Origin of the sequence: Mycobacterium sp. MAC_080597_8934 (genome assembly GCF_000523975.1) — a bacterium.
In the GTDB taxonomy this organism is placed as follows: Bacteria; Actinomycetota; Actinomycetes; order Mycobacteriales; family Mycobacteriaceae; genus Mycobacterium; species Mycobacterium avium.
The window spans coordinates 228,815-340,679 of record NZ_JAOS01000052.1; the positions used below are offsets into that span (position 1 = coordinate 228,815).

Genomic DNA, 111,865 nt, shown 5'->3' on the forward strand with positions numbered 1-111,865 from the left:
CGTCACCGACCCCGACGTGCTGGCGGCGCGCAGCGTCGACCACACCGGCCGCTATCGCGGGCGGGCCAGCGCGCTGGTGCGGCCGGGCTCGGCCGAGCAACTCGCCGAGGTGCTGCGGGTGTGCCGGGACGCCGGCGCCCACGTGACGGTGCAGGGTGGGCGGACGTCGCTGGTGGCCGGGACGGTGCCCGAGCACGACGACGTGTTGCTGTCCACCGAACGGCTGCACCGCATCGCCGACGTCGACACCGTCGAGCGTCGCATCGAGGTCGGCGCCGGGGCCACGCTGGCCGCGGTGCAGCAGGCCGCGTCGGCCGCCAACCTGGTGTTCGGCGTGGACCTCGCGGCCCGCGACAGCGCGACCGTCGGCGGCATGGCCTCCACGAATGCCGGTGGGCTGCACACTGTTCGGTACGGCAACATGGGCGAGCAGGTGCTCGGCATCCAGGTCGCGCTGCCCGACGGCGCGCTGCTGCGCCGGCGCAGCCGGGTGCGCCGGGACAACACCGGCTACGACCTGCCCGCGCTGTTCGTCGGCGCCGAGGGCACGCTGGGCGTGATCACCGAGCTGGACCTGCGACTGCACCCCACCCCGACGCACACGGTGACGGCGATCTGCGGGTTCGCCGAACTCGATGCCGTGGTGGCCGCCGGGCGCACGTTCCGCGACGTGGACGGCATCGCTGCGCTGGAATTGATCGACGGCCGCGCGGCTGCGCTGACCCGCGAGCATCGCGGCGTGCCCGCCCCGGTCGACGCCGACTGGCTGCTGCTGGTGGAGTTGGCCGCCGACCACGACCAGACCGAGCGGCTCGCCGGCCTGCTGGACGACGCGCCGCTCAGCGGCGAACCGGCCGTCGGCGTGGATGCCGTTGCGCGGCAACGGTTGTGGCAGGTCAGGGAGGCGCTGGCCGAGGTGCTCGGCGTGTACGGGCCGCCGCTGAAGTTCGACGTCTCGCTGCCGCTGTCGTCGATCAGCGAATTCGAAAGAGCCGCAATCGATTTGGTGCACACCCACGCGCCCGACGCGCTGCCGGTGCTGTTCGGCCACATCGGCGAGGGCAACCTGCACCTGAACGTGTTGCGCTGTGCGGCCGACCGGGAGCACGCGCTGTATGAGCCGATGATGGATCTCATCGCGGCAAGCGGCGGCAACGTCAGCTCCGAACACGGCGTCGGCAGCCGCAAGCGGCCCTACCTCGGCATGTCCCGGGAGCCCGCCGACATCGCCGCGATGCGCACCGTCAAGGCCGCGCTCGACCCGACGGGCTACCTCAACGCCGCGGTCCTGTTCGACTGATCCCGGCCGGCGGTCAGTCGGTCGGCGCCTTGATGCCGACGGCGTGGCGCAGCTGGGCCAGGAACTGATCGGCGTCGTCGCTGCGCACGATGTAGTGCGAGATCGCGATCCGGATCACCGTGGCCGCCTTCACCGCGGCGTTGGGTCCGGGCAGGTGGCGCTGCAGGCCCTCGCGCATCTGCGGGATCACCCCGGAGAACTGGGCGATGGTGTGCTCGGGCTCGACGTCGACCATGCGGACGCCGGAGTAGGAATGCTGATAGTCGACGATGAACCGCAGCACCGCGTCCAGCTTGTCCACACCCTTGAGACCCGCGGTGGCCTTGACCAGGCCGCTTTCGAAGATCTGGCGCTCGTAGGCCGAAAACGCCGACAGCAGCTCCTCTTTCGAGGCGAACCAGCGGTACAGCGTCGGGCGGGACACCCCGGCCTGGGTGGCGACGTCGGACAGGCTGAGCTTGGTCTTGCCGTTGCGACCGAGCACCTCGGCGGTGGCCGCCAGAATGCGCTGGCGGGTCGAGGTGTCGGTGTCGGCGATCGCCGTCGCCCGGACCGGATGGCTCATGATTCAAACTTTACGAAGTGTCGCCGCGGTGTCATGGTCATTCGCTCCCACGTTAGGCCCGACCGGGACGCCGGCGCACCAGAACCGACTGCTGGATGGCGCCCACGGCGCCCTGCTCGTCGAACAACGTGCCGATCGTGGTGCCGATCCCGTCCGGCCCGTAGCTGGTCTCGGCCCGGATGCCGATCCAGTCGCCGTCGGGGACCCGGAACACGTGCACGGCCAGATCGGTGTTGAGGAACGTCCACTTGGTGATGTCCAGCTTGCTGCCGATGCCGTTGTCGCAGTCGGCCACCGCGAACAGCCGCTGTAGCCGGGTCATCGATTCGCCCTTCACCAGGTCGACGGTCGGGCTGATCCAGGATTCCCCGGGGCCCTCGCTCAGCGGCTCGGTCAACCACAGCCACTGCAGGCTGTGCACGTAGTTGCGGTCCCAGTCGCGCGCCTTGAGGTTGCGGTCGTAGGCCTCGGCCCGCGGACGCGGCAGCGGCGCCGCCGCGTGCGCCAGGGATCCGGTGTCCTGGTGCTGCAACCGCCAGCCGCTGGCGCGCGCCACCGGCCGCGGGGCGCCGTCGGGCCCCGGCGCCAGCATCTGGGCGCCGAGCAGTTCGATCTGCTTGCCGGGGCGCTGCACCTCCGCGCGCACCCACAGGTCGCCCTCGACCGGCACCCCACCCAGCAGGTCGATCACCACCCGGGACAGCCGGGTGTCGTCGCGCTGCTCGCAGCGCTCCAGGGCCCGCGTCAGCAGCGCCGACACCGGACCGCCGTGCTGGATCGTCGCCGACCAGGTGCCGCGCGCCAGATCGGTGGCCCGGAACCTCTCGCCCGACGCGTCGGAGTCGATCAGCTCGTAGTAGGCGTCGGTCATCGTCAACCTCTCCGGAAAGTCAGGGCAGGCCGGCGCCGGGCGTGGTCACCGTGACGGCATCCAACCGGGACAGGCGGGTGCCGACCAGACGCTGAGGATAGGCGTCCGTGCTCGACAACAAAAACAGCGTGCGGCGCTGCGGACCGCCCAGTGCGCAGGCGATGGCCACGCGGTCGCCGATGTCGATGCGGTCGGTGACGGCGCCGCCGGCCACGATCCGCTCGAACTGGTGCGCCAGCGTCATCGCCGCCCACACCCCGCCGTCGGCGTCCAGCGCGATGCCGTCGGGCGGCCCGTCCAGGCCGTCGGCGAAGACCCGCCGGCCCGACAGTGCGCCGTCGTCGTCGATGGCGAACGCGCTCAGCCGCCGCCCGGTGGACTCGGCGACGATCAGCGTCGCCCCGTCCGGGGTGATCGCCATGCCGTTGGGGAAGTCCAGGTCGTCGGCCACCACGGTCGCACGGTCGTCGGGGTCCAGCCGGATGATCGCGCCGCCGGTGAAGGCCTGGCAGCCGATGTAGGCGCGGCCCGCGCGGTCGACCACCATGTCGCCCAGGTCGGCCGGCGCGATGTCGGCGAGTTCGGCGACGGTGACCACCGTTTCGCCGTCGTAGCGCAACACCCGCCGGTCCCGCGTGGAGGCGATCAGCAACGAGCCGTCGGGGCGGAATCCCAGCCCGGACGGACAGTGCCCGGGCAGCGGCAGGGTGGTCAGCGCGCCACCCATGGTGGTGGTGTGCACCGCTTCGCCGAGCATGTCGGAGAACCACAGCAGACCCTCGAACCAGCGCGGGCCCTCGCCGAAGCAGAACCCGTTGACCAGTGGCTCGGGGATCATCCGCTCATGCCTTCGGCAAACCTTCCGCTTTACAAAACATCGACAAAGTGTCATGCACCGCGGGTGCCGGTGTCAATCGAGCGCGGCGAGCTCCCGCGCGACGGCCTCGTGGTAGGCGTCGATCCTGGCCGGGTTGGCCTGCACGAACAGCTGATCGGGCAGCGGGGCGTCCTTGTCCGCCTCGATCGTCATGGTGCGGGAGAACAGCGTGATGTCGTGGCCGGGGCGGGTGAACCGGTAGCAGACCGTGATGCGGCCCGGCAGGCCGCCGTTGCCGTCGCGGTCGTGGCCCAGCCGGCCGATCGAGGTGAACACGAACAGCGACGGGCGCACCGCGGCGGCCAGCTGCCAGCTGAAGATCCGGTCGCCGTCGGGGCCGGTCTCCTCCCAGGTGTCGCCCACCCGCAGCGGAAGCTCGGGCAGCTTGCCGATGTGGGCGCTGCCGGGATAGGTCTTGGTCCAGTTCTGCGGATTGGTGACGAAGTCGTACACCGTTTCGGCGGACTGGGTGAACGCGGTCTCCGAGCTGGTGGTGACGATGCCCAATTGTATTGCCTCCCTGTGCGTTCCGTCGCCCGGCCGCTATGCCGCCCCGCCGTGTTGTTAGCCAAGCTTTACAAATCTTACGCAAAGTGTCACGCTGAGCGCGAAGCTGGGCGACACGAGAGGTGGAATCCGAGTTGAGCAAGGTTTCCCAGGAATCGACCGAGTGGACGGTGCAGGGCCTGCTGGATCTGTTCGAGGTGCGGCCCGACGGGCAGGACCGGTTCACCGCCGACACCGCCGGTGATATCGGGGGCGGGGGCGACGAACGCCAGGTGGTCGAGGGCACCCAGGTGCTCGCGCAGGCGATCGTCGCGGTGGCCAAGCGGTTCGGTGACAAGTCGGTGCGCTCGGCGCACGCCGTGTTCTCCCGCGCAGTCGCGGTCGGACCGCCCATCGAGCTGGTCCTCGATGTGGTGGCCGAAGGCCGGTCCACCGCCACCGCCGTCGTCGCCGTGCACCAGAACGGCCGGCGCTGCCTGAGCATCACCGTGCTGGCCGACGTGCCCACCGGCGACGTCATCCGCCACCAGCTGCCCCGGCCCGACGTCGCCGGGCCCGCCGACGCCAACCCCTCCCCGATGCCGATGGTCGGCCGGGAGCTGCGCCTGGTGGACGTCGTCGACGTCAACAGCCCCGACGAGGTCGGCCCGCCGGAGCTGTACGCCTGGCTGCACTACGACCCCATCCCCACCCGTGACGACCTGGCCAAGGCGCTGCTGGCCTACTTCACCGGGCACCTGGGCATCTCCACCACCATGCGCGCGCATCCGGGCATCGGCACCGCCCAGGCGCACCTGACCGTGTCCACCGCGCCGATGAGCATCTCGGTCGCCTTCCACGAGCCGGTGCGCTGGGACGGCTGGCTGCTCTACAGCCACGAGAGCACCCAGGTGGGCGCCGGAATGTCGTATGTGCGCGGCACCGTGCACACCGAACAGGGCGAGCTGTTGGCCTCCTTCGCGCAGGAGGCGCTGATCCGCCCGCTGCGCACCAGCGACACCGCGATCGATTCCCGGGCCCGCTTCTAACGGCCATGCGTTTCACCATCACCCACCCGATGCACAGCCATCCCTACAACCGGGAGCTGGTCAGCGGGGACGGCATCGCCAAGGTGGCCGCGGCGGCCGAGGCGGCCGGGATCCACGGCTTCGGCTTCACCGACCACCCCGCGCCGTCGCAGCGCTGGCTCGAGGCCGGTGGGCATGACGCGTTGGATCCTTTCGTGGCACTGGGTTTCGCCGCCGCCACCACGTCCACGCTGCGGTTGATCCCCAACATCGTGGTGCTGCCGTATCGAAACCCGTTCGTGGTGGCCAAATCCGGCGCCACCCTCGACCTGCTCTCCGGCGGCCGCTTCACCCTCGCCGTCGGCGTGGGCTACCTCAAGCGCGAGTTCGCGGCGCTGGGCGTCAGTTACGACGAGCGCGCCGAGCTGTTCGAGGAGGCCCTGCAGGTGATCCGCGCGGTGTGGACCGGCGACGACATCTCGTTCGAGGGAAGGCATTTCAGCGCCCGCGGCATCACCGCGCATCCCCGGCCGGTCAGCAGCCCGCATCCGCCGATCTGGATCGGCGGCAACACCACCGCCGCGCGCCAGCGGGTGGCCGACTACGGCGACGGCTGGTGCCCGTTTCCCGCCCCGCCGCAGCTGGCCCAAACGGCCGGCACCGCCGTCATCGACTCGGTGGCCAAACTCGCCGACGGCATCGCCGACCTGCGTCGCAGATGCGATGCGGCGCAACGTGATTGGTCGACGATCGACATCACCTTCACCAACTTCGAGGGTGGTAGCCCCGTCGACGACGAATTCAACGCCGACGCCTATCTCGACGGCCTGGACAAGCTGGCCAAGCTGGGGGTGACCTGGGTGAGCGTGCACCTGCCCGGCGACAGCATGGCCCACGCGCTGGAGACCCTGGACCGGTTCCGCACCCTGGTCGTCGACGCCGCCTAGCCGCAACCATGGACTTCTCCCGGGTAGAACTTTCGGCGCAGGACGCGGCATTCCAGCAGAGCACGCGCGCGTTCCTGGCCGAGCACGTCACCGACGAGGTGCGCCGGCGTGATCGCGAAACCGGCGAAAACTTCAGTGAGCCGGTGCATGTGGCGCTGGGTGAAGCGGGTTACCTGGAATCGGATTGGAAGCTGGAGTCCGAGGGCGGATTCGATCCGGTGCGCCGGCGGATTTTTCAGCTCGAGGTCGGCCGCGCGCACACGCCGTGGTTCCACTGGGGCACCACGGCGGTGGTCGCGCGGTTGGTCAAGCAATTCGGGGCGCCCGAACTCGCCGACTCGATCCTGCCCGGCGTGCTGTCCGGGAAGATCCGGCTCTGCCTGGGCTACACCGAACCCGAGGGCGGCTCCGACGTCGCCACCTGCAAAACCCGGGCCGTGCCGGACGGGTCGGGCTGGATCATCAACGGCTCCAAGATGTTCACCTCGAACGCGCAGAACGCCGAGTACGTCTTCTTGCTCACCAACACCGATCCGCGGCGGCCAAAACACAAGAACCTGACCATGTTCCTGGTGCCGCTCGACTCACCGGGCATCGAGATCCAGGGCATCCGCACCGTCGACGGCGACCGCACCAACATCGTCTACTACAGCGACGTGCGCGTCGACGACCTCTACCGCATCGGCGAGGTCAACGGCGGCTGGACGGTGATGCGGTTCGCCCTCGACGCCGAGCACGGCATCACCGACCCCCAAGACCATGGCCTGCAGAACATTTCGATGCTCTCCGAGCACGGCCACCTGATGGCCGAGGCGGCCGACGGTGTCGCGGCCATCCTGGCCAGACCCGATGCGGCCGGCGGCCGGCCGATCGACGACGAGTCGGTCAAATACCGGCTCGGGCGCGGCATGGCCCGCATCGAGGCGGCCATGTCGACCCCCGGCATGTACGGACGCGTGGCGCTCATTCAAACCATGCGTGAGGTATCCCAGGAACTGATGGACCTGCTGGGGACCGCATCGGCCTTGCCCACCGGCACGCCGGGTTCACCCGACGACGGCGCCATCGAGTTCATCTTCCGGCACGCCGTGCCCGCCGGCATCTACGGCGGCACCATGGAGGTGTTCCGCAACATGATCGCCCAGCACGAGCTGGGGCTCGGACGGCCTAGCTACGGGCGCTGACCGGCAGGTCGGCCAGCAGCTCGACGCGGGTCTCGTCGAAACTCAGAAAACCCTTGATGGGCAGGCTTTCCGGCGGCGGATCCGGATAGCACCAGCCGACGTCGTCGACCACCCGGTCGCCGTCGACCAGCGACCAGTACGTCGCGAAACCCTTGTAGTTGCAGTAACTCGTCGTCTCCGAGCGGCGCAGCAGATCGGTGCGCACGTGCGCGGGATCGACGTACAGCCTGGGCGGCAGGGCGGTCTCGAAAACGATCGTCGTGTGGTCGGTGTCCACCAGCGTGGTGCCGCCGACGCGCACCCGCAGCCGCCGGCGGGTGCCCCGGCAGTCCACGCGGTGATACGGATTGGGCGGGTAGTGCACGAGCTTGCGTCCCTCCTCCCACCAGGTGTCCACGGCGTCCCAGGGGACGTGGACGAAACCGGGCGCCTCCGGCTCCGGCTCCCCGGGCAGGCCGGCGACCTCGTCGGCCGGGAAGACGTAGCTCAGCGGCCGCCCCCGCCGGTGCACCATCAGCGCCCGTTCGGTGTCGATCACCGAACGCCCGTCCTTGACCGCCTGCACCCGCCGGGGATGCGGTTCGACGTAGACGACCTCGGCGGGGATCGGCGGCGAGAACCGCCCCGCCGGATCGCTGCTGAGCGGACCCCGCCGGCCACCAAAGACATGGGTCGTCCTCCCATCGCACGCAAACCCCACCCGAGGCCCACGCTAGCGTGACACTCGACACGCGGCGCCACGATGGCGTGACGCCCGAACGGCAGAAGGCGGGAACTCACCCATGGCGGGACCGGTGGAAGGCGTCACAGTCGTCGAACTCGGGGTCTGGGTGGCCGGGCCGGCCGCCGGCGGCATCCTGGCCGACTGGGGCGCTGACGTGATCAAGATCGAGCCGCCGACCGGCGACCCGGCCCGCATGTTCGGCCGCATGCTGGGCTGCGACCTGGGGCTGAACCCGCCGTTCGAGATGGACAACCGGTCCAAGCGCAGCGTCGTGCTGGACCTGAGCAGCGAACCGGACCGCCGGGCGGCGTTCGAATTGCTTTCCGGCGCAGACGTTTTCCTGACCAACGTGCGGCCAGGGGCGCTGCAGCGGCTGGGGCTGGACTTCGCGTCGGTGTCGGCGGCCAACCCCCGGCTGGTGTACGGGCTGATCACCGGGTACGGGGAGAGCGGGCCGGACGCCGACCGCGCCGCCTTCGACGTGGCCGCGTTCTGGTCCCGCGCCGGGGTGGCCCATCTGCTCACCCGGCCCGGCGACACGCCCCCGTTCCAGCGTGGCGGCATGGGCGACCATTCGGCCGGGATGACGATGGCCGCGGCGGTGTGCGCGGCGCTGCTGGCGCGCGAGCGCACCGGGGCCGGCCAACTGGTGACCACCTCGCTGTACCGGCAGGGCGCCTACACCGTCAGCTTCGACCTGAACACCTACCTGATGAGCGGCCAGCCCATCGCGATCGGGCAACGGGAGTCGATGGGCAACCCGTGCATGAACAACTACGCCGCCTCCGACGGACGGCGGTTCTGGATCGTCGGGCTCGAGCCGGAGCGGCACTGGCCGGCGTTGTGCCGCGCGGTGGGCCGCCCCGAGTGGCGCGACGATCCCCGCTTCGCCGACGCCCGCGCCCGCGCCGCCAACTCGGTGGGGCTGATCGCGGCGCTGGACGAGATCTTCGCGACCCGCCCGCTCGACGAGTGGGCGCAGATCTTCGCCGGCGAACCGGATTTCTTCTGGTCGCCGGTCAACTCGCTGGAAGACGTGGTGGCCGACGAGCAGTTCCACGCCGCGGGCGGGATCGTTTACGTGCCCGACGGCGCCGACGACCAAGCCGCGGTGCCGATGGTGGCCACCCCGGCGGATTTCCACGGCACGCCCTGGGCACCGCGTTCTGCGGCACCGGAACTCGGGCAGCACACCGCGGAGGTCCTCGCCGAGCTCAAGGCGCGCCGCGGCTCCTGACCGGCCGCCGGGAGCTTTACAAATTTGCGCGGAAGTGTCACGCTGTGCGGTGAGTCGCATCGCCCGGACCGGCAAGCGGCTCCAGCCCGTGCAAAGCCCATGACAAGCGCTCGAGGCCCGGCAACGGATTCGTTGCGGGCGGTGGTGAGGAATGGATCGATGGTCGCTCCGACGTTCGACATCAGCAACAGCAGCGCCGCCCGGGTCACCCGCGCGAACGACGAGGGCCTGCGGTATCGGCTCGACGTCGTCGCCGCCAGCGCCGTCGACGTCGTGCAGTCGGCCGGCGGCTGGCTCTACGACCGGGCGATGGCCGGCTGGGAGGTGACCGTGCTGCTCCCGCACGGCTGCAACACCCGCTCGCTGCGGATCCTGGGGGTGCGCGCCGCCGACCTCGACTCCGGGCTCGCCGGGCTGGGCCAGGGCACCGCCGGCCTGGCCGTCAGCGCCGACGCGTTCACCGCCGACGCCCGGGTGCGCGACACGGTGCTCGAATCGCTGCACAACCGGCTCACCGCGGTCGCGCTGTGGGGCGACGGCTGGCCGCTGGGCGTGAGCCGCGCGACCACCAGGGCCCAGCACCTGCTCAGCGCGGCCGCGCGCAGGTTCAAGGGCTATGCGCTTGCGGCAGAAGGGATTTCGGACGCCGGCATCGCCCCCGCCGAATCGCTGCTGTGCGACGTGTGCTCGGCCGCCGACTCAGAGCTGGTCCGGCTCGACTAGCCCATGAAGAAGTACTACCGACACACGCTGCTCTACCTGCACGAGACGATCTCGCTGGGATCCGGGCGAAGCGACCGCTTCACCGAGGTGTTCACCGACACCTATCGGCCGATGATGGACCAGCTCGGCGCCCGGCTGTTCGCGATCTGGGAATCCACCCCGTACAACGGTCACTGGCCGCAGGTGACGATCATCTGGGAGGTCGACGGATTCGCCGACTACGCCAGGATCGGCGCCGCCCAGGCGCGCGGCGGCAGCCACGAGGCCGCGGCCGGAAAATGGTCGGCGTTTCTGGCCGACATCGGCGCCTCGGGGGAGGGGCGCATCATGTACCCGGGCCCCAGCAACAAGACGCTCGCCCAGCTGCGCGAGACCAATTTCACTGCGCCCCTGGTGATTCAGGAGATCATGCAGACCAAGCCGGGCCGCCAGGACGACTACATCCGGGAGCTGGAGCGACTCTACGTGCCGTGGTCGGAGCGCACCGGAAAGCGCTGGCTGGGTTCGTTCACCACCACCTTCCGCTACAACGAGGTCATCCACTACTGGGCGCTGGACGGCGGCTGGGACTGCTTCGCCAACCACTACCCGTCGTGGAAGGAGAGCCCGCCCGCCGAGATCGTCACCTGGATGAGCGTGGCCCCGGCCCTGCGCGATGGCTGGGAGGATTCCATCCTGCAGGCCCTACCCCCCTCGCCGCTGCAGTGATGGCCCAAGGAGCGCCGGTGGACTTCGCCTACGATCCCTTCGACGCCGAGGTGATGGCAAACCCGTTGCCGTACTACCGGATTCTGCGCGACCACCACCCGGTGTACTACATGCCGCAGTGGGACACCTTCGCGCTGTCCCGGTTCGACGACATCTGGAGGGTGCTCGAGGTCAACAACGGCACCTTCGTCGCCTCGGAGGGCACGCTGCCGCCGGCATCGGTGCTGGCCCAGCACAACGACGGCCCGGTCGACGACCCGCCGCTGCACCCGCTGCCGTTTCACGCCATGTTCGACTCCGACCTCTACGGCGAGATCCGGCGCACCCATTCGCGCCCGTTCCGGCCGCGGGCGGTCACCGACCTCGAGGGCCGGATCCGGACCCTGGCCAACGAACGCCTGGACGAGCTGCTGGCGCGCGGCTCCTTCGACCTGACCCAGGAGTACGGCGGGGTGGTGGTGGCCACCATCGTCTGCGAATTGCTGGGAATCCCAACCGATCTCGCGCCGCAGGTGCTCGCCGCGGTCAACGCCGGCAGCCTGGCCGAGCCGGGCGTCGGTGTGGACACCGGGCAGGCGCGCCCCAACTACTTCGAGTTCCTGCTGCCCGCGGTGCAGCGCCGCCGCGCCGACCCGTCCGGGCCGCCGCTCGAGGTGGTGGACGGCCTGCTCGGCTACCAGCTGCCCGACGGCAGCGCGCTCGACGACCTCGAGGTGGCGACCCAGATGCTGTGCATCTTCATCGGCGGCACCGAGACCGTGCCCAAGATCGTCGCCCACGGGCTCTGGGAGCTCAGCCGGCATCCCGACCAGCTGGCCGCCGTGCGCGCCGACCCGCAGCACAACATTCCGGTGGCCCGCGAGGAGATGATCCGCTACTGCGCGCCCGCACAGTGGTTCGCGCGAACGGTGCGCAAGCCCTTCGACATTCACGGGCAGACCCTCAACCCGGGCCAGCGGGTGATCACCCTGCTCGCCTCGGCCAACCGCGACGAACGCGAATACCCCGACCCCGACGACTTCGTCTGGGACCGGCCCATCCGCCGCTCCCTGGCCTTCGGCCGCGGCCAGCACTTCTGCATCGGCTACCACCTGGCCAGACTGGAACTGGCTGTGCTGCTGCAAGAATGGCTGCGCCGGGTGCCCGACTACGCGATCCGGGCCGACGCCGCCACCCGGTTGCCGTCCAGCTTCCAATGGGGCTGGAACAAGATCCCGGTGGAGGTCTGAGGTGTGGTGCTACCGGATCGTCGCGCCGTATCGGTTCGAACCGACCGCGATTGACGACAAGACCCCCGAGTGCCTCGCCGACGGTCAAGTGCTGCTGCGGTTTTCGGCCGCCGGCGTGTGCGGCAGCGACCTGCCCGCCTTCCGCGGCGCCCGGGGCCGGCTGCCCGGTGACGACGGCCGCAGCGGCCCCGAGAAGGACGGCTTTCCCATCCACGAGGTCGCCGGCGAGGTGATCGCCAGCCGGCATCCGGCGCACCGTCCCGGAGACCGCGTCGTCGGCTGGGCATCCGGATTCGACGGCCTGATGGAACGCGTCGTCAGCGACGGCGACGGGCTGGCGCCCTATGACCCGGCGCTGAGCCCGGCGCAGGCGGTCGGGCTGCAGCCGCTGGCCTGCGTGCTCTACGCCTGCGAGCAGCTCGAGCTGGCCGGCAAGCACGTCGCGATCATCGGCCAGGGATCGATCGGCCTGCTGTTCTCCTACGTCGCCAAGGCGGCCGGCGCGCGGCGGGTCACCGGAGTGGACCCGATCGACCGCCGCGACGTGGCAAGGGCGTTCGGCGTCGACGACCCGGTGCGCGCCACCAGCGACCGCTGGGTCAGCCAGCTCGACCCCGCCGACCGCGCCGACGTCGTCATCGAGGCCGTCGGCCACCAGGTCGCCACCCTGGCGCACGCCATCGACGCCGCCGCGCCCGGCGGCACCGTGTTCTACTTCGGTGTGGCTGACGACGACACCTACCCGATCAGCATGCGGACCATGCTGCGCAACAACCTCACCCTGAAATCCGGTGTGACACTGGACCGGCGGCGAATGCTGGAGCTGGCCGGCAAGTTCGCCGCCGAGCATCCCTGGCTGCTGGGCGCCTACCTGACCCACACGTTCGGCGTCGACGAGGTGCAGGACGCCTTCGAGCTGGCCTGCCGGCCGGTCGCCGACCGGATCAAGATCGCGATCGCCGGGTGAGTGGCCGACCGTGACCGCGCCGAGCAACCTGCGGCTGGCCCTGAACCGGCGGTCCCCGATATTCGGCGGCTGGGTCACCGGCCCGACACTGCTGGGGCCGGAGGAATTCACCCGCGCCGGTTACGATTACGTCGGCTTCGACGCCCAGCACGGCTATCTGGACGACGCCGACATCGCCGGCGTGCTGCGCCGCATCGAACACCTGCGGATCGGCACCGTGGTGCGCCTGCCCAACGCCGACGCCGCACCGATCGGGCGGGTGGTCGACGCCGGGGCCGACGCCGTCATCATCGCGATGATCGAGTCACCCGACCAGGCCGCGGCCGCGGTGGCCGCCACCCGCTACCCGCCGGCGGGCGTGCGCAGCTTCGGCCCGCTGCGCGCCAGCCTGGGCCATGATCCGGCGGCCCACGAGTCGCGGGTCAGCGTGTTCGCGATGATCGAGACCGCGGCGGCGCTGTCCGGCATCACCCAGATCTGCGCCGTCGACGGGCTGACCGGAATCTACGTCGGCCCCGCCGATCTGGCCATCTCGCTGGGCGCCGGCGTGATCGGCGCGACCCGGCAGCCGGAAGTGCTCGACGCGATCGTGCACATCCACAAGGCGGCCACCAAGGCCGGCCTGGTCACCGGCATCCACGCCGGGGACGGCAGCACGGGACATGCCATGGCGCAGTTGGGATTCGACATGATCACGCTGGCCGCCGAGGCACAGGCACTGCGCCGCGGCGCAGCCGAACACCTGCGTGAGGCGACGCAATGACCGGCGGATCGGCCCAGCCGCCGCGGGTGGCGCTGGTGACCGGCGCGGCCGGCGGTCAGGGCCGGGCCATCGCCGAACGGCTGCGCGGCAACGGGTTTGCGGTGGCCGCGTGTGATCGGCGCATCGACGAACTGGCCGCCACGGTGGCCGCATCGGGCGACGACCGGCTGATCGCGGTCGAGCTCGACGTCACCTCCGAGCAACAATGGCGCTCGGCCGTCGAACGCGTGGTGGACCGCTTCGGTGCGCTGAGCGCGCTGGTGAACTGCGCCGGCGTGCTGCACCGCACCCCGCTGCCGCAGGAGACCGCCGACGCCTTCGAAAACGCCTGGCGGGTCAACTGTTTCGGTGCCTTCCTGGGCATGCGCGCGGCGCTGGAACGGCTCCGCGGGACACCCGGCGCGTCGATCGTCAACATCTGCAGCACCGGCGCGATCCGCCCGTTCCCGCAGCACTGCGCCTACGGCTCGTCGAAATGGGCGCTGCGCGGCCTGACCCAAACCGCCGCCGCCGAACTCGCCCCGGCCGGTATCCGGGTCAACGCGGTGTTCCCCGGCCCGATCGCCACGCCGATGCTCGACGAGGCCACCCAGACCCGGCTGGCCGCGGTCGCGTCCTTCGGGCGGATCGGGCAGCCCGGTGAGGTCGCCGACGCGGTGGCGTTCCTGGTGTCCGCCGAGGCGTCGTTCATCACCGGCGCCGAACTCGTCGTCGATGGCGGGCAATGCCTGCAGATCCGATGAGCGAGCTGTCGATCGGCATCATCGGCGCCGGCCCGGGCGGCCTGGCGCTGGGAATCCTGCTGTCGCAGGCCGGGTTTGGTGACTTCACCATCTTCGACCGGGAAGACGGCGTGGGCGGCACCTGGCGGATCAACACCTACCCGGGCCTGGCCTGCGACGTCAAATCCCACCTGTACTCGTACTCGTTCGACCTGAACGCGCACTGGTCGCGGCTGTGGTCGGGACAGCCCGAGATCCTGGACTACTTCCAGCGCTGCGCGGACAAATACGGGCTGGGGCCACATCTGCGGCTGGGCACCGAAATCCGCTCCGCCCACTGGGAGGCCGACACGCAGCGGTGGCGGCTGACCACCGCGTCCGGCCACCGGCACCACTTCGACGTGGTGGTCTCGGCCGTCGGCCTGTTCACCCGCCCGCTGCTTCCCGAGCTGGTCGAGGAGGAGCCGTTCACCGGGACGGTGATGCACTCGGCGCGCTGGGACCACTCGATTCCGTTGCACGGCAAACGGATCGCCGTACTGGGCACCGGGTCCACCGCCTCCCAGCTGATTCCGGAATTGGCCAAGGTGGCCGAGCGGGTGTATTCGGTGCAGCGGTCGCCGACCTGGATCCTGCCCAAGCCCGACCGGCCCTACACGCGGTGGGAGCGTTGGGCGTTCGCGCACCTGCCGTTGGCGAAGAAGCTCTACCGGACCAGGTTGTGGCTGCGCAGCGAATCCAACATCTCGGTGATCGAGCACGGCAGCGAGAAGACCGGGCAATTCACCAACATCGCGCTGGGACTGCTGGAGGCGAGCGTCCCCGACGAGGAACTGCGCCGCAAGCTCACGCCCGATCATCCGATGGGCTGCAAACGGCTGGTGTTCTCCTCGGACTACCTGCCCGCGCTGACCCGGCCCAACGTCGAGGTGCTGACCAGCCCCGCGCGCTCCCTGCGCCGGCGGTCGCTGGTCACCGAGGACGGCACCGAGCGCGAGGTCGACCTGGTGGTCTGCGCCACCGGCTACGCCGCCGCCGACTATCTCGGCGAACTCGACGTGACCGGCGAGCACGGGGTCACGCTGCGCGAGGTGTGGCGCGACGGCGCCTACGCCTACCTCGGCATGGCCGTACCGGGATTCCCGAACTTCGTCATGCTGTACGGACCCAACACCAACGTCGGCTCCAACAGCGTCATCTTCGTCCTGGAGGCCCAGGCCCGCTACATCGTGCGGGCCCTGAAGTATCTGCGCCGCCACCGCCGCCGCTACATCGCGGTGCGGCCCGCCGCGCTGGCCGACTTCGTCGCCAAGATCGACCGATGGATGGTCGGCACCGTCTGGACCACCCAGTGCAGCAACTACTTTCGCGCCCCCAACGGCCGCGTCGTCACCCAGTGGCCGCGCAGCGCACGCGCCTTCTGGTCGATGACGCGCCGGTTCAGGCCGGCCGACTACCGGTTCCAGGCGCCGGCGGTCTGCGTCCCGGCCCCGGCCTCCGAGGCGGACGCGCGGTGACGGCGCTGGACGGCGCCGAGCGCCTCGACCCGGCGCTGCGCGCGGTCGCCACCACCCGGACCGACTTCTCGCCCGCCGCAATCGAACTCACCCGGGCGCCGTTCAACGAGCGCCGCCGGCTGGCCGCCGCGCAGACCGACACCGCCGGCGTGCGGATCGTCGACGACGACGCGAACGGCGTCGGCGTGCGCATCTATCGCGGCGGGCCCGAACCGGCGCCCGCCGTGATCTACTGCCACGCCGGCGGATTCGCGCTGGGCAACCTGGACACCGACCACCGCCAGTGCGTGGAGCTGGCCCGGCGCGGCCGCTGCACGGTGGTGTCGGTCGACTACCGGCTGGCCCCCGAACACCCCTACCCGGCCGCGCTGCAGGACGCGGGCACCGTGTTGCGGTGGGTGCACGCCGAAGCCGCCGCCCTCGGCGTGGACCCGGCCCGGCTCGCCGTCGCGGGCAGCAGTGCCGGCGCCGCCCTGGCCGCCTGCCTGGCGCACCCCGACGGGTCGTTGCCGGCCGTGGTGTTCCAGCTGCTGCACCAGCCGGTGCTCGACGACCGGGCCACCGGGTCGAAGGCACGGTTCCGGACCAGCCCGGCCTTCGACGGCGAGGCCGCCGAGCTGATGTGGCGCTACTACCTGGGCCCGACCGTCGGGTCCGCGGCCGCCGTACCCGCGCGGCGGCCCGAATTAGCCGGGCTGCCACCGGCTTTGATCACCTGCGCCGAGATCGACCCGTTCCGCGACGAGGCCATCGACTACGCCCGCCGGCTACTGGACGCCGGAGTCTGCACCGAGCTGCACGTGTTCGCCCGCGCCTGCCACGGCTTCGACTCGCTGCTGCCGGACTGGCCGGGCTCGCAGCGATTGTTCGCGCTGCAGGGCGAGGTGCTGTCGGCGGCGTTGCACCGCGATTAGCCGTCGAACCGGATCAGCTGGCGCACCGCGGTGCCGTCGGCCAGATGATCCATCGCCTCGTTGATGTCTTCCAGCCGGATCGTGGACGACACCAGCGATTCCACCGGCAGCCGGCCCGCGCGCCACAGCTCGACGAACCGGGGGATGTCCCGGCTCGGCACCGCCGAACCGAGGTAGCTGCCGATCAGCGACCGGCCCTCGGCCACAAAACCCAACGGCGACAACGTGATCCGCGCGTCCGGCGGCGGCAGGCCGACGGTGATGGTGCGCCCGCCGGGGGCCGTCAGGTCGATCGCGGTCTGCAGGGCGGCGGGATGGCCGACGGCTTCGATCACCACCGCCGCCTTCACCCGCGCCTCGATGGCCTGCTGCGGCGTGTACGCCTGGTGCGCGCCCAACCGCCGGGCCGCGGCCAGCTTCTCCGGCAGCTGGTCGACGGCGACCACCGGCACGCCGTCGTAGGTGAGCGCGGTCAGCAGCGCCGCCATCCCGACGCCGCCCAGCCCGACGACGGCGACCGTCTGGCCCGGCGCGGGGCGGCCCACGTTGAGCACCGCGCCGCCGCCGGTCAGCACCGCGCAGCCGAGCAGCGCGGCGACGTCGGCCGGCACGTCGGGCGGCACCTCGACCGCGCTGGCCCGATTGACCACCGCGTGCGTGGCGAACCCCGAGACCCCGAGGTGGTGATAGACCGGCCGGCCGGCCCGGCTGAGCCGAATATCGCCGCCCAGCAGCGTGCCGGCCCCGTTGGCCGCGCTGCCCGGTTCACACGGCGTCAGGCCCTCGGTCGCGCACGCCGCGCACCGGCCGCAGCGCGGCAGGAACACCAGCACCACCCGGGCGCCCACGGCCAGGTCGGTGACCCCGGGACCGACCCGCTCGACGATCCCGGCCGCCTCGTGACCGAGCAGCATCGGCACCGGGCGCACCCGGTTGCCGTCGACCACCGACAGGTCGGAATGGCAGATGCCGGCCGCCTCGATGCGGACCAGGACCTCGTCGCGCCCCGGGGGCGCCAACTCCACGTCGGTGATGTTGATCGGTCGCGAGCGCGCATACGGCCGGGGCGCCCCGATGCGCTGCAGCACCGCCCCCCGAATTCCGGACATGCTGGAATACAACCATGGCGTCGGCTCCCGTAGTTCCCCCCGCCCCGGAGGGGTTGACCAGCAACGACTTCCCGGTGCTGTGGCCGGTGGCCACCCGGTGGGCCGACAACGACATGTTCGGCCACCTCAACAACGCGGTCTACTACCAACTGTTCGACACCGCCATCAACGGCTGGATCAACACCAGCACCGGCCTGGACCCGCTCACCACGCCCGCGCTGGGCATCGTCGCCGAGTCGGGCTGCCGATACCTCTCCGAACTGCACTTCCCCGAGGGCCTGCAGGTGGGGCTGGCCGTCACCCGGCTGGGCCGCAGCAGCGTCACCTACCGGCTGGGCATGTTCCGGTCCGCGGCGCCGGGCAGCGCCGAGCCCATCACCGCGCTGGGGCATTGGGTGCACGTCTACGTCGACCGGGACACCCGCAAGCCGGTGCCCATCCCCGACCCGATCCGGACCCTGCTGGCGGGCGCCGCCGTCGGGGACGCCGCACCGAAATAGCGCCCGGCGCTGGGACTTTCGCGTGCCCCGTTATGCTTCGCGCATGCCCGTTTTGAGCAAGACCGTCGAGGTCAACACCGACGCCGCCGCGATCATGGCCATCGTCGCCGATTTCGAGCGGTACCCGGAGTGGAGTGACGGGGTCACGGGCTGCTGGGTGCTGGCCCGCTACGACGACGGCCGCCCCAGCCAGTTGCGGCTGGACGCCGCCTACCAGGGCTTCGAGGGCGTCTACATCCAGGCCGTCTACTACCCGGGGCCGAACCAGATCCAGACCGTGATGCAGCAGGGGGAGCTGTTCAAGAAGCAGGAGCAGCTGTTCAGCGTGGTGGAGATGGGCGCCTCGAGCCTGCTGACGGTGGACATCGACGTCGAGCCGTCGATGCCGGTTCCCGCGCCGATGGTGAAGTCGATGCTGAACAACGTGCTCGACCACCTGGCCGACAATCTCAAGCAGCGCGCCGAGCAGCTGGCCGCGAACTAACCCCGGTTGCTCGGCGTGCCGGTGCGGTCGCGCATCTCGGTCAGCCGCGCCGCCGCGTCGGTGAACTGCCAGACCGTGTGCTCGATCACCGCGGCGGTGTCGCGGCGGCGCAGCGCGGCGATCAGTTGCCGGTGGTTGTCGACGGCGGCCCGCCCCCACTGCGGGTCGGCGGCGTACACCAGCACCGGCATGTAGCGGGCGGCGTTGAGCAGGAACCAGGCCAGCTTGATCCGGCCGCTGGCCTGGTTGAAGACCCGGTGGAAGCCGAACTCGAGGCCCGCGATGGTCTCGGCGTCGCCGGACCCGACGGCCGCGGCGAGCGCGTCGTTGATGCGATCCAGCTCGTCGATCTCGGTGTCGGTGATGTGGTCGGTCGCCGCGGCGGCCAGCTCCTTGGCGATGGTCGCCTGCAGCCAGAAGATGTCCTCGATGTCTTGGCGGGTGAGCGGCAGGACCACGTGACCGCGGTGCGGTTCCAGCTGCACCATGCCCTCGCCGCGCAGCTTCAGCAGGGCCTCGCGCACCGGCGTGACGCTGACGCCGAGCTCGGCCGCGGTCTCGTCGAGCCGGATGAAGGTGCCCGGCCGCAGCGCGCCGGACATGATCGCGGCCCGCAGGTGCCCCGCGACCTCGTCGGACAACTGGGCCCGGCGCAGCGGCCGCCGCCGGCTCCTCGGCTGCATGGACATCGGTGCGTTCACGGGGCTTGCCAGGGCTTTCAGTGGCTTGGTGGGACGGGGTTTACGTTTTGACCGGTGTCGACGGGGGCTTGTCAGTAGACCGTCAACGCCATAATGTGACCCACACAACACTAAGTTTTATCAAATATCAACCTGGCGCAAGCGGTGCGCGAGTGAAGGGAAGTGTTGAGTTTGACCGCCCAATTGGCACACCATCCGACTCAGGCGAACGAGCAGCCGTACCTGTCCCGCCGGCAGAACTGGGTGAACCAGCTGGAACGGCACGCGCTGATGCAGCCGAACGCGACGGCGCTGCGGTTCCTCGGCAAGAGCCTGACGTGGGGGGAGCTGCACGGCCGGGTGCGGGCGCTGGCCGACGCGCTGAGCCGGCGGGGGGTCGGCTTCGGCGACCGGGTGATGGTCCTGATGCTCAACCGCCCCGAGTTCATGGAGTCGGTGCTGGCGATCAACATGCTCGGGGCCATCGCGGTGCCGCTGAACTTCCGGCTCACCGCGGCCGAAATCGCCTTCCTGGTGCAGGATTGCCAGGCGCGGGTGGTCATCACCGAGGCCGTGCTCGCCCCGGTGGCCACCGGGGTGCGCGACATCGAGTCGCTGCTCGACACCGTCGTGGTGGCCGGCGGCTCCTCCGACGACACCGTGCTGGGCTATGAAGACCTGATCGACGAGACCGGGGCGGCGCACCAACCCGTCGACATCCCGAACGACGCGGCGGCGCTGATCATGTACACCTCGGGCACCACCGGCCGGCCGAAGGGCGCCGTGCTCACCCACACCAATCTGACCGGTCAGACGATGACCGGGCTGTACACCAACGGCGCCGACATCAACAACGACGTCGGGTTCATCGGGGTGCCGTTCTTTCACATCGCCGGCATCGGCAACATGCTGACCGGGCTGCTGCTCGGCATCCCCACCGTGATCTATCCGCTCGGCGCGTTCGAGCCCGGGCAACTGCTCGACGTGCTGGCCGCGGAGAAGGTCACCGGGATCTTCCTGGTACCCGCGCAATGGCAGGCGGTGTGCGCCGAACAGAGGGCACGGCCGCGCGACCTGAAGCTGCGGGTGATCTCCTGGGGGGCCGCACCGGCGCCGGACGCCCTGCTGCGCGAGATGTCGGCCATGTTCCCCGGCACCCAGATTCTGGCCGCGTTCGGCCAGACCGAGATGTCGCCGGTCACCTGCATGCTGCTCGGCGAGGACGCCATCCGTAAGCGCGGCTCGGTCGGCAAGGTCATCCCCACCGTGGCGGCCCGGGTGGTCGACGAAAACATGAACGACGTGCCCGTCGGCGAGGTCGGCGAAATCGTCTATCGCGCACCGACTTTGATGAGCGGCTACTGGAACAACCCGGAGGCCACCGCGGAAGCGTTCGCGGGCGGCTGGTTTCACTCCGGCGACCTGGTGCGCATGGACGAGGACGGCTACGTCTGGGTGGTCGACCGCAAGAAGGACATGATCATCTCCGGCGGCGAGAACATCTACTGCGCCGAGGTGGAGAACGTGCTGGCCAGCCACCCCGACATCGTCGAGGTCGCCGTCATCGGCCGGGCGCACGAGAAGTGGGGCGAGGTGCCCATCGCGGTCGCCGCTGTCGCGAACGACAATTTGGCGCTCGAAGATCTCGACGAGTTCCTGACCGAACGGTTGGCGCGCTACAAGCACCCGAAGGCGCTCGAGATCGTCGACGCGCTGCCGCGCAACCCTGCCGGCAAGGTGCTCAAGACTGAGCTGCGGATCCGCTACGGAGGCGGATGAATCGGCTAAATCCATTCCGGGGCAAGAGGTTCTGGGACCAGAAAGGAAAGTTGACGGACGCTGTAACGTTTGCCCGTTGTTGACGAAGGGTTAATTGTGCGGATGCGGTTCACACGTGATTGGCCATCGGGTATATTCCTGTGGTCTCCGTTACTACTTGCCAGTAGGGAGCCGATGGTCACACACGTTGAGTCGGGGCGAGGTGGGGGCACCCCCAGCCGCGTAGCGGTGAGGGAGACAGGCGTGCTAGACGATGTGCCGCGCCACCAGGCGCGCGGAGACGGCCGGAGGGGGCAGCGGTGACTTCAACGTCGACAAGTCGACGGGGTCCCTACTTGGTGGGCTATCTGCGCGACCAGTTGGAGACCCCGCTGACCCTTGTCGGTGGCTTCTTCCGGATGTGCGTGCTCACCGGGAAAGCGTTGTTCCGCTGGCCGTTCCAGTGGCGCGAGTTCGTCCTGCAGTGCTGGTTCATCATGCGGGTGGCGTTCCTGCCCACCATCATGGTGTCGATCCCGTTGACCGTGCTGCTGATCTTCACCCTCAACGTGCTGCTCGCCCAGTTCGGGGCGGCCGACCTGTCCGGCGCCGGCGCGGCCATCGGCGCCGTCACCCAGCTCGGCCCGCTGACCACCGTGCTGGTGGTCGCCGGCGCCGGGTCGACTGCGATCTGCGCGGACCTGGGGGCGCGCACCATCCGTGAAGAGATCGACGCGATGGAGGTGCTCGGCATCGACCCGATCCACCGGCTGGTGGTGCCCCGGGTGATCGCCGCGACCCTGGTCGCCACCCTGCTCAACGGCCTGGTGATCACCGTCGGCCTGGTCGGGGGCTACCTGTTCGGGGTCTACCTGCAGAACGTGTCGGGTGGTGCGTACCTGGCCACCCTGACCACCATCACCGGCCTGCCCGAGGTGGTCATCGCGACGGTCAAGGCCGCCGTCTTCGGCCTGATCGCGGGGCTGGTCGGGTGCTTCCGCGGGCTGACCGTGCGCGGCGGCTCCAAGGGGCTCGGCACCGCCGTCAACGAGACCGTGGTGCTGTGCGTGGTCGCGCTGTACGCGGTCAACGTGGTGCTGACCACGATCGGTGTGCGATTCGGGACGGGGCACTGACATGTCAACCGCCGCCGTCTTTCGCTCGCGCTTCCCGCGGGCGGCCGAGAACCTCAACCGCTACGGCCTGGCCGCCGCCCGCGGCCTCGACGACGTCGGCCAGATGGCCTGGTTCGGTGGGGTGGCCCTCGCGCACATCCCGCACGCGCTGAGCCACTACCGCAAGGAGACCCTGCGGCTGATCGCCCAGATCGGCATGGGCACCGGTGCCATGGCCGTCATCGGCGGCACCGTCGCCATCGTCGGCTTCGTCACCCTCTCGGGTAGCTCGCTGGTCGCCATCCAGGGTTTCGCCTCGCTGGGCAACATCGGTGTCGAGGCGTTCACCGGCTTCTTCGCCGCCCTGATCAACGTGCGCATCGCCGCCCCCGTCGTCACCGGCATCGCGATGGCCGCCACGGTCGGCGCCGGCGCCACCGCGGAGCTGGGCGCCATGCGCATCAGCGAGGAGATCGACGCCCTGGAAGTGATGGGCATCAAGTCGATTTCGTTCCTGGCGACCACCCGGATCATGGCCGGGCTGGTGGTGATCATCCCGCTCTACGCGCTGGCGATGATCATGTCGTTCCTGTCCCCGCAGATCACCACGACCGTGCTCTACGGCCAATCCAACGGCACCTACGAGCACTACTTCCGCACGTTCCTGCGGCCCGACGACGTGTTCTGGTCGTTCCTGGAAGCCATCATCATCACCGCGGTGGTGATGATCACCCACTGCTTCTACGGCTACAACGCCGGCGGCGGGCCGGTCGGCGTCGGTGAGGCCGTCGGTCGATCGATGCGGTTCTCCCTGGTCTCGGTGCAGGTCGTCGTGCTGGCCGCCGCGTTGGCGCTCTACGGCGTCAACCCCAACTTCGCGCTCACGGTGTAACCGCCATGGCCCGACCCGTCCAGACCAACGCCCCGCGAACCCCGCCGTACAAGCTGGCCGGGCTGGCGATCCTGGTCGTCGGCGCCCTGGCCCTGGCGCTGATCTACGGCCAGTTCCGCGGCAACTTCACCCCCAAGACCAGCCTGACGATGCTGGCGTCGCGGGCCGGGTTGGTGATGGATCCCGGGTCGAAGGTGACCTACAACGGCGTCGAGATCGGCCGGGTGGGCACGATCTCGGAGACGGTGCGCGACGGAAAGCCGGCGGCGAAATTCACCTTGGAGGTGTATCCGCGGTATCTCAAGCTGATCCCGTCGAACGTGAACGCCGATATCAAGGCGACGACGGTGTTCGGCGGCAAGTACGTGTCGTTGACGACGCCGGCGCACCCGTCACCGCAGAAGATCACCCCGCACACCATCATCGACGCCCGCTCGGTCACCACCGAGATCAACACCCTGTTCCAGACGATCACCTCGATCGCGGAGAAGGTGGATCCGGTCAAGCTGAATTTGACGTTGAGCGCGGCCGCGCAGTCGTTGTCGGGTCTGGGCGAGAAGTTCGGCCAGTCGGTGGTCAATGCGAATGCGTTGCTCGATGACGTGAACCCACGAATGCCGCAGGCGCGCAAGGACGTTCAGGGGTTGGCGGCGCTGGGGGACACCTATGCGGACGCCTCGCCGGACCTGTTCGATTTTCTGAACAATGCGGTGATCACGTCGCGCACGATCAACGCCCAGCAGAAGGATCTGGACCAGGCGCTGTTGTCGGCGGCCGGATTCGGCAACACCGGCGCCGACCTGTTCAACAAGGGCGGGCCGTATCTGGCGCGCGGCGCCCAAGACCTGGTCCCCACCGCCCAACTGCTGGACACCTACAGCCCCGAGCTCTACTGCACCCTGCACAACTACCACGACATCGTGCCGATCACCGGTGCCTCCGAGGGCGGGTTCAACGGCTACTCACTGAACATGAACACCGAGGTCACCTCCGGGCTGGGGCTGCTCCTCAACCCCGTCGCGACCATTCCCGTGTTGGCCTCGCTGGTGGGCGGGATCGCCGGTCTGGTCGGCGGGGCGCCCAACCCCTACATCTATCCCGAGAACCTGCCCCGGGTGAACGCCCGCGGCGGGCCGGGAGGCGCGCCCGGATGCTGGCAGCCGATCACCCACGACCTGTGGCCGGCACCCGAGCTGGTGATGGACACCGGCAACAGCCTTGCGCCGTACAACCACCTGGACACCGGATCGCCGTACGCCAACGAGTACGTGTGGGGCCGCCAGGTAGGGGATAACACGATCAACCCATGAAAATCACCGGAACCCTTGTCAGACTCAGCATCTTCTCGGTGGTGCTGCTGATCTTCACCGTGATGATCATCGTGGTGTTCGGTCAGATGCGCTTCGACCGCACCAACGGGTACTCGGCGGAGTTCAGCAACATCAGCGGGCTGCGCGCCGGCCAGTTCGTCCGCGCCTCGGGGGTCGAGGTCGGCAAGGTCAGTTCGGTGCAGCTGGTCGACGGCGGCAAGCGGGCACGGGTGGAATTCAACGTCGACCGCTCGGTGCCGCTGTACCAGTCGACGACGGCGCAGATCCGCTACCTCGACCTGATCGGCAACCGGTACCTGGAGCTCAAGCGCGGTCAGGGCGAAGGCGCGGACAAGGTGCTGCCGCCCGGCGGGTTCATCCCGCTGTCGCGGACCCAGCCCGCGCTCGACCTCGACGCGCTGATCGGTGGTTTCAAGCCGCTGTTCCGGGCGCTGGACCCGCAGAAGGTCAACACCATCGCCACCGCGCTGGTCACCGTGTTCCAGGGCCAGGGCGGCACCATCAACGACATCCTCGACCAGACCGCGCAGCTGACCAGCCAGCTCGGCGAGCGCGACCAGGCGATCGGCGAGGTGATCAAGAACCTGAACACCGTGCTGGACACCACCGTCCGGCACCGCCAGCAGTTCGACCAGACGATCAACAACCTGGAGGTGTTGATCACCGGGCTCAAGGACCACGGCGACCAGCTGGCCGGCGGGACCGCGCACATCAGCAACGCCGCCGGCACCGTCGCCGACCTGCTCGCCGAGGACCGCTCACTGCTGCACAAGACGCTGAACTACCTCGACGCCGTGCAGCAGCCGCTGATCGACCAGCAGGACCAGCTGCAGGACTACCTCAAGAAGGTGCCGACCGCGCTGAACATGATCGGGCGCGCCATCGGGTCCTACGGGGACTTCGTGAACTTCTACGCCTGCGACATCACGCTCAAGATCAACGGCCTGCAGGCCGGTGGCCCGGTCCGCACGGTCCGGCTGTTCCAGCAGCCGACGGGTAGGTGCACACCGCAATGAGAACACTCGAACCCCCCAACCGGGTCCGCATCGGCCTGATGGGCATCGTGGTGACGGTGCTGGTGATCGGCGTCGGCCAGAGCTTCACCAGCGTCCCGATGCTGTTCGCCAAGCCCAGCTACTACGGCCAGTTCACCGACTCCGGCGGCATCAACACCGGCGACAAGGTGCGCATCGCCGGCATGGACGTCGGCAAGGTGGAGGGCCTCAAGATCGACGGCGACCACATCGTGGTGAAGTTCTCCATCGGCACCAACACCATCGGCACCGAGAGCCGGCTGGCGATCAAGACCGACACCATCCTCGGCAAGAAGATCCTCGACGTCGAGGCCCGCGGCAGCCAGCAGTTGCGACCCGGGTCGACGCTGCCGCTGGGCCAGAGCACCACGCCGTACCAGATTTACGACGCGTTCTTCGACGTCACCAAGGCCGCCCAGGGCTGGGACATCGAGACCGTCAAGCAGTCGCTGCACGTGCTGTCGCAGACCATCGACCAGACCTACCCGCACCTGAGCCCGGCGCTCGACGGGGTGGCCAAGTTCTCCGACACCATCGGCAAGCGCGACGAACAGGTCAAGCATCTGCTGGCCCAGGCCAACCAGGTGGCCAGCGTGCTGGGTGATCGCAGCGACCAGATCGACCGGTTGCTGGTCAACACCAAGACGCTGCTGGCCGCCTTCAACGAACGCGGGCAGGCCATCAACGCCCTGCTGGGCAACATCGCCGCGTTCTCCGAACAGGTCAAGGGCCTGATCAACGACAACCCCAACCTCAACCACGTGCTGGAGCAGCTGCGCACGGTCAGCGACATCCTGGTGCAGCGCAAGGACGACCTGGCCAACGGGTTGACCGAGGTCGGCAAGTTCCTGCCGTCGCTGAACGAGGCCATCGCGTCGGGCCCGTTCTTCAAGGTGGTCCTGCACAACCTTGCCCTGTACCAGATCTCGCAGCCGTGGGTGGACGCCGCGTTCAAGAAGCGCGGCATCGACCCGGAGGACTTCTGGCGCAGCGCCGGGTTGCCGGCCTACCGGTTCCCCGACCCCAACGGCACCCGGTTCCCCAACGGCGCGCCGCCGCCGGCGCCGCCGGTGCTCGAGGGCACCCCGGACCACCCGGGCCCGGCCGTGCCGCCGGGGTCGCCCTGCTCGTACACGCCGGCGGCCGACGGGCTGCCCCGCCCCGACAACCCGCTGCCCTGCGCGGGTGCGGTGACGGGCCCGTTCGGCGGGCCGGGCTTCCCGGCGCCGGTCGACGTGATGACGTCGCCGCCCAACCCCGCCGGCCTGCCGCCCACGCCCGGCATCCCGATCGCGGGCCGGCCCGGCGACGCGCCGCCGGACGTTCCGGGCACGCCGGTGCCGCTGCCGACGCAGGCGCCGCCGGGCGCCCGGACCGAGAACCTCGCACCGGCCGGACCGGTGCCGCCGCCGTCGACGTTCGCGCCGGGGCTGCCGCCGGGTCCGCCGGCACCCCCCGGGCCGGGCAACCAGTTGCCGGCGCCGTTCATCAACCCCGGCGGGACCGGAGGCAGCGGCGCAGCGGGGGGAGGTAGCCAGAATTGAGCACCATCTTTGACATCCGCAACATCCGGCTGCCGAAGCTGTCCCGGACGTCGGTGATTCTCGGGGCGTTGGTGATCGTGCTGGCGCTGGTCGTCGGCTACGTCGGTTGGCGGCTGTACGAGAAGCTGACCAACAACACCGTGGTGGCCTACTTCCCGGCCGCCAACGCCCTCTACCCGGGTGACAAGGTCCAGATCATGGGCCTGCGGGTGGGCGCGATCGACAAGATCGAGCCGTCCGGCGACAAGATGAAGGTCACCTTCCACTACCAGAACAAGTACCGGGTGCCGGCCAACGCGTCGGCAGTGATCCTCAACCCGACCCTGGTGGCGTCGCGGGCCATTCAGCTGGAGCCGCCGTACAAGGGCGGACCCGTGCTGGCCGACAACGCGGTGATCCCCGAGGAGCGCACCCAGGTGCCGGTGGAGTGGGACCAGCTGCGCAACAGCATCACCAACATCATCTCGAAGCTGGGTCCCACGGCCGAGCAGCCCAAGGGCCCGTTCGGTGAGGTCATCGAGTCGTTCGCGGACGGGCTGGCCGGCAAGGGCAAGCAGTTCAACACGACGCTGACCAACCTGTCGCGGGCGTTGACTGCGCTGAACGAGGGGCGCGGCGACTTCTTCGCGGTGGTGCGCAGCCTGGCGCTGTTCGTCAACGCGCTGCACCAGGACGACCAGCAGTTCGTCGCGCTCAACCAGAACCTGGCGGACTTCACCACCCGGCTGGCGCATTCCGACGGCGACCTGGCCAACGCGATCGAGCAGTTCGACAGCCTGCTGACCACGGTGCGCCCGTGGCTGGACAAGAACCGCGGGGTGCTGACCTACGACGTCAAGAACCTGGAGACGGCGACCAACGCGCTGCTGCAACCGGACCCGCTGAACGGGCTGGAGACCGCGCTGCACGTGCTGCCGACGGCCGCGGCCAACATCAACCAGATCTATCACCCGTCGCACGGGTCGGTGGTCGCCATTCCGTCGATCACCAACTTCGCCAACCCGATGCAGTTCATCTGCAGCGCGATCCAGGCCGGCAGCCGGTTGGGCTACCAGGAGTCGGCGGAACTGTGCGCGCAGTACCTGGCGCCGATCCTCGACGCGATCAAGTTCAACTACCCGCCGTTCGGGTTGAACCTGTTCTCCACCGCCGAGACGCTGCCCAAGGAAGTCGCCTACTCCGAGCCGCGGCTGCAGCCGCCCAACGGTTACAAGGACACCACCGTGCCGGGTATCTGGGTGCCGGACACCCCGACGTCGCACCGCAACACCCAGCCGGGCTGGATCGTCGCCCCGGGCATGCAGGGCCAGCAGGTCGGGCCGATCACCGCGGGCCTGATGACGCCCGACTCGCTGGAAGAGCTCATGGGAGGACCCAACATCGCCCCCGTCCAGTCGAATCTGCAGACCCCGCCGGGTCCGCCGAACGCCTACGACGAGAACCCGATCCTGCCGCCCATGGGTCTGAACGCCCCGGTGCCGATCCCGCCGCCACCGCCCGGGCCGGGCGTGGCCCCGGGCCCGGTGGCGCCGACGCCGGCGCCGGTGTCGGCCCCCGCACCCAACGCGGGCGGCCCGGCGGCCCCGGCTGACTTCGGAGGTGGCCAGTGAGGCGCGCGACGAGCGCCGGGGGCGCGAGGAGCAAGCCGAACCGTCGGCCCCTGAGGCGCGCGACGAGCGCCATGGGCGCGCTTCGGGTGATCCGGCGCCGGTCCTGGCAGGGGCTGACGCTGCTGGTGGCCGCGATGGTGCTGACGTCCTGTGGCTGGAAAGGCATTTCGAACGTCTCCATCCCGGGCGGTCCCGGCAGCGGGCCCAACTCCTACAACATCTACGTGCAGGTGCCCGACACCCTGGCCATCAACGGCAACAGCAAGGTGATGGTCGCCGACGTGTTCGTCGGCTCGATCAAGGCCATCCAGCTGAAGAACTGGATCGCCACGCTGACCCTGGGCATCAACAAGAACGTCAAGCTGCCCAAGAACGCCACCGCCAAGATCGGCCAGACCTCACTGCTGGGTTCTCAGCACGTCGAGCTCGCCGCGCCGCCCAACCCGTCGCCCGAGCTGCTCAAGGACGGCGACACCATTCCGCTGAAGAACTCGTCGTCCTACCCGACCACCGAGCAGACGCTGGCCAGCCTGTCGCTGATCCTGCGCGGCGGCGGCATCCCCAACCTGGAGGTGCTGCAGAACGAGGTCTACAACATCTTCAACGGGCGCGGCGAGGCGATCCGGGCGCTGCTGGGCAAGCTGGACACCTTCACCAACCAGCTCAACCAGCAGCGCGACGACATCACCCACGCCATCGACTCCACCAACCGGCTCCTCACCTACGTGGGTGGCCGCGCGGACGTGGTGGACCGGCTGCTCACCGACGTGCCGCCGCTGATCAAGCATTTCGCCGACACCAAGCAGCTGCTGATCAACGCCGTCGACTCGGTGGGACGGCTGAGCCAGGCCGCCGACCAGTACCTGTCGGAGGCGCGCGGGCCGCTGCACACCGACCTGCAGGCGCTGCAGTGCCCGCTCAAGGAGCTCGGCAAGGCCTCGCCGTACCTGATCGGCGCGCTGAAGCTGATCCTGACCCAGCCGTTCGACATCGACACCGTGCCGAAGATCTTCCGCGGCGACTACATCAATATCTCGCTGACGCTGGACCTGACCTACAGCGCCGTCGACAACGCGTTCCTCACCGGGACCGGGTTGTCGGGAGCCCTGCGGGCGCTGGAGCAGTCCTACGGCCGTGACCCCGAGACGATGATCCCGGACGTGCGCTACACGCCGAACCCGAACGACGCGCCGGGCGGCCCGCTGGTGGAAAGGGGGGACCGGAATTGCTGACTCCCTTCGTCCGACGCCAACTGGTCGCCTTCGGGATCCTGACCGTCATCTCGCTGCTCGTGCTCGGCATCTACTACCTGCAAATCCCGAGCCTGGTGGGGATCGGCCGGTACACGCTCAAGGCCGAGCTGCCGGCGTCGGGCGGCCTGTACCCGACGGCCAACGTCACCTATCGCGGCATCACCATCGGCAAGGTCACCGACGTCGAGCCCACCGAGCACGGCGCCGAGGCGACCATGAGCATCGACAGCCACTACAAGATCCCGATCGACGCGGTGGCCAACGTGCACTCGGTGTCGGCGGTCGGTGAGCAGTACCTGGACCTGGTGTCGAGCGGAAACCCCGGCAAGTACCTGTCGTCCGGGCAGACCATCACCAAGGGCACGGTGCCGGCCGAGATCGGGCCGGCCCTGGACACCGCGAACCGCGGGCTGGCGGTATTGCCCAAGGAGAAGATCGGCCAGTTGCTCGACGAGACGGCGCAGTCCGTCGGCGGGTTGGGCCCCAACCTGCAGCGGCTGGTCGACGCCACCCAGGCCATCGTCGGCGACTTCAAGAACCAGATCACCGACGTCAACGACATCATCGAGCACTCCGGGCCGGTGATCGACAGCCAGGTCAAATCCGGTGACGCCATCGAGCGCTGGGCGCGCAACCTGAACCGGCTGGGCGCCCAGTCCGCGCAGGAGGACTCGCACCTGAAAAGCCTGCTGCGCCAGGCGGCGCCGACGGCCGACCAGGTCAACGACGTCTTCAACGACGTGCGGGAATCGCTGCCGCAGACGCTGGCCAACCTCGAGGTGGTCATCGACCTGCTCAAGCGCTACCACACCGGTGTCGAGCAGGTGCTGGTGTTCCTGCCGCAGGGCGCATCGATCGCCCAGACGGTGGCCGCACCGTTCCCCAACATGGCCGCGCTGGACCTGGCGTTGTCGATCAACCAGCCGCCGCCGTGCCTGACCGGGTTCATCCCGGCCTCGGAGTGGCGCTCCCCGGCGGACACCAGCCTCCAGCCGCTGCCCACCGGCACCTACTGCAAGATCCCGATGGACACCCCGGCCAACAGCGTGCGCGGGTCGCGCAACATCCCGTGCACCGACATCCCGGGCAAACGCGCTGCCACCCCGCGGGAATGCCGCGACCCCAAGCCCTACGTGCCAGCCGGCACCAACCCCTGGTACGGCGACCCCAACCAGATCCTGACCTGCCCCGCACCGGCCGCGCGCTGCGACCAGCCGGTCAAGCCCGGCATGGTGATCCCGGCGCCGTCGGTGGACAACGGGTTGAACCCGGCGCCCTCGGACCGGGTGGCCGGCACACCCCCGCCGGTCAGCGACCCGTTGTCGCGGCCGGGGTCGGGTACGGTGCAGTGCAACGGCCAGCAGCCCAACCCGTGTGTCTACAAGCCCAGCGGGCCGCCCACCGCGGTCTACAGTCCCCAAAGCGGTGAACTGGTGGGGCCGGACGGGGTGAAATACTCCGTCGAGAACTCGACCAGAACAGGAGACGACGGATGGAAGGAGATGCTGGCGCCAGCCGGCTGAACCCCATCGACACGGACGACGATTCGTTGAGCCCCCAGGACAAGGACGAGGATTCGACGGCACCCGCAAGCACCGACGAGCAGACCGGTTCGCAGGGTGCTCCCGGGGTGGCGGGGGAATCCGCACCCGATGACGCCGACGACGCCGTGCCCGTTGCGGCCGTTCCGCGCGGCCCCTCCCGGCTGGGGCGCGGGTGGCTGGCCGCCATCGCCGCGGTGCTGGTGCTGTGCGCCGCCGGCATCGGCGCGGGCGGCTACCTGGCGCTGCGCTACCACCACGAAAGCCAGGTGATCGCCCGCAACAACGCCGCCGCGCTGAAGGCGGCGGTGGACTGCGTCGAGGCCACCCAGGCGCCGGACACCAACGCCATGACCGCCAGCGAGCAGAAGATCATCGACTGCGGCACAGACGCTTACCGCTCGCAGGCGCTGCTGTACACCAGCATGCTGGTGCAGGCGTACCAGTCCGCGAACATTCACGTCCAGGTGTCCGACGTGCGGGCCGCGGTCGAGCGCAACAACCCCGACGGTTCGATCGACATCCTGGTCGCGCTGCGGGTCAAGGTGGCCAGCGACCAGTCGCAGAACGAATCCGGCTACCGGCTGCGGGTGAAAATGGCCCTCGCCGAAGGGCAGTACAAGATCTCCAAGCTCGACCAGGTGACGAAGTGACGGTGCTGGTCGAACAGACCGCGACCATGGGCACGCCGGAACCAGTGCGAGAAGCCTTGGCGCCCTGGCACTCTCGCGTCGGCGCCTTCGCCATCGACGTGGCACCGGGCGCCGCCGTCATCGCCACCATGGCGCTGGTGTCCTTCACGGTGCCGGCCCGCGGCGTGTGGTGGTGGGTGGGCGTCTGCGTGCTGGGCGTCGTCACGCTGCTGGCACTGGTCAACCGGCTGCTGCTGCCGGTGATCACCGGGTGGAGCCTGGGCCGCGCACTGGCCGGCATCGCGGTGACCCGCCGCACGGGCGCGGCCCCGGGGCCGTGGCGGCTGCTGCTGCGCGACCTGGCGCACCTGCTCGACACCGCGTCGATCGTGGGATGGCTTTGGCCGCTGTGGGATTCACGCCGCCGCACGTTCGCCGACATGCTGGCTGGCACCGAAGTGCGGCGCTTGGCGCCGGAGCAGGTGCCGCCGCACATCACCCGCTGGGCCGCGGCCGCGGTGCTGGGCGCGGCGGCGGTGTGCCTGGGCGGTGCCGCGATGAGTTACGGCGTGGTGTACTCCGCGGATCGGGCCTCCGATCAGACCCGCGCGCAGATCGCCACCCAGGGGCCGAAAATCGTGGCCCAGATGCTGACGTACGACCCGAAGTCGCTGCACGACGACTTCGCCCGGGCCCAGTCGCTGGCCACCGACAAGTATCGGCGCCAGCTCCAGACCCAGCAGGACGTGGTGCAGAAGGGCAACCCGGTGATCAACGAATATTGGGTGACCAATAGCTCGATCGAGTCCGCGAGCCGCGACCGTGCGACCATGTTGCTGTTCATGCAAGGCCGCCGCGGCGCCGCACCCGAGGTGCGCTACATCAGCGCCACCGTGCGGGTGAGCTTCGCCAAGGTTGGCGAAAACACCTGGCGGGTCGACGATCTCACCGTCCTGACCAAGCCGAAACCGCCGGGCGGGGCGAAATGAGTCCGCGCCGCAAGTTCGCGCCCGGCGAGCGGCCACTGCTCGTCGCGCGCCCGGTCCGGCCGCCGCGAGGATGGCTGCTGCCGCTCGCCGGCACGGCCGCCGCGCTGCTCATGGTCACGGCGGTCACGCTCTGCGCGCTGATGCTGGTCTCGCACGAATCCCGGGAGCGGGCGGCCTCGAAGGATCGCGAGGTGCTCAGCTACGTCAGCGGCTTCATGACCCAATTCACCTCCATCGATCCCTTTCACGCCAACGATTACGTGAATCGGATCCTGGCCCAGGCGACCGGCGACTTCGCCAAGCAATACGAGAAGAACGCCAACGAGATCCTGCTCCAGGTCGCCCGGGCCGAGCCGGCCACCGGCACCGTCCTGGACGCCGGACTGGAACGGTGGAACGACGACGGCAGCGCCAATGTCATGGTGGCCACGGCAATCACCACCAAGTCGCCGGATGAGAAACAGGTGTTGGAGAACACCAACCGTTGGGCGGCAACCGCCACGCAGGAAGGGAACCAGTGGAAGATCAGCAGCCTGCAGCAGGTGATCTGACCGCCGAGGAGAACCCGGCCGCCGACCAGAATGAGGCGACGGTTGCGGCAGCGGGCGACGATCGGGAAAACGGTGACGCGGCAACGGAATCCGAGGCGGCCAAGACCTCGGACGCCGCACCGGCCGACGGCGCCGAGGACAGCCACTCCGCCGAGACCGTCGAGACCGCCGGTGCCGCGCCGGCCGCCGGTCGCCGCACCAAGCGGCTGGCGGGGAAGGCCTGGGCCGTCGCCGCCATGGTCGCCGCGCTGCTCTTCGTCGGCTCGGCCGGGTTCGCCGGCGCGATGGTGCAGCCCTACCTGGCCGACCGCGCCGTCGCCGCGACGAAACTGAAGGTGGCGCGGACCGCGGCCAACGCGATCACCACGCTGTGGACTTACACGCCGGAAAACATGGACACCCTGGCCGATCGCGCATCCGCCTACCTCAGCGGCGATTTCGAAGCGCAGTACCGCAAATTCGTCGACGCCATCGTGGCACCGAACAAACAGGCCAAGATCACCAACCACACCGACGTCACCGGCGCGGCCGTCGAATCGCTCGACGACACCAACGCGGTGGTCATCGTCTACACCAACACCACATCCACCAGTCCGCTGACCAAGAACGTGCCGTCGCTGAAATACCTGTCCTACCGGTTGTTCATGAAGCGCGCCAAGAGCCGCTGGCTGGTCACCAGGATGACGACCATCACCTCGCTGGACCTGACCCCGAAGGTCTGACCCGGCGCACCGAAACAGGCTGCAGCCCATGGCCGTTACCTCCCCGGTATCGAAACGGTGGACGGTGGCGGCGCTGCTGTTGCTGACCTTCGCGACCGGACTGGCCGACGCGATCAGCATCCTGGTGCTCGGTCACGTCTTCGTCGCCAACATGACCGGAAACGTGATCTTCCTGGGGTTCTGGCTGGCGCCGCGGACCAGCATTGACCTGACCGCGGTCGTGGTGGCGCTGCCCACCTTCGCCTGCACCACCATCCTCAGCGGCAGGCTGGCACGGCATTTCGGCGAGCGGGTCCGGGCGTGGATCAGCACGGTGCTGGCGACCGAGATCGTGTTACTGGTGGGACTGTCGGTGCCGGCGGGGTCGGGAATCCTGAGCTACCAACAGGATTCGAAGCTCCTGATGATCGGCATCCTCGCCGTGACGTTCGGTCTGCAGCACTCCAGTGCGCGGCAGTTCGGGATCCAGGAGTTGTCCACCACGGTGTTGACGTCGACGATCGTCAGCCTCGGCCTGGACAGTCGCCTGGCCGGCGGTACCGGCGAACGGCAGCGGCTGCGGATCGGCGTCGTCGCCACGATGTGCGCCGGCGCGTTCCTGGGCGCGACGATGTCCCGGTATGTGGTCGCGCCGGTGTTCGTGGTCGCGGCGGCGGTGATCGCCGCCAGCCTGCTGATCTTCCGGTTCGGCCCGCCCGCGGCCAAACCCTCTGCAGCGGAAGCTAATTGAAGGCAAGCCAGCTAGGCAGCGCCCGCTCATGCGAGTCGCAGAGCACCTGGCGGGTGTCGCACGATCCCCGCGGCGAGCCGGCGCCGGCCCACATCCCGCCGGTGTCGCGGCGCAGCACGATCGCCGACGAGCCCCCGCCGTCGAGCAGCACGGCGTTGTCGCTGCCCAGGCCGCGGAACAGGTCCTGCATGTTGTCCGGGGTGTAGCTGCCGCCCTCGAAGATGTACATCTCGTCCTTCTGCCGGGCGTAGCCGATCGCGGTGCGCGCCGCGCTCGGCCCGCCGTCGTGCAGCTGCCCGGTGTTGCCGGGTGCCAGCAGGCCGATGCCGGACACTGCGACGAACTTCTCGTTCTTGTTCAGCAGGTCGGCGACGACGGGAGTGGCGGCGTCGTAGTCGCTTTTGGTCTTGGGCCACACCACATATGGCGCCCCGCCGGACGGAAGGATCATCGTGGTCAGCGCGCTCCAGCTCTCCCCGCCGCCGGACAGGCCCTGCTTGCCGGGGTAGGCGACGGTGCCGGTGACCGCCTGGTTGGCCCGGCCGCGGCCGTTGGTGTTGTCCACGAAGGCGCCCAGCGGCGAGCTGCAGCCGGTCTGGCGCCAGGAGCCGCCCTTCTGCGGGCGCACGTCGAAGAAGTTGGCGTTGATCGCGATCGTCGGCTGGCCCATCCGCTGCCACGCCTGCAGCGGGGCGTAGAGCTCGGAGGCCTGCCACAGCCCCTCGGCGGTGCGCGCGCCGGGGTTGTTCTCGCAGCGGGCCTGGTCGCCCTGGTGGGTGTCGACCAGCAGGTGCGGCGAAAGCCGTCCGGCCGCGTTCTTGATGATCATCAGGTGCCCGCCGTTGTTCATCTCATACCAGCTGCCGCCGGCGTTGAGCATCGGCGCCGGATGGCCGGGGCCGAAGTTGTAGACCAGGTAGGAGCCGCGGGTGCTGCTGATCGCGTTGGCCAGCAGGTCGCGGCCGTCAGCGGCCCGGGCCAGCGGCTGCCCGGAGGTGACGGCCAGGGTGAGGCAGGCGGACAGGGCGGTGCAGCACGCCGCCAGCCGGCGGAAGCTGGCGCGTCGGGTCAGCACGATAGCCCTTTCGGCCATGAAGTGAATGCAACGTACACATCATCCGCCCCACAAGTCTCACTGTCAACATAAGTAACGGGTCGGTGACGTTCCGGGCACGTCCGAATTACGTTTGCGCGCTTGGGCTTTCGGGTTCGTCGGGGCTCTCCGGCTCGGCCGGGGTCTCCGGCTCGACGGGGCTGTCCGGCGGCTGAGTGGACTTGCCGCGCCGGGCCTGGTGTTGGGCCTGGTGGTCCTGGGCGATCGCGAATCCGACCGCGCCCGGAATGCGGTGAAAGCCCTTGCGGTCGTAGAGATGTGTGACGATGCCGCCCAGCAGTAGCCCGATGACCAGGCCGGCCGACGTCATGGTGAGCGCCTGGCTCAGGCCGGCGTCGCCGCGGCCGCCGAAGTACAGCAGCGAGCGGGTGCCCAGGAAAACCTGGTGCATGGGCTCGAATTCGGCCAGCCAGCGGAACAACGGCGGCGTCGCCTCCAGCGGCACCGTGGCGCCGGCGGACGGCAACCCGAAGATCACGAACACCAGCATGCTGACCAACATGCCGGCCGTCCCCAGCACCGACAGCAGCGAACTGGACGTGATACCCACTGCGGCGATGGCGAATACGCCGTAGGCCCACAGTTCCCAGCTCAGGTCGATGGGCATGCCGAGCCCGTTGGCGATCGCCAGATACACCGCCGACGTGAGCAGCCCGAGCAGCACCATCATCGCCCACTTCAACAGCAACGTCTGGAATCTGGAGATGCGGACCTGCTCGGCGAAGCGGTACACGGGGCCGAATTCGGCCGGCACGTAACCCAATAGGGCGTCGACCAGGGTGCTCACCACGATGCTGCCGGTGAAGCCGGCCAGCAACAGCAGCAGCGCGTAATAGAAGGCCGACAACCCGTTGCCGGTGCCGTTGGGCAGCGGGTTGTAAACGACCGACTGGATCTCGATCGGCGAGCTGAGGCCGGCCTGGGTCGCCCCGGGCAGCGGCGTGCCGCCGGTCTGCGCCGTCACCTCGGCCATAACCCGTTGCGCGGCTATCCCGTTCGCCGTCCCCATCGCCGAGTTGAGGGTCTGCCCAGCGATGCTGGCGCCCAGCGTGCCGGCCCGCGGATTGGTGGAGACGGTGATCGACGGTTTGTCGGGGCGGGCGGGCGACACCGCGCTGGTGGCGAAGTCGCGCAGCTTCGAGGAGAAGCTGGGCGGTATCAGCAGCGAGCCGTACACCCGTCCGGTGTCCAGTTGATGTTTGGCCTCGTCGCGCGAGAGCACCCGGATGTCGAACTTGTTCCGGTCCAATCCGGTGGCCAGCCGGTCGACGATTTGCGCGCCGCCGGGGCCCGCGTCCTCGTTGACCACCGCGATGGGGAAATGACGCAGATTGGTCGTCGGGTTCAAGATGCCGCCCAGATACAGCGCGCACAACGCGGACATCAGCGCCAACGTGATAACCAGGGGAGCCGCCCAGAACCGAACGGTGCGGACCGCCTTGATGTTCCGGTTGGGGTTGGGCGCCGCGTGCTGCGGGTGCGATCTGGCCATGCCGACTCCTGTCTGTCGTGCCCACTCTATGGGCTCGCGTCGCCGGCCCTCTATGACCTCAGCCGCCCAGTCGGGCGTGCATCTCCCAGATCAGCAGTTCCGACGGCTCGAGTCCGGTGACGCGGCGGCCGTCGGTGTCGGTGAACCGCACCGCGTCGCCCGGGTGCAGTTCCCCGACATCCTCGATGTCGGCCCGGCCCCGGGCGAGGAAAACGTGCAGGTAGGGCGCCGCCGGAAGGTCAACGGCGGCGGCCGCCGGCAGCCGGGCGCCGTGCAGTGCGGCGTTGCGGTTGTGCAGGCTGATCGCCGCGTCGTGGCCCCGTATGCCCGAGGCGATCGTCACCAGGCCGCCGCCCAGCGCGGTGTCGTCGATCTCGTGCTGCTGGTAGCTCGGGTCGATCCCGGCTTCGTCGGGGATCACCCACATCTGCACGAAATGGACCGGGAGGCTGGGGGAGTCGTTGCGCTCCGAGTGCAGAATGCCGCGGCCCGCCGACATGCGTTGCGCCAGACCGGGATAGACCACCCCACGATTGCCGGTCGAGTCCTGATGCGCCAGCGCACCGGCCAGCACCCACGTCACGATCTCCATGTCCCGATGCGGGTGGGTGTCGAATCCCGTTCCCGGGGAGACGATGTCGTCGTTGTTGACCAGCAGCAGCCCGAAGTGGGTGTTGTCCGGGTCGTAGTGGTCGCCGAACGAGAACGAGTGCCGCGATGTCAGCCACGGTGTGGTGGTGACGGCCCGGGTCGCCGCCCGCCGAATCTCGAAGCCGGCTGACATGTCCCCAGACTAGTCGCCGCCCGGCTCAGCGAACCGGGGCGGTGAGCAGCCGCCGGGCCTGTTCCAGCGCGTCGTCGAGTTCGGGCAGGGTCAAACCGGCCGAGTGACCGAGGTGGATCTCGATCTGGTATTCCGGCTGGCCGTCGTGGCCGAAGATCGGAAGCACCACGAATTCCGTTGTGGGCAACTCTGTTTCGAGGACATCGGTGACGGAGCGCAGGGTCACCATGGTCATCAGCGTGGTGAGCCGCCGGGCGACCTGGGCCGTCGGCTCCAGCGATGCCAGCGCCTCGGCCAGCCGATTGTGCAGGGAGCGGTGCGTGTCGTCGAACCGCCACGCGCCGTAGCCGCGGGCCCGGATGTCGGCGAGCACCCGTTGGTGCTGGGCGATCTCGGTGCGCGTGAGCCGGGGCGTCACGCGACGCAGCCAGGCCTGGACGGCATCGTCGTCGCGCCAGGCCATCGCCACCAGACCGAAGGGCGGGTCGATGGGGAAGCGCTGTCCGACGGCGTGTTCGCCGTCGGTGCCGTGGCCGACGCTGTCGACGGTGGTCAGGTGCCGGGCGCCGATCTTCGACATGGAGCAGCCCGCGCCGAGCCGCTCGTGCAGCAAGCGCAGCGCGTCGCGCCCGCGATCCAGCAGCGGGAACTGCTCGCGCAGCCCGTGCACCAGCCCGAACAGGCCGCTGCCCAGCACGTAGCGGCGATCGTCGCGCCGCGTCACCCAGGCCCGCCGTTCCAGCTCGGCCAGCACCAGCGCGCAGGTCGAACTGCTGATCGCGCAGCCCTTGGCCAGCTCGGCCGACGTCAGGCCGCCGGGTGAATCGGCCACGGCCGCAAGCACATCCATTACCCGCGCGGTCGGCGGCGATTTCACGCCCGACCTGCGCGGGGTCTCACCGATTGACTTGGCCACCGTCGCCTTCCTACTATCCGTCCAAAATACCGCAGCAGACGTCCTAATAGTAGGAGAAGAGCGTGTACAAGGTGGGAGTGTGGGGCCCGGGTTCGATGGGCGTGATCGCCCTGCGCGGGGTGATCGACCACCCGCAGCTGGAGCTGGTCGACCTGGTGGTGCACAGCGACGCCAAGGCCGGCCGGGATGCCGGAGAGCTGTGCGGCGTCGCGCCGGTCGGCGTGGTGGCCACCCAGGACCCGGCGGCGATGCTCGCCGGCGACGCCGACGCCGTGGTATACGCCGCCGGCGCCAACCTGCGGCCGCTGGAGGCCGTCGAGGACATGGTGTCGATCCTGCGGGCCGGAAAGAACGTGGTGTCGTGCTCGGTGGTGCCGCTCGTCTTTCCCGACGCCGTCGACAGCGCCTTCACCGAGCCGCTGCGGGCGGCCGCGCTCGAGGGGCAGGTGTCCTTCTTCACCACCGGCATCGACTCCGGATTCGCCAATGACGTTCTGCCACTGGTACTTACCGGCGTGTCGAGGGTGATCGAATCGGTGCGGGTCACCGAGATGTTCAACTACGCGACCTATCCGGACGCCTCCGCCGTCTACGAGATCCTCGGGTTCGGGCAGCCGCCGGACCACCCGGCATTCGCGGCCCAGCCGGGCATCTTCACCTTCGGCTGGGGTCCCGTGCTGCACCAGCTGGCCGCCGGACTGGGCGTCGAGATCGACCACATCGAGGAGAGCAACGAGCGCATTCCGGCGCCCGAATCCTTCGACACGCCAACCGGTCACATCGCGGCGGGGACCATCGCCGCGATGCGCTCGACGCTGACCGGCTACGTCGGCGCGAAGCCGACGTTCGTGCTCGATCACGTGACCCGCATGCGTGACGACCTGGCGCCGGATTGGCCCCAGCCGCGGATTGCTATCGCGCCCAAGGACCTGGGCTACGGGCTGGCGTCGGGCCGCGGTCTGTACCGGGTGGAGATCGAGGGTTCGCCCAGCATGCGCTGCGAATTCGAGATGGCCGAGGATCACGACCACGATCTGGGAGCCCGGATTGCCGGGTCGTCGCGGATGGTCAACGCCATCCCGGCGGTGTGCGCGGCGCCGCCCGGCCTGCTGTCGGCGCTGGACCTGCCGCTGATCACCGGGGCCGGGCTGGTGCGCCCGGTGCCGGGGCCACCGCCGGACAGCCGGCTGTTCTAACCCGGAAACGTCGCGGCGGCGAGCCGCAGTATCTCGGCGCGGTCGGCGGGCAGGATGAACCCGGCGCCGATCGCCGCGTCCAGCGCGACGGTGAAGCGCTCCAGATATTCGGTCCGCCCACCGGGATACATCCGCTCGAGGGTGGCGGCGTCGAACGGTTCGCCGGAGCCGAAGATCGCCGACATGACGCTCTCCTGACCGCCCAGCCCCGAGGTTCGGGCGATCGGGACGTCCACCCACGGGGTGCGGAGGCCGCCGCGGGCCAGCCCGTTGCCGTCCAGAACCGGTTGCGGCGCAGGGCCTTCCCGCACCTGCAACGGCTCGGCTCCCGGCGCCGGCTGGCCGGCGGTGACCCAGGTGTTCAGGGCCGCCAGCGCTGCCTGCACCACGTAGTGGTGCTGCGGGCCGAAGTTGATGTAGTGCGGCAACTGCTGGCCCATCAGCATGTTGGTCGGCGCGTAGCCGGAAACGATGTCCTCGAGTGGCGCCGAGCCGCTGTCGATGAAAGCCACCTGAATCGTGTAGTTGTCGGCGTGCGCGGCCCCGGCGATCTCCCAGACCCGCAGCCTGGGGTTGTCGGGCTGGCGGGCGAAGTAGTAGCCCTCGCGCGGACCGCCGAACACGTCGGTCTCGGTGATCAACGTCAGCACCGGGACGCGCAGCTCCGGCCGGAATGTCACCGCTTGCGGCTCAGTCGATTCGGTGAAGATCGAGGTCCCGTCGAGCGGGGCGGCAGGCCCGAACCGGGAATGAACCAGGAAGCCGTCGAAGACGCCGGCCATCGGATCGACGGCGTTGATGTAGGTGGTGAGGAACATCGCCGACTGGGACTCGCCCAGCGCGATCACGTGTCGGGCCGGCAGGCCGCGCAGCATCGCCGTGTGCCCGCCGGTTTTCAGCAGCCCGCCGATCTGGGTGAAAATGTCGTAGCTGAACGCGTCGCCCGGGTGGTGCAGCGCCGCATATCGTTGCGGGTCCTGGCTTTTCAGCGACATGTCCGCGCCGAGCAGGCTCTCGCCGCCCTCGACGCCCACCCGCTGGGCCGACACCGCGACGTACGCGTAACCGGCGCGGAGGATCTCGCGGTGTGCCATCATCCAGACCGCGGCGGCATCGATGCCGCCGCTCACGTTGAGCCATTCCACCAGCACGGTCCCGTTGAAGCGGGCCGGGTCGGCGGGCGTCAGCACCACGACCCGAGTGGTGAAATCGGCGGCGCCGCAACGGGTTACCTCCCAGCACCCGTCGGCGCCCAGCTCGCCCGTCGGGCCGTAACGGGACGCCGTCGCGGACACGAAGAACTCCTCGGCGACGTATCCGACCGTCGCAAGGTCATAGGCGCTCAGCAACAGCCGCGGGTTGCCGGGTACCGGCGTGACCCCGACGGTGGAACTCGTCATGCGCGCACACCTTCCTGCCGGGGACCCAGCGCGGCGGGCAGCCCGAACTTGGCGAACAGGCTGTCGTCGAGGAAGGCCACCACATGCGAAACCCTGTCCCCGCGCACATCCAGCACGTGCAGCTGGAAGGGCAGATGGACGTTGCCGGCCCGCATGTACATGGCCGCCGCCGGTTGGCCGTTGGCGATCAGCGGCAGCAGGCGCATGTCGCCGGCGCCCTCGGCCGGGCATTGCTGATGGATCAGGGTGACGATGGTCCGCGCGCCCTGATACCACCCGGTGTACGGCGGCATTTCCCAGATCGCCTCCGCGGTGAACAACTCGACCAGGCGGTCGATGTCGTAGCTTTCGAACGCGGCGATGTAGCGCGCCAACAAGTCTTGGGTCTCGGCCGAATCGGGCTGCGCCAGTTGGTCATCGGCGCTGGGCCCGACGGCGTCCAGCTGGGCGCGGGCGCGTTGCAGCAGGCTGTTGACGGCGGCCGTGGTGGTGCCGATCGCCTCGGCGACCTCGGCGGCGCGCCACCCCAGCACGTCGCGCAGCAGCAACACCGCCCGTTGCCGCGGCGAAAGGTATTGCAGCGCGGCCACGAACGCCAACCGCACCGATTCGCGCGAGCCGACGATCACCGACGGGTCGGCCGGGTCGTCGGTCAGCGCCGGCAGCGGTTCCAGCCAGGGCACCTCGCGACGCTCGACCAGCTCGGCGGTAGGGTCCGCGCTGGGGGCGCCCAGTCCCACCGGCAGCGGCCGGCGCTGCCGGCCTTCCAACGCGCTCAGGCAGGTGTTGGTGGCGATGCGATGCAGCCAGGTCCGCACCGAGGACTTGCCCTCGAAGCGGTCGTAGGCCTTCCAGGCCCGCAGCAGCGTCTCCTGCACCAGATCCTCGGCGTCGTGCAGGGATCCCGTCATCCGATAGCAGTGGGCCAGCAGTTCACGCCGGTACGGTTCGGCGTGCGCGGTGAAATCGGCGCCCACCACCGAGTCACCTTCAGGGGTTTGCGCGAGCAGGCTCACCCGCATGAGCGTACGCAGTGTCTGCAAGCGCGGCGCGGACCCGCAGCCATTACGCTGCCGGTAATGATGAGGGACCCGCAGTGAACCGGACCGAACGTAGTTTCGACGGCGTCGGCGGTGTGCGCATCGTCTATGACGTCTGGACGCCGGAGGTCGCGCCGCGCGCGGTGCTGGTGCTGTCCCACGGCTTCGGCGAGCATGCGCGCCGCTATGACCACGTCGCCAGGCGCTTCGGTGCGGCCGGCCTGGTCACCTACGCGCTGGACCATCGCGGGCACGGCCGTTCCGGCGGTAAGCGGGTGCTGGTGCGCGACATCCATGAATACACCACCGACTTCGACACCCTGGTCGGCATCGCCACCCGGGAGCATCACGGCCTCAAGTGCATCGTGGTCGGGCACAGCATGGGCGGCGGGATCGTGTTCGCCTACGGCGTCGAGCGCCCCGACAACTACGACCTGATGGTGCTGTCCGGTCCCGCGGTGGCGGCCCAGGACCAGGTGTCGCCGCTGCTGGCGCTGGCCGCCAAGGTGCTTGGCGTGATCGTGCCCGGGCTGCCCGCGCAGGAACTCGACGCCGACGCCGTCTCCCGGGACCCCGAGGTGGTGGCCGCCTACCGCAACGATCCGCTGGTGTACCACGGCAAGGTCCCGGCCGGCGTGGGCCGCGCGTTGTTGCAGGTGGGTGAGACGATGCCGCAGCGGGCCCCGGCGCTGACGGCGCCGCTGCTGGTGGTGCACGGCTCGGACGACCGGTTGATCCCGGTCGCCGGCAGCCGGCGCCTGGTCGAATGCGTGGGCTCGGCCGACGTCGAGTTGAAGGTCTACCCGGGGCTCTACCACGAGGTGTTCAACGAGCCCGAGCGCGAGCAGGTGCTCGACGATGTGGTCGGCTGGATCACCGCTCGGCTGTGAGGCCGCCCGTGTCGGACCCCTCCCGTAAGTTGGCGCGTATGACTTCCGCTGGCGATGAGGAGGAGCGGCGCGGGTGATTTCCGCCGGCGACGATGCAGAGCGCAGCGATGAGGAGGAGCGGCGCGGGTGATTTCCGCCGGCGACGATGCAGAGCGCAGCGATGAGGAGGAGCGGCGCAGTGAGTGACGACAAGATGCTGGCGCGCATCGCCGCGCTGCTGCGGCAGGCCGAAGGCACCGACAACAGCCACGAGGCCGACGCGTTCATGTCGGCCGCGCAGCGGCTCGCGACGGCCGCATCCATCGACCTAGCGGTGGCCCGCTCGCATTCGGCCCAACGTTCGGCGGCCCAGGCCCCGACCCAGCGCACCATCACCATCGGCGCGGCGGGCAGCAAGGGGTTGCGCACCTACGTGCAGCTGTTCGTGCTGATCGCGGCGGCCAACGACGTGCGCTGCGATGTGGCCTCCAATTCGACGTTCGTCTACGCCTACGGGTTCGCCGAGGACATCGACGCCAGCCATGCCCTGTATGCCAGCCTGGTCGTGCAGATGGTCCGCGCCTCCGACGCCTACCTCGCCTCGGGAGCGCACCGCCCGACCCCGACCATCACCGCCCGGCTCAACTTCCAGCTGGCCTTCGGGGCGCGCGTCGGCCAGCGGCTGGCCGAGGCCCGCGATCAGGCGCGCCAGGAAGCCACCAAGGACCGTCGTCGCACGCCGGGCACCGCTATTGCCTTGCGGGACAAGGAAATCGAGCTGGTGGACTTCTACCGCAGCGCGTCGAAGGCGCGCGGAACCTGGCAGGCCAGTCGCGCGTCGGCCGGATATTCCTCGGCGGCGCGGCGGGCGGGCGATCGGGCCGGAAGGCGGGCGCGGCTGGGCAGCAGCCCCGAGCTGCCCGGGGCGCGGAGCGCGCTGAGCGGGTGAGCCCCGGGGACTCCCCGCCGCGGGATTCTCAGCGCTCCAGGGTCTATGCGGCCGAGGAGTTCGTCCGGACGCTGTTCGACCGCGCCGCCGAGCACGGGTCACCCGCGGTGGAGTTCTTCGGCACCCGGCTGACGCTGCCGCCGGAGGGCCGATTCGGCTCGGTGCCCTCCGTGCAACGCTATGTGGACCAGGTGCTGGCCCTGCCCGCGGTGCGGCAACGGTGGCCCGATGTGCCGCCGCTGCGGGTGCGGCCGCGGCGGGCCGCCACCGCCGCGCACTACGAAAACCGCTACGGCGCAGGCGTTATCGCGGTGCCCGACCGCGACACCGCCGAGTGGGCCCTGCGCGAGCTGGTGGTGCTGCACGAAGTGGCGCATCATTTGTGCCGGGCCGGGCCGCCGCACGGCCCGGAGTTCGTCGCGACGATCTGCGAGTTGACGGAGCTGGTGATGGGACCCGAAGTCGGGCATGTGCTGCGCGTCGTCTACGCCAAAGAGGGTGTGCGATGAAAGATCCGGACGAGCGGGCGCGCACGGTCGAGGCCCAGATGACCGACGACGAGCGGTTCTCGCTGCTGGTCGCGGTGATGGGCGCCGGCGACATGTGGCCGGTGCGCGACGAGCGCATCCCGGCGGACGTGCCGATGAGCGCGGGTTACGTGCCGGGGGTGCCGCGCCTCGGCGTGCCGCCGCTGCTGATGAGCGACGCCGGACTGGGTGTCACCAACCCCGGCTACCGTCCGGGTGACACCGCCACCGCGCTTCCGGCCGGCCTGGCGCTGGCCGCCACCTTCGATCCGGCGCTGGCCCGCGCCGCGGGCGAACTGATCGGCCGGGAAGCCCGCAGCCGCGGATTCAACGTCCAGCTGGCCGGGGCGATGAACCTGGCCCGCGACCCGCGCAACGGCCGCAACTTCGAATACCTTTCCGAGGACCCGCTTTTGACCGCCGCCATGGTCGCGGAGTCGGTCGCGGGCATCCAGCAACAGGGCGTCATCTCGACCGTCAAGCACTACTCGCTGAATTGCAACGAAACGAATCGCCACTTTCTGGACGCGGTCATCGACCCCGACGCGCACCGCGAATCCGACCTGCTGGCCTTCGAGTTGGCCATCGAACGGGCCCAGCCCGGGGCGGTGATGACCGCATACAACAAGGTCAACGGCGTCTACGCCGCGGCGAACAGTGTGTTGCTCAACGACGTCCTCAAGGACGCCTGGGCGTATCGCGGCTGGGTGATGTCGGACTGGGGCGCCACTCCGGGCTGGGAATGCGCCCTGGGCGGTCTGGATCAGGAATGCGGCGCCCAGATCGACGCGCTGCTGTGGCAGGCCGAATCCTTCGGTGCGCCGCTGCGCGACGCCTACGCCGACGGCCGGTTGCCCAAGGATCGGCTCTCGGACATGGTCCGGCGCATCCTGCGCTCCATCTTCGCCGTCGGCGTCGACCGGTCGGACCGGGCGCCGGCACCAGATCTAAACGCCCACAACGACATTGCCTTGCGCATCGCGCGGCAGGGCATCGTGCTGCTGACCAACCGCGGGTTGTTGCCGTTGCGCCCCGACTCGCCGGCGCGCATCGCCGTCATCGGCGGGTACGCGCAACTGGGCGTGCCGGCCGGTTTCGGTTCCAGCACCGTCGTTCCGGCGGGCGGGTATGCCGCCGTGGTGCCGATCGGCGGCACAGCGCTGGAGGCCGGGCTGCGCAACTTGTACCTGCTGCCGTCCAGTCCACTGCAGGAACTGCGAAAGCTTCTGCCCGAGAACACGATTGACTTCGATCCCGGAATCAGCCCGGCCGAGGCGGTGGCGGCGGCACAACGCGCCGACATCGCGATCGTGTTCGCGGTACGCGCCGAAGGGGAGGGCTTCGACCTCGCCGATCTGTCGCTGCCGTCGGGCCAGGACGAGCTGATCGGCGCGGTGGCGGCCGCCAACCCCAACACGGTGGTGGTGCTGCAGACCGGCAACCCGGTCACCATGCCGTGGCTGGGAGCGGTGAATGCCGTTGTGCAGGCGTGGTATCCGGGTCAGGCCGGCGCCACGGCCATCGCCGAGGTGCTCACCGGCCGGGTGAATCCCGGCGGCCGGCTGCCGATCACCTTCCCGGTCGACCTGCACCAGACGCCGCGCCCGCAGCTGCCCGGCGCCGGGCTACCGTGGGGAACGCCGAGCACCATCGACTACGTCGAGGGCGCCGACGTCGGCTACCGGTGGTTCGCGGCCAAGGGCCACGTCCCGATGTTCGCCTTCGGACATGGATTGTCCTACACCAGATTTGAACACCGCGACCTGGTCGTGCGGGGTGGCGACACCATTACCGCCGGCTTCACCGTGGTCAACACCGGCGATCGCGCCGGGGCGGATGTACCGCAGCTGTACCTGACGGCGATGCCCGGAAAGCCGTGCCTACGGCTGCTGGGATTCGAGCGGGTCGAGCTGGGCCCGGGCGAGAGCCGGCACGTGACCATCGACGCCGATCCGCGACTGCTGGCCCACTACGACGGCAGCATCCGAAGCTGGCGGATCGCCGCGGGCAGTCATACGGTGGCGCTGGGGATTTCGGCCACCACCCTGCGCTCGACGGCCACGGTCGAGCTGACCGCTCGTACGTTCGGGCGGTGAGGCGCCCGAACGTACGAGCGGGTCAACGGACTACTTGACCGGGGTCAGCGCGTCGCCACAGGTGCAGCGGTACTCCTCACCGGCACCCGAGCAGTGGCAGGGAACCTCGATGCGGACGCGACAGCCGCAGCCCTCGTGGCCGCAGGTCAGCAGGGTTCCGGACTCGTAAGTTGCCATGTGACTCACCCATTTCTTCCTGTTGTGACTCGTGCGGCGCGGGTCGACCGCACCCCCACTATATACCCCCCATGGGTATGCAGTAAACGGGCGGATCGACCGGCCCGGCGAACCGTCTCGGGTGCGGCTAGCGTTGGACGCATGACCGAGAAACCAACGCCCAAAGACGTCGACGCCTTCTTGGACAGCACGGTGGTCGGCGGCGACCCGTCGGTGATCGACGCGCTCGAGGCCAGCAGCGCCGCCGGACTACCGCCGATCGCGGTGTCGGTGCAGCAGGGGAAGTTCCTCAGCCTGCTGGCCACCGCCATGGGTGCGCGACGCATCCTCGAGCTCGGCACGCTGGGCGGGTTCAGCACCATCTGGCTGGCCCGCGGCGCCGGCCCGCAGGGCCGGGTGGTGACGTTGGAATACGAGCCCAAGCACGCCGAGGTCGCCCGCGCCAACCTGCAGCGGGCCGGCCTGGCCGATCGGGTGGAGGTGATCGTCGGCGCCGCGCTGGACACCCTGCCGTCGGTGACCGGTCCGTTCGATCTGGTGTTCATCGACGCCGACAAGGAGAACTATCCCGCGTACCTGGACTGGGCGGTGCGGCTGGCCCGCCCGGGCGCGGTCATCGTGGCGGACAACGTGATTCGTCAGGGCCAGATCCTCGAGCCGGAGGCCGACGCCCCAGCGCGGGCGGTGCGCCAAACGCTGCAGGCGATGGGCGAGCACCCGCGGCTGGACACCGCGGTGATCCAGACGGTCGGCGCCAAGCACTGGGACGGCTTCGCGTTTGCGGTGGTGCGCTAGGCCTCAGCGCGGGGTGAGGTCGGCGACGGCCTGGCGCGCGGAGGTGAGTTCGCCGATGCGCGAGGCGGTTTCGCCGGCGTACAGCGCGGCGCTGTCCAGCAGCGAATCCGGCACGCCGGCCACCGGTGCCAGCGGGGTGAACAGCGGACGGCGCGGCGATTGCAGGCGTAGCAATGCGCCCGCGTCGAAATAGCCCAGCGCCGACAGCGGGCGGCTCGCCGCGTTGAGTGCGGCGGGCAGCGCCCTGGCCTTGCCGTGGGCGCCGCACCACCGGCGGGTGGCGGCGTTGGGCACCACCCGATGGCGCAGCGGCCAGCTCAGCCCGAACAGGTTGGTTTCGATTGTGTTGTCCGCCTGCAGGACTCGCTGCTGATACCCGCGGCTCGCATCGGACTCGTGCGTCAGCAGGAATCGGGTGCCGGCGATGACGCCGTCGGCGCCGGCGTCCAGGGCGGCGCGGCTGTCGGCGGCGGTGGCGATGCCCCCGGCCAGGAACACCGGGCGGCCGGCGGCCGCGGCGAGCGCGTGCGGCAGGAAGTCCAGGGCCGCCGTGGTCCCCACCAGATGGCCGCCGGCCTCGCGGCCCTGGGCGATCAAACCGTCGGCGCCCCAGGCGATTGCGGCGCGGGCCTGCGCAACGGTGCCGACCATCACGAACACGAAGGCGCCGGCCTGCCGTAGGTGCGCGACGAGCCCGCGGTTTTCGCCGAACGCCAGCACGACGACGTCCACCCGGGCCTCGACGCAGACCGCGACGTGGCGGCGACGGGTAAAGGGCAGCAACAGGTTTACCGCGACCGCGCGCCCGGGCGCCTGCTCACGCACCCGCTGGATCGACGCTTCGAGCCGGCCGGGGGTGGTGATGCCCAGCGTGCCCAGGCCACCCGCCGCGGCGACCGCGGCCGCCAGCGGCGCACCGGCCAGCCCGCCGCCCATCCCGGCCTGCCCGACCGGAACATCGAGCCGCAACCGGTCGGCGATGTCCATGCCCCGCCACGTTACGCCGCAGGCGCCGAACCGGTTTCGCGAGCGTGGGGGATATGCACGAATTCGCGCCCAATCCCGTGCATATCCCCCACGCTCGGCGCCGCTGAGCCCCCACGCTCGGCGCCGCTGAGCCCCCACGCTCGGCGCCGCTGAGGCCCCACGCTCGGCGCCGGCTTTCGTTGCTGGCGGCCGTCGAGCGGGCGTAATCTTGATCACAGATGGATGGGTGCGGTCCGCTCAAAAGGCTTGCCGCATAACAGAAAGGTCACAAAATGAGTACAGTCCATTCATCAATCGATCACCACCCCGATTTGTTGGCTCTGCGGGCCCGCTACGAACGCGTCGCCGAGTCGATGAGTGCGCACTTCACCTTCGGTCTTGCGCTGCTGGCCGGCCTGTACGTGGCGGCCTCACCGTGGATCGTCGGGTTCAGCGCGACGGCATCGCTGGCCACGTCCGACCTGATCGCCGGGATCGCGGCGGCGTTCCTGGCCTACGGGTTCGCGACGACGCTGGACCGTGCGCACGGCATGACCTGGACGCTGCCGGTGCTGGGCGCGTGGGTCATCGTGTCGACCTGGATCCTGCCGGGCGTCGTGCTGACCGCCGGCATGACCTGGTCGAATGTGGTGGCGGGTGCGTTGTTGACGTTCCTGGGTCTCAACGCCACCTACTTCGGCATGCGCACCCGCGCATCGGCCGGCTGATCCACTTTCGGTCGCGAGCGTGCGTGGTCGCCCACGGCACGCTCGCGCCGAAGGCCGAAAGCGCAAGGCGGCCAGGCTAGCCGCAGACGGCGCCGATCGCCGCGGAACCGACCAGTTTGACGTACTTGGCCAGCACCCCGGTCTTGTAGCGGGGCGGTGGCGGGGTGAAAGCTGTTCGCCGAGAGTCGAATTCGGCCGGATCGACGAGTACGTCCAGAACCCGGTTGGCGACGTCCAGGCGGATGCGGTCGCCGTCGCGCAGAAAGGCGATCGGCCCGGCGTCCACCGCCTCGGGCGCGATGTGGCCGACACACAGTCCCGTCGTCCCGCCGGAGAAGCGGCCGTCGGTGAGTAACAGCACGTCCTTACCCAGCCCGGCGCCCTTGATCGCGCCGGTGATGGCGAGCATCTCGCGCATCCCGGGCCCGCCCTTGGGGCCCTCGTACCGGATCACCACCGCGTCGCCCTTGGTGATGGTGCCGTCCTCCAGCGCGTCCAGCGCGGCCCGCTCGCCGTCGAAAACCCTTGCGGTGCCTTCGAACACGTCGGAATCGAAGCCGGCGGACTTGACCACCGCGCCCTCGGGCGCCAGCGACCCGCGCAGGATGGTGATGCCGCCGGTCGGGTGCAGCGGATCGCTCAGCGCCCGCAGCACCTTGCCGTCCGGGTCGGGCGGGGCGATCGCGGCCAGGTTCTGCGCCACCGTCGCACCGGTCACCGTCAGGCAGTCGCCGTTCAGCAGCCCGGCGTCCAGCAGCGCCTTCATCATCACCGGCACGCCGCCGATGTGGTCGACGTCGGTCATCACGTGCCGGCCGAACGGCTTGACGTCGGCCAGGTGCGGCACCTTCGACCCGATCCGGCTGAAGTCGTCGAGCGACAGCGCCACGTCGGCCTCGTGGGCGATGGCCAGCAGGTGCAGCACCGCGTTGGTGGAGCCGCCGAACGCCATCACCACCGCGATCGCGTTCTCGAACGCCTCCTTGGTGAGGATGTCGCGGGCGGTGATGCCGCGGCGCAGCAGCTCGACGACGGCCTGGCCGCTGCGCCGGGCGAAGCCGTCGCGGCGGCGGTCGGTGGCCGGCGGGGCCGCGCTGCCCGGCAGCGACATCCCCAGCGCCTCGGCGGCGCTGGCCATGGTGTTGGCGGTGTACATGCCGCCGCAGGCGCCCTCGCCGGGACAGATGGCCCGCTCGATGGCGTCGACGTCCTCGCGCGGCATCAGCCCGCGCGCGCACGCGCCGACGGCCTCGAACGCGTCGATGATCGTCACCTCGCGCTCGCTGCCGTCGGACAGCTTGGCCACCCCGGGCAGGATCGAGCCGGCGTAGAGGAACACCGAGGCCAGGTCCAGACGGGCCGCGGCCATCAGCATGCCGGGGAGCGACTTGTCGCAGCCGGCCAGCAGCACCGAGCCGTCCAGGCGCTCGGCCTGCATCACCGTCTCGACGCTGTCGGCGATCACCTCGCGGCTCACCAGCGAGAAGTGCATGCCCTCGTGGCCCATCGAGATGCCGTCGGACACCGAGATGGTGCCGAACTCCAGCGGGTAGCCGCCCGCGGCGAAGACGCCTTCCTTGACCGCCTTGGCCAGCCGGTCCAGCGACAGGTTGCACGGCGTGATCTCGTTCCAGGACGACGCCACCCCGATCTGCGGCTTGGCGAAGTCCTCGTCGCCCATGCCTACCGCCCGCAGCATCCCCCGGGCGGCGGCCTTCTCCAGGCCGTCGGTGACGTCACGACTGCGCGGCTTGATGTCGGGCTGCTTGATGTCGGCGGCGCGCGCCGAATCGGTGGTGGGCATCGTTCAAGTATGCGCTGGCCAGTCGCGATACCAGCTCCCGGGGTTATACCGGGGCGGGGTATAAGCTGGGGCCGGGTGTGATGCCGCCGCGGGGCAGCCAGATCGGCAGGGGTGAAACGACGATGACCAACGAACACGGGTACTCGCAGCAGAAGGACAACTACGCCAAGCGGCTGCGGCGCATCGAGGGCCAGGTGCGCGGCATCGCCCGGATGATCGAGGAGGACAAGTACTGCATCGACGTCCTCACTCAGATCAGCGCCGTCAACAGCGCGCTGCGCTCGGTCGCCCTGAATTTGCTCGACGAGCACCTGGGCCACTGCGTCACCCGTGCGGTGGCCGGCGGCGGCGACGACGCGGACGAGAAGCTCGCCGAGGCGTCCGCCGCCATCGCGCGCCTGGTTCGCTCCTGATCGCCCGGGCGTGTTGCCCGGCCAAGATGGATGAACCGGCGACCGGTATGCGTACGGTAGGGGAGCGCGATCTGGTTTGCGGCATTGCTTAGCCGACTGCGCACACCCAAGCGATGACTGTGATGACTGCCGAAACCGCCAACGCAGCCGCGCGGACGTGGACCCCACGGATCGCGGCTCAGCTCGCCATTCTCGCCGCCGCGGCCTTCACCTATGTCACCGCCGAGATCCTGCCGGTCGGCGCGCTGCCCGCGATCGCCCGCAATCTGCAGGTCAGCCTGGTCCTGGTGGGCACCCTGCTGTCCTGGTATGCGCTGGTGGCGGCCCTGACCACGATCCCGCTGGTGCGCTGGACCGCGCACCTGCCGCGCCGCCGGGTGCTGGTGGCGAGCCTGACCTGCCTGACCGCCTCTCAGCTGATCTCGGCGCTGGCGCCCAACTTCGCGGTGCTGGCCGCCGGGCGGGTGCTGTGCGCGATCACCCACGGCCTGTTGTGGTCGGTGATCGCGCCGATCGCCACCCGGCTGGTGCCGCCCAGCCACGCCGGGCGCGCCACCATGTCGATCTACGTCGGCACCAGCCTGGCGCTGGTGGTGGGCAGCCCGCTGACCGCGGCGCTGAGCCTGATGTGGGGCTGGCGGCTGGCCGTCGTGTGCGTCACCGTCGCGGCCGCCGTCGTCACCGTCGCGGCCCGGCTGATGCTGCCGGAGATGGTGCTCACCGAGCATCAGCTGGCGCACGTCGGGCCACGCTCGCGGCACCACCGCAACGGCCGGCTGATCACCGTGAGCCTGCTGGCCATGGTGGCGGTGACCGGCCATTTCGTGTCCTACACCTTCATCGTCGAGATCATCCGCAACGTGGTCGGGGTGCGCGGGCCGACCCTGGCCTGGGTGCTGGCCGCCTACGGGCTGGCCGGGCTGCTGTCGGTGCCGCTGGTCGCGCGGCCGCTGGACCACCGGCCCAAGAGTGCGGTGATCCTGTGCATGACGGGTCTGACGGCAGCCTTCGCGGTGCTGACCGCGCTGGCGTTCGGCGGCCCGACCGGGGCGACTACCGCGCTGATCGGGACCGCCGCCATCGTGCTGTGGGGAGCGATGGCCACCGCGGTGTCGCCGATGATGCAGTCGGCCGCGATGCGCAACGGGGCCGACGACCCGGACGGCGCCTCGGGGCTGTACGTGACGGCCTTCCAGGTGGGCATCATGGCCGGGTCGCTGCTGGGCGGGCTGCTCTATGAGCGCAGCGTCATCCTGATGCTGAGCGCTTCCGGGGTGCTGATGGCGGTGGCGCTGGTCGGCATCGCCGCCAACCGGCGGATGCTGGACGTTGCCCCGACAAGCTCACGCGATTCATAACCGCCCTGCTCGACGCGGTAATCACGGCCCTTTCCGGGGCGGGCGCGGCCGTCGGCGACGGTAGCTGGCAAGCCTGCTATGCGACACTGTGGTCGAGAACATGAGTGGAGGTATGCCTATGTCGGGCTGGACGAGGGGAACGCTCTTCGCCGCTCTGAACGCCGCCGTGGTGTCGGTCGCCGGCTTGGCGCTGGTGCTCAGCGCCGGTCCCGCGCTGGCCGACCCGGACCCGGCTCCGCCGATCCGGGCGCGGTGGCAGCCCGCCGGCCCGCCGGCTCCGCCGGATCCGCTGGCGCCGCCGCCCCGCCGGACCCGCTGGCACCACCGCCGCCGGCCGCTCCGCCGGCGCCGTGGCTGCCCCCCGCCGCGCAACCGGCCGCCGCCCCGGCCGCCGGACAGGACCCCACCCCGTTCACCGGCACGCCGCCGTTCGGCCCGCCCACGTTCGTCCCCAAGACCGGCTCGACGGTGGGCGTGGCGCAGCCGATCATCATCAACTTCCCGGGCCGGGTCGACGACGCCGGCGCCGCGATCAGCGCCGTGCACGTCTCGTCGGTGCCGCCGGTGCCGGGCAAGTTCTACTGGATGACCCCGACCCAGCTGCGCTGGCGCCCGCTGAGCTTCTGGCCCGCCCACACCGCGGTCACCGTGGACGCCGGCGGGACGGTGACCAACTTCCAGACCGGGGACACGCTGGTGGCCACCGCCGACGACGCCACCCATCAGCTGACCGTCACCCGCAACGGGACCGTGGAGAAGACGTTCCCGATGTCGATGGGCATGACGGCCGGCAACCACCAGACCCCCAACGGCACGTACTACGTGCAGGACAAGAAGGCGTCGGTGGTGATGGACTCGTCGACCTACGGCGTCCCGGTGAACTCGACCTACGGCTACAAGGTGACCGTGGAGGACGCGGTCCGGTTCGACAACGTCGGCGACTACGTGCACAGCGCGCCGTGGTCGGTGGACGACCAGGGCAAGCGCGACGTCAGCCACGGCTGCATCAACATCAGCCCCGCCAACGCCAAGTGGTTCTTCGACAACTTCGGTCCGGGTGACCCGATCATCGTGAAGAACTCCAGCGGCGGCGACTACAAGAAGAACGACGGCTCCGCCGACTGGATGAACTAGCTCGGGACGGCCCGGCGGGCTACCTCCGGATTTGCCCCAGCAGGCGCTGGGGCTTTCGCGGCGCCCGCGATTATGTATAGCATCATACATATCCGGCCGGAGGAGCGACGATGCGCAGTCCGCGCGAAAAGATGGTGGTCTCGGCCGCGCTGCTGATCAGGGAGCGCGGGGCGCACGCCACGGCGATCTCCGACGTGCTCGAGCACAGCGGCGCGCCGCGCGGATCGGCCTACCACTACTTTCCCGGTGGCCGCACCCAATTGCTTTGTGAGGCAGTCGATTTCGCTGGCGAGTACGTCGCCGCTGTGATCGCCGGGGCCGAGAGCGGCGCCCGGCTGCTGGACACCTTGATCGACACCTATCGGGAACAGCTGCGCGACAGCGACTTTCGCGCGGGCTGCCCGGTGGTGGCGGTCGCCGTGGAAGCGGGTGAACAATCCGACGCGGAGCGGCCGGTGATCGAGCGCGCCGCCGCGGCCTTCGACCGCTGGACCGACCTGATCGCGCAGCGCTTCATCGCCGACGGCATACGACGGCGCCGCGCCGCCGAGCTGGCGGTGCTGGCCACCAGCGCGCTGGAGGGCGCGATCGTGCTGGCCCGGGCGCGCCGCGACCCGGCACCCCTGGACGTCGTGCACCGCCAACTGCGCGACCTGCTGGCCGCAGAACTTGCCGGCGAAACCGCCGCAGGAAGGAAATCCCGACATGACCGGTGAATGGCAACCCAGCGCGTGCATCCTCTGCGAATGCAACTGCGGCATCGTCGTCCAAGTGGAAGACCGCCGGCTGGCCCGCATCCGCGGCGACAAGGCGCACCCCGCCTCGCAGGGCTACACCTGCAACAAGGCGCTGCGGCTGGACCACTACCAGAACAGCCGCGCCCGGTTGATCTCGCCGCTGCGCCGCCGCCCCGACGGCAGCTACGAGGAGATCGACTGGGACACCGCGATCGTCGAGATCGCCGAGGGGTTCAAGCGCATTCGCGACAGCTACGGCGGCGACAAGATCTTCTACTACGGCGGCGGCGGGCAGGGCAACCATCTGGGCGGGGCCTACAGCGGCGCCTTCCTGAAGGCGCTGGGCTCGCGCTACCGGTCGAATGCGTTGGCGCAGGAGAAAACCGGGGAGTCCTGGATCGACGGCCAGCTGTACGGCGGTCACACCCGCGGCGAGTTCGAGCACGCCGAGGTCGCGGTGTTCGTCGGGAAGAATCCGTGGATGTCGCAGAGCTTTCCGCGCGCCCGGGTGGTGCTCAACGAGATCGCGAAGGATCCGGCGCGGTCGATGATCGTCATCGATCCCGTCGTCACCGACACCGCCAAGATGGCCGACTTCCACCTGCGGGTGCGTCCCGGCACCGACGCGTGGTGCCTGGCCGCGCTGGCCGCGGTCCTCGTCCAGGAAAACCTTTGCGACGAAGCCTTTCTCGCCGAGCACGTGCGCGGCGCCGACGCCGTCCGCCAGGCGTTGCGCGACGTGGCGGTGTGCGAGTACGCCGCGCACTGCGGGGTGGACGAGGAGCTGCTGCGCACCGCGGCGCGGCGCATCGGCACCGCGGACAGCGTGGCGGTGTTCGAGGATCTCGGCGTGCAGCAGGCACCCAACAGCACGCTGTGCTCCTACCTGAACAAGCTGCTGTGGATCCTGACCGGGAACTTCGCGAAACGCGGTGGCCAGCATCTGCATTCGTCGTTCGCGCCGCTGTTCGGCCAGTTCTCCGGGCGCACCCCGGTCACCGGCGCGCCCATCATCTCCGGCCTGGTGCCGTCGAACGTGGTGCCCGAGGAGATCCTGACCGATCACCCGGACCGGTTCCGGGCCATGATCGTGGAGAGCAGCAATCCCGCACACTCGCTGGCTAATTCGGCGGCGTGCCGGGAGGCCTTCGCGTCGCTGGAACTGATGGTGGTCATCGACGTGGCGATGACCGAGACGGCCCGGCTGGCGCACTATGTGCTGCCGGCCGCCTCCCAGTTCGAGAAGCCCGAGGCCACCTTCTTCAACCTGGAGTTCCCGCGCAACACCTTTCAGCTGCGCCGCCCGCTGCTGACGCCGCTGCCGGGCACGCTGCCCGAACCCGAGATCTGGGCCCGGCTGGTGCGGGCGCTCGGCGTGGTGACGGAGGCGGATCTGCGGCCGCTGCACGACGCCGCGCGGCGCGGCCGGCACGCCTACACCGAAGCGTTCCTGACCGCTGTGTCCACCAATCCGACTGTGGCGCAGCTACTTCCGTTTGTGCTGTACGAAACGCTGGGGCCCACCCTGCCGGACGGACTGCGTGGCGCCGCCGCGCTGTGGGGCCTGGCCCAAAAGACCGCGCTGACCTATCCGGAGGCGGTGCGCCGCGCCGGTCACGCCGACGGCAACGCGCTGTTCGACGCCATCCTGGACAACCCGTCGGGGGTGACGTTCACCGTGCACGACTACGCGGACGACTTCACGCTGATCAGCCATCCCGACCACAAGATTGCGCTCGAAATCCCGGCGATGCTGCAAGAATTGGCGAAGCTGTCGAGCGGCCCGCCGCGGCTGACCACCGAAGAGTTCCCGATCGTGCTGTCGGTGGGGGAGCGGCGCGCCTATACCGCCAACGACATCTTCCGCGACCCGTCCTGGCGCAAACGCGATGCCGAGGGTGCGCTGCGGGTCAGCGTCGAAGACGCCCAGGCCCTCGGGCTGGCCGACGGGTGCCGCGCCCGGATCAGCACCGCGGCGGGCAGCGCCGATGTCACCGTCGAGATCAGCGAGACCATGCTGGCCGGTCATGCCGCGTTGCCCAACGGTTTTGGGCTGGACTACGTCGGCGACGACGGGCGCACCGTCGTTCCCGGGGTGGCGCCGAACGCGCTGACCTCCACTCAGTGGCGCGACCCCTACGCCGGCACACCGTGGCACAAGCACGTCCCGGCGCGGATCGAGGCTTTGGCAGACGCTAGGCGGTGACCGCGCCGACACCGCTGGAGTCGACCTCCTCGGAGTCGAATTCCAGCACCGCCCGGGCGAACTGATCCGGGTCGTAGTCGATCGCCTGGTGCCCCTGTCCGTGCAGGGCCACGATCGTGGCGCCCGGGATCATCGCGGCGAGGACCGCGGTGGCCGCCCGCAAATACGCGGGGCTCTCGGTGCCGAGCAACATGCGGACCGGTGTGGTGATGTTCGCATGCCGCTCCGTTAAGCGGAAGGCGCGGGTCTGCGCGAGTTCCCGGCCGGCGGTATGCCGGATCGACCCCGCGAGGTACGGAAACTCGCGGTTGGCAAGGTCTTTGATGGCCGACTCGGGTAGCTGCAGGGTTTCGCGGTAGAACGCTTCGAGGATGTCGCGTGGGTCGGACAGCGCCGTGATCCGTGCCCAGCCCCCAGGCGAGCCGACGTCGAGGCCGGGCGAGGGTATGGGCGGCTCGTAGAGCACGATCCGCCGGAAGGCGCGTGTGATCGGGGCGGCGTCCAGGACCGCCAACGCCCCGTAGGAATGCCCGACGACGTAGACGTCGCCGCCGACGGCCTCGGCAACGGCCGCGACGTCCTCGGCCTCCCGGCCCAAGCTGTAGGGTTCGGCCTCGGCCGTGCTGAGTCCCCGGCCGCGGCGGTCCATCGCGTGCACCGTGTAGCGCCGCGCCAGCACCGGCGTCACCGGGCGCCAGCGGGCCCTGGTGCCGGTGCTGCCGTGCACCAGCAGCAAAGGCGGTCCGGCACCGACGGATTCATAGCCGATGACGGTGTCGTCGGGGGAGACCACGGTTGCCATGGTCGTTCCGTGGAGCACACGCTTCGCAAGGTTCGGCGTCATCGACTGCGCGCAGCTCGGTGTGGGGTGGCGACGGGCGGATAGTCGACGGATTTACTCAACTCCGCCCACCGGTTCGCCTCGGCAATCTGCTGATGTGACTTGGCCAGCGCGGCACTGAGCGCATCGGAGCCGAGTAGCAGCCGCAGTGGCGGATCGTCGGCCATAACCACCTCGATGATCGCGTGTGCGGCGCGGGCGGGATCGCCCGGAGCGTTGCGGTTGAAACCAGCGCGGCGGCGGTTCATCGCACCGACGGTGCTTTCGTAGTCCGGCGAGACGGTCGCGACGGCCATCGACGAGCCGGCCCATTCCGTGCGCAAGGCCCCCGGTTCGGCGATCGTCACCTTGATACCGAGCGGAGCTACCTCCGCGGCGAGTGCCTCCGAGAACCCTGCGACGGCGAACTTGGACGCCTGGTACCCGGCGATGCCCGGGGATCCACCAACGCGGCCGCCAACCGAGGAGATCTGCACGATGTGGCCGGCCCGTTGCCGGTGCAGCACGGGGAGCGCGGCTTTCGTGACGTTCACGACACCGAAGAAGTTGGTTTCCACCTGCGCGCGGAAATCGTCGTCGGAAACCTCCTCCACGGGTGTGGAATTGGCGTAACCGGCGTTGTTCACCACGACGTCGATCCGGCCGAACGCCGTGACGGCGGCCGCGATGGCACGCCGCGCGGCAGCTCGATCGGTGACGTCGAGCTCACAAGCCCGGATCCGGGGACCGTACCGGTCGACGAGCTCATCGAGCTGTGCGGGGCGACGGGCGGTCGCGACGACCTGGTCACCACGGTCAAGCACCGCGGTCGTCAGGGCGCGGCCGAGCCCGCGCGAGCTGCCGGTGATGAACCACGTCTTCGGCATTCCCCGTCCCCTCACCCGTCGGCCGGCCGCCGAGCCTGTGCGGACAGTGTCGCGCGAGGGCCGGAACTTCGGGCCTGGCCGATCCGACAGATTTCCCATAAAAAGCGACACAATGAGATTCGTGGCCGACAGCAGTGCAACCCCGCGCGTCGTGGTGATCGTCGTCTTCGACGATGTGACGATGCTCGACGTCGCGGGAGCGGGTGAGGTCTTCGCCGAGGCCAACCGATTCGGCGCCGACTACCTGCTCAAGATCGCGTCGGTGGACGGCCGCGACGTCACCACCTCGATCGGGACCCGGCTGGGCGTCACGGACGCGGTGTCGTCGATCGAGTCGGCCGACACCGTTTTGGTCGCCGGCAGCGACAACCTGCCCCGGCGGCCGATTGATCCCGAGCTCGTCGAGGCGGTCAAGTCGGTGGCGGACCGCACCAGGCGACTCGCCTCGATTTGCACGGGCTCATTCATCCTGGGGCAGGCCGGCCTGCTGGACGGCAGGCGTGCCACCACGCACTGGCATGACGTGCGGTTGTTCGCCCGAGCCTTCCCGGAAATCACCGTCGAACCGGACGCGCTGTTCGTCTGTGACGGCGATGTGTTCACCTCGGCCGGGATATCGTCAGGCATCGACCTGGCGTTGGCGTTGGTCGAAATGGATTACGGCACTGAGTTGGTTCGCGCCGTTGCCCGATGGTTGGTGGTATACCTCAAGCGCGCGGGCGGGCAGTCGCAATTTTCGGCGTTGGTCGAGGCCGAACCCCCGCCGCAGTCTCCGTTGCGTAAGGTCACGGCGGCGATCTCGGCCGACCCGGCAGCCGACCACAGCGTGAAAAGCCTTTCGGCGCGTGCGTCTTTGAGTACACGTCAGCTGACGAGGTTGTTTCAGTCCGAATTGGGGACCACCCCGGCGCGCTACGTCGAGATGGTTCGAATCGACGCCGCCCGCGCCGCCCTCGACGCTGGCCGCAGCGTCGCCGAGAGCGCCCGACTGGCCGGCTTCGGAAGCGCCGAGACGCTGCGCCGGGTGTTCGTCGAACACCTCGGTCTCTCACCGAAGGCCTACCGGGACCGGTTCCGGACTGCGGCACGCGGATGACGCTGCAGCAGCTGTGGTCGCACCAGCTCCGCACCGCCGCGTGGGGCCGAGCCCGGCACCGAAATGCGGTGCGGCCGTTGCGCCGATCCGTGTGATGCGCTTATCGCATAGCCCCATATCACAGAAGCACTTATGGCCGCTGCCGGATCCACGTTAGTGTCCTACGCATGTGGCGGGGGGACGGCGGCGTCCCCGTGATCAGCCCGCCGCCCGCCCACCTTTTCCGATGATCAGAGGCTTCCACCAACGGCTGCTACGGGGCGGCGTCATATCTACTCCTCGAGGGGAATGCATTGTCACAGCGCGAGTTACATGACGTCGTCGTTGTCGGCGCGGGCACCGCCGGGTCCGTGGTCGCTGCCCGGCTGACAGAAGACAGCACGTTGCGTGTGCTTTTACTGGAGACCGGCAGCGCCCGTCCTCCCCGTGCGAGCATCACGCCACCGGCCTGGCCGACTCTGCTGCAGGGCGAGGCTAGCTGGGGAGACGTGACCACAGTGCAAACGGCAATCGGCCGAGCCGTTCCCTTTGCGCGAGGTCGCGGCATCGGAGGATCGTCGACCATCAATGCGATGGTGTTCGCCCGGGGACATCGCGACAGCTACTCACGCTGGCGTGACAACGGCGCGGCGGGTTGGGGTTTCGACGAATTGCTCCGCTACTTCAAGCGCAGTGAATCGACGTGCGGCAAGGACCCGTCCCTGCGCGGACAGGACGGTCCGATGGCGGTGGCTCCGGCAGCCCACCCCAACCCGGTACTGGTCGCATGTCTTTGCGCCGCAATACAGCAGGGCTACCCGCGAGCCGTAGACATCAGCGGCGGCCTTGAGGTGGGCTTCGGCTTCACCGATCTCAACATCGTCGATGGGAAGCGGCAGAGCGCGGCAGACGCCTACCTGCTGCCGGCGCTTGATCGGCCCAACCTTGAATTTCACTCTGGCGCAACGGTTCACCGGCTTCGCATCCGCGGGAGTCGCTGCGCCGGCGTCGAGTACACCACCGCCGAGGGCCGGCAGGCGACGGCGGCGGCCCGGGAGATCATCTTGTGCGCGGGCGCAATCGGGTCGCCGCATCTGCTGCTGGCTTCCGGAATCGGGCCGCCGAACCATCTCCGGTCCTTCCGGGTCGACGTCGCCCTGGAGTTGCCTGGGGTCGGTGCGAACCTGCAGGATCATCCGATCGTTCCGCTGGTCTATCGCGCCGCGCGTCCCGTGCCGGCCGGCCGGTACAACCACGGGGAGCTGCTCGGGCTCATCCGGCGCCACGCAACCGGCGGACCGCCGGAGATCCAGATCTTCGGCGTCGACTCCGCGGACGTTCCGGGCCTCGGCGGAGCCGATGGATACGTGCTGGGAGTCTCCGTCATGCAGCCAGTCAGCCGCGGGCGCGTCGGACTTTCGGGCCCCACCATCCAGGAGCCGCCCGCCATCGACCCGAGCTACCTCAGCGACGATCGCGACATGGGCCTCATGATCGAGGGTCTGCGGATCGGCCGCAAAATCGGGATGTCGCAGGCGCTCGATCCATGGAGGGCCGAGGAACTCGCACCCGGCGACGACGCCGTCGACGACGCGGCGCTGCGCTCGTACATTCAGCGGTCCGTCGCGTCCTACTTTCACCCGGTTGGCACGTGCGCGATGGGTACTGGGCCGGAGTCGGTCGTGGACAATCAATTACGTCTGCACGGCATCGATAACCTTCGCATAATAGACGCTTCGGTGATGCCCTCGCTCCCATCGAACAACACCGCCGCAACGGTCTACGCAATCGCCGAACGAGGCGCCGATCTCGTTCGTCTCGGATGACCGGTCCTGCTCGGGCGTGCACGGTTCATCCCCTGGCTCCTCTCGTCGACAAGGGGTAATCGCATGTGATCGCGTGATCCCTTGTCGGGCAACCCAGCTCGGAAGGCCTCTTTGACCGCATGCGAAGCGCGCTATGCTGCTGGCCGTATCGGCGGTCGGCGGTCCGGAATAGAGGTGTGTCATGGCGACGCTGCTGCAGCTGAAAGCCTTCCTTGCGGTTGTCGACCAGGGCGGCTTCACCGCCGCGAGCCGTTCGCTGGGCATGTCGCAACCAGCGGTCAGCCGCGCCGTCGCCGGCCTCGAAAGGGAATTGGGATCACCGCTGCTGATTCGGCATCGGGATCGCATCCTGCTCAACGCGCCCGGGAAGCGCGCACTGGCGCACGCCCGTTCAGCGGTGCGGCACTTGGACCAAATGCGCGCAGAGGTGTCGGCTGCCGCGAAGCTCAGAGGCACGCTGCGCATTGCGAGCCTGCCCTACACGACTGAGTTGCTCATCGCTCCGCAGCTGCAGAAGTTTTCCGAACGGCATCCATCTGTGGAAATCCGGGTGTTGGAAGGGGGTGAGCCGGAAATCCGCGACTGGCTCGACCTGGGCGCCGCGGACGCAGGCGTAATCTCCCTTCCTGCAACCGGATTGAGCGCGGCATTCTTGGCCGCGCAGGACATGGTTGCGGTACTGCCCTCCGAACATCGCTTGGCCGCGTTCAGCGAGGTTCACTACGCCGATCTGGCCAAGGAGCCATTCATTCGCTCCACCGGAGGATGCGCACACATTTTTATGGCGGTGGCCGATCAAGTGGGTGTCGAATTCGATGTCGCTTTCGAGGCCCATGGGTTGATGGCGGTGCTTGAGATCGTGACCGCGGGCCTGGGCGTCAGTATTGTGCCGGTCGCCGCGGTAGCGAGCCCCCGAGCCGGGATAGCCGTCAAGCGGCTTGTCCCGAAGACCACCCGCAACCTCGCTGTCGCCGTCAGCGCGAGCGCCGGCTCAGCGGCCCGAGCCTTCCTCGAACAGATCGCGGCTCTCGATGGCAGCGAGCGGGCGGGAGCATGAGCACTAGCGAGCACGCGGTGTCTCTATCTGTGGGAAACATGACCCTTTCGCCCTCTATGCCCGGGTCTTTCCTGACGTTGAATACCGCAGAGGACACGGTGTTTACGCAACTCTGCCGGTATTGCAGTTCAAGTTAGGAGATCAACCGTGGCAGCTACCACACCTCTCGCGAATGGGCGGGCGGCCCGACGAGCCGAAGCAGAGGTCGGCGTCTTCACGGCGTCCCCGCAGTTTGCCGCCAACCTGCAGCAAGTGCTGGTTGATCTCATCGAGCTGCACCTGCAGGCTAAACAAGCCCACTGGAATATCGTGGGAGTCAACTTCCGCGACCTGCACTTGCAGCTGGATGAACTCATCGACGCGGCGCGCGAGGCCGGCGACAACATTGCCGAGCGGCTGCGCGCCTTGGCAGCCACTCCGGATGGCCGGTCCGACACCGTCGCAGCGACGACCAGCCTGCCGCAGTTCCCCGCCGGCGAGCAGGACACCAGGGTTGTCGTGGATCTGATCACCACGCGTGTTTACGCGACGGTCGATACGATCCGATCGGTGCACGACGCCGTGGACGCAGAGGATCCCACTACGTCGGACCTGCTTCACGAGATCATCGACTCGCTGGAGAAGCTCGCGTGGATGATCAAATCGGAGAACCGAACGATTTAACTCGTTGGCGTCACCAGGCGCGGCCGCTGCCCGTCAGTTCCAGATCTTGACCCGCCGGTCGGGCTCCAGGAACAGCGCGCCCTCCTCGGCGCCCTCGAAGGCATCGTAGAAGGCGTCCATGTTGCGGATCACGCCGTTGCAGCGGAACTCCGGCGGTGAGTGCGGGTCCACCGCGAGTCGCCGGATCGCTTCGGCCTCACGGGATTTGGTTCGCCACACCTGCGCCCAGCCGTAGAACACGCGCTGCACCCCGGACAGGCCGTCGATCACGGGGGCGGGCTGCCCGTTCAGCGACAACTGGTAGGCCAGCAGCGCGATCGACAGGCCGCCCAGATCGCCGATGTTCTCCCCGACCGTGAACGCCCCGTTCACGTGGTAGCCGCTGGGCAGACCGCGCGGCGTGTAGGCGTCGTACTGTTCGATGAGAGCCTTTGTGCGGGAGGCGAATTCGGTCCGGTCGGCGTCGGTCCACCAGTCGACCAGGTTGCCGTCGCCGTCGTATTTCGCGCCCTGGTCGTCGAAGCCGTGGCCGATCTCGTGGCCGATCACCGCGCCGATGCCGCCGTAGTTGGCGGCGTCGTCGGCCTCGGCGTCGAAGAACGGCGGCTGCAAAATGGCCGCCGGGAACACGATCTCGTTCATGCCCGGGTTGTAGTACGCGTTGACCGTCTGCGGCGTCATGAACCATTCGTCGCGGTCCACCGGCCCGCCGAGCTTGGCCAGCTCCCGGTCGTGGTTGACGGCGTAGCCCCGCTGGTAGTTGCCGTACAGGTCGCCCCGGTCGATCACCAGCGCGGAGTAGTCGCGCCACTTGGCCGGGTAGCCGACCTTGGCGGTGAACTTGTCCAGCTTGGCCAGCGCCCGCTGCCGGGTCTGCGGTGTCATCCAGTCCAGGTCGCTGATGCTGATCCGGTAGGCCGCCCGCAGGTTGCTCACCAGCTCGTCGATGCGGGCCTTGGCTCCGGGCGGGAAATGCCGTGCCACATAGAGCTTTCCGACGGCGTCCCCCATCAGGCTCTCGACCAGGGAGACCGCCCGCTTCCACCGGTCGCGGATCTGCTCGGCACCGGTCAGCAGGCGACCGTAGAAGTCGAAGTCGGCTGCCACCAGCTCGTCGGTCAGCCAGCCGGCGCGGGCCCGGATGACTCGCCACCGCGCCCACCATTTCCACTCGTCGAGGTCCAGGCTTTCCCACAGCGCCGCGAAGGCGGTCAGGTAATCGGGTTGACGCACAACGAGTTCGGCCACCGCGTCGGGTGTGGCGCCCAGCGCCTGCAGCCAGCCGTCCCAGTCGAAGCCGCTGCCCTCGGTGCGCAGGTCGGTGAAGGTGCGCAGGTTGTAGGTGAGGTCGGCGTCGCGACGCTTGACCACATCCCAGTGCGCGGCAGCCAGTTTGGCCTCCAGGGCCACGATGCGGGCCGCGGTCTCGGCGTGGTCGTCGGCCGAACCGCCGAGTACCAGGCGCAGCATCCGGGCGATGTGTCCGGGGTAGGCGGCCAGCACCTCGGCGTGCTGCTCGTCGCGGAAGTACGACTCGTCGGGCAGGCCGATGCCGGACTGCGTGACGTGCACCAGGTAACGGGCCGAGTTCTTGGCGTCGGTGTCCACATACAGCGCGACGCCGCCGCCGACGCCGGTGCGCTGCAGCGCACCCATCACCGCCGCCAGGGCGGCGGCGTCGGCGGCCTCGTCGATGAGCGCCAGCTCGTCGAGCAGGGGCTGCAGGCCGCGGCGCTGCACGGTGTCCTCGTCCAGGAAGCTGGCGTACAGGTCGCCGATGCGTTGGGCGTCGTCGCCGCCGGCGGCCGCACCCTGCTCGCTGGCCTCGACGATCAGGTCGCGCACCTGCTCCTCGGCGCGGTCGTAGAGCTGCCGGAAGGCGCCGTCGGTGGCCCGGTCGGCGGGTATCTCGTATTCGGCCAGCCAGCGGCCGTTGACGTGACCGAACAGGTCGTCTTGCGGGCGGATGCTGTCGTCGACATGGCTCAGGTCGATCCCCGAGCGGATGGCCGTATTCGTCACCCCGCCATCCTTCCATCTTTGCCGGGTGCGACGATCGGGCCATGTCCGACGGCGAGCGAACCGAGCCACCTGCCGAACGAGATTCCGTTGCCGACGAACCGCCCGAAGCCGCGGACGGCGGAATCTTCTCCCATTACGGCGTCGCCTCAACGGTTCTCGGCGTGCTGTCGGTGGCCGCGGTGGTGCTCGCCGCCCTGATCTGGTCCGACCACCGCGACCAGGTCGCCGAGCGCAGCTATTTGAGCCGGGTCATGCAGACCGCCGCGGACTGGGCGAACGTGCTGATCAACATGAACAGCGGCAACGTCGACGCCAGCCTGCAGCGGCTGCACGACGGCACGGTCGGTGAGCTCAACACCGACTTCGACGCCGCGGTGCAGCCCTACCGGGCGGTGGTGGAGAAGCTGCAGTCCAAGAGCAGCGGGCGGGTGGACGCGGTGGCGATCGAAACCGTGCACCACGACCTGGACGCCCAGCCGGGCGCCGCGCGGCCGCCGGTCACCACCAAGCTGCCGCCGTTCGCCACCCGCACCGACTCGGTGCTGCTGGTCGCCACCTCGGTGAGCGAAAACGTCGGCGCCAAGCCGCAGACCGTGCACTGGAGCCTGCGCCTGGACGTCTCCGACGTGGACGGCAAGCTGATGATCTCCGGGCTGTCCTCGATCAGGTGAGAGATGCGATGAGAAACATCTGGCGGTTGTTCGCCTTCGACATCGCGGCCCCGGTGGCCGCGATTGCGGCCCTGCTGGCCATCGGCGTGGTGCTCGGCTGGCCGCTGTGGTGGGTGTCGGCGTGCTCGGTGCTGGTGTTGTTGATCGTCGAGGGCGTGCTGATCAATTTCTGGCTGCTGCGCCGCGATTCGGTCAGCCTCGGCACCGACGACGACGCGCCGGGGCTGCGGTTGGCGGTGGTGCTGCTGTGCACGGCCGCGCTGGCGGCGGCCGTCGCGACCGGCTACACGCACTGGACCAGGGCCGACCGCGACTTCACCGACGACTCCCACAAGGTCGTCGCGATCGCCACCGGCATGGCCGAGTCGATGGCCTCGTTCAGCCCGACCGCCCCGACCGGCGCTATCGACCGGGCCGCGGCGATGGTGGTGCCCGAACACGCCGCGGCGTTCAAGGAGCAGTACACCAAGTCCAGCGCCGAGCTGGCCCAGCACAACGTCACCGCGCAGGCGGCCACGGTGTCGGCCGGCGTCGAGGCCCTCGGCCCCGCGGCGGCCAGCGTGGCGGTGATCCTGCGGGTGACCCAGAACGCGCCCGGGCAGCCGCCCAGCCAGGCCGCGCCGGCGCTGCGGGTGACGCTGACCAAGCGGGGCGGCGACTGGCTGGTCGCCGACGTGCTGCCGATCAGATGACCGATCGGATGAGGCTCAGTTGGATTCGGCCGAGCGGGCGGACTTCACCTTGACGAACCGGTCGGACAGCCGGCGGATCCGGATCATCAGCGCGGCCGTCGGGCTGGTGCTGCCGTCCAGGTAGCTGCCCAGCTCCTCGGCGCTGACCCCGATGCGGGACGCGAACTCCTGCTGGCCCAGGCCGGACCGATCGATGAGCAGCCGCACGTGGCGGGCCACCTCGGCGCGCTCGTTGGCCTCCAGGTGGGCGCGGGCACGCTCGAGTACCTCCCACAGCGCCTTGGCGATGCCGTAGGGCCGGGTGCCGTCGAGCACCTCTTCGACCTGGCGCGCGGTGCGGCCGTACGGGTCGCGCTTCAGCGCGCCCGCGATGCGCTTCCAGGTGGCGATGTCACCGCCCTGCAGAGCCGAACGGATGGCGGCGGTCGGCCAGAATTCCACCGGCTGGTCGAGGTCCGGCAGCGGGGCGGACGGGCCGCCGCCGCGGTTGCGCTGGTCCCCCGGGGCCGGCCGGTGCGGCGGCGAAGCCGGGCGTCGGTCGGGTGCCAACGTCACCTCGCCTCCTCCAGCATCGCGACGGCCACGGCCAGGCAGCGCTGCCTGATCTGCTCCCAGTCCGCGGGTGCGTCGGCGTCCGGCCCCTGGTCATCCGGGTAATCGCACGGATCGGGATCGGCGAGCCGGCGGACCAACTGGGTGGCGATCCATTGCCGCCTGGATGATTCACAACAGTAATACCTGTCCATTCCGGCCAGCACCACCGCGGCGGTCTCGGGTTCCAACGCATCCACCATGTCTGCAAAGTCGGCGTAATCGCGGCGACTGTTACGGCACATGAGCAGGTAGCCCTTCAGCCGCAGTGTCTCGGCGCCCGTCGGGACCAGCAACCGGTCGCCGGTGGGCAGCTGCACATTGGTGGTCTCCACCGGGCTGCGCCGCCGAAACCGCGGCCGGTCGGCCCCGCTGTCCGGGTCCGTCTGCAGCGCGTCCAGCGCCACCGACAGCCGTCCCCGCCACAGCGTCACCGGGTGCACGGGCCGGTCGGTCCCGGCGATGGCCTTGGCGATGCCGTTGCGCCCATTGCGCGCAGCCGGCTTCTTGGCCCCCGCCGAACCGTTGGTGTGACCGTTGCTGCCGGTCTTCTCGCCCGGGCCCGCCGCGACGCCGACCTTCTCCTCGCGCAGCGCCACCTGGTGCGGGATCTGCCCGGGCCCCAGGCCCCGGGCCGGGTCCGCGCCGGCCGCCGTGGTGCGGCCGCAGCCGGTGAACGCCAGCGGATCGGTGACGCAGATGGCGTCCGGCGCCAGGTGCTTGAGCTTGGCGGCGGACTTGAGCACCATCCGCAGGTCGGCGCTGGGCGCGGTGAGCGCCGAGATGTCGTCGGGAATCACCACGACGTCGCCCAGGTCGACCTCCGGCAGCGGCCGGTCGAAGTCCACCGACGGCAGGACCCGCGACAGCCACGGCGGCAGCCACCAGTTCCACTGGGCGAACATCGCCATCAACGCCGGCACCATCACCAGGCGCACCACGGTGGCGTCCACCGCGATGGCCACCGCGCAGGCCACCCCGATCTCGGCCACCAGCGGCATGCCCGCGAACGCGAAGCCGACGAACACCGCGATCATGATCAGCGCCGCGCTGGTAATGGTGCGGGCGCTGGTGCTGACGCCGTAGGCCACCGCGTCGCGGGTGTTGCCGGAATGCAGGAAGCGCTCCCGGATGCGGGTCAGCAGGAAGATCTCGTAGTCCATCGACAGCCCGAAGGTCATCGCGAGCACCAGCGGGGGAACGGTGCTGTCGATCGAGCTGATCTGGGCGAACCCGAGATCGCGCAGCCACCCCCACTGGAACACCATCACCAGGCTGCCGTAGGCGGCGGCGACCGACAGCAACGTCATCAGCACGCCCTTGAGCGCCAGGAACACCGAGTGGATGGAGACCAGCAGCATCACGAACGCGATCAGCGCGACGAAGCCGAGCACCAGCGGTTCGGTCGCCGAGACCCGGTCGTCGAAGTCCTTGATCAGCGCGGTCGGGCCGCCGACGTCGACCCGCGCGGTGCCCGCCTCGGGCACCTTGGGCAGCTCGGCGCGCATCCAGCCCACGGTTTCGCGCGCCTTCATGTCCTCGGGGTCCACGGACAGCACGGCCGACAGCAACGCGCTGCCGTTGTCCTCGGCGAACTGCGGCGGCGACACCGAGACGATGTTGGGCGCCTGGGCCATCCGCTGGCGGACCGCCCCGACGGTGTGGCTGTGTTCCGGGGACGCGGCCCCGCCGTCGGGGAAGTTGATCAGCACCCGGATCGGGCCCAGCGCACCGGGGCCCAGCGCCTGGGCCGCCGCGCCCACCCCGGCCCGGATCTCGTGCGACGAGTCGAACTGGCGCAGCAGGCTGTTGCCCAGCACCATCGACGCGGCCGGCGCGGCCATCACCAGCAGCACCAGCGACGCCGCCAGCGCCGACATCCACGGCCGGCGCATCACCCAGCCGATCCACCGGTTCCAGAACTTCGACTGGGTGCTTTCCGGGCGCCGCGACCAGTGCAGCAGGGCCGACCGCTTGGCGGCGGCCCGCCCGAACGTGGCCAGCGCGGCCGGGGTCAACGTGGTCGACGTCAGCATCGCGACCGCGACGGCCAGGATCGCGCCGGTGGCCATCGACTTCAGCGCCGGGGTGTTGATCACGTAGATCCCGGTCAGCGAGGCGATGACGGTCATCCCGGACAACACCACGGCCAGCCCGGAGGTGGCCATCGCGGCGTCGACGGCGTCGCGGGGCTGACGGCCGCTGCGCAGTTCCTCGCGGAAGCGCATCAGGATGAACAGCGAGTAGTCGACGGCCAGCGCGATCCCGAACATCGACACCGTCGAGGTGACGAACACCGACATGGTGGTGTACGCGGACAGCAGATAGACCAGCCCCATGGTCACCACCACCGTGCAGATGCCCAGGGCCAGCGGGATGGCCGCCGCGGCCAGCGACCCGAACACGGCGAGCAGCACGATGAGGATGACCGGCAGGTTCCACTTTTCGGCGGCGGCGATGTCGTGCTTGGTGTTGGCCGCCGCGGCCGCGCTCAGCGCGCCCTGCCCGATGACGTAGAGCCGCACCCGCCCGTTGGCGGTCTGGCCGGGCTGGTCGCCCTTGATGCCCACCTTGGTGCGCAGCTGCTTGGCCACGTCGCTGGTGTTGCGGGAATCCAGCCGCACCGACAGCACGTACGGCCGGTCCGGCTGCGGGGGCCGCTGGGTGGGGTTGGGGATCTCGGTGGTTCCCGGGACTTCGGCGGCGATCCGGCGCAGCTGCGCGACGGCGTCGTTCATGTCCTGGTAGCTGGCGTCGGCGCGGGGGGCGGCGACCAGCGCCAGCGACGACCCGCCCTGGTCGTGGTAGAGATCCTCGAGCTGGTCGTGCACGGCCAGCGACTGCGAACCGGCGACGTCGAAACCGCCGCCGGTGAGGTTGCCGGACTGGGTCAGGGCCAAATAGACCGCGGGAACCAACGCCAACAACCAGCCTGCGAAGACCAACCAGCGGTACTTACGCAGGCTGCGGCTCAGGCGCATCATTAACTGCTGGATTTCGTCGCTCCCCGGTTCTCGCGTAACGTGCTCGCGACGATACCGCAGCACGCTGTGGATTATCTTGGCTTATCTGGTTCCTGAGCTGCGGCGACAGCCTTGTTGCCAAGACGCTGCGAAGACGTTGTGAACCGGTGATCGGGCGGGATTTCGGTCACATCCGCAGTTCCGGCTGGCAGCGGTGATCTCGGCGATGGCACGATGTCGGTTGGCCCGGCGGGCCCCGGGGAATGCGGGGAAGCCGGCGATCAGATCCGGCGATCAGCGGGGCCGTTCATCGCAGCCGTTTGCGGGGCGCCGATCTTCGGCGGCCGCCGCAAACCGTAAGGAGTTAGCCATGACGTCAGCCTCCGCTGGACGGCGCCGCAGAATTTTCGCCGGGCTGATCGCCGCCGCCCTGCCCGGCGCCGCCGTCGCGGTGCTGGCCGGGCCGCCCGCGACCGGCGCCAACGACCCGTGCGCGGCCAGCGAGGTGGCCCGCACGATCGGCTCGGTGTCCAAGTCGATGGGCGACTACCTGGACGCGCATCCCGAGACCAACCAGGCCATGACCAGCATGCTGCAGCAGCAGGCCGGGCCGCAGTCGGTGAACGGGCTGAAGTCCTACTTCGACACCAACCCCAAGGTCGCCGGCGACATGACGTCGATCGCGCAGCCGCTGACCAGCCTGTCGCTGCAGTGCAAGCTGCCGATCTCGATCCCGCAGGCGCTGGGCATGGTGCAGCAGGCGCAGGGCGCCGCCGGCGGGCTGCCGGCGCTGCCGGGCAACCCGGCGGGCGCCTCCCCGCTGGGCGGCGCGGCAGGTCCGGCGGGCACCCGCCCGCCGTCCCGCAGCCGGCCGGCCCGCTGTCGGGCCCGCCGCGCGGCAACACCGTCGGGTGACGGCCGTCGACCGTGGGCCTTACGTCGGGCTTCCGGTCGTTTTTGCTGCGTAGGCCACACGCTCGGCGAGCGGCCACGCGCGGCGCTAGACGTCTTTGTCCGGATTCGGATCGGCCGGATTCCGGTCCGGCGGCAGCGGCCCCTGCAGGGCGGTGTCGGTCGGGTCCGGCGGGCCGCCCGGTGTAGGCAGCACGGGCAGCGGGCCGGTGATCGGCTCGTCGTCGGAGTCGGCGATGTTCTCGGTGCGGAATACGAAGAAGAACACCACCCAACCGACCGCGGCGATGAGCAGCCAGCTGATCAGCCGGTAGATCAGCATGGCCGAGATCGCGCTGGGCAGCGACATCCCGCTGGACACCAGCCCCGGCACCAGCACCGCCTCGACCACCAGCAGCCCGCCCGGCATCAACGGTATGGTGCCGACCGCGCGGGCGGCCGCGTAGGCCACGGTCAGCCCGGCCACCGAGGCGTGGTCCCCGGCGGCGTAGGCGGCGAAGCCCAGGCAGGCCACGTCGGCGATCCAGTTGAACATCGACCAGCCGAACGCCACCGAGAGATCGCGCCGGCCCAGGCTCACCGATTCCAGCTGCATCAGCGTCTCGCGCCACTTGTCCAAACCGGTCTCGGCCGGCCGGCCGCGCACCGAGTTGACCCACGCCAGCACCCGGCTGCCGATGCCCTCGATCAGCTCCGGCCGGGACGCGACGGCCTGCGCCAGCAGCAGCAGCGCGACGAAGCCGCCCAGGGTGAACAGCAGCGAGAACGGGTTGTTCTTGGCGCCCAGCAGGAAGGCGCCGCCCAGGCCCAGCAAAGCCAACCCGACCGCCTGCAGCACGCCGGACATCACCAGCTGCCAGGACGCCACCACGGTCGAGGCGCCCCACAGCCGTTGCTGACGGAACAGGAAGGTGGCCGACAATACCGGTCCGCCGGGCAGCGTGGTGCTCAGCGAGTTGGCGGCGTAGAAGGCGGCCTCCGAGCGCAGCTGCTTGACGTGCACCCCCGCCGATTTGAGCAGCGTGCGCTGGATCTGAGCAAAGCTGTGCATCGACGCGGCCGCGGCCACCACCGACGCCAGCAACCACCACCAGTTCGCTTCGTACATGCTCATCCACGCCTTGGCCAGCTGGTCCCAGCCCAGCGAGACCTCGACGGCAAGCACGATGGCCACCACGCCGAGGATCACCCAGCGCACCCACCAGTACCTGCCGCGCGGGGTCTGCTCGCGCGGGAGGTCGAGATTGTGGGCGGGTGCGTCGTGCGGCACGTGACTTAGGGTAACGGTGCAGGTGGCGCGGGGATCGCTGCACGTCGCCGAGTGTGTCAGGGACGTTTTGGGGTCGTGACCGGATCGTGCCGGCGGCGACGGCCCCGGGCGACGCGCAGACGCCCGCGGTCAGGTTTGACGCGGCGTCGCTGCGGATAGGCTGGCGAAATGTCAGCAAACGTCGACGACGCGTCGGTTGAACCCATAGTCCGCAAGACCGCCGCCTGGGCGTGGCGTTTGCTCGTCATCCTGGCCGCCGCGCTGGCGCTGTTCTGGGTGCTGGCCAAGCTGGAGGTGATCGTCGTCCCGGTGCTGGTGGCGCTGCTGTTGAGCGCGCTACTGGTGCCGGTGGTGGACTGGCTGGACCGGCACGGCCTGCCCCGCGGTGGCGCGGTGGCACTGGTGTTGTTGGGCGGCTTCGCGATCCTGGGCGGCATCCTGGCCTTCGTCGTGCTGCAGTTCATCGACGGGCTGCCCGGCCTGACCGAGCAGGTGACCCAGAGCATCGAGTCGACGCGCCGCTGGCTGATCAACGGGCCGGCGCATCTGCGCAGCGAGCAGATCGACAGCGCGGGCAACGCCGCCATCGAGGCGCTGCACAACAACCAGGCCAAGCTGACCAGCGGCGCACTGTCCACCGCGGCCACCGTCACCGAGCTGGTCACCGCGGCGGTGCTGGTGCTGTTCACGCTGATCTTCTTCCTCTACGGCGGGCGCAACATCTGGCGGTACGTGGTGCAGATCGTTCCGGCGCACGCCCGCGAGCGGGTGCACGAGGCCGGCAGCGCCGGATACGGGTCGCTGATCGGCTACGTGCGGGCCACCTTTCTGGTGGCGCTGACCGACGCGGCGGGGGTCGGCGCCGGACTGGCGATCATGGGTATCCCGCTGGCGCTGCCGCTGGCGTCGCTGGTTTTCCTGGGTGCCTTCATCCCGCTGGTCGGTGCGGTTGTCGCCGGTTTCCTGGCCGTGGTGGTGGCACTGCTGGCCAAGGGCATCGTGTACGCGCTCATCACGTTGGGCCTGCTGGTGGCGGTGAACCAGATCGAGGCGCATCTGCTGCAGCCGCTGGTGATGGGCCGCGCGGTGTCGATTCACCCGCTCGCGGTGGTGCTGGCCATCTCCACCGGCGGCGTGCTCGCCGGGATCGTCGGCGCCCTGCTGGCCGTCCCGACGGTCGCGTTCCTCAACAACGCCTTTCAGGTGCTGCTGGCGCCCAACCCGTCCGCGGAAGCCGTCAAGCAGGAAGAAGAGTCCGACGAGCAGAACACCATCCTGCAGGCAGAGCCGGACAAACCCGAAAACGGTTCCGGCTGAGGGGTTTTCAGGCCTTTACAGCCGGCCCTCGCGGCGCAGCAGGTCCTGGGCCGACAGCCCGCCGCCGGCGCGGCGGCGTTGCCGCGCCGGGTCGCCGTTCTCGCCCTGACCGCGCGCGTTCGCCTGGTCGCCGGCCGCATCGGACTCGCTGCCGCCCGAGCCTTCCGCGCGCATCTTCGGCAGGGCGGTGGTGGGTTCGGCGGCGTCCGCGTCGCTGTCGCCGTCGTCGGGCCGGTTGCCGGGCACCGGGATGGCGCGGGTCTGATCCCCGGACGGCGGCGCCGCCTGGGCGGGCGGGCGCTGCGGGGTGGCCGGGCGCGGTTCGGCCGGCCGCTGGCGGCCGGGCGCTCCCGGCGCGGCGAAGCGGGTCGTCTGGGCCTCGGTCGGCTGGTTGGGCCGGGCCGGGATGCGGGTGGTGCTCGCGGCCGGTTCCTGCGCGGGCCGCGGCTCCGCGGAGCGGGCGCGCCGGCCGCGACGGCTCCGGCGCCGCGGGTGGGTGGGTCGTGCGGCGGCGCGGCGCCGCGGCGACCAGGCTGGCCGCCACCGGCGGACGGGCGGGCCGGCCGTTGAGGGTGGGCCGCTTGCGCTCGTCGGGCAGGTCGATCTCGCCCAGCCCGATCTTGTTCTGCAGCCGCCGGGCCCAGCGCGGGGCCCACCAGCAGTCGTCGCCGAGCAGCTTCATCACCGAGGGCACCAGGAACATCCGCACCACGGTCGCGTCCAGCAGCAGCGCCGCCATCAGACCGAAGGCCAGGTACTTCATCAGCACCAGATCGGAGAACACGAACGAACTGGCGACCACGGCCAGCACCATGGCGGCGGCCGTGATCAGCCGCCCGGTGGTCGCGGTGCCGATCCGGATGGCCTCGGCCGTCGACATGCCGCGCTCGCGCGCCTCGACCATCCGCGAGACCAGGAACACCTCGTAGTCGGTGGCCAGGCCGAAACCGACGGCGACGACCAGCGCGATCACCACCACCATCAGCGGCGTCGGGGTGAAATTCAGCACCCCCGACAGGTGACCGTCGACGAAGATCCACGTCAGGATGCCCATGGTCGAGCCCAGCGTGAGCGCGCTCATCAACACCGCCTTGATCGGCAGCACCACCGACCCGAACGCCAGGAACATCAGCAGCAGCGTGGCGCCCAGCAGCAGCACCAGCATCAACGGAGCCTTGTCGAACAGGCTGTGAATGCTGTCCTGCTCGAGTGCCGGCGTGCCGCCGACATACAGGTTCAGGCCTTTCGGCGGGTTCACCGCCCGCAGTTCGGCGATCTTCTTGGCGGCATCATTGCGGTTGGCCAGGCCGTTCTGGATCACCCGCACCGAGCCGTCCTTGGGCACCGTGGTGCCGTTCGGGCCGGGGACGCAGGGGTTCCCGGCGATGGTCGGGCAGGGCCGCTCCTGCCAGGTCTTGTCGGTGAAGCCGCCGATCCCCGAGATCCGGTTGCGGATGTCGGCCACCTGCTGGTCGGTGACCTTGCTGTGGTTGTCGCTCTGGATCACCACGGTCAGCTGCTCGGTGCGGTAGCCGGGGAATTGCTTGTCGAAGTGTTCCTGGGCCAGGCGCACGGGATTGTTGGGGGGCAGGTACTTCTCGCTCATGCCGCCGAACGACAGGTTGCCCAGCGGGATGACCAGCAGGATCATCCCCACGGCGATCGGGATGGCGAAGGCCAGCGGCTTGCGCATCACCCAGTTGACCAGCTTGCCCCAGAAGCCGGCCTCGACCTCTTCGCGGGTTTTGGTCTTCTGCAGCCGGTCGGCCAGCCAGTTGAGGTAGGCCCGCGAATACTTCCAGTTCCGCAGGAACGGCACCCGGAACGCGGTCCGCACCCCCAGCGCGTCGACGTGGCGGCCCAGAATGCCCAGGCAGGCCGGCAGGAACGTGATCGACAGCAGCGCGGCCAGGCCCACCGCGGCGAAGATGGCGTAGGTCAGTGAGTGCACGAAGCCCTGCGGCAACACCAGCAGGCTAGCGCTCGACGCGATGATCAGCACGGCCGAGAACGTCACTGTGCGCCCGGCCGTCATCACGGTTCTTCGCACCGCGGCCTCGGTGTCGTAGCCCTCGGCGATCTCCTCCCGGAACCGGCTCACCACGAAAAGCCCGTAGTCGATCGCGATGCCGAGGCCGATCAGCGACACCACCGGCTGGGCGAAGTAGTGCACCGGCCCGAACACGGCGACCAGCCGCAGGATGCCCAGCGAGCCGGCGATGCTCAGACCGCCCACGATGGCCGGTAGGCCGGCGGCGACCGCCCCGCCGAACACCAGGAACAGCACCACCGCCACCATCGGCACCGCGAGGACCTCCATGCGGCGCTGGTCGGTGGCGATGGTCCCGGTCAGCGCGTTGGCGATCGGCTCCAGCCCGGCGAGCTGCACGGCGCCGCCGTTGAGCTTCTGCATATCCGGGGCGATGGCCTTGTAGTTGTTCAGGATGGTGTCGTCGTCGTCGCCCTTGAGCGGGATGGACACGAAGGTGTGCTTCTTGTCCTCGCTGACCATGCCCTTGATCACCGGGTTGGTGCTGTCCGGCGCCGCCAGCCAGCCGGCCCACCCGACGACCTGGTCGGGATGGTCGGCCTTGAACTTGTTCAGCTCGGCGACCACCTTGTCCCGCCAGCCGGCGTCGTCGACGGTTTTCCCGTCGGGCGTCGTGAAGGTGGCCACCACGTGGCTGGTCCGGTCGCGGCCGTAGGTCTGGTCGCCGAGCACCGACGCCTTGACGGACTGGCTGGCGTCGTCGTAGAAGCCGCTCTGGGTGACGTGCTTGCCCAGGCTGATGCCGAAAACGCCGCCGAGCAGGCACAGAGCTACCGTGACCCCGATCACGATGTACCGATACCGGTACACAGTTCGACCCCACCAGGCGAACACGCAAGCTCCTTACTGGATCGACTTAGTCTGCAGCGACCCACGCATCGGTTTTCCAGTGTCACACACGCGCGGTCAACAGCGCGGACAGCGGCCGGAACGGCTGCAACCACGCACCCTGGTCAGGCAGCGAATCTAGGCCGATCCGCGGCAACGGCTCCCGGAAGACACCGGAGATGTCCTCCAGATCAACGAAGTCCAAGGTATCCGACGCTAGCGCCCAACTCGCATGTTCGCGAAATCCGATCACCGCGACGCTGACCCCGCTGCGGGCGATTTCCTCCAGCGGTTGACGGAACGCCTGACCGTCGGCCGACGCCACCACCAGCGCGGCCAGCCCCTCGGTGCGCCGCAGCTCGATGTGGGCCAGCATGTCGCGGTCGACGTCGCTGTCCTCGTCGATCTTGGGCTTAGCGAACACCGCGAACCCGACGTTGCGCAGGGCGTCCACCCAGGGCCGGACGACCTCGGCGCTGCCCGGCGCGATGTTGGTGAAGACGGTGGCCTCCGGTTCCACGACGACGCCCGGGCGTTCGGCGCTGACCTCGGCGGTGCGGGCCAGCAGCCAGCGCCCCAGGGCGTCGAACCGCGGGCGCTCCAGCGCGGTGGGGCGCCGGCCCAGGATCGAGCCCAGCCCCATGTCGAGGTTGGGGGCGTCCCACACCAGCAGCACCCGTCCGCCCGGGGGCGGGAAGCCGCCCAGCGCGTCACCGGACAGCACCGCCGGCGGCGCGACGGGTTCGGCGCCCGCGGCGGTCGCTTCAGTCAGGCTCATACTTCATCGCCTACTCATCTCGTCGAAGCCGTTCACCGTCTAAGCCAAATGAATTCGGTGACCGCACTGCCCGCGTCCTGAGCCTTCGTCTCGTACTTGGTGGTCGGGCGGGCGACCGAGATCGGCAGCGGGCTGTCCGGGTCGGCCGGGCGCAGCCGGGGCTCGCCCGCGCCGACGTCGGCGATGTGCTCGGCGTAGCCGGCGTGGTCCGTCGCGACGTGCAGGACACCACCAGGGAGTAGCTGGTCGGCGATCAGGCCAACCGTGCCCGGCTGCAGGAACCTTCGTTTGTGGTGCCGCGCCTTGGGCCACGGATCGGGGAAGAACACCCGCACCCCGGTCAGCGACGCCGGCGCGATGAGCAGCTGCAGCACGTCGAGGGCGTTGCCACGGATCAGCCGGATGTTGGTCACGTTGTCGCGGTCGATCGCGCACAGCAGCTGCGCCAGGCCGCGCCGGTAGACCTCCACCGCGATCACATCCACGCCGGGTTCCTGCTTCGCCATCGCGAGCGTGGAAGTGCCGTTGCCACAACCGATTTCGAGCACCACCGGGGCGTTGCGGCCGAACCAGGCGTCGGTGTCCAGCGGCGGCCCGGGGCGGTCGGGATCCTCGGCCGGGCCCACCGACAGGCCTAGTTCGGGCCAGCGGCGGTCCCAGGTCTGGCGCTGGGCATCGGACAGGGTGGATCGCCGGGTGCGAAACGCCGTGGCAGGGAAATAACGCTGCTCGGAGCGGTCCGGTTGCCCGATCGGTGAGTCGGCAGGCATCGTCACCCCGTGCTGCGCATGCATTTGTCCATGGTGGCCCATAAACCCCGGATGTAGCCGCCCCTGGTCCGGATTGATACCCAACAGTTGCGTTGAGCTGGTAACTCATAGACGGTGGCTCGCATCTTGACGACGTGAGTGCCACCATTCGGTGGGGCCGCCCGGCCCCGGCGCTGCACCCGGTAGCGGCCGATCGATCGGGCGATCGGGTCATTTTCGACCGGACAGGCGGGATATGAGGGGACAAGGACACCAGATTTTCGTCGACGAACTGGCACGGTTTGCCGCCGCCGAGGCCGACCCGCGGGTGACGGCGATCGCGCAGCGCGCCGCCGCGCCGCTGCGGGTGGTGGTTCGCGGCCGCCGGGGGGTCGGCCGCCGCACGCTGGCCCGCGCCCTGGACCGGGCCGGACGCGCGACCGGTATCGCGGTGACCACCGACGCGGCCGACGTCGTGGTGCACGTGACCGCCGAGGTGATCAAGCCCGAAGACACCCAGGCCATCTCGACCGCGCGCGCCGCCGGTCACCCGGTGCTGGCCGTGCTGAGCAAGGCCGATCTGGTGGGCTCGCTGTCCGGCCGGGGTGGCGACGGGCCGATCGCGGCGGCGCGGGCCCGGTGCGCCGATCTGTCCGCGCTGATCGGCGTTCCCATCCGGCCGGCGATCGGCCTGCTCGCGGTGGCCGCGCTGGACGACCTGGGCGACGACCTGTGGGCGGCGCTGCGCACGCTGGCCGCCGACCCCGCGGCCTGCCTCGACGGCTCGATCGCCGGATTCCTGGGCGCCGGGGTCGACGTGCCGGCCGCGGCGCGCGAGCGGCTGCTGGACACCCTCGACCTGTTCGGCACCGCGCTGGCGATCGCCGCGATCCGCCGCGGCGCCGGCCGGCACAGCTGCGCACCCTGCTGCGCCGGATCAGCGGCGTCGACGCGGTGCTGGCCGAGATCGGCGCGCTGGGCGCCGAGGTGCGCTACCGGCGGGTGCTGGGCGCCGTCGCGGAACTGGAGGCGCTGGCCGTCGGCGAGGTCGCGCTCGGCGAGCGGATCAGCGGCTTCTTGTCCCGGGACGACACCGTGGTCGCCCGAATGGCGGCGGCTCTCGACATGGCCGTCGACATGGCCGGGGACATGGCCGGGGAGGCGGCCCCGGGCGATCCGTCCGGTCATCTGGCACGAGCCGTGCGCTGGCAGCGCTACAGCCGGGCGTCGGGCAGCGACCTGCACCGCGCGTGCGGCGCCGACATCGCCCGGGGATCGCTGCGGCTGTGGTCGCAGGCCTGCGCCACGCTGCCCGGCGAACGGCCCGTCGAACTGCCCGTCGAACGGGAGGACCCGGCGTGAGCGGCGACAATCCGGCCGCCGCGGTTGATGCGCTGGTGGCAGCCGTCAGCCCGGGGCTGGATCCGCCGGCGGTGCACCGCAGCGACGCGGTGCTGGTGACCGGGCCGTGGATGGCCGGGGTCACCGCGGTGGCCGCCGCGCTGCAGGAGCGGCTGCCGCAGCACAAGTTCGTCGAGTCGACGGACCTCGGGCCCGGCGAGGTGCCGACCGCGGTGGTGTTCGTGGTGTCGGCGGCCGCGCACCTGACACCCTCGGACTGCGCGCTGCTGGACGCCGCGACCGAACACACCGACGCGGTGGTGGGGGTGGTGTCCAAGATCGACGTGCACCGCGGCTGGCGCGAGGTGCTCGCCGCCAATCGCGACACCCTGGCCGCGCACGCGCCCCGCTACGCCCGGGTGCCCTGGGTGGGTGCGGCGGCGCTGCCCGACGTCGGCGAACCCGACGTCGACGACCTGGCCAAGACCGTCGCGGCGCAACTCGACGACGCCGACCTGGCCCGGCGAAACAGGTTGCGGGCGTGGGAATCCCGCTTGCGGACGGTGGCGCGGCGGTTCGACCGCGAGGTCGAGGCCCCCGGCCGGCGGGCCCGGGTCGAGGCGCTGCGCGAAGAGCGCGGCACCGCGCTGCAGCAGCGGCGCCAGGCCAAAACCGAGCGCAGCATCACGCTGCGCGGTCAGATCCAGCAGGCCCGGGTGGCGCTGTCGCACTCCGCGCGCAACCGGTGCGCGTCGGTGCGCACCGAGCTGCAGGAGCACGCGGCGGGCCTGTCCCGGGGCAAGTTGTCCGGCTTCGAGGCGCACACCCGCGACCGGCTGGCCGAGGTGGTCGCCGAGGTCAGCGACGGCACCGACACGCAACTGGCCGACACCGCACAGGCGGTGGGGGTGGCGGTGGACCTGCCGGCCCTCGAGCAGCTGCCGGCGGTGGAGGTCTCGCCGCCGCCGCTGAAATCACGCCGGCAGGAAACCTGGCTGATGATCCTGCTCGGCGTCGGGTTCGGGCTCGGGGTGGCGCTGACGCTGAGCCGGCTGATGAGCGGGCTGGCGTCCCGGCTCAGCCGGCACTGGCGGTGGCGGCCGCCGTGGTGTGCGTGCTGATCTCGGTGGCGCTCACCTTCCTGGTGATCAACATCCGCGGCCTGCTGCGGGACCGGGCGCTGCTGGACCGCTGGGCGGGTGACGCGACGGCGTCGCTGCGCTCGGTGGTCGAGGAGCTGGTGGCCACCCGGGTGCTGGTGGCCGAGTCGGTGCTGAGCAAGGCGCTGCTGGCCCAGGACGAGGCCGAGAACGCGGCGGTGTCGGCGTCGGTCAGCGCCATCGACACCGAGCTGCGCGAGCACGCCCTGGCCGCCGCCCGGGCAGCGGCCGCGCGGGATCGGGAGATGCCGGCGGTCACGGCCGCGCTCGAAGCCGTGCGTGCAGAACTCGGCGAACCGGGTATACAACCGGGCGGAAGTCCCGCCGAAGATGCCGGCGGTGAGAAAACCGAAAAACCCGCTTCGAGGAGCGAAGATGGCGACCGGCCGTGAGCTTCTGAATCGTTGTTGTGAGAAGGCTTATACCTGCCCGAGACTTCCCCGACAAGTTCCTCACGATAACCTGTAGTTAACGCCACCAAGTCCTTAATTTTGTGGGCGAAGGCATACCGAGCATCAGCCCGATACGCAACGAAGCAGGAGAGTTCGATGACCTCAGCGACCATTCCCGGTTTGGACACAGCACCCACGAACCATCAGGGCCTGCTGTCATGGGTGCAGGAGGTCGCTGAGCTGACCCAGCCCGACCGGGTGGTTTTCGCTGACGGCTCCGACGAGGAGTTCAACCGGCTGGCCGCCGAGCTGGTCGAGGCGGGCACGCTGAAGAAGCTGAACGAGAAGAAGCACCCCAACTCCTACCTGGCGCTGTCCGACCCGTCCGACGTGGCGCGGGTGGAGTCGCGGACCTACATCTGCACCGAAGAGGAAAGCGGCGCCGGGCCGACCAACAACTGGATGGACCCGACGGAAATGCGGTCCATCATGACCGACCTGTACCGCGGCTGCATGCGCGGCCGCACCATGTGGGTGGTGCCGTTCTGCATGGGCCCGCTGGGCGCCGAGGATCCGAAACTGGGTGTGGAGATCACCGACTCCGAGTACGTCGTCATCTCGATGAAGGTGATGACCCGGATGGGCAAGGCCGCGCTGGAGAAGATGGGCGACGACGGGTTCTTCGTCAAGGCGCTGCACTCGGTGGGGGCGCCGCTGGAGCCGGGCCAGAAGGACGTGCCGTGGCCGTGCAACGACACCAAATACATCACCCACTTCCCGGAGACCCGCGAGATCTGGAGCTACGGCTCGGGCTACGGCGGCAACGCGCTGCTGGGCAAGAAGTGCTACTCGCTGCGCATCGCCTCGGCGATGGCCCACGACGAGGGCTGGCTGGCCGAGCACATGCTGATCCTCAAGCTCATCTCCCCGGAGAACAAGGCGTACTACTTCGCGGCGGCGTTCCCGTCGGCGTGCGGCAAGACCAACCTCGCGATGCTGCAGCCCACCATCCCGGGCTGGCGCGCCGAGACGCTCGGTGACGACATCGCCTGGATGCGGTTCGGCAAGGACGGTCGGCTGTACGCGGTCAACCCCGAGTTCGGTTTCTTCGGCGTCGCGCCGGGCACCAACTGGAAGTCCAACCCCAACGCCATGCGGACCATCGAGGCCGGCAACACCGTCTTCACCAACGTGGCGCTCACCGACGACAACGACGTGTGGTGGGAGGGCCTGGAGGGCCAGCCCGAGCACCTGATCGACTGGAAGGGCAACGACTGGTACGCCGGCAAGACGGAAACGCCTGCGGCACACCCGAATTCGCGTTACTGCACGCCGATGTCGCAGTGCCCGATCCTGGCGCCGGAGTGGGACGACCCGCAGGGTGTGCCGATCTCGGGCATCCTGTTCGGCGCCCGCCGCAAGACCACGGTGCCGCTGGTGACCCAGGCCCGCGACTGGCAGCACGGCGTGTTCATGGGCGCCACCATGGGCAGCGAGCAGACCGCCGCCGCCGAGGGCAAGGTCGGCACCGTGCGCCGCGACCCGATGGCCATGCTGCCGTTCCTGGGCTACCACGTCGGCGACTACTTCCAGCACTGGATCGACCTGGGCAAGAACTCCGACGAGTCCAAGTTGCCGAAGGTGTTCTTCGTCAACTGGTTCCGCCGCGGCGACGACGGCGGCTTCCTGTGGCCCGGCTTCGGCGAGAACAGCCGGGTGCTCAAGTGGATCGTCGACCGCATCGAGCACAAGGCGGGCGGCCAGGACACCCCGATCGGCATCGTGCCCAAGGCCGAGGACCTCGACCTGGACGGCCTGGACGTCAGCGTCGACGACGTCGCCAAGGCGCTGGCGGTCAACCCCGACGAGTGGCGCGAGGAGCTGCCGCAGATCGAGGAGTGGTTCGAGTTCGTCGGCGAGAAGCTGCCGACCGGCGTCCGCGACGAGTTCGAGGCGCTCAAGCAGCGGCTGTCCGAAGCCGGCTGACCCGGCTCAGCCCGATTCAGCCGGCGGTTCGGCGGGCCTTCTTCTCGACGTACATCAGCTCGTCGGCGCGGGCCAGTAGTTCGTCCACGCTGGCGGTGTCGAAGACCGGTGCGCGCACCAGGCCGACGCTGGCCGAGAGCCGGTAGGGCCGGTCACCGGTCGCGTTGAAAGCCGCGAACGCCTCGGCGAGCCGCTCCCGCAGCGGGGCGCTGTCCTGGTCGCTTTCGGTGACCATCACGCAGAACTCGTCGCCACCGATGCGGGCCAGGATGTCGGACTCGCGCCGGATGCTGCGCAACACCTCGGCGACGTCCTTGATCAGCATGTCGCCCGCGTCGTGGCCCTGCTCGTCGTTGACCTGCTTGAGCCCGTCGACGTCGAGGAAGGCCAGCACGCAGGCGTGTCCCAGCCGGTGCGAGCCGCTGAGCTTCTGCCCGGCCAGCAGGTAGAAGCCGCGACGGTTGTTCAGCCCGGTCAGCTCGTCGGTCACGGACAGCCGGCGGATCTCCTCGTTGGCCCGCTCCAGCGCGGCGGTGCGGTCGCGCACCCGCTGCTCCATCTCCGAGTAGATTGCGACGTTCTCCATGGCCATCGAGGTCGAGTCGGCCAGCGCCTGCAGCAGGCGCACCTCATGCTCGGACGGCTGATGCGGCTCGGCCCAGTAGTTGCCGATCGCGCCGATCGGGTCCAGTTTGCGGATCGGCACCATCACCAGGCTCTTGACGAAGGTGGGGCGGTACAGGTTGTGCGGGATGCGCGGGTCGCGGTAGATGTCGGGGATCACCGCCGCGTCGCGGTTGAGCATGGCCCATCCGCTGATGCACGACGTCATCGGGAAGCGGCTGCCCTTCCACAGCGGCGCGATCGCGTCTTCGTCGGCGTAGTAGCACCGGTCGTTGTCGCGCAGGACGAAGGTGGCGCCGTCGCAGCCGGTGAGCTCGCGCGCTGAGGAGCGGACGATGCGCTGGATGTCCGGCAGGCTGCGCGCCAGGGACAGTTCCTGAACCGCGTGCACCAAACGCTCCATCCCGTCGACGTAGTCGTAGACGGCGAAGCGGCTCGATCCAGATGCGGGAGGTTGCGAGACCTGCTCGGCGGTCATCCCCACCTCCGGTGCGAAAGCGGCGTACCCGCCAAGGCTAGCTTTTGACGTCGACGACAGTGTAAGTATCGGCGCCGTCTTCGGCTCGCCGACCGGCTTGCCGACCACTTGACACCCGTCAAGTTTGCCGGCGGTACAGTCTGCGCATGCAGATCCGCGAGTATCTCGGCGCCGGCAAGCCCGCCGTCATCCTCTACCCGTCCGGCACGGTCGTCACGTTCGACGACCTGGAAGCGCGCGCGAATCGGCTGGCCCACCGGTTCCGCAAGGCGGGTCTGCGCGAGGGCGACACGGTCGCCATCCTGATGGAGAACAACGAGCATATCCATGCCGTGATGTGGGCGGCCCGCCGCAGCGGCCTGTACTACGTGCCGATCAACACCCATCTGACCGCCGCCGAGGCCGCCTACATCGTCGACAACAGCTCGGCCAGGGCGATCGTCGGTTCGGCGGCGTTGCGCGACACCTGCGCGCGGCTCGGCGAGCACCTGCCCGGCGGTCTGCCGGATCTGGTGCTGATGGCCGACGGCGACCTCGACGGCTGGGAGCGCTACCCGGAATGCGTTGCCGGCGAACCCGATACGCCCATCGACGACGAGCTCGAGGGCGACCTGCTGCAGTATTCGTCCGGAACCACGGGACGGCCCAAGGGCATCAAACGCGAACTGCCGCATGTCCATCCGGCCGAAGCCCCAGGCATGATGTCGGCGCTGGTCGGCTTCTGGATGACGCCCGAGTCGATCTACCTCAGCCCAGCTCCGCTGTACCACACCGCGCCGTCGGTGTGGTCGATGAGCGCGCAGGCCGGCGGCATCACCACGGTGGTGATGGAGAAATTCGACGCCGAGGGCTGCCTGGACGCCATCCAGCGGTACCGGGTCACGCACGGCCAGTTCGTCCCGGCGATGTTCACCCGCATGCTGAAACTGCCTGAAGCCGTTCGTCATTCGTACGACCTGAGCAGCCTGCAGCGGGTGATGCACGCGGCGGCGCCCTGCCCGGTGGAGATCAAGAAGCAGATGATCGACTGGTGGGGCCCGATCATCGACGAGTATTACGCCTCCTCGGAGGCCATCGGCTCGACGCTGATCAGCGCGGAGGAGTGGCTGGCCCATCCCGGTTCGGTGGGCAAACCGATGGCCTGCGAGATCCACATCCTCGACGAGAACGGCAACGAGCTGCCACCGGGGCAGGCGGGCGAGATCTATTTCAGCGGAGGGTATTCCTTCGAATACCTCAACGATGAGGCCAAGACCGCCGCCTCCCGCGACAAGCACGGCTGGGTCACCGTCGGCGACGTCGGCTACGTCGACGAGGAGGGCTACCTGTACCTGACCGACCGGCGCCACCACATGATCATCTCCGGCGGGGTGAACATCTATCCGCAAGAAGCGGAGAACCTTCTGGTCACCCACCCCAAGGTGCTGGACGCCGCGGTGTTCGGGGTGCCCGACGACGAGATGGGCCAGCGGGTGATGGCGGCCGTGCAGACCGTCGATCCCGGCGACGCCACCGACGAATTCGGCGCCGAGTTGCTGTCCTGGCTGCGGGATCGGTTGGCGCACTACAAGTGTCCGCGAGCGATCGCATTCGAGGAGCAGCTGCCGCGCACCGACACTGGCAAGCTCTTCAAGAACGGGCTAATCGAGAAGTATTCGGTGTGACCGATGCTGCGGGTGGTCGACCTCTCCAGCGCGCCGCAGGACGGCCCCGCCTCACCGCCGGGTGTGATCGTCGCCGTCGGATCGGCTGACCAGATTGCCCGGTCCGAATTCTGGCTCGAGGCAGCGACTTTCACCCTCACCGAAGACGCCTGCACGGACCGTCGCGCCGTCACCGTCGATTCGGTGTCCACGTCGCTGGACGAGCTGACGGCGCGCTGCGGGCGGTGGCCGCACGCCAGCGCGATCTGCGACGACGTGTTGCGCGCGGTGGATCCCGCGGGGCCGGCGGCGCGGGGGCTGCTGACCGAGTCGCTGGCGTATTCGACGCTGCAGGCCGGCCCGGAGTTCGCGCGCTGGCTCGACGAGCGCGGCCCGGCCCGCATGCCCGAGATCGCCGACCCGGTGCTCGCCCGGCGCGACGGCGACGTGCTGCGGATCGCGTTCAACCGGCCGCAACGGCACAACGCGTTCTCCACCGATGCGCGCGCCGCGCTGCTGGAGGCGCTGGCGGTCGCCCAGCTCGACCCGTCGGTGACCGGAATTGTGTTGAGCGGCAACGGCCCCTCCTTTTGCAGCGGTGGGGATCTCGCCGAATTCGGCACCTTCGCCGATCCGGCCAGCGCGCACCTGGCGCGCACCCGGCACAGCCCCGCGCTGGTGCTCGACGCGCTGACCGCCCGGTTCGGCCGGGCGTGCCGCGCCGAGGTGCACGGCCGGGTGCTGGGCAGCGGACTGGAGATGGCGGCGTTCTGCGGGTGGGTCAGCGCCCGCGACGACGCGGTGTTCGGGCTGCCCGAGTTGGCGCTGGGGCTGATCCCCGGCGCCGGCGGTACCGTCAGCATCACCCGGCGGATCGGGCGTTGGCGCACGGCGTATCTCGTGCTGTCGGGCCGCACGGTCGGCGCCGCGACCGCGTTGTCCTGGGGGCTGGTGGACGAGGTAGAAGCGGCAACGGCCTCGTCGTAATCCGTTGTGTCACTGTGGCTTGGAGTGGCCACAGGGCGGCGGTTTTTGTCGGCCCCGTTCCTACACTTACGCGAGGACGACGACCCCGTTTGACGTCAGAAGCCCGAATAGGTGGTGGTGGTCGTCGACGGCAGGTGCGAGACCACGAAAACCCCGGCGACGACGTAGATGAGCACGAAGATCACGGCGGCGACGGCGCCCACGATGGCACCGATGATGGCCCACTTTTTGGCGTTGTTGGCCGCCTCCTGAGCCTCGGCGTAGCGGCCTTGCGCCCACAGCCCGGAGACCTTGGTGGAGTAGACGATCGACACGATCCCCAACGGCAGGCAGCACAGCACGGTGCACAGGATCGCCCAGACCAGATAGTTCTCCGGCTCCGGCGCGACCTGCCAGCCGGGCTGGGGCGGGGGCCAGGCCCCGGGCTGCTGGCCCGGCCAGCCGCCCGGCTGCGGCCCCTGCCAGGCCGGCGGCGGCTGGCCCTGCCACGGCGGTTGCTGGCCTTGGCCTTCCGGCTGCTGCCATTCCGGTTGCTGGCCTTGCCATTCCGGCGAACCTCCGGGCGGCGCGGGGGGATTAGTCATGGCTGCTGCCTTTCCCTTCGGTTCAGAAGTCAGGCAAATATACTCCCAAACTTTGCGGGTCGGCCCCGATTGCGCCGTCAGATCCCGCCGCGGGTCACCAGTTGCCGGGCAATCACGTTGCGCTGGATTTCGTTGGTGCCCTCGCCGACGATCATCAGGGGCGCGTCACGAAAATACCGTTCCACGTCGTATTCCTGTGAATAGCCGTAGCCGCCGTGAATGCGCACGGCGTTCAGCGCGATCTCCATGGCGACCTCGGAGGCGAACAGTTTCGCCATCCCGGCTTCCATGTCGCAGCGTTCGCCGCTGTCGTAACGTTCGGCGGCATAGCGGGTGAGCTGGCGGGCCGCGGTGAGCTTGGTCGCCATGTCGGCCAGATAATTCCCGACCGACTGATGCTGCCAGATCGGCTGCCCGAAACTCTCCCGCTGCTGGGCATAGGCCAGCGCATCCTCGAGCGCCGCGGTTGCGACCCCCAGCGCGCGGGCGGCCACCTGGATGCGGCCCGTCTCCAGACCCTTCATCATCTGCGAAAAACCCTGGCCCGCAACACCGCCCAGCACCGCCGTCGCAGGCGCCCGGAAATTTTCGAAGGACAGCTCGCAGGACTCGACGCCCTTGTAGCCCAGCTTGGGCAGGTCCCGCGACACCGTCAGGCCGGGCCCGTGCTCGACGAGCAGGATCGAGATGCCCTTGTGCCGCGGCGTCGCCTTCGGGTCGGTCTTGCACAGCAGGGCGATCAGGCCGGAACGGCGGGCGTTGCTGATCCAGGTCTTGGCCCCGTTGATCACCAGGCCGTCGGAGTCGGGGTCGGGCAGCGCGGTGGTCGACATGTTCTGCAGGTCCGAGCCGCCGCCGGGCTCGGTCAACGCCATGGTGGCCCGGATTTCGCCGCTGGCCATCCGCGGCAGGTAGGCCCGCTTCTGGTCCTCGGTGCCGAACAGCGTCAGCAGCTTGGCCACCACGGTGTGCCCGCCCATCGCCCCGGCCAGGCTCATCCAGCCGCGCGCCAGCTGCTCGGTGACCCGCACGTAGCACGGCATGGACACCGGCGAACCACCGTATTCCTCGGGCACCGCCAGCCCGTAGATCCCGATCCGCTTCATCTGCTCGATCCACGCCTCGGGATAGGCATCGGCGTGCTCCACCTCGCGCACGGTCGGTTTGACCTCGCGGTCGATGAACGCCCGCACCGTGGCGACCAGCATGTCCTCTTCGTCATTCACCTGTGCCCACCTCACCGATTCGCGCCGAACGTCGACTTGCCGGGCGAAAACCCGCGAATTGGCGCCCAGAAGTCGACGTTGGGGTCCGATCCGGATTGACCCTCGATTCCACAGCCTGCCAGCATGTGGCGTTGTGACCAGTGACGGGTATGCGCGAATTCGCGAGGGTGGACCGTACTTCGACGACCTCTCGGTGGGGCAGGTGTTCGACTGGGCGCCGTCGGTGACGCTGTCGTCCGGGCTGGCCGCCGCCCATCAGGCGATCCTGGGCGACCGGCTGCGCCTGGCGCTGGACGCCGATCTGTGCGCGGCGGTGACCGGCCTGCCCGCGCCGCTGGCCCACCCGGGGCTGGTGTGCGACGTGGCGATCGGGCAGTCGACGCTGGTGACCCAGCGGGTCAAGGCCAATCTGTTCTATCGCGGCCTGGTGTTCCACCGCTTCCCGGTCATCGGCGATTCCCTCTACACGCGCACCGAAGTGGTTGGGCTGCGCGCCAATTCACCCAAGCCGGGCCGGGCCCCCACCGGGATGGCGGCGCTGCGGATGATCACCATCGACCAGGCCGACCAGTTGGTGCTCGACTTCTACCGGTGCGGAATGCTGCCCGCCAGCCCGGAATTCACGCCCGAGGCTGGTTCGGTGCCGCACGACGACCTGTCCGGCATCGGCGCCGACGTGCCCGGTCCGGCGCACGATCCCACCGCGCAATGGGACGGCGCGGTCTTCCGCACCGAGGTGCCCGGCCCGCACTTCGACCCCGCCCTGGCGGGTTCGGTGTTGCACAGCACCGGCGACGTCGTCAGCAGCGCACCCGAACTGGCCCGGCTGACGCTGAACATCGCTGCCACACATCATGATTCACGCGTCGGCGGCCGGCGCCTGGTGTACGGCGGGCACACCATCGGATTGGCGCTGGCGCAGGCCGCCCGGCTGCTGCCCAACCTGGTGACGGTGCTGGGCTGGCGGTCCTGCGATCACACCGGGCCGGTGCACGAGGGCGACACCCTCTACAGCGAACTGCACATCGAATCCGCCCGGCCCACCGAACACGGGGGCGTGCTAGGGCTGCGGTCGCTGGTGTACGCGGTCAGCGACACACCGGACGAGCCGGACCGCGCCGTGCTGGACTGGCGGTTCGACGCGCTGCAGTTCTGAGCCACACGCCCGCGAGCACCGCCATGAGCACCGCCGCGAGCACGGCCCCGAGCACAATGGGTGACGTGAGCGCGGCCGCGACCGACTGGGGAGGTGGCGGGCTGGCCTATCTGACCGGCCTGCCCGACGGCCCCGCCGACTTCTCCCGCGCCCCCGTGCTGTCCCGGGCGCACCAGGTGGCGGCGGCCATCGGGGCCCGGCTGCGCGTCGACGCCGACGCGGTGGTCCTGCTGAGCGGGCGGGCCGCCCTGCTGGGGCTGCGGCGCGCCGGTCAGGTGTCGCCCGGCGGGGCCACCCGGCTGCTGGCGGCCCGCGACGGCTACTGCGCGCTCACCCTGTCCCGCGCCGACGACCTGGCCGCCGTCCCGGCGTTGCTGCAGGTCGACGACGTGGCCGGCGACCCGTGGCCGGCGCTGCGGTGCTGGGCCGCCGGCCGGGCCACCGCCGAAATCGTCGAGCGGGCGGCGCTGCTCGACATCCCCGCGGCGGCGTTGGGCGAGGCGCGCCCGGCCGCCGAACGCATCCAGCCGACCGCACCGGGCGGCGCGCCGCGTTCGCCGCGCGGCCTGCTGGTCGCCGACCTGTCTTCGATGTGGGCCGGCCCGCTGTGCGGGCAGCTGCTGGCCCGCGCCGGGGCCACCGTCGTCAAGGTGGAAAGCCCGCGCCGCCCCGACGGCACCCGGGCCGGGAACCGGGCCTTCTTCGACTGGATGAATCACGGAAAGCTCTGCTACGGAATCGATTTCGACCGCGACGCCGACCAATTGCGCGAGCTGCTCACCGTCAGCGACATCGTGATCGAGGGTTCCCGGCCGGCGGCGTTGCGACGTCGCGGGCTCGGACCGGCCGACATCGCGCCTCGGCCCGGGCGAATTTGGCTGCAAATAACTGCTTTTGACGACGATCGGCCGGGCTTCGGCGATGACGCCGCGGTGGGCGGCGGCCTGGTGGGCACCAGCGCCGCGGGGCCGGTGTTCTGCGGCGACGCCATCGCCGACCCGCTGACCGGGCTGCATGCGGCCCTGGCGGTGGCCGAATCGCTGGGCCGCGGCGGCGGCGAACTCATCCGGCTGTCCATGGCCGGTGTCGCCGCCGGCTACGCCGCGCTGGGCACGGAGCCGCCGACGTCGGATGCGCCGGTGTCACCGCCGGCGCCACCGCCGCCGTCGGGGCCGGCCTCCGCGCTGGGCGCCGACAACGCCGCCGTGCGTCACCTGGTCAGCCAAAGGCGTTGCCTGTCATGCTGATTCAGCGGGCCACCCTGCTGGACGGGACGGCGGCCGACATCCGGGTGGGCGCGCGGATCGAGGAGGTGGCGCCCGCGGGTGACGGCCTGGCGGCCAGGGCGGGGGAGGGGGTGCTTTACGCCGGCGGCGGCACTGTGCTGCCCGGGCTGCACGACCACCACGTGCACCTGCGCTCGGCGGCCTCGGCGCTGGATTCGTTCTTCGTCGGGCCGCCCGGCGTCAGCACCCGCGCCGAGCTCACCCGGCTGCTGGCCAACGCCACGCCCGGACCCGACGGGTGGATCCGCGCCGTGGGCTACCACGATTCGGTCGCCGGCGCGCTCGACCGGACCGCGCTGGACGCCATCGTGCGCGACCTCCCGGTCCGCATCCAGCACCGCAGCGGCGCGCTGTGGATCCTCAATTCCGAGGCGCTGGGCCGGATCGGGCTGGCCGAACACCCGGACGGGCGGCTGCGCAGCGCCGACCGCGGCTGGTCGCAGGCGCTGGCGCACCGGGAGACCGACCTGGCCGAGCTCAGCCGCCGGATCACCGCGACCGGCGTCACCGGCGTCACCGACGCCACCCCCGACCTGGACGACGACGACCGGGCCGCGCTGGCCGCCGCCCACGCGCGCGGCGAATTCCGGCCCCGGCCCAGCTTCCTCTCGCCGGGCAAGAAGATCCTGCACGACGACCGCCTCGACCTCGACGCCCTCACGGAATGGGTTGCCGGACAGCACGACACGGGCCAGCCGGTCGCCGTGCATTGCGTAACCGCCGCCCAGCTGGTGGTGGCCATCGCCGCCCTGCGGGCGGCCGGCACCCACCCGCGGGACCGCATCGAACATGCCGCCGTGGTGCCCGACGACAACCTGGCCGATCTGGCCGAACTCGGGGTGACCGTGGTGACCCAGCCCAATTTCGTCGCCGAGCGCGGTGATCAGTACCTGGCCGAGGTGCCCGCCGACGAGCACGACCAGTTGTGGCGCCTCGCTTCGCTGCGCGACGCGCGGGTGCCCGTCGCGCTGTCCACCGACATGCCGTTCGGCCACGGCGACCCGTGGACGGCGATGCGCGCCGCGGTGCACCGCACCACGCCCAGCGGCGTCGTGCTGGGCGCCCGCGAATGTGTCTCGGCGCGAACGGCTTTGACGATGTTTTTGGGCCGGGCCGACCAGCCGGACCGGGTGCGCAGCGTGCAGCCCGGCGAGCCGGGCGACCTGTGTGTGCTCAACGAGCCGCCGCACACCGCGCTGGCCGAACTGGACGCCGGCATGGTGGCCGCCACCATCATCGGCGGCGAGCTCGTCTACTTCGCGATGTGACCTCAGCCGGCCGGCGTCAGCGCGGCCCGCAGGCTGTTGCACTGGCTGTCGAAAAACCGCTGCGACACTTGAACTTTCGGCAAAATCAGGTCGAAGCCGTGGAAGGCGCCGGGGATGGTCTCCACCTGGCAGGGCACCCCGGCGGCCCGCAGCCGTTCGGCGTAGGCGAGGTCCTCGTCGTGGAACAGGTCATGGGTGCCCACCCCGATCCAGGCCGGCGGCAGTCCGCTGAGGTCTTCCCGCCGGGCGGGCACCGCGACGTGCGGGTCGGCGGCGCCGAGGTAGGCCGCCCAGCCGAACCTGTTGCTGCGGTTGTCCCACAGCCGATAGTTCGGGCTGGGCGCGGTGTCCGAGCTGCGGTCGTCGAGCATGGGATAGGTCAGCAGCTGGAATGCGGGGCTCACCTCGGCGCGGTCGCGGGCCAGCAGCGCCAGCGCCGCGGCCAGGCCGCCGCCGGCGCTGGCCCCGCCGATGGCGATGCGGTAGCGGTCCACCGACGGCAGACCGGCCAGCCAGGTCAGCGCCGTATAGCAGTCCTCCAGCGGCACCGGATACGGATGTTCGGGCGCCAGGCGGTAATCCACCGATGCGACCGTGATGCCCAGCCGTCGGCTGAACCGGCTGCACAGCTGGTCGTCCTGCTGGGCGGTGCCCAGCACGTAGCCGCCGCCGTGGATCCACAGCAGCGCGGGCGTCGTCTCCGCGGCGCCGGCGGGCCGGAACAGGCGGACCCCCACCCCGGAACCGAGCGTGATCACCTGGACGTCGCGGACCGGCTTGCCCAGCCGCCCGCGCCAGGCAAGCGCCACCCGCATCAGCGGCAGCGTTCGCGGGCCGACCAGTCGTCGCGGCGCGAACCGGGCAAATCGTTGCAGGTCAGGATGAACATCGTTGTTCGGCACCGGATCAGTATCACCGACGGCCACCAGCGGGGCACCGCTATAGGGCGAGGCGATCCGCGAACCGGCCCGCCCGGCGCCGGGTGATCGCCGGCCGCACCGCGCCGTGAGCGTGTCGCGCAGCGAAATCCGCTCCGCACAGCGAACCGCCGAATCGGTTTCAACAGCCTCGATACCGCGCACAGCGATCCCGCCGGGCAAAGCCCCGCGGCGCCGGCCCGCGGGTGTGGGCAATCGCCCGTTTCGCGGACCGGGACGGGGGTACAGTTCCGGCCATGGCGCCGGGCATGACTCCCTACCTCAAGTGGCTGCTGCGGGCCCGCCCCGCCGACTATGCGCTGGCCGTGAGCCTGGCCGGGGCGTCGCTGCCGGTGGTCGGCAGGCACCTCGAGCCGCTGGCCGGCCTGACGGCCATGGGCATGTGGGGCGCCCGGCACGCACCCGAGGTGATCTCGGCGGCCACCCGGGACATGTTCGCCCCGGGTGGCGGCGACGCGCGGCGCCGGGACCGGGAGAGCACGCAGCAGGTCTCCCTGGCGGCGTTGCGCGGGCTGGTATCTGCCGCCGAGCTGGATAGCCAATGGCCGGTGGCCCAGCGCACCCCGCCGATCTGGGACGGCGTGCGCCGGCACCGCCACCTGTATCGGCGCGCCGTCCACTACGGCCACCACCCGGCCCAGGTGCTCGACGTGTGGCGGCGCAAGGACCTGCCCGCGCAGCCCGCGCCGGTGCTGATCTTCGTGCCCGGCGGCGCCTGGGTGCACGGCAAGTCCATGGGCCAGGGCTCGGCGCTCATGTCGCGGCTGGCCGAACAGGGCTGGGTGTGCCTGGCGATCGACTACCGGGTGGCCCCGCACCACCGCTGGCCGCGTCACATCGTCGACGTCAAAACCGCCATCGCCTGGGCGCGGGCCAACGTCGACAAGTTCGGCGGCGACCGCAATTTCGTTGCGATAGCGGGATGTTCGGCCGGCGGCCACCTCAGCGCGCTGGCCGGGCTGACTCCCGACGACCCGCAGTACCGGGGCATGCTGCCCGAGGGCGCCGACACCTCGGTGGACGCGGTCGTCGGGATCTACGGCCGCTACGACTGGGAGGACCGCTCGACGCCGGAGCGGGTCCGGTTCGTCGATTTTCTGGAGCGGGTGGTGGTCAGGAAGTCGATCGCCCGTCATCCCGAGGTGTTCCGCGACGCCTCGCCGATCGCCCGGGTGCACCGAAATGCGCCGCCGTTCTTGGTGATTCACGGCAGCAAGGACAGCGTCATCCCGGTCGAGCAGGCCCGCAGCTTCGTCGAGCGGCTCAGGGCGGTATCGCATTCGACGGTGGGCTACCTGGAGTTGCCCGGCGCGGGCCACGGATACGACCTCATCGACGGCGAGCGGGCCGGTGCGGCGGCACACGTGTGCTCGCTGTTCCTCGATCAGGTTCATCGCAGCAAGACACGGATCGGGGCAAAAGAGGTCATCTGAGCTGCCTGCGCTGAGTATGGTCCCTCTATGGGTAAGGGGCAGCGGTGAAGAGGCTTAGCGGCTGGGACTCGGTACTGCTGTACAGCGAAGCACCGAACGTGCACATGCACACCATCAAGGCCGCCGTCATCGAACTGGACGCCGATCGGCGCTCCCTGGACGTCGCCGCGTTCCGGCAAGTCATCGCCGGCCGGCTGAACAAGCTCGATCCGTTCTGCTACCAGCTCGTCGAGGTCCCGTTCAGCTTCCACCACCCGATGTGGCGGGAGAACTGCGAGATCGACCTCGACTACCACATCCGCCCGTGGCGGGTGTCCCCGCCCGGCGGCCGGCGCGAACTCGACGAGGCCATCGGGCAGATCGCCAGCACGCCGCTGGACCGCAGCCGCCCGCTGTGGGAGATGTATTTCGTGGAAGGCTTGGCCAACAACAGGATTGCGGTGGTCGGCAAAATCCATCACGCCCTCGCCGACGGTGTCGCCTCGGCCAATCTGCTGGCCCGCGGCATGGACCTGCAGCCCGGGCCGGAGGGCGGGCCGTATGTCTGCGATCCGCCCCCGACCACCCGCCAGCTGATGGTGTCGGCGTTCGCCGATCACCTGCGCCACGTCGGGCGGCTGCCGCACACCATCCGCTACACCGCCCAGGGTTTGGGCCGGGTGCGGCGCAGCGCGCGCAAGCTGTCCCCGGAACTGACCCGGCCGTTCGAGCCGCCGCCGACGTTCATGAACCACAAGCTCACCCCGGAGCGCCGGTTCGCCACCGCCACCCTGGCGCTGGCCGACGTCAAGGAGACCGGCAAGCGGCTCGGCGCGACGATCAACGACATGGTGCTGGCGATGTCGACGGGGGCGTTGCGCACCTTGCTGCTGCGCTACGACGGACAGGCCCAGCCGCTGCTGGCGTCGGTGCCCGTGAGCTTCGACTTCTCCCCGGAGCGGATCTCCGGCAACCGCTTCACCGGCATGCTGGTGGCACTGCCCGTCGACCACGACGACCCGCTGGAGCGGGTCGTCGCCTGCCACCAAAACGCCATCTCCGCCAAGGAAAGTCACCAGTTGATGGGCCCCGAGTTGGTCAGCCGGTGGGCGGCCTACATGCCGCCCGCACCCACCCGGGCCTTCTTCCAGTGGGCGTCCGCCCGCGACGGGCACAACAAGATCCTCAACCTGAACATCTCCAACGTCCCCGGGCCGCGGGAACGCGGCCGGGTGGGCGGGGCGCTGGTCACCGAGATCTACTCGGTGGGTCCGCTGACCGCCGGCAGCGGCCTCAACATCACCGTGTGGAGCTACGTCGATCAGCTCAACATCTCGGTGCTCACCGACGGGGCCACCTGCAAGGATCCGCACGAGGTGACCGAAGCCATGGTCCAGGACTTCATCGAAATACGAAGGGCCGCAGGGTTTTCCGAAGACCTCACGGTCATCGAGGCGGCGATGGCACCGGCCTGACCGGTCCGCTCCGGCCGCCGTTCAGCTCCGGCGGTAACCGGAATCTCGGGGTACGTCAACGCCGTTCCGGCCGACCGTTACCATCGGTCCGACGGTCGCAGTTGGTGCGCCACCGATACCCGAAGGAGCTGTGCGGCACGTGAGCACTGGGAACGAAGAAGCCGGCGAACCCGAGGTCCTGGTCGAACAACGGGATCGGATCCTCATCATCACGATCAACCGGCCGAAGGCCAAGAACGCGGTCAACGCCGCGGTGGCCAACGGACTGGCCGCCGCCGTCGACCGGCTGGATAACGAGCCCGGTCTGTCGGTCGGCGTCCTGACCGGGGCCGGCGGCTCCTTCTGCGCGGGTATGGATCTGAAGGCCTTCGCCCGCGGCGAGCTGCCCATCGTCGAGGGCCGCGGTATGGGTTTCACCGAACGCCCGCCGGCCAAGCCGCTGATCGCGGCGGTCGAGGGTTACGCGCTGGCCGGCGGCACCGAGCTGGCGCTGGCCACCGACCTGATCGTCGCCTCCAAGGACGCGGCCTTCGGCATCCCGGAGGTCAAGCGTGGACTGGTCGCCGGGGGCGGCGGGCTGCTGCGGCTGCCGCAGCGCATCCCGTCCGCGATCGCCATGGAGCTGGCGCTGACCGGTGACAACCTCAGCGCCGAGCGGGCGCACGCGCTCGGCATGGTCAACGTGCTGGCCGAGCCGGGTGCGGCGCTGGACGAGGCGATCGCGCTGGCCGAGAAGATCGCGGCGAACGGGCCGCTGGCGGTGGCCGCCACCAAGCGGATCATCGTCGAGTCCCGCGGCTGGAGCCCGGAGACCATGTTCGCCGAGCAGAACAAGCTGCTGGCCCCCGTGTTCTCCTCCAACGACGCCAAGGAAGGCGCCATCGCGTTCGCCGAGAAGCGGCCCCCCAAGTGGACGGGCACCTGATCGGTCCCGGGCGGTGATCTAAGCTACAGTCGGACATGACACTTTTGGCCGGCTTTGTAACGTGCTGACACCGCAGGAAGACCGAGGATGAGCATTTCGCTGCTGCTCGAGATGGCCGCGTCGAGCAACGCCGAGCGCACGGCGGTGGTCTCGCAAGACGTGCGGCTGACCACCCAAGAGCTCAGCGATCTCGCCGACGGCGGCGCGGCGGTGGTGGCCGGTTCGAACGCCAAGCACCTGGTCTACGTGGGCACCGGCGGCGTGCTGCTGCCGGTGCTGATCTTCGCCGCGGCGCGCGCCGGGGTGGCTTTCACGCCGATCAACTACCGGCTCTCCGCCGAGGGCATCCGGGCGCTGATCGAGCGGCTGCCCGAGCCGTTGGTGGTGGTCGACGCCCGCTACCGCGACATGGTCGGGGAGGCGCCGGGCGGGGTCATGGACTCCGACGACTTCCTAGCCGCCGCCCGCGCCGCCGAGCCCGCCGCGGACGCGTTCGCCGACCCGGACTCCGTCGCGATCGTGCTGTTCACCTCGGGGACCACCTCGCAGCCCAAGGCCGTCGAGCTCTCGCACAACAACCTGACCAGCTACATCACCGGGACCGTCGAATTCGGGGCGGCCGACGAAACCGACGCCGCGCTGATCTGCGTCCCGCCCTACCACATCGCCGGGGTCAGCGCCGCGCTGTCGAATCTGTATGCCGGCCGCAAGATGGTGTACCTGCCGAATTTCGATGCGCGGGAATGGGTTCGGCTGATCAACGCCGAGAACGTGACGACCGCGACGGTGGTGCCCACCATGCTCGACCGCATCGTCACGGTGCTGGAGAACGGCGACCCGGACACCGGGGCGCCGATCGAGCTGCCGTCGCTGCGCAACCTGGCCTACGGCGGCTCCAAGGTCGGCCTGCCGCTGGTGCGCCGGGCGCTGGAGCTGCTGCCCCACGTCGGCTTCGTCAACGCCTACGGCCTCACCGAGACCAGCTCGACCATCGCGGTGCTGACCCCCGACGACCACCGCGCGGCGCTGGCGGCGACCACCCCCGAGGCCGCGCGGCGGCTCGGATCGGTGGGGCAGGCGGTGGCCGGCATCGAGCTGCAGATCCGCGACGAAGCCGGAAATGTGTTGCCGCCCGGGGAAACCGGGGAACTGTTCGTGCGCGGCGAGCAGGTCTCGGGCCGCTACACGGGGATCGGCTCGGTGCTCGACGAGGACGGCTGGTTCCCGACGCGCGACATCGCCATGCTCGACGACGAGGGCTACCTGTTCATCGGCGGGCGCAGCGACGACACCATCATCCGCGGCGGGGAGAACATCGCGCCCGCCGAGCTGGAGGAGGTCCTGGTCGAGCATCCCCACGTGCGCGACGTCGCGGTGGTCGGCGTCGAGGACCCGCAGTGGGGCCAGGCCATCGTCGCAGTGGTGGTGCCGGCGGCCGGTGTCGACCCCGATCCGAGGAATTGCGCGAGTTCGTCCGCAAGAGTTTGCGCGGTTCGCGCACGCCCGACGAGGTAGTGTTTCGCGACGAGCTGCCCACCACCGCCACCGGCAAGGTGTTGCGGCGGGAGATCATCGCGACCCTAGCCGGATTGCGCGTCGCACCGGCCCAGCAGTAAGCGATCAAGGACGGAAATCAATGATCAAGAACGGAACTCGTCTCGCCAGCCAGGTGTGCGACACCCAGGTGATCGTCGTCAGGAGTGCGGACAGCCTCGACGACCTGCGCTGCGGCGGGGTGCCGATGGTCCCGGTGGGTGCCGAGCGCTCCGGTGAGTTGGACCCGTCGTTCGCCGACGGCACGGTGATGGGCAAGCGCTACGTCGACGAGACCGGCGCCGAGGTGCTGGTGACCAAGCCGGGCGCGGGAAGCCTGAGCATCGGCCAGACGCCGCTGCAGCTCAAAGAGGTCAAGCCGCTACCGGCCAGCGACTGAGTCACCGCGAGCCGGGTTGCTTGCCCGGGATCTTGTTGCGGACGACGAATTCCCTTGCCTTGATCAGGAATTCGAGTTGCTCGCCGACCTGATGTAGCGGGCCGGCGTTGCGGGTCGAGCGGGACAGCACGATGCCGCCCTCCAGCGCGGCGATCGACATCACGGCCAGCGACGCGGCGTCGGCGTCGTCGAAGCCGTCGTTGACGAAGGCGCGGGTGAGCGCGGTGCACCAGCGGCCCAGGATGGCGCCGGCCTCGGCGGACAGCTTGGGGCCCTCGTCCTCCGAGCAGCCGATCGCCGCGGCCACGACCGGACAGCCGGCGGTGAAGCCGCCCTCGGTCAGCAGCCGCTCCCAGTATTCGACGAACTCGCGCAGCAGCGCCCGGCCGCCGCGGCCGGCCGCCTGGTCGATGAGGGCGGTGATCGAGTCACCCGAGTAGCGCAGCGCCTCGGCCAGGATCTGGTTGCGTCCGTCGGGGAAGTGGTAGTAGACCGAGCCGCGCGGTGCGCCGCTGCGGGCCAGCACCGCATCGATGGTCACGCCGGCGGCGCCGCGCTCGCGCATCACCTCGGCGGCGCTGGCCAGCATCTTGGTCCGGGTGCCCCCGCGCTTGGCCGGGGCCTGCTGCTTGGTGGTCGGCACGGTCAGTGAGTCCCGGGCCGGCGTCAGGCCGCGTGCGAATGCCGCAGTGCCGGCCAGTGCATGTGACGTGGGCTGAAGCGGAAGGAGCGGCGCCGCAAGTCGGGCATCTCGCGGGTGAATTGGTAGCCCGCGACGTTGAGCTCAATGATCCACATGATTGGTATCTCCCGGCCTGCGTGCAGCCCTTGATTATGCTAAGAACCATATAAGACGCCCGTAAATTAAGCAATCTCTCAGGCGCAATGTGACGTATACCGCACAAATGCGCCGGACGACGGGCCGCCCCGCTCGCTTACGCCCTGGTAAACGGCCGGAAAATATGCTCTATTGCATAATCGTGGCGAGCCCGTGCCGCCCCCGGGACACGCCGGGCCAAGCCGGCACCGCCCCCCAAACGCCGAACGTGCACTCACGGCGAAAAACCGGCAGGAAATTCGCGCTGAGTGCACGTTCGGCGGGCGCGGGCAGGCCTAGCCCTCGAGCGTGTAGCCCATCGGCATCAGCACGCTCTTCTGCTGCGTGAAGTGCTCGACACCCTCGGGCCCGTTCTCCCGGCCGATGCCGGAGTTCTTGTAGCCGCCGAACGGGCAACACGGGTCGAACGCGTACCAGTTGATCGCGTACGTGCCGGTGCGGATCTTCTCCGACACCGCGATGCCCCGCTGCACGTCGGCGGTCCACACGCTGCCGGCCAAGCCGTACACTGAGTCGTTGGCGATTTTGATCGCGTCCTCTTCGGTGTCGTAGGGGATGATCGACAGCACCGGCCCGAAGATCTCCTCCTGGGCGATTGTCATCTTGTTGTCGACGTCGGCGAACACCGTCGGCTGCACGAAGAAGCCGCTGTCCAGACCCTCGGGGCGGCCGCCGCCGCACACCAGCCGCGCGCCCTCCTCGATGCCCTTGGCGATGTAGCCCTCGACCCGCGCCCGCTGCTTCTCGCTGATCAGCGAACCGATCTGGGCGGCCGGGTCCGACGGCAGACCCACCGGCAGCGACTGCACGAAAGTGCTTACCGCATCCACGATTTCGTCGTAGCGCGACCGCGGGGCCAGGATGCGGGTCTGGGCCACGCAGGCCTGCCCGCTGTTCATGATCCCGGAGAACACCAGCATCGGCAGCGCCGAGGGCAGGTCGACGTCGTCGAGGACGATGGCCGCGGACTTCCCGCCCAGCTCCAGGGTGCACGGCTTGAGCATGTCGGCGGCGCGACGGCCGATCTCCCTGCCGACCGCCGAGCTGCCGGTGAAGGAGAAGATGTCGACGTCGGTGTTGGACGTCAGCGCCTGCCCGGTCTCGATGCCGCCGGGCACCACCGACAGCACGCCCTCGGGCAGCCCCGCCTCGGCGAAGGCCTCGGCCAAAGCGTTTGCGCTCAGCGGTGTTTCGGCCGCCGGCTTGAGCACCACCGTGCAGCCGGCCAGCAGCGCCGGGCCCAGCTTGTTGACGGCCAGGAACAGCGGCACGTTCCAGGCGACGATCGCGCCCACCACGCCGATCGGCTCGCGGTGCACGATGCTTTGCCCGTAGCCCCCGGTGCGCACCTCTTTCCACTTGACCTGGTCCACCGCCGGGCCGGCGAAGAAGTTCAGCGCCCCGATGGAGCTCATCCAGTGCATCGTTTCCACGCTGGTCGGCGGCTGGCCGGTCTCGGCGGCGAGCAGCCCGGTGAACAGGTCCTTGCGCTCCTCCATCACCTTGAGCGCGTTGGCGATCACGGCCGCGCGCTCCTTGGGCGGGGTGGTCGGCCACGGGCCGTTGTCGAAGGCCGCGCGGGCCGCGGCCACCGCGGCGTCCACGTCGGCCGCCGCGGCCAGCGGCACCTTGCCGACGTACTCACCGGTGGCCGGGCAGTGCACCTCGATCACCTCGGAGGTGGACGGTTCGGTCCACTTGCCGCCGATGAAAAGCTTGTCGTATTCGGTCTTGGCCTGAGTCTGGATGTCGCTCATGGGCGCCACCCTACCCAAGCCGAGGCAAAACGAGAACACGTTTCACTATTGGGGTTGCAGGACCAGCACCAGATTGCTGACCAAGAACTCGCGCAGCACCGGGACCGAGGTCAGCCACCACGCCCATCGCGGGTGGTAGCGGGGAAATGCGGCCAGCGCGGCGCCGGTGCTCGCCGCCCACGCCAGGCCGTCGGCCACCGACACCTCGAACAACGACGACCCGTAGTTGTTTTTGGCCGGATGGCCGTGCTTGCGGGCGTAGCGCGCGGCGGCGCGGGCCCCGCCGAGGTAGTGGGTCAGGCCCATCTCGTGGCCGCCGAACGGGCCCAGCCACACGGTGTAGGAGAGCACCGCCAGCCCGCCGGGCCTGGTCACCCGCAGCATCTCGGCGCCGAGTTGCCAGGGCCGCGGCACGTGTTCGGCGACGTTGGAGGACAGGCAGATGTCCACCGAGTCGTCGGCGAACGGCAGCGCCATGCCCGAGGCGCGCACGAACGTGCCCGTGTCGGCGGCGACGACGGGGCCGGCCGCGTGCATCTCGCCGGGATCGGGCTCGACGCCGAGGTAGCGGACGCCGGCGTCGGTGAAGGCCGCCGCGAAGTACCCCGGCCCGCCGCCGACGTCCAGCAGGGTGCGGCCGGCCGCGGATTCGCCGTGCCCGGCCCGCCACAGGTCGTCCACCATCGCCGCGGTGTCGGCCGCCAGCGCGCCATAGAAGCGGGCCGGCTCCGACCGTTCGTAGCGGAACTGCGACAGCAGCCGCACCGAGCGGGCCAGCGTCGCCCGGCGCGCGAAGATGTCGGTCACGGCCACGGGGCAACCTTATGCAGGCTTATGCGGGCGCGACGCGCATGGCGCGGCCGGCGGCGCCCGTCCGGCTAGGCTGAACCACTGATGTCTTCCTTGCGCTCCGTGCTGCTGCTGTGCTGGCGCGATACCGGGCACCCGCAGGGCGGCGGCAGCGAGGCCTATCTGCAGCGCATCGGCGCGCAGCTGGCGGCGGCCGGGATCGCGGTCACGTTGCGCACCGCCCGCTATCCCGGGGCGCCGCGCCGCGACGTCGTCGACGGCGTCCGGATCAGCCGGGCCGGCGGCCGCTACTCGGTGTACATCTGGGCGTTGCTGGCGATGGCGGTCGCCCGGCTGGGGCTGGGGCCGCTGCGCGCGGTGCGGCCCGACGTGGTCGTCGACACCCAGAACGGCCTGCCGTTCCTGGCCCGGCTGATCTACGGCCGCCGGGTGGTGGTGCTGGTGCACCATTGCCACCGCGAGCAGTGGCCGGTGGCCGGGCCGGTGCTAGGCCGGCTGGGCTGGTTCGTCGAGTCGACGCTGTCGCCGCGGCTGAACCGGCGCAACCAGTACGTGACGGTGTCGCTGCCGTCGGCCCGCGACCTGGTGGCCCTCGGCGTCGACGGCACCCGGATCGCGGTGGTGCGCAACGGCCTGGACGAGGCGCCCGCGCCGTCGCTGTCCGGGCCCCGCGCCGCCGCGCCGCGGGTGGTCGTGCTGTCCCGGCTGGTGCCGCACAAGCAGATCGAGGACGCGCTGGAGGCCGTCGCCCGGCTGCGGCCGCGGGTGCCGGGCCTGCATCTGGACATCGTCGGCGACGGCTGGTGGCGGCAGCGGCTGGTCGAGCATGTCGACCGCCTCGGCATCGGTTCGGCGGTGACGTTTCACGGTCACGTCGACGACGTGACGAAACACCATGTGCTGCAAGGGGCTTGGGTGCACCTGCTGCCGTCGCGCAAGGAGGGCTGGGGTCTGGCGGTGGTCGAGGCGGCCCAGCACCGGGTGCCGACCATCGGCTACCGCTCCTCGGGCGGCCTGTCGGACTCGATCGTCGACGAGGTGACCGGGATATTGGTGGACACCCATGCCGAGCTCGTGGACCGGCTCGAGCAGCTGCTCGCCGACCCGGTGCTGCGCGACCAGCTCGGCGCCAAGGCGCACACCCGCAGCGGCGAATTCTCTTGGGCGCAAAGCGCCGACGCGATGCGCGGCGTGCTGGAAGCGGTGCAGGCCGGCCGCACGGTCAGCGGCCTGGTCAGCGGGCGCGGCTGACCCCGCGGCGCCGGCACGCACCGAGTAGGACACCGGCCCCGCTGCCGAGCAGCAGCACCAGCCAGGCCAGATGCGCGATCAGCGTCGCCGCCCGGCGATCGGCGGCCACACCGGCGGTGTGCCCGCCGATCCGATAGAGCGCGATCTCGTCGTCCCGGTACACCGGCGCCGCCGCGCCCAGGGTGTGCGCGGCGGCGCCCACCTCGCCGGCGCTGTCGGCCTCCAGCACCAGCCAGCCCACCCCGGCGGCGGCCAGCGCCGCCGGATCGGGCCCGGACAGCAGCAGCTCCTGCACGGCCCGGGCGTGCGCGCCTTCACCGGCGATGGTGGTTCCCGAGATCACCAGGTCGCCGGTGCTCAGCACGTCGGCGCGCACCCAGCGGGGCAGCGGGTCGAGCACCGGCGCCGGGCCCGACCAGGAGAACAGCCGCATGGTGCCGGCCGGCAGCACCGCGACCGCGTCGGGCCGGGCATTGATCGCCGCCGCGACGGCCGGCCAGCCGCGCGGGTAGCGCACCGGCGACACCCTGCCGCCCACGCCCCAGACCAGGTCGGGCAGCGCCAGGATCAGCGCCAGGCAGCACACCAGCGCCGGGGCGGCGGCCCCGAAAAGCCGGCGCCGCAGCGTCAGCACCGCGCCGGCACCGGCCAGCGCGTAGCCGGGCACCGCCAGCGCCACCCACTTCTGCCCGTCGCGCAGCACCCCGACACCCGGCGCGGCGTCGACCACCGCGCCCAGCAGCCGCAGCCCCGGGCCGGTGGCCAGCCCCGCGGGGATCAGCACCGCGGCCGCCGCCAGCACCAGCAGCGGCACCGCCGCCGGACGGCGGGCCACCGCCGGCAGGCCGACGGCCACCACGCCCAGCAGCACCACGGCCGAGGCCACTGCGAAAAGCGTTGTGCGCGAACCGGGTACGGCGTCAGCGTTCCAGATGCCGCCCAGGCTGGCCAGGCTGGTCAGCGTGCCCAGGCCCGGCTCGGCGCGCGGCGCGAACGCTTCCACGCCGAGCCGGTTGGCCGGCGTGTGCGACGGCAACGCCGCACCCGTGACCGCGGCGACCAGCCAGGGCAGCGCCGCCACCGCCGCGGCGCCGATCGCCGCCGCGGCGCATACCCAACGCCGCCGGCCCGCACCGGCCACCGGCACGCAGGCCAGCGCCACCGCCGCCGCCAGCAGCAGACCGGTCGGGGTCAGCCCGGCCAGCGCGATGAAGAACGCCAGCCCGAAAAACCCGGCCCCGCCCGTCCGCAACCCCAGCATGGCCGTCGCCACCCACGGCAGGCAGCCGTAGCCCACCAGCAGGCTCCAATGGCCTTGCAAAAGCCGTTCTGCCACATAGGGATTCCAGATCGCCAGCGTGGTGGCCACGAATTCGCCGGGCATTCCCGCGCCCGGCAGCACGAGCGCGACCAGCCGGGCCGCGCCCCAGCCGGCCAGCCACAGCCCCAGCAGCAGCAGCGTCTTCACCACGACCCCGCCGTCGAGAAGGTGCGAAGCCAGCGCCACCGCGAAATCCTGCGGGGCGGCGCGCGGCGCGGCCGTCAACCCCAGCGCGGTGTCGGACAGATAGGACCGCGGCGTCGACACCGCGTCCCGCAGCAGCAGATACCCGGGCCTCAACAGCGGCCCGACCACCAGCAGCGCCAGGACCAATGCGTACCCGGGCCGGGTCCAGCGCACGCGGCGGGCTATTCCCGGTCGGGCGGCTTGGCCTCGGTCGGCCCCGCCTCGGTGGGCTCGTCGGGACCGGACTCGGAGCGCAGATCGGGACGTTGGGTGGGCAGTTTCTCGGTCTCGGCTTCGGCGCCGGACACCGGCTCTTCCAGCCCGCTGCGGCCGAAGAAGTCCTGGTCGCCGCGGTCCAGGCCGGGGTCGGTCAGCGCGCTCTCGCTGCGCAGGCTGAACGAGGCCAGCAGCCCACCGCCCACCAGCGCGATCAGCCCGACCGCGGTGAAGGTGATCGGCAGCACCCGCGACCACAGCGCCAGCCGGTCGCGCTCGTCACGGGCCGCGTTGACCTGGGACTCGACCGTGTCCTCGTTGGAGGTGACCTTGTAGTCGGCCAGCGTGAGCTCCGGCTTGAGCGGATCGCGGGCGAAGTAGTGGTGGGCGTGCTCGGTCTGCTTGACGATGGTGCCCGACACCGGGTCCACCCAGAACGTGCGCTGCGCCGCGTAGAAGCGGGTCATGGTGATCTGCTCGTTCGGGTCGCCGCCCTGGATGCCCCACATCGACGCCGGGGCGGTGAACTTGGAGTCGGTCGCCTGGTCGGCGTACAGCGACGGGTAGGCCACCGGGGCCACCAGCTTGCCGTCGGCGTTGTAGCCGACGTTCTGGGTGAACTTGTAGGTGGTCAGCCCGTTGACGTCCTCTTGGCTGTCGTAGTTGACGTCGAACGGCTTCTGCGCGATCGGGTCGAAATAGGGGTACGTCTTCTTCTCGGTGTGGAACGGGAACCGGTAGGACAACCCGTCGTGGCGCAGCGGGATCGCGGTCGGCGGGTTCTCGTCGTTGATGGTGCGCGGCTTCTGCACCGCGCCGCCGGTGTGGGTGTCGTCGGAGACGGCCGTGGCGGTCTTGCGGTTGAGCGTGACGGTGTCGACGATCGCCAGCAGCAGCCCGGTGTCCTTCTGCTTGTCGGTACGCCGCAACGAGCTTCCGACCTGCAGCGTGACGACGTCGGCGTTGGCCGGCGACTCGACGCTGATCTGCTGCTGGGACACCAGCGGCACGTTCTGGTTGACCACCACGTGGTCGGTGGACAGCGACGCCGAGTCCAGGGCGGTCCCGGTGCCGTCACTGATCAGCGTGGCGTCGACGTCCAGCGGGACCTTGGTGATCCGGCTGGTGGTGTACGTCGTCAGCAGCAGCGCAGCGATCAGCAGGGCAGCTCCGAGGCCGATGATCCCGCATGCGGCGAACCGCAACATGACTGCTCGGTTCACGTCGCCGTGCCCTCCTCATGATCCCTTGCGTGTCTGTGCCGCGACCCGACCCGAGCAGGCGGCCCGGGGCAAACTCGTTTGACCCTAACAGCAGAAAGTAAGGCGGCGGCTTACCAACCTGATGCCCGGGTGTACCCGTTCTCCGGGCCGCGCGCACAGGCAAACTGTGGTGGTGAGCGATGACCAGCGGGTGGGCGGGGTGCGCAGCTTCCTGCCCGCCGTGGAGGGCATGCGCGCCTGCGCGGCCATGGGTGTGGTGGTCACCCACGTCGCGTTCCAGACCGGGCACTCCAGCGGCGTCGACGGCAGGCTGTTCGGCCGCTTCGACCTTGCGGTGGCGGTGTTCTTCGCGCTGTCGGGTTTTCTGCTCTGGCGCGGACACGCCGCGGCGGCACGGGATTTGGCGCCGCGCCCCCGCACCGGCCATTACCTGCGGTCCCGGGTGGTCCGCATCATGCCCGCCTACCTGGTGGCGGTCGTGGTGATCCTGACCCTGTTGCCCGACGCCGACCACCCCAGCCCGACGGTGTGGCTGGCCAACCTGACCCTGACCCAGATCTATGTGCCGCTCACGCTGACCGGTGGGCTGACCCAGATGTGGAGCCTGTCCGTGGAGGTCGGCTTCTACCTGGCGCTGCCGGTGCTGGCGTTGCTGGCCCGCCGCCTCCCGGTGACCGCGCGGGTGCCGGCGATCGCCACGCTGGGGGCGCTGAGCTGGGCGTGGGGCTGGGTGCCGGTGCACCCCGGTTCGGGCCTCAACCCGCTGAACTGGCCGCCGGTCTTCTTCTCCTGGTTCGCCGCCGGCATGCTGCTGGCCGAATGGGTGCACGGCGGCATCGGCCGGCCGGTGCGGTTGGCGCAGAGCCGGACGGGCCGGGTGCTGCTGGCCGTCGTCGCGGTGGCCGCCTACCTGGTCGCGGCCTCGCCGCTGGCCGGTCCCGAGGGCCTGGTGCCGGGCACCCCCGCGCAGTTCGCGGTGAAGACGGCGATGGGCTCGCTGGTGGCCTTCGCGCTGATCGCCCCGTTGGTGCTGGACCGGATGGACACGCCGCACCGGGTGTTGGGGACGACCGTGATGGTGACGCTGGGGCGCTGGTCCTACGGCCTGTTCATCTGGCACCTGGCGGCGCTGGCGATGGTGTTCCCGGTGCTCGGCACGTTCCCGTTCACCGGCCGCATGCCCGCGGTGTTGGTGTTGACGCTGATCTTCGGCTTCGCGATCGCCGCGGTCAGCTACGCCCTGGTCGAGTCGCCATGCCGGGAAGCCTTGCGCCGCTGGGGGAAACGCCACCAGCCCGCCGCGCCGCGCCAGCTCATCGACGCTGAGGCCGACGCAATCGCGCCGTGATCTCGTCGCGGACCGACCGTCGGGACCGGCTCACCCATAGGGGCCTTGGCGCTCGAAGATGCGCCGCGGGTTGTCGACGAGCATGGTGTGCAGCTGCTCGTCGGTGACGCCGCGCTGCTTGAGGGCGGGGATCACGTCGTTGTGGATGTGCAGGTAATGCCAGTTCGGCATGACCTGGGGCACCAACTCCTCGGGAAGTGCGTCGAAATAACAGTTGGCGTCGTGCGAGAGCACCATCTTGTCGGCGTGGCCGCGCTCGCACATCTGCGCGACGATGTTCACCCGGTCCTCGAACGGCGAGATCGCGTCGATGCCGAACCGGTCCATGCCCAGATACGAGCCGGCGGCGATGAGCTCTTCGAGGTAGCCGACGTCGGTGCTGTCGCCGGAATGCCCGATCACCACCCGGCTCAGGTCGACGCCCTCCTCCTCGAAGATCCGCTGCTGGTCGAGGCCGCGGCGCAGCCCGGCGTGGGTGTGCGTGGAGATCGGCACCCCGGTGCGCTTGTGCGCCTGCGCCACCGCCCGCAACACCCGCTCGACGCCCGGGGTGACGCCGGGTGCGTCGGTGGCGCACTTGAGGATGCCGGCCTTGATGCCGGTGTCGGCGATGCCCTGCTCGATGTCGCGGACGAACATGTCGGTCATGATCTCCGGGCCGCCCAGCTCCGCGCCCGGGCCCAGGTAGTGGAAATAGAAGGGCACATCGTTGTAGGTGTAAAGCCCCGTTGCCACAACGATATTCAGCTCGGTCGCCGCCGCGACCCGGGCGATGCGCGGAATGTAGCGGCCCAGGCCGATGACGGTGAGGTCGACGATGGTGTCCACGCCGCGCGCCTTGAGCTCGTTGAGCCGGTCGATGGCGTCGGCCACCCGCTGCTCTTCGTCGCCCCACGCTTCGGGGTAGTTCTGCGCGATCTCGGTGGTCATGATGAACACGTGTTCGTGCATCAGGGTGACACCCAGCGCAGCGGTGTCGATGGGCCCGCGAGCGGTATTGAGTTCTGACACGCCCCTGATGCTAGGTCGACCGGCATCTGACCAACAGAGGTCGTTTTGTTTTGCCCTCCCCGGCAGGGGCGTCGGTGCGCTACCGTCACCCTCGTCTGCGTCCAGTACCCGCCGGGAGCCCGCCCATGTTGCTCAATCCCAACCACCTGACTTTTATCACTGTCGGCGATCCGGCGGTTGTGTAGGGCTGTGACCTGTGTCTTCGGTTGTGGCCTGGTGCGGATTTGTGCACTAGCCGGTGGGCCGTAGGGTGCCTGCGTGGCCTATGTGCGCACGGTGAAGACATCCTCGGGGGCGATGGCTGTGCAGGTCGTGTGGTCCTCGCGGCGCGGGTCACGCCGGATCGAGCATCTGGGTTCGGCGCATGACGAGGCCGGGGTGGCCGCTTTGAAGGCTGCCGCGGCGCAGCGACTGGCCGCCGGCCAAGCGCAACTCGACCTTGGCTTGGCCGAACGTTCGGCGGCCGAGCCGTTGCCGATCACGTCCTCGAAGTCGGCGCTGCTGTGGGAAGCATTGTGCGCTGCTTATGACAAGGTCGGGTTCGCCAACGTCGCCGATGGGGATGAGGCGTTTCGTCAGTTGGTGTTGGCCCGGATCATCGAACCGACCAGCAAGGCCGATTCACTTCGGGTCGTCGAGGAGACTGGGGTCGTCCCGGTGTCGTATCCGACGCTGAACCGCCGTCTGCCGGTGTTCGCCAAACCCGCTTTCCGGCAAGCGCTTTCGACCGCATGCGCTGCCCACGCGCAATTGGGTCCGGCCAGTCTGGTGCTCTATGACGTGTCGACGCTGCACTTCGAGACCGATGCTGGTGATGGGTTCCGGGAGCCCGGATTCTCCAAGGAAAGACGGTTGGACCCGCAGATCACCCTGGGGTTGTTGACCGATGCTGGCGGGTTCCCGTTGACGGTGGCGGCCTTTGAGGGCAATAAGGCAGAGACCGCGACCATGCTGCCGGTGATCAACGCGTTCAAGGCCGCTCACCAACTCACCGACGTCACGGTCGTCGCTGATGCCGGGATGATCTCGGAAGCCAACCAGGTCGCCCTGCACGCGGCAGGGCTGTCCTACATTCTCGGCGCGAGGATTCCGTTTTTACCTGATGTGGTGCGCGAGTGGCGCGACAAGCACTCCGATGAGGCGATCCCCGACGGCCTGGTGCTCACCCAGCCCTGGCCATCAACCAGCGGCGAGAAAACCCGCGGCATCCCGGACCGGATCATCCACTACCAGTACCGCCATGACCGGGCCCGGCGCACGCTGCGGGGGATCGATGAGCAGGTGGCCAAGGCCGAACGTGCTGTTGACGGGCATGCCCCGGTCAAACGTAACCGCTACATCCAGCTCACCGGGGCTACCAAGAGCGTGAATCGCACACTGGAGGCCAAGGCCCGGGCGTTGGCCGGGTGGAAGGGATACACCACCAACCTGGTGAGCCAACCGGCCACTTTCGTCATCGAGGCGTATCACCAGTTGTGGCGCATTGAAAAGGCGTTCCGGATGTCCAAGCACGACCTGCAAGCCCGCCCGATCTATCACCGCACCCGCGACTCCATCGAAGCCCACCTCAGCGTTGTCTTCGCCGCGATGGCGGTATCGCACTGGATCGAGCACCAAACCGGTTGGAGCATTAAGAAATTCGTTCGCACCGCACGCCGCTACCGTACCGTCACTATCCAAGCCGGCAAGCACACCCTGACCGCTGCTGAACCGCCACCACCCGACCTCGCCGAAATCCTCGCAAACATCCACAGCCTACGTGCGCACTAGCCTGATAAAAGTCGGGTCCAGTACCCGCCGGGAGCCCGCCCATGTTGCTCAATCCCAACCATCTGCAACGCCGCTACCCGGATCGCCGCTCGGCGGAGATCATGGCCGCGACGGTCGACTTCTTCGAGTCCCGGGGCAAGGCCCGGTTGAAGTCCGACGACCACGAAAGAGTCTGGTACTCCGACTTTTTGGAGCACATCGGCCGCGAGCG

At 69.8% G+C, this 111,865-nt stretch carries 93 protein-coding genes and 10 pseudogenes (1 of these 103 only partly in view); 67 read left to right on the forward strand and 36 right to left on the reverse strand.

Annotated features, from left to right (window positions below; translation table 11 throughout):
* Nucleotides 1–1,300, forward strand: the 3' portion of a protein-coding gene (locus tag NF20_RS23320) for an FAD-binding oxidoreductase (RefSeq protein WP_033712357.1). The gene continues 41 nt to the left of window position 1, outside the view; the window shows 1,300 of its 1,341 coding nt (coding positions 42–1,341); its start codon lies off the left edge, out of view; its stop codon occupies nucleotides 1,298–1,300.
* Nucleotides 1,301–1,313: 13 nt separating this feature from the next.
* On the opposite strand, the gene NF20_RS23325 is transcribed toward NF20_RS23320, so the two are convergent.
* From NF20_RS23325 to NF20_RS23340, 4 genes are all read right to left on the reverse strand, one after another.
* The gene (locus NF20_RS23325) at nucleotides 1,314–1,865 is read right to left on the reverse strand and encodes a TetR/AcrR family transcriptional regulator (RefSeq protein ID WP_009979768.1); all 552 of its coding nucleotides are present in this window, start codon (nucleotides 1,863–1,865) and stop codon (nucleotides 1,314–1,316) included.
* Between the two features lie 52 nt (nucleotides 1,866–1,917).
* Entirely contained in the window at nucleotides 1,918–2,736 is an 819-nt protein-coding gene (locus NF20_RS23330; protein ID WP_033712360.1) for a thioesterase family protein, read from the reverse strand.
* Between the two features lie 19 nt (nucleotides 2,737–2,755).
* Nucleotides 2,756–3,574, reverse strand: coding sequence for an SMP-30/gluconolactonase/LRE family protein (locus NF20_RS23335; RefSeq protein ID WP_019732877.1), 819 nt, complete (start codon nucleotides 3,572–3,574; stop codon nucleotides 2,756–2,758).
* 72 nt (nucleotides 3,575–3,646) lie between these two features.
* Nucleotides 3,647–4,120, reverse strand: coding sequence for an SRPBCC family protein (locus NF20_RS23340; RefSeq protein WP_009979764.1), 474 nt, complete (start codon nucleotides 4,118–4,120; stop codon nucleotides 3,647–3,649).
* Nucleotides 4,121–4,242: 122 nt separating this feature from the next.
* On the opposite strand from NF20_RS23340, the gene NF20_RS23345 reads away from it, so the two are divergent.
* The 3 genes from NF20_RS23345 to NF20_RS23355 are packed head-to-tail and all read left to right on the forward strand — an operon-like array spanning nucleotide 4,243 to nucleotide 7,258.
* Nucleotides 4,243–5,148 carry an acyl-CoA thioesterase gene (locus NF20_RS23345; RefSeq protein ID WP_009979763.1) on the forward strand — a complete coding sequence of 302 codons (906 nt, stop codon included), beginning with the start codon at nucleotides 4,243–4,245 and terminating at the stop codon, nucleotides 5,146–5,148.
* A 5-nt stretch (nucleotides 5,149–5,153) separates the two neighbouring features.
* Nucleotides 5,154–6,074, forward strand: a complete 921-nt coding sequence (locus NF20_RS23350) for an LLM class F420-dependent oxidoreductase (RefSeq protein ID WP_033712362.1) — start codon at nucleotides 5,154–5,156, stop codon at nucleotides 6,072–6,074.
* 8 nt (nucleotides 6,075–6,082) lie between these two features.
* A complete protein-coding gene (locus NF20_RS23355) occupies nucleotides 6,083–7,258 on the forward strand; it encodes an acyl-CoA dehydrogenase family protein (protein WP_033712363.1) in 1,176 nt (391 codons plus the stop codon).
* Here NF20_RS23355 and NF20_RS23360 read toward each other — a convergent pair.
* Nucleotides 7,242–7,927 (reverse strand): annotated as a pseudogene (locus NF20_RS23360) (DUF427 domain-containing protein). The gene NF20_RS23355 and the pseudogene NF20_RS23360 sit on opposite strands and share 17 nt — an antisense overlap.
* Nucleotides 7,928–8,040: 113 nt before the next feature.
* Here NF20_RS23360 and NF20_RS23365 point away from each other — a divergent pair.
* The 9 genes from NF20_RS23365 (at nucleotide 8,041) to NF20_RS23405 (ending at nucleotide 16,762) form a co-directional block, all read left to right on the forward strand.
* The gene (locus NF20_RS23365) at nucleotides 8,041–9,219 is read left to right on the forward strand and encodes a CoA transferase (protein WP_033712365.1); all 1,179 of its coding nucleotides are present in this window, start codon (nucleotides 8,041–8,043) and stop codon (nucleotides 9,217–9,219) included.
* A 159-nt stretch (nucleotides 9,220–9,378) separates the two neighbouring features.
* A complete protein-coding gene (locus NF20_RS23370) occupies nucleotides 9,379–9,942 on the forward strand; it encodes a hypothetical protein (protein WP_033712366.1) in 564 nt (187 codons plus the stop codon).
* 3 nt (nucleotides 9,943–9,945) lie between these two features.
* Nucleotides 9,946–10,650 carry a hypothetical protein gene (locus NF20_RS23375; RefSeq protein WP_023860795.1) on the forward strand — a complete coding sequence of 235 codons (705 nt, stop codon included), beginning with the start codon at nucleotides 9,946–9,948 and terminating at the stop codon, nucleotides 10,648–10,650.
* 17 nt (nucleotides 10,651–10,667) lie between these two features.
* Nucleotides 10,668–11,879, forward strand: a complete 1,212-nt coding sequence (locus NF20_RS23380; RefSeq protein WP_033712367.1) for a cytochrome P450 — start codon at nucleotides 10,668–10,670, stop codon at nucleotides 11,877–11,879.
* Nucleotide 11,880: 1 nt separating this feature from the next.
* Nucleotides 11,881–12,846, forward strand: a complete 966-nt coding sequence (locus NF20_RS23385; protein ID WP_009979754.1) for a zinc-binding dehydrogenase — start codon at nucleotides 11,881–11,883, stop codon at nucleotides 12,844–12,846.
* 10 nt (nucleotides 12,847–12,856) lie between these two features.
* Entirely contained in the window at nucleotides 12,857–13,609 is a 753-nt protein-coding gene (locus NF20_RS23390; RefSeq protein WP_033712368.1) for an HpcH/HpaI aldolase family protein, read from the forward strand.
* A complete protein-coding gene (locus NF20_RS23395) occupies nucleotides 13,606–14,352 on the forward strand; it encodes an SDR family NAD(P)-dependent oxidoreductase (RefSeq protein WP_033712370.1) in 747 nt (248 codons plus the stop codon). The genes NF20_RS23390 and NF20_RS23395 overlap by 4 nt, the downstream gene beginning before the upstream one ends.
* A complete protein-coding gene (locus tag NF20_RS23400) occupies nucleotides 14,334–15,848 on the forward strand; it encodes a flavin-containing monooxygenase (protein WP_081759561.1) in 1,515 nt (504 codons plus the stop codon). Before NF20_RS23395 ends, NF20_RS23400 begins: the two co-directional genes overlap by 19 nt.
* Nucleotides 15,845–16,762 (forward strand): alpha/beta hydrolase, encoded by a 918-nt coding sequence (locus tag NF20_RS23405; RefSeq protein WP_003879085.1) that lies wholly within the window; start codon nucleotides 15,845–15,847, stop codon nucleotides 16,760–16,762. The genes NF20_RS23400 and NF20_RS23405 overlap by 4 nt, the downstream gene beginning before the upstream one ends.
* On the opposite strand, the gene NF20_RS23410 is transcribed toward NF20_RS23405, so the two are convergent.
* Nucleotides 16,759–17,871 (reverse strand): alcohol dehydrogenase catalytic domain-containing protein, encoded by a 1,113-nt coding sequence (locus tag NF20_RS23410; protein ID WP_033712372.1) that lies wholly within the window; start codon nucleotides 17,869–17,871, stop codon nucleotides 16,759–16,761. The two genes, NF20_RS23405 and NF20_RS23410, sit on opposite strands and share 4 nt — an antisense overlap.
* 14 nt (nucleotides 17,872–17,885) lie before the next feature.
* On the opposite strand from NF20_RS23410, the gene NF20_RS23415 reads away from it, so the two are divergent.
* Together NF20_RS23415 and NF20_RS23420 are read left to right on the forward strand one after the other, a co-directional pair.
* The gene (locus NF20_RS23415; RefSeq protein WP_023863129.1) at nucleotides 17,886–18,371 is read left to right on the forward strand and encodes an acyl-CoA thioesterase; all 486 of its coding nucleotides are present in this window, start codon (nucleotides 17,886–17,888) and stop codon (nucleotides 18,369–18,371) included.
* Nucleotides 18,372–18,414: 43 nt separating this feature from the next.
* Nucleotides 18,415–18,855, forward strand: a complete 441-nt coding sequence (locus NF20_RS23420) for an SRPBCC family protein (RefSeq protein ID WP_003874167.1) — start codon at nucleotides 18,415–18,417, stop codon at nucleotides 18,853–18,855.
* Here the strand turns inward: NF20_RS23420 and NF20_RS23425 are convergent.
* Nucleotides 18,852–19,544, reverse strand: a complete 693-nt coding sequence (locus tag NF20_RS23425; protein ID WP_003874166.1) for a GntR family transcriptional regulator — start codon at nucleotides 19,542–19,544, stop codon at nucleotides 18,852–18,854. The genes NF20_RS23420 and NF20_RS23425 overlap by 4 nt on opposite strands.
* 183 nt (nucleotides 19,545–19,727) lie before the next feature.
* Here NF20_RS23425 and fadD5 point away from each other — a divergent pair, with 183 nt between their 5' ends.
* The 14 genes from fadD5 (at nucleotide 19,728) to NF20_RS23495 (ending at nucleotide 35,237) form a co-directional block, all read left to right on the forward strand.
* On the forward strand, nucleotides 19,728–21,314 hold the full coding sequence (fadD5, locus tag NF20_RS23430; RefSeq protein WP_031343521.1) for a fatty-acid--CoA ligase FadD5: 1,587 nt from the start codon (nucleotides 19,728–19,730) through the stop codon (nucleotides 21,312–21,314).
* Nucleotides 21,315–21,613: 299 nt separating this feature from the next.
* Complete coding sequence (locus NF20_RS23435) at nucleotides 21,614–22,429, forward strand: MlaE family ABC transporter permease (RefSeq protein ID WP_003874164.1); 816 nt, start codon at nucleotides 21,614–21,616, stop codon at nucleotides 22,427–22,429.
* 1 nt (nucleotide 22,430) lies between these two features.
* Nucleotides 22,431–23,300 (forward strand): MlaE family ABC transporter permease, encoded by an 870-nt coding sequence (locus NF20_RS23440; RefSeq protein ID WP_003874163.1) that lies wholly within the window; start codon nucleotides 22,431–22,433, stop codon nucleotides 23,298–23,300.
* 5 nt (nucleotides 23,301–23,305) lie between these two features.
* Nucleotides 23,306–24,610 (forward strand): MCE family protein, encoded by a 1,305-nt coding sequence (locus NF20_RS23445; RefSeq protein WP_033710405.1) that lies wholly within the window; start codon nucleotides 23,306–23,308, stop codon nucleotides 24,608–24,610.
* The gene (locus NF20_RS23450) at nucleotides 24,607–25,647 is read left to right on the forward strand and encodes a virulence factor Mce family protein (RefSeq protein WP_003874130.1); all 1,041 of its coding nucleotides are present in this window, start codon (nucleotides 24,607–24,609) and stop codon (nucleotides 25,645–25,647) included. The genes NF20_RS23445 and NF20_RS23450 overlap by 4 nt, the downstream gene beginning before the upstream one ends.
* Complete coding sequence (locus NF20_RS23455) at nucleotides 25,644–27,209, forward strand: virulence factor Mce family protein (RefSeq protein ID WP_011726387.1); 1,566 nt, start codon at nucleotides 25,644–25,646, stop codon at nucleotides 27,207–27,209. The genes NF20_RS23450 and NF20_RS23455 overlap by 4 nt, the downstream gene beginning before the upstream one ends.
* Entirely contained in the window at nucleotides 27,206–28,819 is a 1,614-nt protein-coding gene (locus tag NF20_RS23460; protein ID WP_011726386.1) for a virulence factor Mce family protein, read from the forward strand. The genes NF20_RS23455 and NF20_RS23460 overlap by 4 nt, the downstream gene beginning before the upstream one ends.
* 71 nt (nucleotides 28,820–28,890) lie before the next feature.
* Complete coding sequence (locus NF20_RS23465) at nucleotides 28,891–30,051, forward strand: virulence factor Mce family protein (RefSeq protein WP_003879093.1); 1,161 nt, start codon at nucleotides 28,891–28,893, stop codon at nucleotides 30,049–30,051.
* The gene (locus tag NF20_RS23470; protein ID WP_003874126.1) at nucleotides 30,045–31,595 is read left to right on the forward strand and encodes a virulence factor Mce family protein; all 1,551 of its coding nucleotides are present in this window, start codon (nucleotides 30,045–30,047) and stop codon (nucleotides 31,593–31,595) included. The genes NF20_RS23465 and NF20_RS23470 overlap by 7 nt, the downstream gene beginning before the upstream one ends.
* Complete coding sequence (locus tag NF20_RS23475; protein ID WP_009979734.1) at nucleotides 31,565–32,266, forward strand: hypothetical protein; 702 nt, start codon at nucleotides 31,565–31,567, stop codon at nucleotides 32,264–32,266. The genes NF20_RS23470 and NF20_RS23475 overlap by 31 nt, the downstream gene beginning before the upstream one ends.
* Nucleotides 32,263–33,234: an RDD family protein gene (locus NF20_RS23480; protein WP_023880818.1), complete on the forward strand. Its 972-nt coding sequence runs from the start codon at nucleotides 32,263–32,265 to the stop codon at nucleotides 33,232–33,234. The genes NF20_RS23475 and NF20_RS23480 overlap by 4 nt, the downstream gene beginning before the upstream one ends.
* Nucleotides 33,231–33,785, forward strand: a complete 555-nt coding sequence (locus NF20_RS23485) for a hypothetical protein (RefSeq protein WP_003874123.1) — start codon at nucleotides 33,231–33,233, stop codon at nucleotides 33,783–33,785. Before NF20_RS23480 ends, NF20_RS23485 begins: the two co-directional genes overlap by 4 nt.
* Nucleotides 33,752–34,507 (forward strand): hypothetical protein, encoded by a 756-nt coding sequence (locus tag NF20_RS23490; protein WP_009979731.1) that lies wholly within the window; start codon nucleotides 33,752–33,754, stop codon nucleotides 34,505–34,507. The genes NF20_RS23485 and NF20_RS23490 overlap by 34 nt, the downstream gene beginning before the upstream one ends.
* A gap of 64 nt (nucleotides 34,508–34,571) precedes the next feature.
* Nucleotides 34,572–35,237 (forward strand): YoaK family protein, encoded by a 666-nt coding sequence (locus NF20_RS23495; protein ID WP_023895756.1) that lies wholly within the window; start codon nucleotides 34,572–34,574, stop codon nucleotides 35,235–35,237.
* On the opposite strand, the gene NF20_RS23500 is transcribed toward NF20_RS23495, so the two are convergent.
* The 4 genes from NF20_RS23500 to NF20_RS23515 form a co-directional block, all read right to left on the reverse strand.
* Nucleotides 35,230–36,339 (reverse strand): phosphodiester glycosidase family protein, encoded by a 1,110-nt coding sequence (locus NF20_RS23500; RefSeq protein ID WP_085978618.1) that lies wholly within the window; start codon nucleotides 36,337–36,339, stop codon nucleotides 35,230–35,232. The two genes, NF20_RS23495 and NF20_RS23500, sit on opposite strands and share 8 nt — an antisense overlap.
* A 79-nt stretch (nucleotides 36,340–36,418) precedes the next feature.
* On the reverse strand, nucleotides 36,419–37,843 hold the full coding sequence (locus NF20_RS23505; protein WP_011726379.1) for a YhgE/Pip domain-containing protein: 1,425 nt from the start codon (nucleotides 37,841–37,843) through the stop codon (nucleotides 36,419–36,421).
* Nucleotides 37,844–37,901: 58 nt separating this feature from the next.
* Nucleotides 37,902–38,627: a pirin family protein gene (locus tag NF20_RS23510; RefSeq protein ID WP_011726378.1), complete on the reverse strand. Its 726-nt coding sequence runs from the start codon at nucleotides 38,625–38,627 to the stop codon at nucleotides 37,902–37,904.
* 25 nt (nucleotides 38,628–38,652) lie between these two features.
* On the reverse strand, nucleotides 38,653–39,543 hold the full coding sequence (locus NF20_RS23515) for a MarR family transcriptional regulator (RefSeq protein ID WP_011726377.1): 891 nt from the start codon (nucleotides 39,541–39,543) through the stop codon (nucleotides 38,653–38,655).
* 62 nt (nucleotides 39,544–39,605) lie between these two features.
* Here NF20_RS23515 and NF20_RS23520 point away from each other — a divergent pair, with 62 nt between their 5' ends.
* Nucleotides 39,606–40,739, forward strand: coding sequence for a dihydrodipicolinate reductase (locus tag NF20_RS23520; protein WP_009979723.1), 1,134 nt, complete (start codon nucleotides 39,606–39,608; stop codon nucleotides 40,737–40,739).
* Here the strand turns inward: NF20_RS23520 and NF20_RS23525 are convergent.
* Both NF20_RS23525 and NF20_RS23530 read right to left on the reverse strand, forming a co-directional pair.
* Nucleotides 40,736–42,139 carry an alpha/beta hydrolase domain-containing protein gene (locus tag NF20_RS23525; RefSeq protein ID WP_023860785.1) on the reverse strand — a complete coding sequence of 468 codons (1,404 nt, stop codon included), beginning with the start codon at nucleotides 42,137–42,139 and terminating at the stop codon, nucleotides 40,736–40,738. The two genes, NF20_RS23520 and NF20_RS23525, sit on opposite strands and share 4 nt — an antisense overlap.
* Nucleotides 42,136–43,282: pseudogene (locus NF20_RS23530) on the reverse strand (sigma-70 family RNA polymerase sigma factor). The gene NF20_RS23525 and the pseudogene NF20_RS23530 overlap by 4 nt, the downstream one beginning before the upstream one ends.
* On the opposite strand from NF20_RS23530, the gene NF20_RS23535 reads away from it, so the two are divergent.
* From NF20_RS23535 to NF20_RS23550, 5 genes and pseudogenes are all read left to right on the forward strand, one after another.
* Nucleotides 43,275–44,069: an alpha/beta hydrolase gene (locus NF20_RS23535; RefSeq protein WP_232512185.1), complete on the forward strand. Its 795-nt coding sequence runs from the start codon at nucleotides 43,275–43,277 to the stop codon at nucleotides 44,067–44,069. The pseudogene NF20_RS23530 and the gene NF20_RS23535 sit on opposite strands and share 8 nt — an antisense overlap.
* Nucleotides 44,070–44,161: 92 nt before the next feature.
* A pseudogene (locus NF20_RS28995) lies at nucleotides 44,162–44,239 on the forward strand (hypothetical protein); the annotation flags it as partial.
* Between the two features lie 8 nt (nucleotides 44,240–44,247).
* Nucleotides 44,248–44,997, forward strand: coding sequence for a DUF2786 domain-containing protein (locus tag NF20_RS23540; protein ID WP_011726375.1), 750 nt, complete (start codon nucleotides 44,248–44,250; stop codon nucleotides 44,995–44,997).
* Complete coding sequence (locus tag NF20_RS23545) at nucleotides 44,994–45,506, forward strand: TIGR04338 family metallohydrolase (protein ID WP_009979718.1); 513 nt, start codon at nucleotides 44,994–44,996, stop codon at nucleotides 45,504–45,506. The genes NF20_RS23540 and NF20_RS23545 overlap by 4 nt, the downstream gene beginning before the upstream one ends.
* Nucleotides 45,503–47,620 carry a beta-glucosidase gene (locus tag NF20_RS23550; protein ID WP_011726374.1) on the forward strand — a complete coding sequence of 706 codons (2,118 nt, stop codon included), beginning with the start codon at nucleotides 45,503–45,505 and terminating at the stop codon, nucleotides 47,618–47,620. Before NF20_RS23545 ends, NF20_RS23550 begins: the two co-directional genes overlap by 4 nt.
* Nucleotides 47,621–47,650: 30 nt before the next feature.
* Here the strand turns inward: NF20_RS23550 and mymT are convergent, their stop codons facing one another.
* Nucleotides 47,651–47,797, reverse strand: coding sequence for a metallothionein MymT (gene mymT / locus NF20_RS26930; protein ID WP_042791826.1), 147 nt, complete (start codon nucleotides 47,795–47,797; stop codon nucleotides 47,651–47,653).
* Nucleotides 47,798–47,938: 141 nt separating this feature from the next.
* Here mymT and NF20_RS23555 point away from each other — a divergent pair, with 141 nt between their 5' ends.
* Nucleotides 47,939–48,592 carry an O-methyltransferase gene (locus NF20_RS23555; RefSeq protein WP_019733626.1) on the forward strand — a complete coding sequence of 218 codons (654 nt, stop codon included), beginning with the start codon at nucleotides 47,939–47,941 and terminating at the stop codon, nucleotides 48,590–48,592.
* A gap of 3 nt (nucleotides 48,593–48,595) precedes the next feature.
* Here NF20_RS23555 and NF20_RS23560 read toward each other — a convergent pair whose 3' ends face one another.
* On the reverse strand, nucleotides 48,596–49,579 hold the full coding sequence (locus NF20_RS23560; RefSeq protein ID WP_033710409.1) for a nitronate monooxygenase: 984 nt from the start codon (nucleotides 49,577–49,579) through the stop codon (nucleotides 48,596–48,598).
* 272 nt (nucleotides 49,580–49,851) lie between these two features.
* On the opposite strand from NF20_RS23560, the gene NF20_RS23565 reads away from it, so the two are divergent.
* Nucleotides 49,852–50,286 carry an SPW repeat protein gene (locus tag NF20_RS23565; RefSeq protein WP_003874106.1) on the forward strand — a complete coding sequence of 145 codons (435 nt, stop codon included), beginning with the start codon at nucleotides 49,852–49,854 and terminating at the stop codon, nucleotides 50,284–50,286.
* Nucleotides 50,287–50,362: 76 nt separating this feature from the next.
* Here the strand turns inward: NF20_RS23565 and ilvD are convergent, their stop codons facing one another.
* Nucleotides 50,363–52,090, reverse strand: a complete 1,728-nt coding sequence (gene ilvD, locus NF20_RS23570; RefSeq protein WP_011726371.1) for a dihydroxy-acid dehydratase — start codon at nucleotides 52,088–52,090, stop codon at nucleotides 50,363–50,365.
* 122 nt (nucleotides 52,091–52,212) lie between these two features.
* On the opposite strand from ilvD, the gene NF20_RS23575 reads away from it, so the two are divergent.
* The 5 genes and pseudogenes from NF20_RS23575 (at nucleotide 52,213) to NF20_RS23595 (ending at nucleotide 57,938) form a co-directional block, all read left to right on the forward strand.
* Entirely contained in the window at nucleotides 52,213–52,503 is a 291-nt protein-coding gene (locus NF20_RS23575) for a metal-sensitive transcriptional regulator (RefSeq protein WP_003874104.1), read from the forward strand.
* Between the two features lie 122 nt (nucleotides 52,504–52,625).
* Nucleotides 52,626–53,861 carry an MFS transporter gene (locus NF20_RS23580; protein WP_003879103.1) on the forward strand — a complete coding sequence of 412 codons (1,236 nt, stop codon included), beginning with the start codon at nucleotides 52,626–52,628 and terminating at the stop codon, nucleotides 53,859–53,861.
* A gap of 118 nt (nucleotides 53,862–53,979) precedes the next feature.
* Nucleotides 53,980–54,995 (forward strand): annotated as a pseudogene (locus NF20_RS23585) (L,D-transpeptidase).
* A gap of 110 nt (nucleotides 54,996–55,105) precedes the next feature.
* Entirely contained in the window at nucleotides 55,106–55,711 is a 606-nt protein-coding gene (locus NF20_RS23590) for a TetR/AcrR family transcriptional regulator (protein WP_009979706.1), read from the forward strand.
* Nucleotides 55,701–57,938, forward strand: a complete 2,238-nt coding sequence (locus tag NF20_RS23595) for a molybdopterin oxidoreductase family protein (RefSeq protein ID WP_023895746.1) — start codon at nucleotides 55,701–55,703, stop codon at nucleotides 57,936–57,938. Before NF20_RS23590 ends, NF20_RS23595 begins: the two co-directional genes overlap by 11 nt.
* Here the strand turns inward: NF20_RS23595 and NF20_RS23600 are convergent.
* Nucleotides 57,928–58,740, reverse strand: a complete 813-nt coding sequence (locus tag NF20_RS23600) for an alpha/beta fold hydrolase (RefSeq protein WP_033711249.1) — start codon at nucleotides 58,738–58,740, stop codon at nucleotides 57,928–57,930. The genes NF20_RS23595 and NF20_RS23600 overlap by 11 nt on opposite strands.
* A 38-nt stretch (nucleotides 58,741–58,778) precedes the next feature.
* On the reverse strand, nucleotides 58,779–59,645 hold the full coding sequence (locus NF20_RS23605) for an oxidoreductase (protein ID WP_023895744.1): 867 nt from the start codon (nucleotides 59,643–59,645) through the stop codon (nucleotides 58,779–58,781).
* A 112-nt stretch (nucleotides 59,646–59,757) separates the two neighbouring features.
* Here NF20_RS23605 and NF20_RS23610 point away from each other — a divergent pair, with 112 nt between their 5' ends.
* The 4 genes from NF20_RS23610 (at nucleotide 59,758) to NF20_RS23625 (ending at nucleotide 64,266) form a co-directional block, all read left to right on the forward strand.
* Entirely contained in the window at nucleotides 59,758–60,741 is a 984-nt protein-coding gene (locus NF20_RS23610; protein ID WP_023895743.1) for a GlxA family transcriptional regulator, read from the forward strand.
* A 293-nt stretch (nucleotides 60,742–61,034) separates the two neighbouring features.
* Nucleotides 61,035–62,546 (forward strand): GMC family oxidoreductase, encoded by a 1,512-nt coding sequence (locus NF20_RS23615; protein ID WP_033711239.1) that lies wholly within the window; start codon nucleotides 61,035–61,037, stop codon nucleotides 62,544–62,546.
* A gap of 181 nt (nucleotides 62,547–62,727) precedes the next feature.
* Nucleotides 62,728–63,603 carry a LysR family transcriptional regulator gene (locus tag NF20_RS23620; protein ID WP_023895741.1) on the forward strand — a complete coding sequence of 292 codons (876 nt, stop codon included), beginning with the start codon at nucleotides 62,728–62,730 and terminating at the stop codon, nucleotides 63,601–63,603.
* A gap of 147 nt (nucleotides 63,604–63,750) precedes the next feature.
* On the forward strand, nucleotides 63,751–64,266 hold the full coding sequence (locus tag NF20_RS23625) for a Dps family protein (RefSeq protein ID WP_023895740.1): 516 nt from the start codon (nucleotides 63,751–63,753) through the stop codon (nucleotides 64,264–64,266).
* A 33-nt stretch (nucleotides 64,267–64,299) separates the two neighbouring features.
* On the opposite strand, the gene NF20_RS23630 is transcribed toward NF20_RS23625, so the two are convergent.
* Nucleotides 64,300–66,288: a M13 family metallopeptidase gene (locus NF20_RS23630; protein WP_033711240.1), complete on the reverse strand. Its 1,989-nt coding sequence runs from the start codon at nucleotides 66,286–66,288 to the stop codon at nucleotides 64,300–64,302.
* A gap of 41 nt (nucleotides 66,289–66,329) precedes the next feature.
* Here NF20_RS23630 and NF20_RS23635 point away from each other — a divergent pair, with 41 nt between their 5' ends.
* Nucleotides 66,330–66,959 carry a hypothetical protein gene (locus NF20_RS23635; protein WP_023900987.1) on the forward strand — a complete coding sequence of 210 codons (630 nt, stop codon included), beginning with the start codon at nucleotides 66,330–66,332 and terminating at the stop codon, nucleotides 66,957–66,959.
* Nucleotides 66,960–66,967: 8 nt separating this feature from the next.
* Nucleotides 66,968–67,651, forward strand: coding sequence for a hypothetical protein (locus NF20_RS23640; RefSeq protein ID WP_009979694.1), 684 nt, complete (start codon nucleotides 66,968–66,970; stop codon nucleotides 67,649–67,651).
* A gap of 15 nt (nucleotides 67,652–67,666) precedes the next feature.
* Here the strand turns inward: NF20_RS23640 and NF20_RS23645 are convergent, their stop codons facing one another.
* Entirely contained in the window at nucleotides 67,667–68,206 is a 540-nt protein-coding gene (locus NF20_RS23645) for a helix-turn-helix domain-containing protein (protein ID WP_033711243.1), read from the reverse strand.
* Nucleotides 68,203–71,226, reverse strand: coding sequence for an MMPL family transporter (locus tag NF20_RS23650; RefSeq protein WP_033711244.1), 3,024 nt, complete (start codon nucleotides 71,224–71,226; stop codon nucleotides 68,203–68,205). Before NF20_RS23650 ends, NF20_RS23645 begins: the two co-directional genes overlap by 4 nt.
* Nucleotides 71,227–71,575: 349 nt before the next feature.
* Here NF20_RS23650 and NF20_RS28820 point away from each other — a divergent pair.
* Nucleotides 71,576–72,120, forward strand: a pseudogene (locus NF20_RS28820) (hemophore).
* Nucleotides 72,121–72,205: 85 nt separating this feature from the next.
* On the opposite strand, the gene NF20_RS23660 reads toward NF20_RS28820, so the two are convergent.
* Nucleotides 72,206–73,387, reverse strand: a complete 1,182-nt coding sequence (locus NF20_RS23660; protein WP_003874097.1) for a lysylphosphatidylglycerol synthase transmembrane domain-containing protein — start codon at nucleotides 73,385–73,387, stop codon at nucleotides 72,206–72,208.
* 168 nt (nucleotides 73,388–73,555) lie between these two features.
* Here NF20_RS23660 and NF20_RS23665 point away from each other — a divergent pair, with 168 nt between their 5' ends.
* Nucleotides 73,556–74,704 carry an AI-2E family transporter gene (locus NF20_RS23665; RefSeq protein WP_011726360.1) on the forward strand — a complete coding sequence of 383 codons (1,149 nt, stop codon included), beginning with the start codon at nucleotides 73,556–73,558 and terminating at the stop codon, nucleotides 74,702–74,704.
* Between the two features lie 15 nt (nucleotides 74,705–74,719).
* On the opposite strand, the pseudogene NF20_RS23670 reads toward NF20_RS23665, so the two are convergent.
* The 3 genes and pseudogenes from NF20_RS23670 to trmB form a co-directional block, all read right to left on the reverse strand.
* Nucleotides 74,720–77,588 (reverse strand): annotated as a pseudogene (locus NF20_RS23670) (MMPL family transporter).
* A gap of 58 nt (nucleotides 77,589–77,646) precedes the next feature.
* A complete protein-coding gene (locus tag NF20_RS23675) occupies nucleotides 77,647–78,360 on the reverse strand; it encodes an NYN domain-containing protein (protein ID WP_003874094.1) in 714 nt (237 codons plus the stop codon).
* A 32-nt stretch (nucleotides 78,361–78,392) separates the two neighbouring features.
* Nucleotides 78,393–79,172, reverse strand: a complete 780-nt coding sequence (gene trmB / locus NF20_RS23680; RefSeq protein WP_081293469.1) for a tRNA (guanosine(46)-N7)-methyltransferase TrmB — start codon at nucleotides 79,170–79,172, stop codon at nucleotides 78,393–78,395.
* Nucleotides 79,173–79,365: 193 nt separating this feature from the next.
* Between trmB and NF20_RS23685 the strand changes: the two are divergent.
* The 3 genes and pseudogenes from NF20_RS23685 to NF20_RS23695 all read left to right on the forward strand — a co-directional run bounded on the left by NF20_RS23685 (nucleotide 79,366) and on the right by NF20_RS23695 (nucleotide 83,988).
* Nucleotides 79,366–80,471, forward strand: a pseudogene (locus NF20_RS23685) (hypothetical protein).
* A pseudogene (locus tag NF20_RS23690) lies at nucleotides 80,468–82,002 on the forward strand (hypothetical protein). The pseudogenes NF20_RS23685 and NF20_RS23690 overlap by 4 nt, the downstream one beginning before the upstream one ends.
* 156 nt (nucleotides 82,003–82,158) lie before the next feature.
* The gene (locus tag NF20_RS23695) at nucleotides 82,159–83,988 is read left to right on the forward strand and encodes a phosphoenolpyruvate carboxykinase (GTP) (protein ID WP_003874090.1); all 1,830 of its coding nucleotides are present in this window, start codon (nucleotides 82,159–82,161) and stop codon (nucleotides 83,986–83,988) included.
* Nucleotides 83,989–84,004: 16 nt separating this feature from the next.
* Here the strand turns inward: NF20_RS23695 and NF20_RS23700 are convergent, their stop codons facing one another.
* Entirely contained in the window at nucleotides 84,005–85,090 is a 1,086-nt protein-coding gene (locus NF20_RS23700) for a GGDEF domain-containing protein (RefSeq protein ID WP_011726356.1), read from the reverse strand.
* Nucleotides 85,091–85,236: 146 nt separating this feature from the next.
* Here NF20_RS23700 and fadD4 point away from each other — a divergent pair, with 146 nt between their 5' ends.
* Nucleotides 85,237–86,754 (forward strand): fatty-acid--CoA ligase FadD4, encoded by a 1,518-nt coding sequence (gene fadD4 / locus NF20_RS23705; protein WP_023895733.1) that lies wholly within the window; start codon nucleotides 85,237–85,239, stop codon nucleotides 86,752–86,754.
* Nucleotides 86,755–86,757: 3 nt separating this feature from the next.
* On the forward strand, nucleotides 86,758–87,720 hold the full coding sequence (locus tag NF20_RS23710) for an enoyl-CoA hydratase/isomerase family protein (protein ID WP_033711077.1): 963 nt from the start codon (nucleotides 86,758–86,760) through the stop codon (nucleotides 87,718–87,720).
* A 95-nt stretch (nucleotides 87,721–87,815) separates the two neighbouring features.
* Here the strand turns inward: NF20_RS23710 and NF20_RS23715 are convergent, their stop codons facing one another.
* Both NF20_RS23715 and NF20_RS23720 read right to left on the reverse strand, forming a co-directional pair.
* Nucleotides 87,816–88,304: a CD225/dispanin family protein gene (locus tag NF20_RS23715; RefSeq protein ID WP_033717521.1), complete on the reverse strand. Its 489-nt coding sequence runs from the start codon at nucleotides 88,302–88,304 to the stop codon at nucleotides 87,816–87,818.
* 77 nt (nucleotides 88,305–88,381) lie between these two features.
* Nucleotides 88,382–89,530 (reverse strand): acyl-CoA dehydrogenase family protein, encoded by a 1,149-nt coding sequence (locus tag NF20_RS23720; protein ID WP_081215406.1) that lies wholly within the window; start codon nucleotides 89,528–89,530, stop codon nucleotides 88,382–88,384.
* A 133-nt stretch (nucleotides 89,531–89,663) separates the two neighbouring features.
* Here NF20_RS23720 and NF20_RS23725 point away from each other — a divergent pair, with 133 nt between their 5' ends.
* From NF20_RS23725 to NF20_RS23735, 3 genes are read left to right on the forward strand one after another with little or no spacing between them, the layout of a single operon-like run.
* A complete protein-coding gene (locus NF20_RS23725; RefSeq protein WP_019734364.1) occupies nucleotides 89,664–90,686 on the forward strand; it encodes a MaoC family dehydratase in 1,023 nt (340 codons plus the stop codon).
* Nucleotides 90,687–90,742: 56 nt separating this feature from the next.
* A complete protein-coding gene (locus NF20_RS23730; RefSeq protein WP_033711075.1) occupies nucleotides 90,743–91,933 on the forward strand; it encodes a CoA transferase in 1,191 nt (396 codons plus the stop codon).
* A complete protein-coding gene (locus NF20_RS23735; RefSeq protein WP_019733847.1) occupies nucleotides 91,927–93,240 on the forward strand; it encodes an amidohydrolase family protein in 1,314 nt (437 codons plus the stop codon). The genes NF20_RS23730 and NF20_RS23735 overlap by 7 nt, the downstream gene beginning before the upstream one ends.
* Before the next feature lie 2 nt (nucleotides 93,241–93,242).
* On the opposite strand, the gene NF20_RS23740 is transcribed toward NF20_RS23735, so the two are convergent.
* A complete protein-coding gene (locus NF20_RS23740; RefSeq protein WP_033711081.1) occupies nucleotides 93,243–94,142 on the reverse strand; it encodes an alpha/beta hydrolase in 900 nt (299 codons plus the stop codon).
* A 272-nt stretch (nucleotides 94,143–94,414) separates the two neighbouring features.
* On the opposite strand from NF20_RS23740, the gene NF20_RS23745 reads away from it, so the two are divergent.
* From NF20_RS23745 to NF20_RS23765, 5 genes and pseudogenes are all read left to right on the forward strand, one after another.
* Nucleotides 94,415–95,611: an alpha/beta hydrolase gene (locus tag NF20_RS23745; protein ID WP_019734128.1), complete on the forward strand. Its 1,197-nt coding sequence runs from the start codon at nucleotides 94,415–94,417 to the stop codon at nucleotides 95,609–95,611.
* A gap of 44 nt (nucleotides 95,612–95,655) precedes the next feature.
* Nucleotides 95,656–97,065, forward strand: a complete 1,410-nt coding sequence (locus NF20_RS23750; RefSeq protein WP_019734127.1) for a WS/DGAT/MGAT family O-acyltransferase — start codon at nucleotides 95,656–95,658, stop codon at nucleotides 97,063–97,065.
* Nucleotides 97,066–97,204: 139 nt separating this feature from the next.
* Complete coding sequence (locus NF20_RS23755) at nucleotides 97,205–97,990, forward strand: crotonase/enoyl-CoA hydratase family protein (protein WP_003874078.1); 786 nt, start codon at nucleotides 97,205–97,207, stop codon at nucleotides 97,988–97,990.
* A gap of 87 nt (nucleotides 97,991–98,077) precedes the next feature.
* Nucleotides 98,078–99,606 (forward strand): annotated as a pseudogene (locus tag NF20_RS23760) (class I adenylate-forming enzyme family protein).
* Between the two features lie 20 nt (nucleotides 99,607–99,626).
* Nucleotides 99,627–99,923 carry a hypothetical protein gene (locus NF20_RS23765; protein WP_003874076.1) on the forward strand — a complete coding sequence of 99 codons (297 nt, stop codon included), beginning with the start codon at nucleotides 99,627–99,629 and terminating at the stop codon, nucleotides 99,921–99,923.
* Between the two features lies 1 nt (nucleotide 99,924).
* On the opposite strand, the gene NF20_RS23770 is transcribed toward NF20_RS23765, so the two are convergent.
* The 4 genes from NF20_RS23770 to NF20_RS23780 form a co-directional block, all read right to left on the reverse strand.
* Nucleotides 99,925–100,566, reverse strand: a complete 642-nt coding sequence (locus tag NF20_RS23770) for a TetR/AcrR family transcriptional regulator (protein ID WP_003874075.1) — start codon at nucleotides 100,564–100,566, stop codon at nucleotides 99,925–99,927.
* A 23-nt stretch (nucleotides 100,567–100,589) separates the two neighbouring features.
* On the reverse strand, nucleotides 100,590–100,721 hold the full coding sequence (locus NF20_RS28590; RefSeq protein WP_019733640.1) for a hypothetical protein: 132 nt from the start codon (nucleotides 100,719–100,721) through the stop codon (nucleotides 100,590–100,592).
* Nucleotides 100,722–101,036: 315 nt separating this feature from the next.
* Nucleotides 101,037–102,518, reverse strand: a complete 1,482-nt coding sequence (locus tag NF20_RS23775) for an aldehyde dehydrogenase (protein ID WP_009979657.1) — start codon at nucleotides 102,516–102,518, stop codon at nucleotides 101,037–101,039.
* A 45-nt stretch (nucleotides 102,519–102,563) separates the two neighbouring features.
* Nucleotides 102,564–103,331, reverse strand: a complete 768-nt coding sequence (locus NF20_RS23780) for a class I SAM-dependent methyltransferase (RefSeq protein WP_019733639.1) — start codon at nucleotides 103,329–103,331, stop codon at nucleotides 102,564–102,566.
* A gap of 81 nt (nucleotides 103,332–103,412) precedes the next feature.
* Here NF20_RS23780 and NF20_RS23785 point away from each other — a divergent pair, with 81 nt between their 5' ends.
* Complete coding sequence (locus NF20_RS23785; protein ID WP_033711072.1) at nucleotides 103,413–104,579, forward strand: glycosyltransferase family 4 protein; 1,167 nt, start codon at nucleotides 103,413–103,415, stop codon at nucleotides 104,577–104,579.
* Here NF20_RS23785 and NF20_RS23790 read toward each other — a convergent pair.
* A complete protein-coding gene (locus tag NF20_RS23790) occupies nucleotides 104,563–106,260 on the reverse strand; it encodes a hypothetical protein (protein ID WP_033711070.1) in 1,698 nt (565 codons plus the stop codon). The two genes, NF20_RS23785 and NF20_RS23790, sit on opposite strands and share 17 nt — an antisense overlap.
* 8 nt (nucleotides 106,261–106,268) lie before the next feature.
* The gene (locus NF20_RS23795; RefSeq protein ID WP_003874069.1) at nucleotides 106,269–107,525 is read right to left on the reverse strand and encodes a DUF3068 domain-containing protein; all 1,257 of its coding nucleotides are present in this window, start codon (nucleotides 107,523–107,525) and stop codon (nucleotides 106,269–106,271) included.
* 121 nt (nucleotides 107,526–107,646) lie between these two features.
* On the opposite strand from NF20_RS23795, the gene NF20_RS23800 reads away from it, so the two are divergent.
* Complete coding sequence (locus tag NF20_RS23800; protein WP_155947431.1) at nucleotides 107,647–108,873, forward strand: acyltransferase family protein; 1,227 nt, start codon at nucleotides 107,647–107,649, stop codon at nucleotides 108,871–108,873.
* 30 nt (nucleotides 108,874–108,903) lie between these two features.
* Here NF20_RS23800 and NF20_RS23805 read toward each other — a convergent pair whose 3' ends face one another.
* Nucleotides 108,904–109,884, reverse strand: a complete 981-nt coding sequence (locus tag NF20_RS23805) for a phosphotriesterase (protein WP_009979649.1) — start codon at nucleotides 109,882–109,884, stop codon at nucleotides 108,904–108,906.
* A 303-nt stretch (nucleotides 109,885–110,187) separates the two neighbouring features.
* Here NF20_RS23805 and NF20_RS23810 point away from each other — a divergent pair, with 303 nt between their 5' ends.
* Both NF20_RS23810 and NF20_RS27465 read left to right on the forward strand, forming a co-directional pair.
* Nucleotides 110,188–111,654, forward strand: a complete 1,467-nt coding sequence (locus NF20_RS23810) for an IS1634 family transposase (RefSeq protein WP_019733492.1) — start codon at nucleotides 110,188–110,190, stop codon at nucleotides 111,652–111,654.
* A gap of 41 nt (nucleotides 111,655–111,695) precedes the next feature.
* Nucleotides 111,696–111,865 (forward strand): annotated as a pseudogene (locus NF20_RS27465) (acyl-CoA dehydrogenase); the annotation flags it as partial.

Bases quoted from the DNA above. Each gene is read 5' to 3' on its own strand.
- NF20_RS23370 (WP_033712366.1), top strand. From the start codon at position 9,379: ATGGTCGCTCCGACGTTCGACATCAGCAACAGCAGCGCCGCCCGGGTC.
- fadD4 (WP_023895733.1), top strand. From the start codon at position 85,237: ATGCAGATCCGCGAGTATCTCGGCGCCGGCAAGCCCGCCGTCATCCTC.
- NF20_RS23700 (WP_011726356.1), bottom strand. From the start codon at position 85,090: ATGACCGCCGAGCAGGTCTCGCAACCTCCCGCATCTGGATCGAGCCGC.
- NF20_RS23325 (WP_009979768.1), bottom strand. From the start codon at position 1,865: ATGAGCCATCCGGTCCGGGCGACGGCGATCGCCGACACCGACACCTCG.
- NF20_RS23665 (WP_011726360.1), top strand. From the start codon at position 73,556: ATGTCAGCAAACGTCGACGACGCGTCGGTTGAACCCATAGTCCGCAAG.
- NF20_RS23580 (WP_003879103.1), top strand. From the start codon at position 52,626: ATGACTGCCGAAACCGCCAACGCAGCCGCGCGGACGTGGACCCCACGG.
- NF20_RS23375 (WP_023860795.1), top strand. From the start codon at position 9,946: ATGAAGAAGTACTACCGACACACGCTGCTCTACCTGCACGAGACGATC.
- NF20_RS23395 (WP_033712370.1), top strand. From the start codon at position 13,606: ATGACCGGCGGATCGGCCCAGCCGCCGCGGGTGGCGCTGGTGACCGGC.
- NF20_RS23485 (WP_003874123.1), top strand. From the start codon at position 33,231: ATGAGTCCGCGCCGCAAGTTCGCGCCCGGCGAGCGGCCACTGCTCGTC.
- NF20_RS23635 (WP_023900987.1), top strand. From the start codon at position 66,330: ATGTCCGACGGCGAGCGAACCGAGCCACCTGCCGAACGAGATTCCGTT.
- NF20_RS23335 (WP_019732877.1), bottom strand. From the start codon at position 3,574: ATGATCCCCGAGCCACTGGTCAACGGGTTCTGCTTCGGCGAGGGCCCG.
- NF20_RS23785 (WP_033711072.1), top strand. From the start codon at position 103,413: ATGTCTTCCTTGCGCTCCGTGCTGCTGCTGTGCTGGCGCGATACCGGG.
- NF20_RS23365 (WP_033712365.1), top strand. From the start codon at position 8,041: ATGGCGGGACCGGTGGAAGGCGTCACAGTCGTCGAACTCGGGGTCTGG.
- NF20_RS23560 (WP_033710409.1), bottom strand. From the start codon at position 49,579: ATGGACATCGCCGACCGGTTGCGGCTCGATGTTCCGGTCGGGCAGGCC.
- NF20_RS23600 (WP_033711249.1), bottom strand. From the start codon at position 58,740: ATGGCAACCGTGGTCTCCCCCGACGACACCGTCATCGGCTATGAATCC.
- NF20_RS23605 (WP_023895744.1), bottom strand. From the start codon at position 59,645: ATGCCGAAGACGTGGTTCATCACCGGCAGCTCGCGCGGGCTCGGCCGC.
- NF20_RS23410 (WP_033712372.1), bottom strand. From the start codon at position 17,871: ATGTCCGGAATTCGGGGGGCGGTGCTGCAGCGCATCGGGGCGCCCCGG.
- NF20_RS23355 (WP_033712363.1), top strand. From the start codon at position 6,083: ATGGACTTCTCCCGGGTAGAACTTTCGGCGCAGGACGCGGCATTCCAG.
- NF20_RS23800 (WP_155947431.1), top strand. From the start codon at position 107,647: ATGCCCGGGTGTACCCGTTCTCCGGGCCGCGCGCACAGGCAAACTGTG.
- NF20_RS23595 (WP_023895746.1), top strand. From the start codon at position 55,701: ATGACCGGTGAATGGCAACCCAGCGCGTGCATCCTCTGCGAATGCAAC.
- NF20_RS23695 (WP_003874090.1), top strand. From the start codon at position 82,159: ATGACCTCAGCGACCATTCCCGGTTTGGACACAGCACCCACGAACCAT.
- NF20_RS23650 (WP_033711244.1), bottom strand. From the start codon at position 71,226: ATGATGCGCCTGAGCCGCAGCCTGCGTAAGTACCGCTGGTTGGTCTTC.
- NF20_RS23715 (WP_033717521.1), bottom strand. From the start codon at position 88,304: ATGACTAATCCCCCCGCGCCGCCCGGAGGTTCGCCGGAATGGCAAGGC.
- NF20_RS23730 (WP_033711075.1), top strand. From the start codon at position 90,743: ATGGGTGACGTGAGCGCGGCCGCGACCGACTGGGGAGGTGGCGGGCTG.
- ilvD (WP_011726371.1), bottom strand. From the start codon at position 52,090: ATGCCCACCACCGATTCGGCGCGCGCCGCCGACATCAAGCAGCCCGAC.
- NF20_RS23415 (WP_023863129.1), top strand. From the start codon at position 17,886: ATGGCGTCGGCTCCCGTAGTTCCCCCCGCCCCGGAGGGGTTGACCAGC.
- NF20_RS23475 (WP_009979734.1), top strand. From the start codon at position 31,565: ATGGAAGGAGATGCTGGCGCCAGCCGGCTGAACCCCATCGACACGGAC.
- NF20_RS23330 (WP_033712360.1), bottom strand. From the start codon at position 2,736: ATGACCGACGCCTACTACGAGCTGATCGACTCCGACGCGTCGGGCGAG.
- NF20_RS23465 (WP_003879093.1), top strand. From the start codon at position 28,891: ATGGGCGCGCTTCGGGTGATCCGGCGCCGGTCCTGGCAGGGGCTGACG.
- NF20_RS23525 (WP_023860785.1), bottom strand. From the start codon at position 42,139: ATGACGAGTTCCACCGTCGGGGTCACGCCGGTACCCGGCAACCCGCGG.
- NF20_RS23505 (WP_011726379.1), bottom strand. From the start codon at position 37,843: ATGGCCAGATCGCACCCGCAGCACGCGGCGCCCAACCCCAACCGGAAC.
- NF20_RS23590 (WP_009979706.1), top strand. From the start codon at position 55,106: ATGCGCAGTCCGCGCGAAAAGATGGTGGTCTCGGCCGCGCTGCTGATC.
- NF20_RS23440 (WP_003874163.1), top strand. From the start codon at position 22,431: ATGTCAACCGCCGCCGTCTTTCGCTCGCGCTTCCCGCGGGCGGCCGAG.
- NF20_RS23575 (WP_003874104.1), top strand. From the start codon at position 52,213: ATGACCAACGAACACGGGTACTCGCAGCAGAAGGACAACTACGCCAAG.
- NF20_RS23775 (WP_009979657.1), bottom strand. From the start codon at position 102,518: ATGAGCGACATCCAGACTCAGGCCAAGACCGAATACGACAAGCTTTTC.
- NF20_RS23710 (WP_033711077.1), top strand. From the start codon at position 86,758: ATGCTGCGGGTGGTCGACCTCTCCAGCGCGCCGCAGGACGGCCCCGCC.
- NF20_RS23735 (WP_019733847.1), top strand. From the start codon at position 91,927: ATGCTGATTCAGCGGGCCACCCTGCTGGACGGGACGGCGGCCGACATC.
- NF20_RS23745 (WP_019734128.1), top strand. From the start codon at position 94,415: ATGGCGCCGGGCATGACTCCCTACCTCAAGTGGCTGCTGCGGGCCCGC.
- NF20_RS23350 (WP_033712362.1), top strand. From the start codon at position 5,154: ATGCGTTTCACCATCACCCACCCGATGCACAGCCATCCCTACAACCGG.
- NF20_RS28590 (WP_019733640.1), bottom strand. From the start codon at position 100,721: ATGTGGATCATTGAGCTCAACGTCGCGGGCTACCAATTCACCCGCGAG.
- NF20_RS23565 (WP_003874106.1), top strand. From the start codon at position 49,852: ATGAGTACAGTCCATTCATCAATCGATCACCACCCCGATTTGTTGGCT.
- NF20_RS23425 (WP_003874166.1), bottom strand. From the start codon at position 19,544: ATGTCCATGCAGCCGAGGAGCCGGCGGCGGCCGCTGCGCCGGGCCCAG.
- NF20_RS23455 (WP_011726387.1), top strand. From the start codon at position 25,644: ATGAGAACACTCGAACCCCCCAACCGGGTCCGCATCGGCCTGATGGGC.
- NF20_RS23555 (WP_019733626.1), top strand. From the start codon at position 47,939: ATGACCGAGAAACCAACGCCCAAAGACGTCGACGCCTTCTTGGACAGC.
- NF20_RS23450 (WP_003874130.1), top strand. From the start codon at position 24,607: ATGAAAATCACCGGAACCCTTGTCAGACTCAGCATCTTCTCGGTGGTG.
- NF20_RS23640 (WP_009979694.1), top strand. From the start codon at position 66,968: ATGAGAAACATCTGGCGGTTGTTCGCCTTCGACATCGCGGCCCCGGTG.
- mymT (WP_042791826.1), bottom strand. From the start codon at position 47,797: ATGGCAACTTACGAGTCCGGAACCCTGCTGACCTGCGGCCACGAGGGC.
- NF20_RS23445 (WP_033710405.1), top strand. From the start codon at position 23,306: ATGGCCCGACCCGTCCAGACCAACGCCCCGCGAACCCCGCCGTACAAG.
- NF20_RS23550 (WP_011726374.1), top strand. From the start codon at position 45,503: ATGAAAGATCCGGACGAGCGGGCGCGCACGGTCGAGGCCCAGATGACC.
- NF20_RS23420 (WP_003874167.1), top strand. From the start codon at position 18,415: ATGCCCGTTTTGAGCAAGACCGTCGAGGTCAACACCGACGCCGCCGCG.
- trmB (WP_081293469.1), bottom strand. From the start codon at position 79,172: ATGGGCCACCATGGACAAATGCATGCGCAGCACGGGGTGACGATGCCT.
- NF20_RS23510 (WP_011726378.1), bottom strand. From the start codon at position 38,627: ATGTCAGCCGGCTTCGAGATTCGGCGGGCGGCGACCCGGGCCGTCACC.
- NF20_RS23610 (WP_023895743.1), top strand. From the start codon at position 59,758: ATGAGATTCGTGGCCGACAGCAGTGCAACCCCGCGCGTCGTGGTGATC.
- NF20_RS23765 (WP_003874076.1), top strand. From the start codon at position 99,627: ATGATCAAGAACGGAACTCGTCTCGCCAGCCAGGTGTGCGACACCCAG.
- NF20_RS23675 (WP_003874094.1), bottom strand. From the start codon at position 78,360: ATGAGCCTGACTGAAGCGACCGCCGCGGGCGCCGAACCCGTCGCGCCG.
- NF20_RS23400 (WP_081759561.1), top strand. From the start codon at position 14,334: ATGCCTGCAGATCCGATGAGCGAGCTGTCGATCGGCATCATCGGCGCC.
- NF20_RS23620 (WP_023895741.1), top strand. From the start codon at position 62,728: ATGGCGACGCTGCTGCAGCTGAAAGCCTTCCTTGCGGTTGTCGACCAG.